The sequence below is a fragment of the Acinetobacter modestus genome (assembly GCF_014636095.1).
Taxonomy (GTDB): Bacteria; Pseudomonadota; Gammaproteobacteria; order Pseudomonadales; family Moraxellaceae; genus Acinetobacter; species Acinetobacter modestus.
This window is the reverse complement of the sequence record NZ_BMDV01000001.1, coordinates 115,344-230,686: the sequence shown is the minus strand read 5'-3', so window position 1 is coordinate 230,686 and position 115,343 is coordinate 115,344. Positions and strand designations below refer to the sequence as shown.

123 protein-coding genes and 1 CRISPR repeat array (1 of these 124 only partly in view) are annotated in these 115,343 nt (G+C 36.9%); of the genes, 73 read left to right on the top strand and 50 right to left on the bottom strand.

What is annotated here, in order from left to right; all coding sequences use genetic code 11:
• Positions 1-70 precede the first annotated feature (70 nt).
• Positions 71-418, bottom strand: coding sequence for a hypothetical protein (locus IEV17_RS01165; RefSeq protein ID WP_004662499.1), 348 nt, complete (start codon positions 416-418; stop codon positions 71-73).
• Positions 419-527: 109 nt separating this feature from the next.
• On the bottom strand, positions 528-995 hold the full coding sequence (gene yiaA / locus IEV17_RS01160; protein ID WP_004662496.1) for an inner membrane protein YiaA: 468 nt from the start codon (positions 993-995) through the stop codon (positions 528-530).
• A 248-nt stretch (positions 996-1,243) separates the two neighbouring features.
• Here yiaA and prfA point away from each other — a divergent pair, with 248 nt between their 5' ends.
• Positions 1,244-2,332 (top strand): peptide chain release factor 1, encoded by a 1,089-nt coding sequence (gene prfA, locus IEV17_RS01155; protein ID WP_004662494.1) that lies wholly within the window; start codon positions 1,244-1,246, stop codon positions 2,330-2,332.
• Positions 2,332-3,150, top strand: coding sequence for a peptide chain release factor N(5)-glutamine methyltransferase (gene prmC, locus IEV17_RS01150; protein WP_004662492.1), 819 nt, complete (start codon positions 2,332-2,334; stop codon positions 3,148-3,150). Before prfA ends, prmC begins: the two co-directional genes overlap by 1 nt.
• Here prmC and IEV17_RS01145 read toward each other — a convergent pair.
• Positions 3,147-4,244: an AraC family transcriptional regulator gene (locus tag IEV17_RS01145; protein ID WP_004662490.1), complete on the bottom strand. Its 1,098-nt coding sequence runs from the start codon at positions 4,242-4,244 to the stop codon at positions 3,147-3,149. The genes prmC and IEV17_RS01145 overlap by 4 nt on opposite strands.
• 92 nt (positions 4,245-4,336) lie before the next feature.
• On the opposite strand from IEV17_RS01145, the gene IEV17_RS01140 reads away from it, so the two are divergent.
• Positions 4,337-5,107 (top strand): SDR family NAD(P)-dependent oxidoreductase, encoded by a 771-nt coding sequence (locus IEV17_RS01140; protein ID WP_004662488.1) that lies wholly within the window; start codon positions 4,337-4,339, stop codon positions 5,105-5,107.
• 170 nt (positions 5,108-5,277) lie between these two features.
• Positions 5,278-5,850 (top strand): hypothetical protein, encoded by a 573-nt coding sequence (locus IEV17_RS01135; protein ID WP_004662486.1) that lies wholly within the window; start codon positions 5,278-5,280, stop codon positions 5,848-5,850.
• Positions 5,851-5,890: 40 nt separating this feature from the next.
• On the opposite strand, the gene IEV17_RS01130 is transcribed toward IEV17_RS01135, so the two are convergent.
• Together IEV17_RS01130 and IEV17_RS01125 are read right to left on the bottom strand one after the other, a co-directional pair.
• Positions 5,891-6,469 (bottom strand): flavin reductase family protein, encoded by a 579-nt coding sequence (locus IEV17_RS01130; RefSeq protein ID WP_004662484.1) that lies wholly within the window; start codon positions 6,467-6,469, stop codon positions 5,891-5,893.
• Between the two features lie 57 nt (positions 6,470-6,526).
• Positions 6,527-7,543 carry a helix-turn-helix domain-containing protein gene (locus IEV17_RS01125; protein WP_004662482.1) on the bottom strand — a complete coding sequence of 339 codons (1,017 nt, stop codon included), beginning with the start codon at positions 7,541-7,543 and terminating at the stop codon, positions 6,527-6,529.
• Between the two features lie 277 nt (positions 7,544-7,820).
• On the opposite strand from IEV17_RS01125, the gene IEV17_RS01120 reads away from it, so the two are divergent.
• Positions 7,821-8,837: a lipase family alpha/beta hydrolase gene (locus tag IEV17_RS01120; RefSeq protein WP_004662480.1), complete on the top strand. Its 1,017-nt coding sequence runs from the start codon at positions 7,821-7,823 to the stop codon at positions 8,835-8,837.
• Positions 8,838-8,917: 80 nt separating this feature from the next.
• Positions 8,918-9,958: a lipase secretion chaperone gene (locus IEV17_RS01115; RefSeq protein WP_004662477.1), complete on the top strand. Its 1,041-nt coding sequence runs from the start codon at positions 8,918-8,920 to the stop codon at positions 9,956-9,958.
• Positions 9,959-10,020: 62 nt separating this feature from the next.
• Here IEV17_RS01115 and IEV17_RS17090 read toward each other — a convergent pair whose 3' ends face one another.
• Both IEV17_RS17090 and IEV17_RS17085 read right to left on the bottom strand, forming a co-directional pair.
• Positions 10,021-10,413 carry a PDZ domain-containing protein gene (locus IEV17_RS17090; RefSeq protein WP_004662475.1) on the bottom strand — a complete coding sequence of 131 codons (393 nt, stop codon included), beginning with the start codon at positions 10,411-10,413 and terminating at the stop codon, positions 10,021-10,023.
• Between the two features lie 9 nt (positions 10,414-10,422).
• Positions 10,423-10,788: a hypothetical protein gene (locus IEV17_RS17085; RefSeq protein ID WP_004662473.1), complete on the bottom strand. Its 366-nt coding sequence runs from the start codon at positions 10,786-10,788 to the stop codon at positions 10,423-10,425.
• Between the two features lie 200 nt (positions 10,789-10,988).
• Positions 10,989-11,257: a CRISPR direct-repeat array (repeat unit 29 nt; unit sequence TTTCTAAGCTGCCTATACGGCAGTGAACA).
• 211 nt (positions 11,258-11,468) lie between these two features.
• Between IEV17_RS17085 and IEV17_RS01105 the strand changes: the two genes are divergently transcribed.
• From IEV17_RS01105 to IEV17_RS01085, 5 genes are read left to right on the top strand one after another with little or no spacing between them, the layout of a single operon-like run.
• On the top strand, positions 11,469-12,275 hold the full coding sequence (locus tag IEV17_RS01105) for a HesA/MoeB/ThiF family protein (RefSeq protein ID WP_004662470.1): 807 nt from the start codon (positions 11,469-11,471) through the stop codon (positions 12,273-12,275).
• Between the two features lie 57 nt (positions 12,276-12,332).
• Positions 12,333-13,631, top strand: a complete 1,299-nt coding sequence (locus IEV17_RS01100) for an ABC1 kinase family protein (protein ID WP_004662468.1) — start codon at positions 12,333-12,335, stop codon at positions 13,629-13,631.
• 26 nt (positions 13,632-13,657) lie between these two features.
• Entirely contained in the window at positions 13,658-14,038 is a 381-nt protein-coding gene (folB, locus tag IEV17_RS01095; protein WP_004662466.1) for a dihydroneopterin aldolase, read from the top strand.
• Positions 13,995-14,429 carry a 2-amino-4-hydroxy-6-hydroxymethyldihydropteridine diphosphokinase gene (locus IEV17_RS01090; protein WP_004662463.1) on the top strand — a complete coding sequence of 145 codons (435 nt, stop codon included), beginning with the start codon at positions 13,995-13,997 and terminating at the stop codon, positions 14,427-14,429. The genes folB and IEV17_RS01090 overlap by 44 nt, the downstream gene beginning before the upstream one ends.
• Before the next feature lie 42 nt (positions 14,430-14,471).
• A complete protein-coding gene (locus IEV17_RS01085) occupies positions 14,472-15,023 on the top strand; it encodes a DUF2799 domain-containing protein (RefSeq protein ID WP_004662461.1) in 552 nt (183 codons plus the stop codon).
• 338 nt (positions 15,024-15,361) lie between these two features.
• Here the strand turns inward: IEV17_RS01085 and putA are convergent, their stop codons facing one another.
• A complete protein-coding gene (putA, locus tag IEV17_RS01080) occupies positions 15,362-19,123 on the bottom strand; it encodes a trifunctional transcriptional regulator/proline dehydrogenase/L-glutamate gamma-semialdehyde dehydrogenase (protein ID WP_004662460.1) in 3,762 nt (1,253 codons plus the stop codon).
• Between the two features lie 120 nt (positions 19,124-19,243).
• Between putA and IEV17_RS01075 the strand changes: the two genes are divergently transcribed.
• Complete coding sequence (locus IEV17_RS01075; protein WP_004662457.1) at positions 19,244-19,735, top strand: Lrp/AsnC ligand binding domain-containing protein; 492 nt, start codon at positions 19,244-19,246, stop codon at positions 19,733-19,735.
• Positions 19,736-19,793: 58 nt separating this feature from the next.
• Here IEV17_RS01075 and putP read toward each other — a convergent pair whose 3' ends face one another.
• The gene (putP, locus tag IEV17_RS01070; protein WP_004662455.1) at positions 19,794-21,299 is read right to left on the bottom strand and encodes a sodium/proline symporter PutP; all 1,506 of its coding nucleotides are present in this window, start codon (positions 21,297-21,299) and stop codon (positions 19,794-19,796) included.
• A 482-nt stretch (positions 21,300-21,781) separates the two neighbouring features.
• Here putP and aspA point away from each other — a divergent pair, with 482 nt between their 5' ends.
• Positions 21,782-23,224, top strand: coding sequence for an aspartate ammonia-lyase (gene aspA, locus IEV17_RS01065; protein ID WP_004662454.1), 1,443 nt, complete (start codon positions 21,782-21,784; stop codon positions 23,222-23,224).
• A 66-nt stretch (positions 23,225-23,290) separates the two neighbouring features.
• On the opposite strand, the gene gcvH is transcribed toward aspA, so the two are convergent.
• The 5 genes from gcvH to IEV17_RS01040 all read right to left on the bottom strand — a co-directional run bounded on the left by gcvH (position 23,291) and on the right by IEV17_RS01040 (position 27,981).
• Complete coding sequence (gene gcvH, locus IEV17_RS01060) at positions 23,291-23,665, bottom strand: glycine cleavage system protein GcvH (RefSeq protein WP_004662452.1); 375 nt, start codon at positions 23,663-23,665, stop codon at positions 23,291-23,293.
• Between the two features lie 97 nt (positions 23,666-23,762).
• Positions 23,763-24,788: an AraC family transcriptional regulator gene (locus tag IEV17_RS01055; RefSeq protein ID WP_004662449.1), complete on the bottom strand. Its 1,026-nt coding sequence runs from the start codon at positions 24,786-24,788 to the stop codon at positions 23,763-23,765.
• A 127-nt stretch (positions 24,789-24,915) separates the two neighbouring features.
• Positions 24,916-25,356: a MaoC family dehydratase gene (locus IEV17_RS01050; RefSeq protein WP_004662447.1), complete on the bottom strand. Its 441-nt coding sequence runs from the start codon at positions 25,354-25,356 to the stop codon at positions 24,916-24,918.
• Positions 25,356-27,206 (bottom strand): ABC transporter ATP-binding protein, encoded by a 1,851-nt coding sequence (locus IEV17_RS01045; RefSeq protein ID WP_004662446.1) that lies wholly within the window; start codon positions 27,204-27,206, stop codon positions 25,356-25,358. Before IEV17_RS01045 ends, IEV17_RS01050 begins: the two co-directional genes overlap by 1 nt.
• Positions 27,207-27,450: 244 nt before the next feature.
• The gene (locus IEV17_RS01040; protein ID WP_004662443.1) at positions 27,451-27,981 is read right to left on the bottom strand and encodes a hypothetical protein; all 531 of its coding nucleotides are present in this window, start codon (positions 27,979-27,981) and stop codon (positions 27,451-27,453) included.
• A gap of 600 nt (positions 27,982-28,581) precedes the next feature.
• Here IEV17_RS01040 and IEV17_RS01035 point away from each other — a divergent pair.
• From IEV17_RS01035 to IEV17_RS01010, 6 genes are all read left to right on the top strand, one after another.
• Entirely contained in the window at positions 28,582-28,776 is a 195-nt protein-coding gene (locus IEV17_RS01035) for a hypothetical protein (protein ID WP_004662441.1), read from the top strand.
• Positions 28,777-28,969: 193 nt separating this feature from the next.
• Complete coding sequence (locus IEV17_RS01030) at positions 28,970-29,149, top strand: hypothetical protein (RefSeq protein ID WP_004662439.1); 180 nt, start codon at positions 28,970-28,972, stop codon at positions 29,147-29,149.
• A 468-nt stretch (positions 29,150-29,617) separates the two neighbouring features.
• A complete protein-coding gene (locus IEV17_RS01025) occupies positions 29,618-30,271 on the top strand; it encodes a hypothetical protein (protein ID WP_004662437.1) in 654 nt (217 codons plus the stop codon).
• Between the two features lie 165 nt (positions 30,272-30,436).
• Positions 30,437-30,892: a DUF7868 domain-containing protein gene (locus IEV17_RS01020; RefSeq protein ID WP_004662435.1), complete on the top strand. Its 456-nt coding sequence runs from the start codon at positions 30,437-30,439 to the stop codon at positions 30,890-30,892.
• Between the two features lie 57 nt (positions 30,893-30,949).
• On the top strand, positions 30,950-32,476 hold the full coding sequence (locus IEV17_RS01015; RefSeq protein ID WP_004662434.1) for a tyrosinase family protein: 1,527 nt from the start codon (positions 30,950-30,952) through the stop codon (positions 32,474-32,476).
• A 13-nt stretch (positions 32,477-32,489) separates the two neighbouring features.
• Complete coding sequence (locus IEV17_RS01010) at positions 32,490-33,281, top strand: copper chaperone (RefSeq protein WP_004662431.1); 792 nt, start codon at positions 32,490-32,492, stop codon at positions 33,279-33,281.
• A 93-nt stretch (positions 33,282-33,374) separates the two neighbouring features.
• Here the strand turns inward: IEV17_RS01010 and IEV17_RS01005 are convergent, their stop codons facing one another.
• From IEV17_RS01005 to IEV17_RS00965, 9 genes are all read right to left on the bottom strand, one after another.
• Positions 33,375-34,625, bottom strand: coding sequence for a mechanosensitive ion channel family protein (locus IEV17_RS01005; RefSeq protein ID WP_004662430.1), 1,251 nt, complete (start codon positions 34,623-34,625; stop codon positions 33,375-33,377).
• 117 nt (positions 34,626-34,742) lie between these two features.
• Entirely contained in the window at positions 34,743-35,282 is a 540-nt protein-coding gene (locus IEV17_RS01000) for a DUF2058 domain-containing protein (protein WP_004662427.1), read from the bottom strand.
• Positions 35,283-35,285: 3 nt separating this feature from the next.
• Entirely contained in the window at positions 35,286-35,966 is a 681-nt protein-coding gene (locus IEV17_RS00995) for a YoaK family protein (protein ID WP_004662424.1), read from the bottom strand.
• Between the two features lie 9 nt (positions 35,967-35,975).
• Positions 35,976-37,175 carry a serine/threonine transporter SstT gene (gene sstT, locus IEV17_RS00990; RefSeq protein ID WP_004662422.1) on the bottom strand — a complete coding sequence of 400 codons (1,200 nt, stop codon included), beginning with the start codon at positions 37,173-37,175 and terminating at the stop codon, positions 35,976-35,978.
• A 424-nt stretch (positions 37,176-37,599) separates the two neighbouring features.
• Positions 37,600-38,385, bottom strand: coding sequence for a thiazole synthase (locus IEV17_RS00985; RefSeq protein WP_004653899.1), 786 nt, complete (start codon positions 38,383-38,385; stop codon positions 37,600-37,602).
• Between the two features lie 23 nt (positions 38,386-38,408).
• Complete coding sequence (gene thiS, locus IEV17_RS00980; RefSeq protein ID WP_004662421.1) at positions 38,409-38,606, bottom strand: sulfur carrier protein ThiS; 198 nt, start codon at positions 38,604-38,606, stop codon at positions 38,409-38,411.
• Between the two features lie 9 nt (positions 38,607-38,615).
• The gene (locus IEV17_RS00975) at positions 38,616-38,981 is read right to left on the bottom strand and encodes a DUF423 domain-containing protein (RefSeq protein ID WP_004662419.1); all 366 of its coding nucleotides are present in this window, start codon (positions 38,979-38,981) and stop codon (positions 38,616-38,618) included.
• Positions 38,982-39,088: 107 nt separating this feature from the next.
• The gene (gene rpoH, locus IEV17_RS00970; RefSeq protein ID WP_004662417.1) at positions 39,089-39,958 is read right to left on the bottom strand and encodes an RNA polymerase sigma factor RpoH; all 870 of its coding nucleotides are present in this window, start codon (positions 39,956-39,958) and stop codon (positions 39,089-39,091) included.
• Positions 39,959-40,093: 135 nt separating this feature from the next.
• On the bottom strand, positions 40,094-40,333 hold the full coding sequence (locus IEV17_RS00965) for a sulfurtransferase TusA family protein (protein ID WP_004662415.1): 240 nt from the start codon (positions 40,331-40,333) through the stop codon (positions 40,094-40,096).
• Positions 40,334-40,899: 566 nt separating this feature from the next.
• On the opposite strand from IEV17_RS00965, the gene IEV17_RS00960 reads away from it, so the two are divergent.
• The 3 genes from IEV17_RS00960 to fba all read left to right on the top strand — a co-directional run bounded on the left by IEV17_RS00960 (position 40,900) and on the right by fba (position 43,603).
• Positions 40,900-41,112 (top strand): cold-shock protein, encoded by a 213-nt coding sequence (locus tag IEV17_RS00960; RefSeq protein WP_004653893.1) that lies wholly within the window; start codon positions 40,900-40,902, stop codon positions 41,110-41,112.
• Between the two features lie 101 nt (positions 41,113-41,213).
• Positions 41,214-42,365, top strand: coding sequence for an ATP-dependent RNA helicase RhlB (gene rhlB / locus IEV17_RS00955; protein WP_004662412.1), 1,152 nt, complete (start codon positions 41,214-41,216; stop codon positions 42,363-42,365).
• Between the two features lie 200 nt (positions 42,366-42,565).
• On the top strand, positions 42,566-43,603 hold the full coding sequence (gene fba / locus IEV17_RS00950) for a class II fructose-bisphosphate aldolase (protein WP_004662410.1): 1,038 nt from the start codon (positions 42,566-42,568) through the stop codon (positions 43,601-43,603).
• 99 nt (positions 43,604-43,702) lie between these two features.
• Here the strand turns inward: fba and IEV17_RS00945 are convergent, their stop codons facing one another.
• Together IEV17_RS00945 and IEV17_RS00940 are read right to left on the bottom strand one after the other, a co-directional pair.
• Complete coding sequence (locus tag IEV17_RS00945; protein WP_004662408.1) at positions 43,703-45,013, bottom strand: peptidylprolyl isomerase; 1,311 nt, start codon at positions 45,011-45,013, stop codon at positions 43,703-43,705.
• The gene (locus tag IEV17_RS00940) at positions 45,013-47,478 is read right to left on the bottom strand and encodes an LPS-assembly protein LptD (RefSeq protein WP_004662406.1); all 2,466 of its coding nucleotides are present in this window, start codon (positions 47,476-47,478) and stop codon (positions 45,013-45,015) included. Before IEV17_RS00940 ends, IEV17_RS00945 begins: the two co-directional genes overlap by 1 nt.
• Before the next feature lie 118 nt (positions 47,479-47,596).
• On the opposite strand from IEV17_RS00940, the gene IEV17_RS00935 reads away from it, so the two are divergent.
• The 27 genes from IEV17_RS00935 to IEV17_RS00805 all read left to right on the top strand — a co-directional run bounded on the left by IEV17_RS00935 (position 47,597) and on the right by IEV17_RS00805 (position 68,989).
• Positions 47,597-48,610 carry an aminoglycoside phosphotransferase family protein gene (locus IEV17_RS00935; RefSeq protein ID WP_004662404.1) on the top strand — a complete coding sequence of 338 codons (1,014 nt, stop codon included), beginning with the start codon at positions 47,597-47,599 and terminating at the stop codon, positions 48,608-48,610.
• Positions 48,610-49,299, top strand: coding sequence for an N-acetylmuramate alpha-1-phosphate uridylyltransferase MurU (gene murU, locus IEV17_RS00930; protein ID WP_004662402.1), 690 nt, complete (start codon positions 48,610-48,612; stop codon positions 49,297-49,299). The genes IEV17_RS00935 and murU overlap by 1 nt, the downstream gene beginning before the upstream one ends.
• A gap of 176 nt (positions 49,300-49,475) precedes the next feature.
• Positions 49,476-50,111: a 16S rRNA (guanine(527)-N(7))-methyltransferase RsmG gene (gene rsmG, locus IEV17_RS00925; protein ID WP_004662401.1), complete on the top strand. Its 636-nt coding sequence runs from the start codon at positions 49,476-49,478 to the stop codon at positions 50,109-50,111.
• A gap of 17 nt (positions 50,112-50,128) precedes the next feature.
• Entirely contained in the window at positions 50,129-50,911 is a 783-nt protein-coding gene (locus IEV17_RS00920) for a ParA family protein (protein WP_004662399.1), read from the top strand.
• Entirely contained in the window at positions 50,908-51,795 is an 888-nt protein-coding gene (locus IEV17_RS00915; RefSeq protein ID WP_004662397.1) for a ParB/RepB/Spo0J family partition protein, read from the top strand. The genes IEV17_RS00920 and IEV17_RS00915 overlap by 4 nt, the downstream gene beginning before the upstream one ends.
• 47 nt (positions 51,796-51,842) lie before the next feature.
• Positions 51,843-52,472, top strand: a complete 630-nt coding sequence (locus tag IEV17_RS00910) for a MotA/TolQ/ExbB proton channel family protein (RefSeq protein ID WP_004662396.1) — start codon at positions 51,843-51,845, stop codon at positions 52,470-52,472.
• A gap of 14 nt (positions 52,473-52,486) precedes the next feature.
• Positions 52,487-52,915 carry an ExbD/TolR family protein gene (locus IEV17_RS00905; RefSeq protein ID WP_004662393.1) on the top strand — a complete coding sequence of 143 codons (429 nt, stop codon included), beginning with the start codon at positions 52,487-52,489 and terminating at the stop codon, positions 52,913-52,915.
• On the top strand, positions 52,912-54,639 hold the full coding sequence (msbA, locus tag IEV17_RS00900; RefSeq protein WP_004662391.1) for a lipid A export permease/ATP-binding protein MsbA: 1,728 nt from the start codon (positions 52,912-52,914) through the stop codon (positions 54,637-54,639). Before IEV17_RS00905 ends, msbA begins: the two co-directional genes overlap by 4 nt.
• A gap of 2 nt (positions 54,640-54,641) precedes the next feature.
• Entirely contained in the window at positions 54,642-55,649 is a 1,008-nt protein-coding gene (lpxK, locus tag IEV17_RS00895) for a tetraacyldisaccharide 4'-kinase (RefSeq protein ID WP_004662389.1), read from the top strand.
• 9 nt (positions 55,650-55,658) lie between these two features.
• Positions 55,659-56,420, top strand: coding sequence for a 3-deoxy-manno-octulosonate cytidylyltransferase (gene kdsB, locus IEV17_RS00890; protein WP_004662387.1), 762 nt, complete (start codon positions 55,659-55,661; stop codon positions 56,418-56,420).
• 2 nt (positions 56,421-56,422) lie between these two features.
• On the top strand, positions 56,423-57,406 hold the full coding sequence (locus IEV17_RS00885; RefSeq protein WP_004662386.1) for a DNA polymerase III delta subunit-related protein: 984 nt from the start codon (positions 56,423-56,425) through the stop codon (positions 57,404-57,406).
• Between the two features lie 339 nt (positions 57,407-57,745).
• Positions 57,746-58,090, top strand: coding sequence for a PilZ domain-containing protein (locus IEV17_RS00880; protein WP_004662384.1), 345 nt, complete (start codon positions 57,746-57,748; stop codon positions 58,088-58,090).
• Between the two features lie 16 nt (positions 58,091-58,106).
• The gene (locus IEV17_RS00875) at positions 58,107-58,880 is read left to right on the top strand and encodes a TatD family hydrolase (RefSeq protein ID WP_004662382.1); all 774 of its coding nucleotides are present in this window, start codon (positions 58,107-58,109) and stop codon (positions 58,878-58,880) included.
• Between the two features lie 40 nt (positions 58,881-58,920).
• On the top strand, positions 58,921-59,532 hold the full coding sequence (locus IEV17_RS00870) for a TetR/AcrR family transcriptional regulator (RefSeq protein WP_034601445.1): 612 nt from the start codon (positions 58,921-58,923) through the stop codon (positions 59,530-59,532).
• Between the two features lie 8 nt (positions 59,533-59,540).
• Positions 59,541-60,092, top strand: coding sequence for a prepilin-type N-terminal cleavage/methylation domain-containing protein (locus tag IEV17_RS00865; RefSeq protein ID WP_004662378.1), 552 nt, complete (start codon positions 59,541-59,543; stop codon positions 60,090-60,092).
• Positions 60,079-60,465, top strand: a complete 387-nt coding sequence (gspI, locus tag IEV17_RS00860) for a type II secretion system minor pseudopilin GspI (protein WP_004662377.1) — start codon at positions 60,079-60,081, stop codon at positions 60,463-60,465. Before IEV17_RS00865 ends, gspI begins: the two co-directional genes overlap by 14 nt.
• Positions 60,465-61,094: a type II secretion system minor pseudopilin GspJ gene (gene gspJ, locus IEV17_RS00855; RefSeq protein ID WP_034601792.1), complete on the top strand. Its 630-nt coding sequence runs from the start codon at positions 60,465-60,467 to the stop codon at positions 61,092-61,094. The genes gspI and gspJ overlap by 1 nt, the downstream gene beginning before the upstream one ends.
• Positions 61,091-62,047 (top strand): type II secretion system minor pseudopilin GspK, encoded by a 957-nt coding sequence (gene gspK, locus IEV17_RS00850; RefSeq protein ID WP_004662374.1) that lies wholly within the window; start codon positions 61,091-61,093, stop codon positions 62,045-62,047. The genes gspJ and gspK overlap by 4 nt, the downstream gene beginning before the upstream one ends.
• Positions 62,048-62,157: 110 nt before the next feature.
• A complete protein-coding gene (locus IEV17_RS00845) occupies positions 62,158-62,754 on the top strand; it encodes a 6-pyruvoyl trahydropterin synthase family protein (RefSeq protein ID WP_004662372.1) in 597 nt (198 codons plus the stop codon).
• Positions 62,755-62,799: 45 nt separating this feature from the next.
• Positions 62,800-63,513: a uracil-DNA glycosylase gene (gene ung / locus IEV17_RS00840; protein WP_004662369.1), complete on the top strand. Its 714-nt coding sequence runs from the start codon at positions 62,800-62,802 to the stop codon at positions 63,511-63,513.
• Complete coding sequence (locus IEV17_RS00835) at positions 63,510-64,634, top strand: enoyl-CoA hydratase/isomerase family protein (protein ID WP_171062442.1); 1,125 nt, start codon at positions 63,510-63,512, stop codon at positions 64,632-64,634. The genes ung and IEV17_RS00835 overlap by 4 nt, the downstream gene beginning before the upstream one ends.
• A gap of 5 nt (positions 64,635-64,639) precedes the next feature.
• Positions 64,640-65,164 (top strand): tRNA adenosine(34) deaminase TadA, encoded by a 525-nt coding sequence (tadA, locus tag IEV17_RS00830; RefSeq protein ID WP_004662366.1) that lies wholly within the window; start codon positions 64,640-64,642, stop codon positions 65,162-65,164.
• A gap of 66 nt (positions 65,165-65,230) precedes the next feature.
• Positions 65,231-65,671, top strand: coding sequence for an SRPBCC family protein (locus IEV17_RS00825; protein WP_004662365.1), 441 nt, complete (start codon positions 65,231-65,233; stop codon positions 65,669-65,671).
• Positions 65,672-65,680: 9 nt separating this feature from the next.
• A complete protein-coding gene (gene cmk / locus IEV17_RS00820; RefSeq protein ID WP_004662362.1) occupies positions 65,681-66,361 on the top strand; it encodes a (d)CMP kinase in 681 nt (226 codons plus the stop codon).
• A 114-nt stretch (positions 66,362-66,475) separates the two neighbouring features.
• Positions 66,476-68,158, top strand: a complete 1,683-nt coding sequence (gene rpsA, locus IEV17_RS00815; RefSeq protein ID WP_004662360.1) for a 30S ribosomal protein S1 — start codon at positions 66,476-66,478, stop codon at positions 68,156-68,158.
• Between the two features lie 156 nt (positions 68,159-68,314).
• Positions 68,315-68,617 carry an integration host factor subunit beta gene (locus tag IEV17_RS00810; protein ID WP_004662357.1) on the top strand — a complete coding sequence of 101 codons (303 nt, stop codon included), beginning with the start codon at positions 68,315-68,317 and terminating at the stop codon, positions 68,615-68,617.
• A gap of 18 nt (positions 68,618-68,635) precedes the next feature.
• Positions 68,636-68,989 carry a lipopolysaccharide assembly protein LapA domain-containing protein gene (locus IEV17_RS00805; RefSeq protein WP_004662356.1) on the top strand — a complete coding sequence of 118 codons (354 nt, stop codon included), beginning with the start codon at positions 68,636-68,638 and terminating at the stop codon, positions 68,987-68,989.
• 78 nt (positions 68,990-69,067) lie between these two features.
• Here IEV17_RS00805 and IEV17_RS00800 read toward each other — a convergent pair whose 3' ends face one another.
• On the bottom strand, positions 69,068-69,679 hold the full coding sequence (locus tag IEV17_RS00800) for a hypothetical protein (RefSeq protein WP_227554443.1): 612 nt from the start codon (positions 69,677-69,679) through the stop codon (positions 69,068-69,070).
• A gap of 253 nt (positions 69,680-69,932) precedes the next feature.
• Between IEV17_RS00800 and pyrF the strand changes: the two genes are divergently transcribed.
• Positions 69,933-70,613, top strand: a complete 681-nt coding sequence (gene pyrF, locus IEV17_RS00795; protein ID WP_004662352.1) for an orotidine-5'-phosphate decarboxylase — start codon at positions 69,933-69,935, stop codon at positions 70,611-70,613.
• 22 nt (positions 70,614-70,635) lie between these two features.
• Here pyrF and IEV17_RS00790 read toward each other — a convergent pair whose 3' ends face one another.
• Positions 70,636-71,553, bottom strand: a complete 918-nt coding sequence (locus IEV17_RS00790) for a LysO family transporter (protein WP_004662351.1) — start codon at positions 71,551-71,553, stop codon at positions 70,636-70,638.
• 47 nt (positions 71,554-71,600) lie between these two features.
• Positions 71,601-73,115, bottom strand: coding sequence for a flavin-containing monooxygenase (locus IEV17_RS00785; protein ID WP_004662348.1), 1,515 nt, complete (start codon positions 73,113-73,115; stop codon positions 71,601-71,603).
• Between the two features lie 155 nt (positions 73,116-73,270).
• Between IEV17_RS00785 and IEV17_RS00780 the strand changes: the two genes are divergently transcribed.
• From IEV17_RS00780 to IEV17_RS00760, 5 genes are all read left to right on the top strand, one after another.
• Positions 73,271-74,290 (top strand): AraC family transcriptional regulator, encoded by a 1,020-nt coding sequence (locus tag IEV17_RS00780; RefSeq protein ID WP_034601427.1) that lies wholly within the window; start codon positions 73,271-73,273, stop codon positions 74,288-74,290.
• Positions 74,291-74,410: 120 nt separating this feature from the next.
• Complete coding sequence (gene zapE, locus IEV17_RS00775) at positions 74,411-75,556, top strand: cell division protein ZapE (RefSeq protein ID WP_004662344.1); 1,146 nt, start codon at positions 74,411-74,413, stop codon at positions 75,554-75,556.
• A 285-nt stretch (positions 75,557-75,841) separates the two neighbouring features.
• On the top strand, positions 75,842-78,004 hold the full coding sequence (locus IEV17_RS00770) for a malate synthase G (protein ID WP_004662343.1): 2,163 nt from the start codon (positions 75,842-75,844) through the stop codon (positions 78,002-78,004).
• A gap of 157 nt (positions 78,005-78,161) precedes the next feature.
• Positions 78,162-78,782, top strand: a complete 621-nt coding sequence (locus tag IEV17_RS00765) for a 2OG-Fe(II) oxygenase (RefSeq protein WP_004662342.1) — start codon at positions 78,162-78,164, stop codon at positions 78,780-78,782.
• A gap of 73 nt (positions 78,783-78,855) precedes the next feature.
• Positions 78,856-79,524, top strand: a complete 669-nt coding sequence (locus tag IEV17_RS00760; RefSeq protein WP_004662341.1) for an SOS response-associated peptidase — start codon at positions 78,856-78,858, stop codon at positions 79,522-79,524.
• A 45-nt stretch (positions 79,525-79,569) separates the two neighbouring features.
• Here the strand turns inward: IEV17_RS00760 and IEV17_RS00755 are convergent, their stop codons facing one another.
• Together IEV17_RS00755 and IEV17_RS00750 are read right to left on the bottom strand one after the other, a co-directional pair.
• Positions 79,570-80,034 (bottom strand): MarR family winged helix-turn-helix transcriptional regulator, encoded by a 465-nt coding sequence (locus tag IEV17_RS00755; RefSeq protein WP_004662340.1) that lies wholly within the window; start codon positions 80,032-80,034, stop codon positions 79,570-79,572.
• A 700-nt stretch (positions 80,035-80,734) separates the two neighbouring features.
• A complete protein-coding gene (locus IEV17_RS00750) occupies positions 80,735-81,592 on the bottom strand; it encodes an alpha/beta hydrolase family protein (RefSeq protein WP_004662339.1) in 858 nt (285 codons plus the stop codon).
• A 133-nt stretch (positions 81,593-81,725) separates the two neighbouring features.
• Here IEV17_RS00750 and IEV17_RS00745 point away from each other — a divergent pair, with 133 nt between their 5' ends.
• The gene (locus tag IEV17_RS00745; protein ID WP_004662338.1) at positions 81,726-82,181 is read left to right on the top strand and encodes a hypothetical protein; all 456 of its coding nucleotides are present in this window, start codon (positions 81,726-81,728) and stop codon (positions 82,179-82,181) included.
• Between the two features lie 32 nt (positions 82,182-82,213).
• Here the strand turns inward: IEV17_RS00745 and IEV17_RS00740 are convergent, their stop codons facing one another.
• Both IEV17_RS00740 and brnQ read right to left on the bottom strand, forming a co-directional pair.
• The gene (locus IEV17_RS00740; RefSeq protein WP_004662337.1) at positions 82,214-82,456 is read right to left on the bottom strand and encodes a hypothetical protein; all 243 of its coding nucleotides are present in this window, start codon (positions 82,454-82,456) and stop codon (positions 82,214-82,216) included.
• A 402-nt stretch (positions 82,457-82,858) separates the two neighbouring features.
• Positions 82,859-84,169 carry a branched-chain amino acid transport system II carrier protein gene (gene brnQ / locus IEV17_RS00735; protein WP_004662336.1) on the bottom strand — a complete coding sequence of 437 codons (1,311 nt, stop codon included), beginning with the start codon at positions 84,167-84,169 and terminating at the stop codon, positions 82,859-82,861.
• Between the two features lie 351 nt (positions 84,170-84,520).
• On the opposite strand from brnQ, the gene map reads away from it, so the two are divergent.
• The gene (gene map / locus IEV17_RS00730; RefSeq protein WP_004662335.1) at positions 84,521-85,315 is read left to right on the top strand and encodes a type I methionyl aminopeptidase; all 795 of its coding nucleotides are present in this window, start codon (positions 84,521-84,523) and stop codon (positions 85,313-85,315) included.
• A gap of 26 nt (positions 85,316-85,341) precedes the next feature.
• On the opposite strand, the gene IEV17_RS00725 is transcribed toward map, so the two are convergent.
• On the bottom strand, positions 85,342-86,259 hold the full coding sequence (locus tag IEV17_RS00725; RefSeq protein ID WP_004662333.1) for a LysR family transcriptional regulator: 918 nt from the start codon (positions 86,257-86,259) through the stop codon (positions 85,342-85,344).
• A 54-nt stretch (positions 86,260-86,313) separates the two neighbouring features.
• A complete protein-coding gene (locus IEV17_RS00720; RefSeq protein WP_004662331.1) occupies positions 86,314-86,742 on the bottom strand; it encodes an HD domain-containing protein in 429 nt (142 codons plus the stop codon).
• A gap of 80 nt (positions 86,743-86,822) precedes the next feature.
• Between IEV17_RS00720 and IEV17_RS00715 the strand changes: the two genes are divergently transcribed.
• The gene (locus IEV17_RS00715) at positions 86,823-87,146 is read left to right on the top strand and encodes a hypothetical protein (RefSeq protein ID WP_004662329.1); all 324 of its coding nucleotides are present in this window, start codon (positions 86,823-86,825) and stop codon (positions 87,144-87,146) included.
• Between the two features lie 51 nt (positions 87,147-87,197).
• Here IEV17_RS00715 and grxD read toward each other — a convergent pair whose 3' ends face one another.
• Positions 87,198-87,539, bottom strand: a complete 342-nt coding sequence (grxD, locus tag IEV17_RS00710) for a Grx4 family monothiol glutaredoxin (protein ID WP_004662328.1) — start codon at positions 87,537-87,539, stop codon at positions 87,198-87,200.
• A 163-nt stretch (positions 87,540-87,702) separates the two neighbouring features.
• Between grxD and IEV17_RS00705 the strand changes: the two genes are divergently transcribed.
• Positions 87,703-88,917 carry an aspartate aminotransferase family protein gene (locus tag IEV17_RS00705; protein ID WP_004662326.1) on the top strand — a complete coding sequence of 405 codons (1,215 nt, stop codon included), beginning with the start codon at positions 87,703-87,705 and terminating at the stop codon, positions 88,915-88,917.
• A 57-nt stretch (positions 88,918-88,974) separates the two neighbouring features.
• Here the strand turns inward: IEV17_RS00705 and IEV17_RS00700 are convergent, their stop codons facing one another.
• From IEV17_RS00700 to IEV17_RS00690, 3 genes are all read right to left on the bottom strand, one after another.
• On the bottom strand, positions 88,975-89,406 hold the full coding sequence (locus tag IEV17_RS00700) for a CBS domain-containing protein (RefSeq protein WP_004662324.1): 432 nt from the start codon (positions 89,404-89,406) through the stop codon (positions 88,975-88,977).
• A 139-nt stretch (positions 89,407-89,545) separates the two neighbouring features.
• Positions 89,546-89,917 carry a DUF2750 domain-containing protein gene (locus IEV17_RS00695; protein WP_004662322.1) on the bottom strand — a complete coding sequence of 124 codons (372 nt, stop codon included), beginning with the start codon at positions 89,915-89,917 and terminating at the stop codon, positions 89,546-89,548.
• Positions 89,918-90,218: 301 nt separating this feature from the next.
• Complete coding sequence (locus IEV17_RS00690; protein ID WP_004662320.1) at positions 90,219-90,452, bottom strand: SEL1-like repeat protein; 234 nt, start codon at positions 90,450-90,452, stop codon at positions 90,219-90,221.
• Positions 90,453-90,685: 233 nt separating this feature from the next.
• Between IEV17_RS00690 and IEV17_RS00685 the strand changes: the two genes are divergently transcribed.
• The 6 genes from IEV17_RS00685 to IEV17_RS00660 all read left to right on the top strand — a co-directional run bounded on the left by IEV17_RS00685 (position 90,686) and on the right by IEV17_RS00660 (position 94,976).
• Positions 90,686-91,045 (top strand): hypothetical protein, encoded by a 360-nt coding sequence (locus IEV17_RS00685; protein WP_004662318.1) that lies wholly within the window; start codon positions 90,686-90,688, stop codon positions 91,043-91,045.
• A gap of 107 nt (positions 91,046-91,152) precedes the next feature.
• Positions 91,153-91,482, top strand: a complete 330-nt coding sequence (locus IEV17_RS00680) for a hypothetical protein (protein ID WP_004662316.1) — start codon at positions 91,153-91,155, stop codon at positions 91,480-91,482.
• Positions 91,483-91,602: 120 nt separating this feature from the next.
• Positions 91,603-92,721, top strand: a complete 1,119-nt coding sequence (gene ftsY, locus IEV17_RS00675) for a signal recognition particle-docking protein FtsY (RefSeq protein ID WP_004662315.1) — start codon at positions 91,603-91,605, stop codon at positions 92,719-92,721.
• A 175-nt stretch (positions 92,722-92,896) separates the two neighbouring features.
• Complete coding sequence (locus IEV17_RS00670) at positions 92,897-93,493, top strand: nitroreductase family protein (RefSeq protein WP_004662314.1); 597 nt, start codon at positions 92,897-92,899, stop codon at positions 93,491-93,493.
• A gap of 222 nt (positions 93,494-93,715) precedes the next feature.
• Positions 93,716-94,393, top strand: coding sequence for a YccT family protein (locus IEV17_RS00665; protein ID WP_004662313.1), 678 nt, complete (start codon positions 93,716-93,718; stop codon positions 94,391-94,393).
• A 61-nt stretch (positions 94,394-94,454) separates the two neighbouring features.
• Positions 94,455-94,976 (top strand): GNAT family N-acetyltransferase, encoded by a 522-nt coding sequence (locus IEV17_RS00660; protein WP_004662312.1) that lies wholly within the window; start codon positions 94,455-94,457, stop codon positions 94,974-94,976.
• Between the two features lie 133 nt (positions 94,977-95,109).
• On the opposite strand, the gene IEV17_RS00655 is transcribed toward IEV17_RS00660, so the two are convergent.
• The 8 genes from IEV17_RS00655 to IEV17_RS00620 form a co-directional block, all read right to left on the bottom strand.
• The gene (locus tag IEV17_RS00655) at positions 95,110-95,406 is read right to left on the bottom strand and encodes a cyd operon YbgE family protein (RefSeq protein ID WP_004662311.1); all 297 of its coding nucleotides are present in this window, start codon (positions 95,404-95,406) and stop codon (positions 95,110-95,112) included.
• Positions 95,407-95,410: 4 nt separating this feature from the next.
• Positions 95,411-95,512 (bottom strand): cytochrome bd-I oxidase subunit CydX, encoded by a 102-nt coding sequence (cydX, locus tag IEV17_RS00650; RefSeq protein ID WP_002120988.1) that lies wholly within the window; start codon positions 95,510-95,512, stop codon positions 95,411-95,413.
• A gap of 14 nt (positions 95,513-95,526) precedes the next feature.
• Entirely contained in the window at positions 95,527-96,672 is a 1,146-nt protein-coding gene (gene cydB, locus IEV17_RS00645) for a cytochrome d ubiquinol oxidase subunit II (RefSeq protein WP_004662310.1), read from the bottom strand.
• Positions 96,669-98,246: a cytochrome ubiquinol oxidase subunit I gene (locus tag IEV17_RS00640; RefSeq protein ID WP_004662309.1), complete on the bottom strand. Its 1,578-nt coding sequence runs from the start codon at positions 98,244-98,246 to the stop codon at positions 96,669-96,671. Before IEV17_RS00640 ends, cydB begins: the two co-directional genes overlap by 4 nt.
• Positions 98,246-98,437, bottom strand: coding sequence for a cytochrome oxidase putative small subunit CydP (gene cydP / locus IEV17_RS00635; protein ID WP_004662308.1), 192 nt, complete (start codon positions 98,435-98,437; stop codon positions 98,246-98,248). The genes IEV17_RS00640 and cydP overlap by 1 nt, the downstream gene beginning before the upstream one ends.
• Before the next feature lie 550 nt (positions 98,438-98,987).
• Positions 98,988-99,599, bottom strand: coding sequence for an OB-fold-containig protein (locus tag IEV17_RS00630; RefSeq protein WP_161793994.1), 612 nt, complete (start codon positions 99,597-99,599; stop codon positions 98,988-98,990).
• 22 nt (positions 99,600-99,621) lie between these two features.
• Complete coding sequence (locus IEV17_RS00625) at positions 99,622-99,927, bottom strand: Rieske (2Fe-2S) protein (RefSeq protein ID WP_087535917.1); 306 nt, start codon at positions 99,925-99,927, stop codon at positions 99,622-99,624.
• A 16-nt stretch (positions 99,928-99,943) separates the two neighbouring features.
• Complete coding sequence (locus IEV17_RS00620) at positions 99,944-100,957, bottom strand: adenosine kinase (RefSeq protein WP_004662303.1); 1,014 nt, start codon at positions 100,955-100,957, stop codon at positions 99,944-99,946.
• A gap of 181 nt (positions 100,958-101,138) precedes the next feature.
• On the opposite strand from IEV17_RS00620, the gene IEV17_RS00615 reads away from it, so the two are divergent.
• The 4 genes from IEV17_RS00615 to IEV17_RS00600 all read left to right on the top strand — a co-directional run bounded on the left by IEV17_RS00615 (position 101,139) and on the right by IEV17_RS00600 (position 106,739).
• On the top strand, positions 101,139-101,918 hold the full coding sequence (locus IEV17_RS00615; RefSeq protein ID WP_004662300.1) for a COG4705 family protein: 780 nt from the start codon (positions 101,139-101,141) through the stop codon (positions 101,916-101,918).
• Between the two features lie 162 nt (positions 101,919-102,080).
• A complete protein-coding gene (locus tag IEV17_RS00610) occupies positions 102,081-105,020 on the top strand; it encodes an insulinase family protein (RefSeq protein ID WP_004662299.1) in 2,940 nt (979 codons plus the stop codon).
• 21 nt (positions 105,021-105,041) lie between these two features.
• Positions 105,042-106,211, top strand: a complete 1,170-nt coding sequence (locus IEV17_RS00605; RefSeq protein ID WP_004662296.1) for a phospholipase A — start codon at positions 105,042-105,044, stop codon at positions 106,209-106,211.
• Positions 106,212-106,739 carry a cysteine peptidase family C39 domain-containing protein gene (locus IEV17_RS00600; RefSeq protein ID WP_004662295.1) on the top strand — a complete coding sequence of 176 codons (528 nt, stop codon included), beginning with the start codon at positions 106,212-106,214 and terminating at the stop codon, positions 106,737-106,739.
• Here the strand turns inward: IEV17_RS00600 and IEV17_RS00595 are convergent.
• From IEV17_RS00595 to ilvA, 3 genes are all read right to left on the bottom strand, one after another.
• Positions 106,727-108,064, bottom strand: coding sequence for a TrkH family potassium uptake protein (locus IEV17_RS00595; RefSeq protein ID WP_004662293.1), 1,338 nt, complete (start codon positions 108,062-108,064; stop codon positions 106,727-106,729). The genes IEV17_RS00600 and IEV17_RS00595 overlap by 13 nt on opposite strands.
• 1 nt (position 108,065) lies before the next feature.
• On the bottom strand, positions 108,066-108,716 hold the full coding sequence (locus tag IEV17_RS00590; RefSeq protein WP_004662292.1) for a potassium channel family protein: 651 nt from the start codon (positions 108,714-108,716) through the stop codon (positions 108,066-108,068).
• A gap of 157 nt (positions 108,717-108,873) precedes the next feature.
• Positions 108,874-110,418 carry a threonine ammonia-lyase, biosynthetic gene (gene ilvA / locus IEV17_RS00585; protein WP_171062414.1) on the bottom strand — a complete coding sequence of 515 codons (1,545 nt, stop codon included), beginning with the start codon at positions 110,416-110,418 and terminating at the stop codon, positions 108,874-108,876.
• A gap of 98 nt (positions 110,419-110,516) precedes the next feature.
• On the opposite strand from ilvA, the gene rpiA reads away from it, so the two are divergent.
• Positions 110,517-111,188, top strand: coding sequence for a ribose-5-phosphate isomerase RpiA (gene rpiA, locus IEV17_RS00580; RefSeq protein ID WP_004662287.1), 672 nt, complete (start codon positions 110,517-110,519; stop codon positions 111,186-111,188).
• Positions 111,188-111,874: a M48 family metallopeptidase gene (locus IEV17_RS00575; RefSeq protein WP_004662285.1), complete on the top strand. Its 687-nt coding sequence runs from the start codon at positions 111,188-111,190 to the stop codon at positions 111,872-111,874. The genes rpiA and IEV17_RS00575 overlap by 1 nt, the downstream gene beginning before the upstream one ends.
• Position 111,875: 1 nt before the next feature.
• Here the strand turns inward: IEV17_RS00575 and IEV17_RS00570 are convergent, their stop codons facing one another.
• The gene (locus IEV17_RS00570) at positions 111,876-113,417 is read right to left on the bottom strand and encodes a hypothetical protein (RefSeq protein ID WP_004662283.1); all 1,542 of its coding nucleotides are present in this window, start codon (positions 113,415-113,417) and stop codon (positions 111,876-111,878) included.
• 364 nt (positions 113,418-113,781) lie between these two features.
• Here IEV17_RS00570 and argC point away from each other — a divergent pair, with 364 nt between their 5' ends.
• Both argC and IEV17_RS00560 read left to right on the top strand, forming a co-directional pair.
• A complete protein-coding gene (argC, locus tag IEV17_RS00565) occupies positions 113,782-114,831 on the top strand; it encodes an N-acetyl-gamma-glutamyl-phosphate reductase (protein WP_004662282.1) in 1,050 nt (349 codons plus the stop codon).
• An 81-nt stretch (positions 114,832-114,912) separates the two neighbouring features.
• Positions 114,913-115,343 carry the 5' portion of a DUF6776 family protein gene (locus tag IEV17_RS00560; protein ID WP_004662280.1) on the top strand. Its footprint extends 319 nt past the window's final position, so only the first 431 of its 750 coding nucleotides appear in the window; its start codon is at positions 114,913-114,915; the stop codon falls past the right edge of the window.

The following is a 115,343-nucleotide window of genomic DNA, read 5'->3' as shown; positions in this document are numbered from 1 at the left end:
AGATTCTGCATATATCTTTCTGATGTTGTTAAGTTAAGCTACTCACATTTTAGTGGGTCAGCGTGTGCGACTATTTAGGTATTGTTCCAAGCTTTGCCTCAATTAGGAAGCCAATAAAAAAAATAAATAGAAAGGCTGATAGTAAGGAAGTTAGGAAATCAAAGCTTTCTGCTTGTGGTAAAACAATTACAAGAAGTAGTAACCAAGGGGGTATTAGACCGAAAAAGGCTGCCAATCTAAAATTAATGGTTAACTTGTATAGAGGAAAGTAGATTGCAAATAGAGCTAGCGGTACATAAGCAAAAAATATTTCTGGAAAAGTAATTGGAAGCCAAGTGTGATTTAAAGTCATAACTGCATATGCCACCATTCCAAGGACATTGAAAAACGCATAAATAAATCCAACTAAAACTGGCATAAAATTACCTAACTACAGTCATACAGCACAATCTCTGTATAACTAGAATTAAATCGATGTTTGTATAAGTCTTTCATAATAAATTAATTCATTGAAAGTCAATAAAAATTTATTCAAAAGGCTCGCTCTGTTGCGTCGATTCTTCTAATTTAATTCTTCGTGGATTCAATTCAGTTTGCAGGCGTAGATAATTTAAGTCACGGATATTCTTTTGCGTGGCAACTACACCGAATGAACTCATCATAAAAGACATGATATAAAAGCCTTTTTCGCTCATCAGCATGTCAGCATTCCATAGGCTGATCAATAATAATACGATACACACCGCCATAGAGGCCCAGCACAGTCCATAATAAATGGCAGTCACAGGAATATCCTCCAGTTTATCACGTACTGTTTTTTGCAAAGATGCTGCCGAAAATAGTCCATATAGCAAGATAACAAAATAATAGCCTTTTTCGTGTAATGGTATATTGGCATTCCATAGCCCGATCATGAATCCGACCGCTCCAGCAAGTAAAGCAACCCAACTTGCTGCAATAAATGCGGAGGTTGGACGATTAATAAAATTATTCATACATATTATCCTGTTGTTTTATCTTTCTATTTGTCCCTAATTATTTATATCGGGGCATAAATCCGAGAACAAGTGTCCACAACCAAAACTGAACAATTTATGATGAAATGATAGCGAATGGGTAAGTTAGCCCGTTTCTCTATGTCTTTTAAGCCCTAGAATCTGTAAACTATGCGCAATTTTTTGATTTTGCTCGTGCTTCATTATTTTGATTGGCACTGAGTCTTTAGTTTTGAGATATTCCGCCCATGAAAGCATCACTCCGTTTAAGACTAGATCAACTTTGTGATCGTCACGAAGAGCTGACTGCATTGCTCGCTGATGTAGAAGTAATTTCGGACAATAAACGTTTTCGTAAATTGTCTCGCGAACATAATGATTTAACAGAAATCACTGAGGTTTGGAGCAAATATCGTCAAGCGGAAGAAGATATTGAAACGGCTGAAACAATGAAATCAGATCCCGATTTCAAAGATATGGCTGAAGAAGAAATTAAAGAAAATAAAGCGCTTCTAGTTGATCTCGAAGAACAATTAAATGTTCTAATGATTCCGAAAGATCCAAATGATGCTAATGCAGCCTACCTTGAAATTCGTGCTGGAACAGGTGGTGATGAAGCAGCGATCTTTTCGGGTGATTTATTCCGTATGTACAGTAAATATGCTGAAACACAAAGTTGGCGTATTGAAGTACTTTCTGAAAATGAAGGCGAGCATGGTGGTTATAAAGAAATCATTTGCCGTATTGATGGTGAAGGCGTCTATGGCCGTTTGAAATTTGAGAGTGGTGCACACCGTGTTCAACGTGTACCTGCGACTGAATCTCAAGGTCGTGTACACACTTCAGCGTGTACCGTTGCGATTCTGCCAGAAGTAGATGTAGATACCACAGTTGAAATCAATCCCGCCGATCTGCGCATTGATACCTATCGCGCATCAGGTGCAGGTGGTCAGCATATTAACAAAACCGATTCTGCGGTGCGTATTACCCATATTCCATCGGGTGTGGTAGTGGAATGTCAAGAAGAGCGTTCGCAACATAAGAACAAAGCCAAAGCGATGGCTCTCTTAGTCTCACGGTTAGAAAATGCAAAACGTGCGGCAGCTGATGCAGCAACTTCTGAAATGCGCCGTGACTTGGTCGGTTCTGGTGATCGCTCTGAGCGTATTCGTACCTATAACTATCCGCAAGGTCGCATGACCGATCACCGTATTAACCTGACTTTATATAAGTTAGATGCAATTATGGAAGGTGATTTAACTGAATTACTCGATAGCTTACATCGTGAATATCAGGCGGATCAGTTGGCGATGCTTGCACAGGAAAATGGCGGCTAATGAATATTGCTCAAGCCTTAGAAATCAAAGGTGAAATTGATAGCTATGAACGTCAAGAGGCGGCATGGTTACTTGAACACCTACTAGGTATCAATGCTTTAGAACTCAAATTAAGACTTGAGCAAGAGTTGACTGAAATACAGGAACACGCTTTTTTAGAAGGGCTTGCGCGTATTGAACAGGGCGAACCATTGGCTTATGTCACAGGTTCACAACCTTTTTGGACGTTGGATTTAAAAGTCACCCATGACACTCTAGTGCCACGTCCAGATACCGAAATTTTGGTTGAAACGGTGTTAAAACTGCCACTCGATCAAGACGCGAATATTGTTGACCTAGGCACAGGAACAGGTGCAATTGCTTTGGCACTTGCATGTGAACGTCCTAAATGGCAAGTCACTGCAACTGATATTTATGCGCCGACTTTGGATGTAGCTAAGGATAATGCGGTTCGGCATGGGTTGATGCAGGTGAAGTTCGCTTGTGGGACTTGGTTCGAGGCTTTAGAACAGCAACAGTTTGATTTGATTGTATCCAATCCGCCCTATATTGATCCTGATGATGTACATATGCAAAAGCTCAAGTCTGAACCTGAGCGTGCTTTGATTGCTGATAAGCAGGGTATGGCGGATATTGAAACCATTATTAACCAAGGCAAAGATTGGCTTAAACCCAATGGTTGGATTGTGCTTGAGCATGGTTATGATCAAGGCCAAGCGGTACGAGATATTTTTGAACAACAAGGTTTTAAGCAGATTCAGACTATCAAGGATTATGGTGGCAATGATCGTGTCAGTCTAGGACAAAAAACTATTTAAACTTCTATTTTGCTAAATAGTGTTTTCGCACGATACGCACCTGGGCTAACTCCTGTCCATTTTTTAAAAGCACGATGAAATGCACTTGGATCATGAAAACTTAGATCATCACTAATACTTTGGATAGAGTCATTAGTTTTGCTAAGTCGTTCAATTGCAATATCACAGCGAATATCATTTTTAAGCTGCTGATAACTCACACCTTCTTGTTTTAAACGGCGTTGAATTGTTGCTGTTGACATATTCAGTTGTTGGGCAATTTCTTTGAGTTCATCCCACTCTGAGGGTGGTTGTAAAAGCAGTTGACGACGGATTTGCAAGCTTAAAGAATTTTCATTTTTAAAGCGAACGATTAGGTTGTAAGGTGTTTGTCTGAGAAAGTCATTTAAAGCCTGTTTATCTTTTTTGATTTTGTGTTTGAGGTAATTTGCATCAAATTCAATGAGATTTTGATCAGCATTAAATTGAATATCTTCGCAAAAACGAACACGATAATCCTGTATTTCGACAGGTTGATGACATTTAAAAGTCATTTTTTGAAAAGGGATGCGCTGGTCACTTAGCCAACACATTAAACTATGGACTAACATCAAATAAGTCGAATAAGTAAACATTCGTTTAGGATGTTCACGATCATGCAGAATTAAGTATGCTTTTGCACCTTGTTGAATCAATTCACCTTGAATGTCATCTAACACTAAACTCAGAAACTTTAAGATTTCTTGAATAGCTTGTTCTAATGTTTCGGCACTGAATGCTAATTTTGCTAATAGGCTATAGCTCCCTCTGCGCATAGGGTGGCAATCCATCCCTAGAAACTCATCATTCATATGCTCTGCTAGCTCAATCCACAATCGTGCACATTGCATCACTGGAACACGGGCTTTAGTTGAACTGAGCAGTTCGACTGAAACGCCTGCTTGATTAGCGATATGAAGAATATCTAAACCTCGACTTGCGGCAACACTCAATGCTTCACGAATTAAAGCAATTGAAATTGTATCCTTAGCAGAATTAAGATCGAGATCGGTGCTTTTGCTCATATAGAAATAAAATATAGGAGAGTAAATAGGTTGAATGCTCAAAAGTCGCATCACTTTTGCTACTTTTAGGAATTGTATCGGAAAAAACTTGGCTTTACTCTCGCTTATAAAAATTTATATATTTAATTTAAGAGGAAATTTAGATGAAAATTCGAGGAAAACATTTTGTTATTACTGGTGGTGGCTCTGGTTTAGGGGCTGCAACAGCAGAGGTTCTCGTTAAACAAGGTGCGACGGTTACCTTAGTCGATATGAATATTGAAGCGGGTGAACAGCAGGTACAGGTATTAGGTGCGCAAGCTGAATTTGTAAAATTAGATGTAACTGATGAGCAAGCTGCAGAGCAATTCTTTAAAGATGTTGTTGCAAAACATGGTGCGGTATATGGGCTAATCAACTGTGCAGGGATTGGACCCTCAGCAAAAGTTGTAGGCAAAGAATCTGTACATGATTTAGCCATGTTCTCAAAAACATTACATATCAACGTGACGGGTACATTTAACATGTTGCGTTTCGCAGCAGATGCAATGAGTAAAAATATCGTTGCTGAAGGTGATGAAGATCGTGGGGTGATTGTAAATACCGCTTCAGTTGCTGCTTTTGATGGGCAAATTGGACAAGCGGCTTATTCAGCATCAAAAGGTGCTGTAGTTGCGATGACGCTTCCGATTGCGCGCGAGTTAGCACGTCATCAAATTCGTGTTTTAACCATTGCACCAGGGATTATGGAAACTCCAATGCTGAAAGGCTTACCGCAAAATGTACAAGATGCCTTAGGGCAAATGGTGCCTTATCCATCACGTTTGGGACGTCCTGAAGAATTTGGTCGTTTGGTTGCGCATATTGCCGAAAATTCATATTTAAATGGTGAAGTGATCCGCTTAGATGGCGGTATTCGTATGGCTGCGAAATAAATTTATTTAAATCATTTATAGATTAATTTATAAAACAGTTGTAAATGAAAATTTACAACTGTTTTTGTTTTTATATGGTTTATTCATAAACTAAGTTTGAGTTTTAGTATTGCTGCTGGTTTCTGTGCAATTTTGCAAATCATTCATTCACTCAATAGAGGGTTGTATAGATGAAATATCCAATTTTGATCTGTTCTGCACTTAGCTTGTTTTTAAATGGTTGTGTTGGAAATATGAATCCAACAGGCGGCAACTCAAATCCTAATTATCCATACTATACGACCCAACAGGTGATGGTCGTGAAAAAAATAGTTGTGCCCGCAGGAACAACTTTAACTTACGAAAAATATCGAGGTAAAGAAGGTAAACAGGAGCATTTGTTAGCAGAAGATAAGTTAACTGAAATTCAATTACCAAAAGATCAAACCATTGATTGGGGTGGTGTGCCCGTGACGATGATTTCTAAATTCTTTAATTCAGAAATGAAGGGTTTTTCTGTTTATGCTAGTTTTGATCAATTAGCAGAACATAAAAAAACGCGATTTTCTAGACAGTGGCAAAGTTGTGATGACGATTTGGGTATTACTGTAAAGGATACGACGGACTGGTCATTTAACAAAGCCAATATTGCTGATGTCGAAAGTTGTAGCGTGCTGTATCAACGTTATTTTAAAGATAATTCGCAGCAACAGAAATTCTTAGATAGTTTATATACAGAGTTAATGAAAATTGAATCAAAGTAAGAAACAATCTTTGTCAAAAATTGCTTCTTAAATTTTAGTTTTATAATTTTGCTTTAACTTCTTCCCCAATCAGATAGAAAGTACCACCTGCAATATAATGAAGACTACGTAATTCTTTGGCTGCGTTTTCAAAATACCAATGCCCATCACGAAAGACTCTTGAATCTGCCCATGCAGCAATAACAGATCCTATAAATAAATCGTGAGTTTGCTGATTATGCGGCTCAGGAATGACTTTACACACAAGCCAAGCAATACTACCGCTTACAAGAGGGACGTTAAGTTCATCTTGATAGAACAATTCGGTTTTACAATCTTCTAATTTGTTTGGTTGATCAAACTTACTAATTGTACCGAGTTGATGTACCATATCAATTTGCGCATAGCAAGGCACTTGTAAAGCAAAATAACCACTTTGTTCCACAAGCTGACGTGTTTTGGTACTTTTATCGAGCACTACAGTGACTTTAGCTGGTGTGAGTTCCAAAGCACATGCCCAAGCAGCAGCCATTACATCCTTATCATTTCCATGCTGTGCTGAGACTAAAACAGTTGGACCATGATTCAGTAAACGATAGGCTTTAGCAAGTTCAACGGCTATGATTTCTGGGCTACTCATGTAATATCCACGATCTTGATTGTAGATATTATTGTTGCATAAACTTTGGCGAAAAGATTAATCAATTTCCCAGCGTTTATATGCCCGATTAAAACTTGAAAGGGATGAGTAACCGAGTTTTTTAGCAAGTTCATCTTTGGTAATAAAAGGATTGAGCATCAGTTTTTTTGCTTTTTGTTTGCGTACTTCATCATAAAGTATTTGAAAATTGATAGATTTTTCTTGCAACATGCGTTGTAAAGTCCGCTTAGTTAGATTTAACTTTTCAGCGACTTGTTCGATACTGAGTAAACCTTCATTCGGATCATCAATAAGATATTTGACCCGATATAAGATATCTTGAGTTGCAGCAAGATCGTCTAATTCTTTTTGGCAAATCAACTTAAATTTCTCTGCAGTTAATGGGTCAGCCATGCTTAAAGGCATATCTAAAAATTCAGCAGATGCAATTAATCGAGTGAAGGGTTGTTGATAGCGTATTTCTGCAAAAGAAGAGACTAATACATCGCTGAAGCGTGCAAAATAATTTGGACATTTGCATTGTAAATCTATAATCGGTTTAAAACTTGGAATAAATAATCTGACAAGATGAACAAAGCCGATTAGAAAAAAGGTACAACTAAATTCATAGGCTTGAGCATCAATCTGATGATTGAAGTTAAGTAGTGATGGCTCGTAAGTAATATGATAATAAGCAAGATCATCTTTTATTTCGAAATTTAATTCGACAAATGAGCATTGTAAATTCACAAATTGATTAATGGTTGTGATTGCATCGAGTGCATTTTTAGATATTGCGGCAGTTAAACCTAATAAACCATGAGAACTAATCTTGAGTTGCGTTGCTGCATAGAATCCAATGCCATCTTCTTTTGTTAATTCGATTGTACGTGTAATTACCTTTTTAAAAGAACTTAAGCTGATTTTATAGCTTAGATCTTGTAATTGATCAGTCTCTACACCTGTTCCCCAAAATAACTCTTCGGCGCTAATGTTCCATCGAGATACGACTTCGCTTAATACATGAACATAAGAGCTACTAATAAAATGCTGTTGGTGGCGGGGAATACTCATAGTTTTAAGCAAATTCCATTTTAAAACTGATCAAACTAAATCAAAAAGTAATCTAGCTGTTGTGATTTGAAAATGTACATTCATCGGAATTTTACGAATCAAGCAAAATTTTGGCATGTATTGTTATGATTTTGGCACGCTTTGTTTTAGTCTAAAATTTATACAATCTAGCAAGGGAGTATAATTCTGAAGTCTTTTGTATGCTTGGAATGAATCCGCATACAAAGTTTAAGGACTCAATCGTTGTAATAAAAATGAAAAATGCTAGGAGCAAAATGTGAAGAAAAAATATTTAAATGCTATGGTGTTAATGACGGGTATGCTAGCAAGCAGTGGATCTGTTGTACATGCAGGTTTGTTTGATTTTCTAGCACCAAAAGCATCATGGCAAAACTGTAACGTAAGCAGTTGTACGGTTGGTGGAAGTACTAACGTTACATCTAGTTATGCTAAAACCAAGTATCCAATTTTACTAGCTCACGGAATGGCAGGTTTTTCTGCTGTAGGCCCATTGCAATATTGGAATGGAATTACAGAGGACCTCGTTGGTAATGGAGCCAATGTATTTGTCGCACAACAAGCTTCTTTTAATTCATCAGAAGTACGTGGTGAACAATTATTACTTCAAACCAAACAGGTGCTTGCGATTACAGGCGCTCAAAAAGTAAATTTAATCGGCCATAGTCATGGTTCACAATCAGTTCGTTATGTTGCAAGTTTATTGCCAGATAAAGTGGCATCAGTGACGGCTGTTGGTGGTCCAACTAAAGGTTCAGAAGTTGCAGATGTCGTAGATTCAGTTGTTAAATCACCTGTTGGTCCTGCACTTGCACCTATTATCGCGGCGGGAGTAAATGCCTTTTTCTCATTAGTAGGAATTGGTTCTGGTCATTATTATGATCAGGATGCACTCGCGGGGTTAAACTCATTAACGACACGTGGTTCTGCTAACTTTAATCAACGTTTTCCAGCAGCTGTTCCAACAACGGCTTGTGGCTCAGGTACAGAGTTGGTTAATGGTGTCCGTTATTACTCATGGAGTGGAACGAGCCCATTTACCAATGCGCTTGATCCATTGGATTATGCATTAACAGCGACATCTTTATTAATTCCTAGTGAAAATGATGGTTTAGTTCCACGCTGTTCGAGTCATCTTGGTACAGTTATTCGTGATAATTATGCGTTTAATCACTTGGATGAAGTCAATCAAATATTAGGCTTGGTTGGCTTCTTACAAAACCCTGTTACGCCTTATCGTACTCAAGCAAATCGTTTGAAAAATCAGGGACTTTAATCTAAACATTAAGGGAGTAGAGAGCTACTCCCTTAACCAACAAAAGATTTAAAACGGAATAATAAATAGAGCAAGGGACTATGAAAATTAAACTTTTGAATAATCGAATCATCTTCTTAGGTTTGATGGTGTGTTTACTGCTCTCATTGGTCTTGATCTATTTTATATTTAAACCAGAAGCGCAAAAACATGAGAATGACCTCAATCAACAAAACCAATTATCATCCGAGAATAATAATATTCAAAAAATCGACGATACAAATCATAAAGGAAAAATACCAAATCTTGCGCCGTCTTTACAGGGCACAGAAATAGATTGTCCAATTCAAGTGGATGCAAATGGAAAATTAATCTTAACCGTAGGTATTCGCAGTTGTTTTGACTATTTCTTTTCTAGTCTAGGTGAAAAAACTGAAACGGAACTTATCTCGGATATTCGACAATATCTTAAAGCAACTTTACCTGACAGTGCTTCAAGTTATGCGAGTTATTTGCTAGATCAGTATGTTGCATATACTCATGCATTAAAAAATCTAAAATCTACAAGTAGCTTTACAACAGGAGACGCTGAAGGTTTTCAAAAAGTACTTGATCAAATGTACAAAGTTCAGCAGCAATTCTTCAATTCAGCAGAAATTAATGCGTTATTCGGAAATGAACGTAACTTGAATCAATTTAATATTGATCAAATGCGTATTCATGCGAATAAGAGTTTGAATGCTCAACAGAAAGCAACCGAGTTGGCAAACTTGATTGACCAATTACCATCGACTTTGGCTGATGGTGTTCGAGTGTCTATGCAATTTGCTGAATTACAACAGCTTACAAAGGAAATTCAAGAAAAAGGAGGTTCAGCACAAGAGATTCGTAACATGCGTGAGAGTTTGTTAGGTGCTGAGGCGGCAGACCGATTAGAAAAAGTTGACCAAGAAGAAGCTAGATGGCAGAAACAAGTGAATAGCTATTTGTCTGAGCGTGAACAGATTCTTAAAAGCAATGTGAGTGATTCCAACAAACAACAATCAATTGAACAACTTCGTAATAGTACATTTGCGACAAAAGAAGATTTACTCCGAGCACAATCTTATGAAATCATGAATGATCAGAAGAAGCTTAACTAAATAAGAAATTATAATTTTTATGAATTTTGGTTTAAACATTAAATTGAGTTGTTAAAGAAATCTTATTTTAATAAGATTTCTTTAACTAATTTCTGGCCTTTTCTAAGAATTTCTAATTCAACCTTTCCATTTTTTAAATAATTCGATATGTCAACAAAATTACTAACATCTCTGACAACAATATTATCAATTTTTAAAATAATATCGTCCTCTAAAATTACATCTGTGGAAGGTGAATTCTTTGAAATATATTTTGCTTTTATGCCTTCTAATTGCCCTGTTCTTGATTTGTCTAAATCTGATAAGTCAATAGGATAGACACCTGTAATTGAGTGAAATTTATAAAAATAACTGACAATATATTCTCTTTGAGCATTATATTTCGGAGCAGTTTGAGTTAAAGAATTATTTGCTGAATTAAAATTATTATTAGTGCTTTCAAAGTTTGATTGCATCGATGTATTTTATACAAATGGAGTTGAAAAATTATAGTAGCCAATTTGTCCAGTTGGTTTTTCATTTGTAAATAAGACGATTTGAGCACCTAGATTATCCCCCCTTTTTTCTAAAGCAGCAACTACATTTTCATATCCTCGAAAATCATCTCGACCATTAAAAGTTTGCGATTTAATTGGTATGTAACCTTCTTCCAATAATTGTTTTGTTGATGTTTCAAACTCATCAGTTTTAAGAGCTTGTGCTTTGGTGAAAGGTGAAATTTTAGGTTTTTTAAAAGAGGGAATAGAGATATAAATATTTCCATAAGCATTTAAATTTAATGTTGTTAATATCATTAAAGCAAAAGCGGATTTTAATATTTTTTTTCTCATAATATATCCAATAAATATTCGTTTATGCAATTTAACAAATTGTTTTTATAAAATCTACAAGCATATCATTTTAGAAGTTTATTTATTTTGGTGAGAGCATCCAATTAAATCAGTAGTAAATTCTTATTGATGAATATTTAGAGATTGCTTATGTGACACTGAACGACTGGCAAATTAAAGTCCGTCCTATCTCCTTTGATTTTCTAAGCTGCCTATATGGCAGTGAACTAGCCGCTATTTCAGCGGCTTTTGTTTATGAATTTCTAAGCTGCCTATATGGAAGTGAACCTTACGGTAGCTTTTACGAGATCGTATTGTTTTTTCTAAGCTGCCTATATGGCAGTGAACCTGAACTTGATCAATGCAAAGCTGATTTTATTTTTCTAAGCTGCCTATACGGCAGTGAACACTCACCCAAACCATCAGTCCGACGCTTTAAATTTCTAAGCTGCCTATACGGCAGTGAACAGTAAAATAGAGTAAATAAAATAAGTTAAAACATGGATTTATCAAGAAAATTGGGTAAATACCCAAAGTTTTGACCCAAATTGTAACTTATTGATTTTATTAAGCTGTTAAAGAGTAAGAAAAATATTGGGGTAAAAATAGCTTTTTGTCAAAAGAAAAAAGTGTTCGTTCTAATTTATTACTTTCCTCAGAACCTACATAGACTTAAAATCATGAACACTTTTGATGATAAAGAAGCAAGTCACGTGTCAGACCATTTAGAAAATGAATTTGAGCTAAGCAACGAGGAAATGCATCTCTATAGTCGTCAGATTTTATTAGATGGTTGGGATATCGAAGCACAAGAAAAACTAAAACTCGCCAATGTGCTAATAATCGGTGCAGGCGGTATCGGTTGTACTAGTGCCGAGCTGTTGGCACGTGCAGGTGTAGGTAAAATTACCATTGTCGATGCCGATACGATTGAAATGAGTAATCTGCAAAGACAAATTGCCTTTACTACAAAAGATTTAGGTCGATACAAAGCCGAAATACTGGCAAAGCATCTAAAAGACATTAATCCGCATATACAAGTTAGCTATCAAAATATACGATTCGATGAAACGAATGCTGATGAACTTGTACAGCATCAAGATGTAGTTTTAGATGGTTGTGATAATTTTACCACCCGTTATTTAGTGAATGCGGTGTGTAGAAAACATCAAGTACCGCTTATCAGTGCGTCAGCCATTGGTTTTGAAGGGCAACTGTTTATGGTGGATGCTGATTCAGCTTGTTATGAATGCCTGTTTCCGAAAGAAGATCATGCCAATGAAGGGTTACGTTGTGCGGAGTCAGGTGTATTAGCTACCACTCCTGTAATGATAGCATCATTACAAGCACATCACACTTTGCTGTTTTTAGGGCTTGGTTTAACACCATTGAAGCAAAAATTGTTGCTTTGGAATGGCTTAAATCTCTCACAACGCATTCTTAAATTTGAAAAAGATGTAAATTGTCCAGTTTGTCAGGCAACTTGATCGGTAAATTGAGCAAAATTTGCTAAACTAAGACCATCTGTAAGGCAATGAAAGATTATGAAAAGAAATATTTTATTCGATGGATTACGTTCTGTTGCACGTATCGGTGAAACAGTTATTGTTGCGGCACAAGCAGGTGTGAAATATGCAACTGAAAAACCAAGTAATGCAAAACTCATGCGTGAGACTTTTGAGTCGCTTGGTTCAACATATATTAAACTGGGTCAATTTATTGCCAGTACGCCGTCTTTATTCCCTCGTGAATACGTTCAGGAATTCCAAGGCTGTTTAGATCAAACGCCAACCTTACCATTTAGCTATATCCAACAAGTATTAGCTGAAGAATTTGAAGGCCGTAATCTGAATGAAATTTTTAGTTTTATCGATGAAAAGCCACTAGCTTCAGCTTCAATTGCACAAGTCCATGCCGCTCGACTAGTTACGGGTGAAGATGTGGTATTAAAGGTGCAAAAACCTGGTGTAGAGACGATTTTATATACTGATTTAAATGTCGTACATTGGGCAACTAAACTGTTAGAAAGAGCAGTTCCTAAAATTAAATTTGCTTCACTTTCTGAAATCGTGGATGAGATCAAAACACGTATGGTACGTGAAGTTGATTTTATTGAAGAAGCACAGAATCTGGATGACTTTATTCAATATCTGAACATTTCTGGCAATCAGGCTGCCACTGCACCAAAAGTTTATCATCAATTTTCAACGCGCCGTGTACTTACCATGCAGCGCTTGTACGGGGTGTCATTAACTGATTTTGATGTTGTTAAAAAATATGCCAAAGACCCAACACAAGTTCTGATTACTGCAATGAATACGTGGTTTGGCAGTCTCATGCTATGTAAGAGTTTCCATGCTGATTTACACGCTGGAAATCTGATGTTACTTGAAGATGGTCGTATTGGTTTTATTGATTTCGGGATTGTCGGGCAATTGAATCCTGAGGTTTGGACAGCCTGTATGGCATTTATGGATGCATTACAGCATACCAATTACACTGCTATGGCTGAGAACATGCTTAAGATGGGGATGACCCATCAGAAAATTGATACACAAGTGCTTGCTGATGATTTAGAGCGTTTGTTTAGTGGTGTCTTATTGGCAGACCCACAAGAAATTCTCAGTTCCAATCCAGCAGATTTGAATGACATCATGATGGATATGGTGGCTGTAGGTGAACGTCACGGCATTAAATTTCCACGTGACTTCGCTTTGTTATTCAAGCAAATGCTATATTTTGATCGTTTCATGCGTGTTCTCGCACCATATACCGATATTTATGCTGACCAACGTTTAAAAATGGTTCACAATATTGAACCTGCTTCGTTTTTAAAGCATTAATTTATTTATCGGTTCATTAGGTCATTATGGATGCCATTATAATTGAAGGGTTGAAGGTGGATACTGTGATTGGTTGTTTCAACTGGGAACGCCAAATTATTCAACCTTTGATGCTAGATCTCACCATTCATAATGATCTCACTCAAGCTGCGCAATCAGATGAGCTAGAAGATACGTTGAACTACGCACAAATCTGCGAACTTGCAGCTCAAGTGATTCAACAAGCCCAACCCAAATTGATAGAGCATGCTGCACAATTGGTGCTTGAATGTCTATTTACGACATTTTCTTCAATTGAATCGATCGTTATCATTATTCGTAAACCCGCCATCATTGCACAAGCCAATGCAGTAGGAATTCGCCTTGAACGCAACAGAAACAATTTTTGCGCTCGCATTGGCGAGTAACCTCAAACAAAAACAAAATTTCACTTTTGCTTATCAACAGATATTAAGCTTAGGTATAGTGGAATTTTCTTCAATTTATAGAATCCCATGTAGGGATCGTGTTGGTGCCGATTATTGGAATTCAGCTTGTTTATTAAAAAGTCGACTGAGCGTTGATGAGATCACTGAAACCCTGAAAAACTTAGAAGCACAATCTGGTCGAGTTCGCCCATCACATAATATTAGCTTAGATATTGATGTGATTGCTTGGGGGGAGACTTTAGACGATATGCAATTTAATCCAAAAAAGTTACCATTAGCATTAGATGTTAAAATTCCACTTTATGATTTATGGCAGATTCCAGACTTAGATTATGATAGGAAAAATTCTTATCCAGTTATTTCTATGTAACGCTTTTTATCTGTAACACTATAATAATAGGAACAATATTCCATGAAGAGAATTTCATTTTTAGTAGGTTTTACAATTTTACTTTCAGGCTGTGCTGCCATGAGTGTTGAACAATGTAAAACTGCAAATTGGTTTAATGTTGGAGAAAAAGACGGTGCAGCAGGACAGGAATCTCGATTAGATAAATATTATTCTTCTTGCCAAAAAGCCAATATCGTGCCAAATCAAAAGCTTTATGAACAAGGTTACCAAAAAGGTTTGGGTTATTACTGCCGACCAGAAACCATTTTCAATGAAGCATTAGAAGGGCGTGGTGATTTTCGTATTTGTCCGTTAGATAAACGTGAATCGTTGCGAATATATTATCAAGTTGCAAATGACTACTATCAAGCAAATTCGGAGTTTGATCGCTCACAAAATGACATTAACTATTATTTAAAAGAGTTAGAGCGTAAAGACTTATCTGTTAAGGATCGTGAGGATTATAGAAAACGTTTATATGATTTGCGCATCAATAGCAGCAGAGTTCAATCACGTTATCAAGATGCAGTTCGAAATTTGGAACGTTTTAAAGCTGAACGTGGGTTACGTTAATATTTCGAATTCAATAAAGCATAGTTCGAGCTTAGAAAATTAGTTCTAATTCTTCTAAGCTAATCAATATTTTCAAAATAATAAGTTGCCTATTTTTATGTTTTGACCATCTATGAAATAAAAATTAAGGCATGAAAAGTTTTTTTTGTTGATTGCTTTATAAATTTTTTAAAGTTAAAAATAAATTTGAAAAAATTCTATCTAATCAAAAGAGCATTTATTAATTTCTAGATTCATTATGAATATAAATTTATGGTTTCATCATATGATTATAAATAATTAAAATAAAAACCCGAACCATGTAAACATGGTTCGGGCTGGGAGATTGAAGACTTAAATTAGTCTTCAGATAAAGTCATTAAACTCGCATTACCACCGGCAGCAGCAGTATTTACGCTAATAGCGCGTTCAATGACTAGACGTTCTAAAGGAATCTGCTCATCTTTCTTGAGATGAGTAATGCCCACGATTGCTCCAGAACGGTTCGCAATTTTAGTTTGTAGTTCACTTAATTGATTAACTGAACCATGATGTAAAACAGCATCAAAAGCATCTTTTTCAATGTTTGATATTACTGTGATTGCAGCTAAAACATCTTTTGGTAAAGATTTCTGATATTTGGCGAAGAAAGCATTATCTTTAGTTACAGCAGCAGTACTGCTTACTGCGAAAATCGCTAGTAACTGTTGTAACTGGCTCACTTCATTATCTGCGATAGAAAGCACACGATGACGAGGCAAGATAATATATTGATTGCTTTCGCCTGTTGGACCTTGCAACTCGTAGAACTTACCAACACCAAATGCTGGAATTGTTGGAATTGCGTGAGGCATATTTTGTTTAGCCCAAGTCAACAAGTTCTGGTAAGCAACATTTGATACAGCATCAAACTGAGAGATTTCAGCTTTAACCGCAAAAGGTGTTGCTAAAACTTTCTCTGAACAATGTTCCATTAAGCGGTACATATACAGTGGACCACCAGCTTTAGGACCAGTACCAGATAGGCCTTCACCACCAAATGGTTGAACGCCTACCACAGCACCAACGATGTTTCGGTTGATATATAAGTTACCCACCTCAGCACGTTGGATCACTGTATTGATGGTTTCATCGATACGTGTATGTAAACCCATTGTTAGGCCATACCCTTTAGCATTGATACGGTCGATCAATTGCTCAAGCTCACCATACTTATAAGTGATGATGTGCAAAACAGGACCAAAAACTTCGCGCTCTAAGTCATCAAGATTTGGTAATTCAATCGCTGTTGGCGGAACAAATGTACCTTGTGCAAGCGCTTTTTGGCTTACCGCATCGTTGAACATTAATTGATGAACAGGGTAGCCTTTAGATTTCATCTTTTGAATATGTGTATCGATGGTTTGTTTTGCTTCAGCGTCGATTACAGGCCCAATGTCAGTTTTTAAGATCGCAGGATTACCAACGATTAACTGTTGCATTGCACCTTTCAACATTTTGATCACAGTTGCAGCACTATCTTCTTGTACACATAAGATACGAAGTGCAGAACAACGTTGACCAGCACTGTCAAATGCAGAGCTTACAACATCCAATACGACCTGCTCAGTAAGTGCAGAAGAATCGACGATCATCGCATTTTGACCACCTGTTTCCGCAATTAACGGAATCGGTTGACCATTTGGAGATAAACGTTTTGCCACAGTTTTTTGCAAGATTTTTGCAACTTCTGTCGAACCAGTGAACATAATGCCTTGAATGCGATCATCTTGGCTAAGTTGAGCACCAACAGTTTCACCACGACCCGGAAGAAGTTGAACAACGCCGTGTGGCACACCAGCTTCCCAAAGCATTTGAACGGCTTGCGCTGCAATGAGTGGTGTTTGTTCTGCTGGTTTGGCAATCACACAGTTACCACTGACCAATGCAGCAGCAATTTGACCAGAGAAAATCGCAAGAGGGAAGTTCCATGGGCTAATACACAAGACTGTACCTAATGGCTTTACTTGTGCATTTGCAGGCAAGTTTTCGATTTGTGTCGCGTAGTAACGCAAGAAATCAACGGCTTCACGAACTTCTGCAATAGCATTGGCATAAGTTTTACCACTTTCACGGCAAAGTAATACCATCAATTCTTGGATGCGAGCTTCCATTAAATCTGCGGCGCGTTTTAAGCAAGCTGCACGTTCAACTTTATCTGTTGCAGCCCAGCTTTGTTCAGCTTGTACAGCTGCTTCTAATGCCAATTGTACATCCGCGCTAGTCGCTTCATTCACATGACCGACAATTTCACTATTTTGTGCAGGGTTTGTAATTGCAATCGCATTACTTTGATCGTGAACTGTTGATTCAAAACCAAGTAAAGGTGCACTTTTCCAAATATGGCTACGGAGTTTTTGTGCTGTTGTATCTAATGCAGCTAAAGGCTGATCGTTATTTAAATCAAAACCATTTGAGTTCGGACGTAATGGGTAAAGATCATGCGGAAGTGGAATCGCAGGATGCTTTAAGCCAATCTGACCTTCATCTTTAGCAGCAGTTTGAATATCTTTGATTGGAGACTGAATCAAGTCTTCAACTTTTAACGTCTTATCAGCAATACGGTTTACGAATGAGGTATTTGCACCATTTTCAAGTAAACGACGGACTAAGTAAGCCAATAAAGTTTCATGGTTACCCACTGGCGCATAGACGCGACATGGTACACCAAGTTTATTGTCTGCTTTTGAACCTACAACTTGCTCATACAAAGGTTCGCCCATACCGTGTAGGCATTGGAACTCATATTGACCTGGATAATATTTGCTTGGGTCTGCAAGTGTATAAATCGTTGCAAGTGATTGTGCATTGTGCGTTGCAAATTGCGGGTACACTTGATCTGGTGCAGCAAGGAGCTTCTTCGCACAAGCAATGTATGATAAATCAGTGTGAACTTTACGAGTAAACACAGGGTAGTCAGTCATGCCGTCAATTTGCGCTTTCTTGATTTCGCTATCCCAATATGCACCTTTTACCAAACGGATCATGAGGCGTTTGTTACTGCGTTTTGCAAGATCAACGATATAATCAACCACGTAGAAACAACGTTTTTGATAAGCCTGAATAACGAAACCAATGCCTTTCCAATTCGCAAGTTTTGGTTCGAAACATAAACGCTCAAGTAGTTCGAGTGAAATTTCTAAACGTTCAGATTCTTCAGCATCGATGTTTAAGCCGATGTCGTATTGTTTTGCTAAGCATGCAAGTTCGAAAACTTTGTTGTAAAGCTCATGATGTACACGATCAATTTGCGCACGTTGGTAACGTGGGTGCAAAGCAGAGAGCTTAATCGAGATACCAGGACCTTCATAAACACCACGCCCGTTTGATGCTTTACCAATAGCGTGAATCGCTTGAGTGTAATCGTTATAATAACGCTCAGCATCATGGTCAGTTAGCGCAGCTTCACCCAACATATCGTATGAATAGCGGAAACCTTTGTGTTCAAATGGTTTTGCATGCTCAAGTGCTTCTTCGATGGTTTCGCCCGTAACGAATTGCTCACCCATCATACGCATCGCGACATCAACTGCTTTACGAATAATGCCACGTCCACTGCGAGCGAGAAGACCTGTTAAAATACTTGATAAACTGGTTTGTTTAGGTGTTTCCATTAACTTGCCAGTAAGCATTAAACCCCAAGCAGCGGCATTTACGAACATCAGGTTACTTTGACCTAAATGCTCTTTCCAGTTGCCTTGGTTGATCTTGTCACGAATTAATAAATCACGTGTTGCTGTATCTGGAATACGAAGTAATGCTTCTGCCAAACACATCAATGCCACACCTTCTTGTGAAGAAAGTGAGAACTCTTGGAGTAAACCTTGAACAATACCTGCTTTTCCAGCCGAGCTTTTACGTTCACGTAAATTATGTGCAAGACTGAATGCTAATTCATAAATTTTTTGATCAAGATCAGGAGAAATATCTGCTGCTTCTGCAAGTTGTTTAACCGCTTCAGGCTCAGCACGTCGCCAAGCTGTATTAATGCGTTGCTCAAACTCACTTTTTTCTTTAAATTCGGTGATATAACCGTCTGTGTGAGCTGTGTCCATTTGTGCGGGAGTATCCAATGTATTCATACTAAATTCCAATAACAATCTCTAGAACATATTGAGTAGAGAGGTTTAGATAATTTATGATTACAGAATAAAACCCGAGTAACTCACTATAATTTACCTATTTTTTAGAGGAAAATTCAGTTGAATGGCCCTATTTATACATTAGATCGTACCGATCTGAAAATTCTGGATATTCTTCAAACAGATGGAAGAATTTCCAACAGTAAATTGGCGGAATTAGTGAACCTTTCACCGACTGCTGTCATGGCCCGTGTGCAAAAGTTGACGAAAGATGAATTTATCTTGGGATATGAGGCAAAACTCAATCCGAATAAGTTAAATGCCAGTTTTCTTGTGTTTGTTGAGGTGCTCTTAGATAAAACCACCCCGAATGTACTCGAGGATTTCATTGATGCAGTGACACAATATCCGGAGATTGTTGAATGTCATATGGTGAGTGGTGGCTTTGACTTTTTGATCAAATTGCGTAGCGCAGGGATGGAGGAGTTTCGTCGTATTGCGGGGCAAATTTTATGGCAACTTCCTGGAGTGAAAGAAACGCGTAGTTATCCTGTGATGCAGGTTGTAAAAGACAGCTCTAAAATAAAAATTAAATCAAGAACCAAATTTTAATAAAAGATCAAATAAAACAAAGGGGCTCGAAAGCCCCCTTAAATTTTACTCAGAAATCTTATTTCATTTCTCTCGTATAGATTTCATCTGCTTGTTCAAAACGACCAGTCACAGTTGCGTTAGGTGCTTTACCAAGTAAGCTCACCACAACAATACTGATCAAGGCAAAAATGAAACCAGGAATAATTTCATAAATACCAGTACTAGCAAATAAATTTTTCCAAACAATCACTGTAACTGCACCGATAACCATACCCGCCAAAGCACCGTTTAGCGTCATACGTTTCCAGAACAATGACATGATAATCAATGGACCGAAAGCAGCACCGAAGCCAGCCCAAGCATAAGAAACTAAGCCAAGTACTTTACTATCAGGGTTTTGGGCTAAAGCAAGAGCTAACATTGCAACTGCAAGTACCATTGCTCGACCAATCCAAACTAACTCTTTTTGAGTTGCATTTTTCCGGATCAAGCCTTTGTATAAATCTTCAGTTAATGCGCTTGAACATACCAATAACTGACAACTTAAGGTACTCATGACTGCTGATAAAATTGCAGCAAGGATCACACCAACAACCCAAGGGTTGAATAAAATTTTAGTGAGTTCCATAAACACTGTTTCAGGGTTAGCCGTCACAACCGCTGCAAATTCAGGATGTTGATGGAAATACGCAATTCCGATAAAACCAGAACCAACTGCACCTGCCAAGCATAAAATCATCCATGTCATACCGATACGACGAGCAGCAGGGATTGATTTAACAGAATCGGCAGCCATAAAACGAACTAGAATGTGAGGTTGACCAAAATAACCCAAGCCCCAAGCAGCTGCTGAAAGAATCCCAACAATACTTTCAATATTTAGATTTGAAACAAAATCATAAGCATGCGGGCGGGCGCTCTCAACAATTGCTGTAAATTCTTCGACACCTACACCTAAAGACATGTATGTGACGATAGGTAGAAGCAATAACGCAAAAATCATCAAACCAGCTTGGAATGTATCTGTCCAACTGATTGCCAAGAAGCCACCAATACAAACATATCCGATTGTTGCAAATGCACCAAGCCATAAAGCGGTTTGGTAAGGTAAGTGGAACAATGTTTCAAATAGACGTGCACCAGCTACCATGCCAGAAGCACAATAAATCGCGAAAAAGATGAGAATAATCAGTGCGGAAGTTACACGTAAGATCTTTTTCTGATCATCAAAACGACCAGTGAAATAATCTGGTAACGTAAGCGCATTATTCTGAACCTCAGTATGAACGCGTAAACGTCCAGCCACGAGATACCAGTTGAGCCATGCACCAATGATTAAGCCAATTGCAATCCATGATTCAGATAAGCCTGTCAAATAGATTGCCCCTGGTAAACCCATGAGTAGCCAGCCACTCATATCGGATGCACCCGCAGATAAAGCGGTAACGAAACTACCTAGGCTTCGTCCTCCAAGAATATAATCATCAAGGTTTTTGGTAGAAAAATAGGCGTATAAACCGATACCAAGCATGGCGATAATATACACCACGAACACAACAACAGTGGGATTCGAAAAATTCATAATGGATGCCTGTCCTTACATATCCATAACTGTGCAATCCCATCTGAATAGACAAAAATGATTCACTATTCTAACAAGACTGATAAGGCCACAGATTCAAGCACGAATGATTTTTAAAATACTGTTTTGTTTTTGTATATTGTTTGTATATTTTATGTAATTTAAATTAAGTGTATGAATCTTAATTTTTAAATCTAAAAAAGCTCACTTTTTTTTAAATAAAAGAAAGACATTTGCGGCTTAAAAATAGGCTACATGTTTCAAATTATTGCAGCGGCAAAAAATTGATAGTAATAACAGACATTTTTGAACAGAAAAATAGAATGAAATGACAACACATGTTGTTACAAAAGCAACAATGCAGAGAAATTACATTATAAAAAGCTCGTAATGTTAAGCAATTCTGCTAATGAAAATTTATTTGAAATCTTCCATATTATTTCTTTGCACCATTAGGGTGCATTGTCTGAGAGAAATGGAAAGTGGACACGGTTCAAGCAGCAACCATAAGAATAGAGCATGATTTACTTGGTGCAAAAGAAGTGCCAATGGATTGTTATTACGGAATTCATACTTTACGCGCAATTGAAAATTTCAAAATTTCTTCGCAAAAAGTTGGACAAAATAGTCACTTTATTCGTGCGTTAGCACAAGTGAAGAAAGCATCTGCTCAAGCAAATCTAAGTTTTAATAAATTAACAGAAACTCAAAGCTTGGCGATTCAGCGAGCTTGTGATGATTTAATTAATGAAACACAAAAATGGCAAGACTCATTTCCAATTGATATTTATCAAGGTGGGGCAGGCACGTCAATTAATATGAACACTAATGAAGTCATTGCCAATATCGCACTTGAATCATTAGGTCATCAAAAAGGTCAATATGACATCATTCACCCGAATGATCATATCAACAAATCACAATCAACGAATGATGTGTATCCTACTGCGATTCGTTTATCGACTTATTGTTCTCTAGATGCACTATTTACACAAATGGATAAATTGATTACTTCATTTGAGAATAAAGCAATCGAGTTTCGCTATATTTTAAAAATGGGGCGTACCCAACTCCAAGATGCTGTGCCGATGACACTTGGGCAAGAATTTCACGCATTTGCAACTTTATTAAAAGAAGATGTTCGTCTGATTAAACGTACACGCGAGTTGTTGCTTGAAGTAAATTTAGGCGCAACTGCAATTGGTACTGGTGTAAACACACCTAAAGGCTATGCTGTAAAAGTAGTTTTGTGTTTGAAACAAATTACAGGTTTAAATTTAGTTGGTGCTGAAGACTATGTTGAAGCAACCAGTGATTGTGGCGTCTTTATTATTTTATCGAGTGCCTTAAAGCGTCTTGCATGTAAACTTTCGAAGATTAGCAATGATTTACGTTTGCTAAGTTCAGGTCCTCGTACTGGTTTGGGTGAAATCCAATTACCTGAATTACAAGCTGGCTCATCAATTATGCCTGCAAAAGTAAATCCTGTTATTCCAGAAGTGGTAAATCAGATTGCATTTAAGGTGATTGGTAACGATCTTACGATTACATTTGCAGCAGAAGCAGGACAGTTACAGTTAAATGTCATGGAGCCTGTGATTGCAATTTCACTTAATGAATCAATTGAGCTATTAACCCAAGCGATTCAAAGTTTAGATGAAAAATGTGTACGTGGAATCAAAGCACATGAACAAGCATGCCATGATGCGGTCATGCGTAGTGTAGGGATTATTACTTTGCTCGATCCATTATTAGGCCATGCTTTGTGCGATGAAATTGGTAAGCAATGTATTGCAGAGAATAAAACTATTCAGGAAGTTGTGCTAGAGCGAGGTTTACTCACACAGGCTCAACTTGATGAAATTTTCTCTTTTGAGAATTTGGTTTCAGAAGTAGATGGTATTCAGGTTGATTATGTTGCTTAATTAATTAAGCATAAATAAAAAGCCCAGTTCTTGACTGGGCTTTTTAATGTTTGAATTTATTTAAAATTACAAACCTGATTCATATTCACTATGTGAAAGGAGCTTTTCAACATCAGCCATATTGTCTGGTTTGATTTTATAAATCCAACCTTTACCATACGGTTCTTCATTGACAAAATCTGGATCATCTTCAAGCGCTGCATTCACTTCAACGACAGTACCCGAAACAGGTGCATGGATGTCAGATGCAGTTTTAACAGATTCAACAACGCCCGCTTGTTCTGTTGCAGTCACATGACTACCGACTTCTGGTGTTTCAACGTAAACTAAATCACCTAACTCCAACTGAGCATGGTCACTGATTCCAGTAACAACTAAATCACCTTCGATTCTTACCCATTCGTGTGTTCGTGCATATTTTAAATCTGCTGGATGATTCATGACAACTCCTTAAACAATCTGTCGTATCATTTTATTTGGCTTTATACAGGTTTTTTAGTTAAAACAAAAGTGTTTATAAATGAAGCACTTTGCAATATTACAAATAAGGGTCTTTACGCCAGTTACTCGGACTGCGTCCACTCCAGCGCTTAAATGCACGGCTAAAATTCGCTACATCAGAATACCCTAATTCATCAGCAATTTGTTCTAAACTATAATCTGTTCTGGATAGTAAAGATGTTGCATGACGATAGCGTACTTCATCTACCAAGGTAGAGAAGGATGTACCTTCAGCTGCTAGCTGACGTTTTAGAGTGCGGTCTGACATATGCAGACGCTCAGCAACACTCTCGATGCTTAGATAATGCTGTTCTGAATTGGTTAAAATATCACGTACGCGCATTGCAAGGCGACGACGTTCGCCTAAAGCAGAAAGTTCAGTTTCACACTGATTAATTGCAATTTGGCTGGCAATTGGATCTGCATTCACCATTTTTAAACCGAGATATTTTTTATCAAAACTCGAAATTAAATGTGGCTGATTAAAACGTACTGTACTGGTTAATTTATCACGATATTTATCAAAGCCCGTAGGCTCAGGGAAATCTAAATCAACTTCACCCTTTAAGTCTTCAATTCCTGTTAAGGCTTTTGCCATGGTCATAATACCAATCGTTAAACCTAAGATAATTTCAGTACGTAATGGTTCAACTTCAATATCACATTGCAGTTGTAAGGTTGCTTTAGGTCCAAAAGTAGAAAAGTAAAGTTGTAAAAAAGGTAAGCGTAATTGAATAAAACGGCTTGCAAGCGCAATTGCATCTGTAATGTCATGCGCAGTCATAATGGCATAACCAATAAAACCATGAATAGAAATACGCATTTGCGTACCTAGGTGAAATCCTAATGTACTTTCACCTGTTAAACGTAAAGAATGTTTAACTAATTCATTCGCAATAGGTGTGGGAATTCGATAATTTGGGTCAGCTAATTGCTCGCTAGTTAAATGAAAAGGAGCAAATAAGGTTTCATCGCTATATCCCCAGCGTGAAACAACATCTAATAGCAATAAGCCATAGACGCCTGGTATACCTTGATCTTGACGAGTTGAAGTTGTTTTCATGTGCTTTCCGTGGCGCTCATCAATTTTGCCAATATCTTTTAAACATTTAAGTCTGAAACATCTTTACACGAAATAAAATAATCAATCATAAAAATTGTTGGACAAAAGAGTCACCCAATCTCCAAAATTAAGCTGCTTTTCTAAAGACCATTATTTTGGTTGTTGATATTAATAGCACATCGCCATGTTGGTTCAAAGCTTGCGTAACGTAACTGACGATACCACGATCAGTTTTGGTTTTAGATGGCACGATTGCAGTAATTTCAATTTCTACATGAATCTTATCACCAACACGGGTAGGGCGAGGCCAACGAAGACTAGATTCTGAACCCAGTAAACCACCTGCAATGGGAAAACATTCGGTCCATAAACGCATTGTGATTGCTGAGGTATGCCAGCCACTGGCAGCTAAACCTTGAAAAATAGGATGTTGTTCAGCTGCTTGCTCATCTAGATGAAAAGGTTGAGGGTCATACTGGCTTGCAAATTGTTTCACTTCTTCAAGCGTGATTTCATAGTCACGACTAATGAAGCGATCTCCAATATTTAAGTCTTCTAAATACAACATTATTCTGTGTCCTGAGCCACTACTCGCTGCTCAACTAAAAAACCACCTGTTTGGCGTTTCCATAATTGTGCATACAAGCCATCATTTGCAATAAGCTGCTCATGTGTACCTTGTTCAGCAATTTTGCCTTGATCAAGTACAATGAGACGATCCATTTGAGCAATAGTAGATAAACGGTGTGCAATTGCAATGACCGTTTTGCCAACCATTAAGTCATTTAAACTGCTTTGAATTGCAGCTTCAACTTCTGAGTCAAGGGCACTTGTTGCTTCGTCTAAAATAAGAATAGGTGCATCTTTTAAAAAAACTCTAGAAATAGCAATACGTTGACGTTGCCCCCCAGAAAGTTTTACGCCACGTTCACCGACATAAGCATCAAAACCAACGCGTCCTTTCTGATCAGTCAATTGAGGAATAAATTCTTCTGCTTTGGCTTTTTTGACAGCAAGTTGAATCTCTGCTTCAGTCGCATTAGGGCGACCATATTTAATATTTTCAGCTACCGTACGATGTAATAGAGAGGTATCTTGAGTGACCAGTGCAATATTGGCACGTAAACTATCTTGTGTAACATCATGGATGTTTTGCCCGTCAATCAAGATACGACCCTGATTAATATCATAAAAATGCAAAAGTAACTGAATGAGAGTAGATTTACCCGCACCAGAACGACCAACGATACCTATTTTCTCGCCAGGTTTAATCGTAAGATTGAAATGATCAATTACATTTTTTTGATTATAAGCAAAACTAACATCTTCAAAACGAATTTCACCCTGTTGAACTTTTAGTTCAGTTGCATCTTTTTTATCTTGAATCTGGATGGGCTTACCTAGAGTTTTCATACCATCTTGAATGGTACCAACATTTTCGAAAAGCATCGTGATGTGCCACATGATGAATTCGGCTAGGCTATCGAGCTTTAAAACCATCGCCGTGGTTGCTGCGATTACACCAATAGCAGCTTGCCCTTGTGTCCATAACCAAACAGAACTACCAATCACGCCTATAAAGAGAAAAGCACTGAGTAAACGAATGCTGATTTGGTATTTCACACCTAAGCGCATCTGTTTATAAACAGTGACCATAAACTCTTGCATGGACTCTTTTGCATACTGACTTTCACGACCAGCGTGCGCAAACAGTTTCACAGTTTGAATATTGGTATAAGCATCGGTAACACGTCCAGTCATAACCGCGCGTGCATCTGCTTGTTGTTGTGAAACTTTACCAAGACGAGGAATGAAATAACTGGCAATGGCAATAAATAAGACAAGCCATAAAAGCAATGGGACGATCAAAACAGGCGAAATAGAGCCTAATACAAAGCTAATCGTAATAAAGTAAATCAGTACATAAACCAACATGTCACCAAGGATCATCCAAAATTCACGAACCGCTAATGCAGTTTGCATAACTTTGGCAGACAAGCGGCCAGCGAAATCGGTATGGAAAAAATCTAAGGTTTGTTGCAACAATAAATTATGGAATAACCAGCGCATACGCATTGGAAAATTACTAAATAACACTTGGTGTTTGACAATAGATTGCAAACTTACGAAGAAAATATTTGCGAATAAAATACTTATGAGAATAGTTAAATTTTGATGATTGGTTTCTAAAAAAGTATTAGGCTGACTTTTAGTGAGCCAATCAACTAGTTTACCAATATAAGAAAAGAATAATGCCTCAAAGCACGCTGCTGCAGCTGTACAAGCAATAAGTAAAAAGAGGAATGGTCTGACCCCTTTCGTTGATTGCCAAACAAAAGCAAAAAAAGTAGTCGGTAATGGTTTGTTTAAATCTTTCGTTGGGTAAGGATCAACTAATTTTTCAAACCAACTCAGCATTACACTTATCCTCTGATGAAATTCTAATTCAGCTAGTTCAGTAGCATATCAGAAAATTAGCTTTAGAGATGAAAAGAGCGAATGTGGCTTGGTTCGAAAAAGGATAATTAAATTCCCAATTTAATTTCAAAAATAGTTTATCTCAAATATTATTTGTTATTAATTTTTTCTTAACAAATAATATGGTGAATGAAATTGCTAATGAATTATTTCAATAGATCATTAGCAATCCAAATGATTGATATTAACGAATGGTGTAAATGATATCGAAGTTAACATCCACTGAACAAATAAGTAAATTACAAATTAGATTATTGTTTAGTAGATTTGAAATTTGATTACTTAGATTCATTTCAAATGCTGTTAATTCTCTCATGATTATTTGGCATGCACTATTAAATTCATGAATATTCCAATCTTTATTAAATAAAAATTTTATAGCATTTAAATTGTTTAATTCATACATCAAGGTGTGATGAAGTGAGAATCCTTTATCATCAACTATATTTGAACTTTGGAAGAGAATTGGTTCGAGTTGATTCGCTTTGATGAGCATTAATGAATCAATTATTTTATTTTTAAGCTCATTATTTAAGCTATTAAAGAAACCAAAAGAGAATGTTGCAATGACCGCAGCATCCATCCAAAGTGTAGATTTATGACTCATTTTTTCTAAATGAAGTTCTATAAATTCACATTGATTTCCGATATTCTCAGTTTGGGAGAAAAATGAGTAATCTTTTTCATTTTTGAATTTTATTGCTGAATGAGGCATCTTCTAACTCATTATTACATTAATTAACAATATTTATACATAATGTTTTTTTTTAAATTAAAATTCAATAGGTTTTATTAATATTTATTTCCTTTGATTGGTTATTGATCCAAAAATGCCTATTTGATCAATCTTTCTATTCGAAAAGTTATAATAAGTTAACTATATTAAATTAATATGAAAGGTATTTAATAATATTTGAAACTTAGGGATGTTATCTAATTTTTTATAGAAACTGCGAACGAGATCTAAGTTTTATATTCAAATAACTATCAGTAGGATAGAAAATTTCTGTCTTTTCCCTACAAGTGTTTAGGAGATAAAACTGATATAAGTGATAGACATTTTTAGATGTATGTTGAACGAGTCGGTTTGATGCAAAAGATGGGAAATCGAATTGATCAGTTAGCAGGCTACGGATTGGTATTGTAGAGGAGTGTACTCACTTTAAGTTCTATTTGTCTCATAGAGGAAGAGCAAGACACTAACAATTATTTAAAAATTCATTTGAAATACAGCTTTTATAGTGAAAAATCAATGCATGAAACGTGATACAAGGCGTATACTCAAATGAACCATTACAATCACATAGGATTAGAAATGCTTCTTAAATTTGCGATTCGCTTTATGGCTGTCCTCCTTTCAGTACTTATCTTGGCTGCTATCGTTATTCAGTTCTTCTTCTCAAGCAAATTAACCACAGATTTGTGGATTATTGTAGTTCCTGTGATCTTAGGTATTCCAATTCTTACCTCTGTCGTAATTGCTAAAGACGATGAGTTAAGCATTCAGTGATACATACATGAATAATTAAAGTAACTATTTAAAAAGCCCATGCCAATGGGCTTTTTTACTGTTTTAAACAATCTAAGTCCTGTTTGAGAATTTTAGATTGTTTGATGAACGGTCATAATCAAGCGATGATTGGTACTGGTAATAGTTGTTAAAAAAATAGATAATTGTGATGCAATTCACAATTAGGATAAAAATGTTTAAGATCTTGGGGAATTTAACAGTTTGTATGCTGTTTATTACTGGTTTGGTATTTTTAGTGATTGGAACTTCGTCAACAGATGCGCTTCTGATTGCTGTTTCATTCGCTTTGATGACGGCATCTTATCTATTTGCATCAGAATTCAATATAAATCTGCTGAATTGGAATAAATAACAATAAATTTAGCTGAAGAATTTTTGTGGAAATTCTTCAGCAATTCATTAGGTATCAAAGTTGAAGAATGTAAAAAATCAAAAACGTAGCAATAGGTTTTTAGTTTAAAAGATTGAAAATAATTTTAAATATGGATTTTACAAATTACTCTATAATTAATAATTCTTAAAAACACGTCGTAAGGTTGTTGAGTAGAACTAATAAATAGATATGACTAAGCGAAAACTAGTAAGTCATACAAAGCGTAAAATTTTCCAACTTTAGCGATTTCATCGCACTCCAAAAAATCTAGTTCTTTAAATAACAAGAACATCTGTTATTGGTAAAATTTTTATGATTTTTCTGAAAAATCAGTTTCGATTAACTGTTTAGATGGTAGATGAACTCTTATAATTCTAAATAGTATTTTTTTAGAACAAAATAAATTATGCTCTAGAATCTTAATTTTAAATAAAAATAGGTAATTACATGGGGAAAATTGTTCCAGGGGTTTTTGGTTTAACATTGGGTATAGTAACTATAAATGCGTGGAGTGATACACCACTACAAATTAATTATGGTACACCACAAGCATTAGGTGAGCAGACTTTGCAAGCAACTGCTACAGTTAATCAAGATGAAAACAGTAATGGTCTTCAAACTTCTATTTTTGCAGAATATTATGGCTCAAAAATTGGATCTAATGATTTAGGTGGTGATCAAAAACTTAATGGAGTTGGTGCGGGCTTAACGGTTACAGCTCTAAATTCATTGAGTACAAGCGTTGGTTTAAACTTTCAGAGAAATTCGAATTGGAAAAATACTGAAATTAACGTTAAAGGTGGCTACAAATTTTACAATTTTGATAATACCTACGCAAATGCCAATATTGGTGTTGGTTATGCTTGGGTAAAAGCAGATGATTATGATGTTAAGCTACGTTACGTCACATTACCTGTTGAGTTAGAGGTTGGACACTATTTTCAAAAAGACCTCGCTGTTTATGCAGGGTTGGGCTATAAGTGGTTGTATATAGAAAATCTTAAAGATGTTTGTACTAGTTATTTTTGTAGTACAGCAGCTTCTGATGTATTAGATCTGGATGGTATTACTTATCGAGTTGGACTTAAATACGATTTCTAGAAATATTAAAAAAGCTCATCAATAGATGAGCTTTTTTAATTTATACTTTTAAATAATCTTAAAGTTTAATTAAATTAAATAATAAAATTTTAAACTAACTTTGTGTAATTTAATTTTTTTAGGTATAATATTTGAAATAAAATTATTATATGAATAATAACGTATATGATAGAGAAAATTTCTGAAACTGATAAATCTATTGTTCTGTGCGATAAAATTTCATTATCATTAATTTTTAATGATATGAGTGGCTTAACTAAATATGGAAGTGATAAGCAGAGATTTTGGTTGAAATTCTATTCGATTGAAGCTTCTGAGGAAGGTATTGTTTTAGATGTATTTTTAAGTTTGGATGATTGTGTAAAACAGGACTTTATGGTCGAAAACCATGTCGATTCAATTGCATTATTCGGAGTTAAAAAAATTGTAAAGGAACATGGTGTTGGAATAGATTATTCAATTGATGTTAGTAAATTTATATATAATAAAATTAATCTAAAGAATATAAAACATTTGAATAATTTCTTTTTTAATATTAGTATTTCGAATCGTAAAATGTTAAATGCCAATAATAAGATAACAATAGAGAAAATTTCTATTCTAAAAGAAATCATTATCTAAATGAATAATTTCATCGTTATCGTTTTTTATAAACAATCATAAAGGAATGAGAATAAAATGACATATATCCGAAAAAGTGTTTGGGCAAATGGTGGGGATTTAGATGATCCAATATTATTTTGGTATGCTAAAGCGGTCGGTGCTTTAAAGGCTAAAGCATTGGATGATCCTACAAGTTGGCGTTTTTTCGCTGGTATACATGGTTTTGATGCTGAATTATGGGAGAGTTTTGGTTATTACGATCCAACAGTTGATCAACTACCAACAGCAGAAGTGCAGGCAACATATTGGCGACAATGCCAACATGGTACATGGTTTTTTGTACCTTGGCATCGTGGCTATCTAGTTGCAATAGAGTCTATACTCAGAGCCGAAATTATCGCGCAAGGCGGTCCACAAGACTGGGCATTACCATTTTGGGATTACAGCGATACAACTAACCCAAATGCAGCCTACATGCCACCAGCCTTTGAACGGACACACTTACCAGATGGTAGTGTTAATCCATTATATGTAGCTCAACGTTATGGTACTTATCATCCATTACCAGCTCAAGATATAACCCTGACTGCTTTAGAAGATTTGGAGTTTACGACACCACATAATTTTAAAGCATTTGGTGGGCCAGTAACTTCCTTTTCCCACTCAAATCGTATATTTGGTGACCTAGAAAGTAAGCCACATAATTTGGTACATGATGATATTGGTGGTGATAATGGCATTATGAGTGACCCCGATTCTGCAGGACTAGACCCAATATTTTATTTGCACCACGCCAATATCGACCGTTTATGGAGCGTTTGGTTGGAACTTGGTAATGGGCGATCAAACCCTATTGATCCGCAATGGTTACAAGGTCCTATTGGCAGTCGACAATTTATTATGCCTTTGGCTTCGGGTGATTCATGGCAATATACACCTCAAGCTGTGCAAGATAATTCCGATATCAATGTAAATGGTAAGCAATTGGGCTATGAATACACGCCAGGCTCTGGTGTAAATTCAACTCAAGAAATGTTATCTACCAGCGAAAATCGAGCGAAAACATTTGGTTTAGAATCTTTTAAGAACTCAATTGATTTACAGCCAGTTGCTTCAGAACTTATAGGTGCAACAACAAAAAAATTGCAGATTGATGGTCTAACCAATGTCACTATTCCTTTAGATCACAAAATGAAAAATACTTTGCAAAAAAGTTTTATGGCATTGGATGAATCATCTCAAAGTAATGTTGCTGAACCAGATCGAGTATTTCTAAAACTTGAAAATGTTAAAGCAAATCGTGAAGGGATTATTCTCGATATTTATACGACTTTGACAGACGATAGCGACCAAAACAAAACCAGCTTGGTTGAATCCATTGGTTTATTTGGTATTCGTAAAGCGTCGAGTAGCAAAGAAGAACATGGTGGAGCAGGGCTAAATATTATTGTTGATATTACTGATTATTTTGATGAACTTCATTTGAATAAACAGATAGCTGGCACTAATGCTTTCCCTATTTCATTTGTACCACGTCAACCTTTAGCTGCTGATACAGATTTAAGTATTGGGCAAATTAGCGTGTATCGAGAAGGCTTGTAAGGATTTAAGTATCATGAAATTACAGGCATATTTATCGATAGTTAAACGTCCGCCTTTTTCAATACTATTGGGTGTTGGGTTATTTGTGTGGTTATTTTTGTTGCTGCAACCTATCTTTATGACCCAATTCAATATGCCTGTAGAAGGACATCTCCATCATCATGCTCATGTTCAACAAAGTAATAGTTTATGGTCTGTTATTGTACAGGCCATAAACATACATTGGTTTTTAATGCTTATTGCAATGATGTTTCCTTTGCTTTCCGATTCAGTTTTATTCATTTGGAGAAAAAATTTTCCAAGAAAAAGATATCTCGGTTTAATTTCATTCTTTTTGGGTTATATGTTTTTTTGGACTTTAACAGGCATAGGGCTTTTGGTAGCCACAGAGATTCTGAATAATTTTTTTAATCATTCTAAAGAACTTATCTTGGGCTCTATCTTCGTTGCTCTATTATTTTGGCAAGCAACACCTTGGAAACAAGTCAGTCTGAACAGATGCCATATTCCACCGATCATCAATCCATTTGGTTTTCAATCCGTGATTGACTGTTTTAACTACGGTTCAAAAAAGGCATTTTATTGTGTTGGGATGTGTTGGCCATTGATGTGGATTTCACTATTTACCATGCAACAGACTATGTATTTTATGCCACTGTTTACCTTTATTATGTATTTTGAACAGAGTCTGCCTTGGAAACCAGAACAATGGCGAATTCCTTATCTTGGTTTATTGCAAAAATTATATAAACACTCAACTGATAAGAATAAAACTGCATTATCGACACATTTTAGGGTTTCATAGAAAATTTTGGGAAATTAGGTTTAAAGGTTTTTCTATTTGAATACTTTAAGGCTTTAGTATTGAAAAATGTAAAGCCTTAAATCTTAGTTCACATTAGATTTGAACATCTTTAACAGGCAAATAGGTTTTAAAATCATATCCTGATGGTGCTTGATAAATTCTCAAACCAAATTCAGGAATAATTGCAATCAAATGATCGAAAATATCAGATTGAGTCGCTTCGTAAGATGCCCATGCTGTCGTATTTGTAAACGCATAAATTTCTAAAGGTAGACCTTCACTGGTGGGTTGTAGTTGACGAACTAAAATAGTTTGATTCTGCGCAATACCTTGATGTTGGCGTATATAGAACTCTACATAAGCACGGAATGTTCCCACATTGGTTAAACGACGTTGGTTGTATTCTGATTGATTGCTTAGATGATCATTAAACTTATTAATTTCATCTTGTTTTGCATCAAGATAATGGTCTAAAAGTAAAAAATCTTTTAATTTTCGCTGTTCACTATCAGTCATAAAGTGAACACTACTTTGGTCAAGAAATATTGAACGTTTAATACGACGGCAGCCAGAATTACTCATACCACGCCAATTTCTAAATGTATCGGTGACAAGTTTGTTGGTCGGAATGGTGGTCAGTGTTTTATCGAAATTTTGTACAGTCACTGTATGCAGAGACATATCAATCACGTCGCCATCTGCATTTAACGAGGGCATCTCAATCCAGTCTCCAATACGAACCATATCATAAGAGGCAATTTGTACACTTGCGACTAAAGACAGGATCGTATTTTGGAAGACTAGCATGAGAACTGCTGCCATTGCACCGAAGCCTGCGAGTAAAGTAAACACATCTTTTTTAAGAAAAGTACCTAAAATCATAAGACCACAGACAACGAATAAAATCAGTTTGATCAGCTGTAAATAACCTTTGATGGGTTTATTTCTAGATTTTGGATTGCGTTGATACACTAAGTTAAAAATATTCAGTGCTTCACTAATTGATAAAGCAAGCGTTAGAAAAATAAATGCTTGCGCTCCCATTTGTATTAATGTAATTACTTTTAATGGAAGATGGGGAACTGCACTGATTCCATTCATGATCACTATCGCAGGAACGATATTTGCAAATCGACGTGTAACGCTGTGTTGGGCAAAAATTGATTGGTGGGGTGACTTAAGTTTAGTAATGATATGGCGAATACCACGTACAATAATTCTTTTGGCAATAAAATTTGCTAAAGCCGCCAGAAAAATCAAAATTGCGAATGAAATAAGCATTTCTAACCAAGGGTATTGGCTTAATTCACTTCTAATTTCGCTAATAAAACTTAAATAATTCAAATCAAAACGCCTTACAATTTTTACTTTGTTAATTGTAAGGCGTTAAAAGGATTTATGATAAGTTGATCACATTTTGAATACGAACTGTAAGGTTGTATTACATTAATGAAGTGTGATTTACCACATTAAATCATCTGGAATGACATAAGCCGCGTATGGATCTTCTTCATCAGTTGCTTGATCATTTTTCTCAGTATTATTGTTAACCAGAATAAATCCTTGCATTTTCTGATCAATTTTTTCTGCAAGAGCTTTGGGGAGATAAGCATATTTATCTTGATCTTTAGCAATAACTAAAGAACCCGTCACTAACGCATTATAAACTTGTTGTGAAAGATAAACCTTTTTGATTTTCCCCTCATCAATGAATTGATAGGTAACATCACCCTCTGTTTGTAAAATCTTATGTTGCTTGATCATTTGAATAATTGAAGCTTTAAGCGCCTTTTCTTCTAAAACCTTTTGTTTTTCTAAATTCAGTGCTTGGTCTTTTGCTAATTTCTCTTGATTCACTCGATCGATTTCAGCTTTTAATGAGGCATCATCATGTTGTCCAGTGCGTTGTTCATGTTGCACCTGTTTGGTTAATTTTTTGGCTTTTTTATTGTCGACCAAACCCGCTTTGAGTAACTGAGCTTGTAATGCATTTTTAACCATAATTCAATCCGAATTCGAGTTTGATGAAGAGCGAAAGTAAATTACCCAGTAAGCTATACTCATAGTCAGACTTAAACTTGCTGGTATAAGAAAAGTTTGTAATTTTAAATAAGGATAAAGCAAACTCGCAATAAGCCCACCGATAAAAAATCCTAGAAAGATGAGCAAGTGTAAAAAAATACGTCTATTTTCAATTTTTAGACCACGAACTTTATAACCTAAGGTTAAGCCAATATCCGTTAAAACACCTGATAAATGTGTTGTACGGATAATTGCACCTTTATAGTGACTGACCATCGCATTTTGTACGCCCATGGCGACACATGCCCACAACAAACCATAGCGCGGGAAGTAAGGTAACAAAAGCCAAGTTAAAAATAGAAATGCAGCAACTAAACTAAGTGGGAAACCGTAATGATGGCCAAAAGAGACATTGCTATCACCAAGAATGAGACCGCTGTAAAACGATCCAATCACGAAACATAAAACTACCAAACTGAGATAAATAAAATGCTCTGGTTGCCATTCTAGCAAACTCATTGCGAGCATGCTGACATTGCCAGTCATGTGTGAAACTGATTGATGTAGAACAGTAAATAGCCCCAATACGTTAACCATACCAGCATTTAGTGCGAGTAAAAAAGCACCAAGTTGAATCCAGTTTGGTAAACGCTGTAAGGGCATAACAATCTACTAGTTTTTTCGGTTTCGGAAATCTACAGCAGCAGTAAATAAAACGTCAGTTGACGAATTCAGCGCAGTTTCAGTCGAATCCTGTAATACACTGATAATCATACCAATCGCAACTACTTGCATCGCAATTTCAGATGATATACCAAATAAACTACAAGCAACAGGGATGAGCAGTAATGAACCACCTGCAACACCTGATGCACCGCATGCTGAAATGGTTGCAACCACTGAAAGGATAATCATTGTGCTTATATCAACATGAATACCCAATGTATGAACAGTAGCAAGCGTTAATACTGTAATTGTAACCGCTGCACCCGCCATGTTGACTGTTGCTCCAAGTGGAATAGATACACTTGCAGTTGCTTCATTTACACCTAAGCGTTGCGCTAAATCCAGATTCACAGGAATATTGGCAGCAGAACTACGTGTGAAAAATGCCGTGATTCCACTTTCTTTTAAACATTTAAACACTAATGGGTAAGGGTTTGCTCGCATAGTTAATGCGACTAAGATTGGATTAATCACTAATGCAACAAAAAGCATTGTTCCTATTAGTACAATTAACAAATGTGCATAGCTAGATAAAGTTGCTAAACCTGCATCTGCAAATGTGACTGCGACTAAGCCAAAAATTCCCACAGGGGCAAAACCAATCACGGTGTGAATAATTTGATTTACAGCATCAGCTACATCAGTAAGCACTTGTTTCGTAGTCTCAGAACTATGACGTAATGCTAAACCTAAGCCGATTGCCCAGGCCAAAATACCAATAAAGTTGGCTTCACTAATCGCTTGTACAGGATTGGCAATAAAGCTTAATAATAAGTTCTTTAAAATTTCAGCCAAACTACCAGGTGCTTGTAGAGCTGGTTGAGTTGATAAATTAAGGAATAGCTGACTTGGAAAAGCAATACTTGCTACCACAGCACTAAATGCTGCGAGTAGCATTCCAACTACATACAAAATCATAACAGGCTTTAAGTTTGAGTTTTGCCCAACTTTGAAATTAGCAATCGAAGCAAGCACTAAAACAAAAACAAGAATCGGGGCAACCGATTTTAATGCTTTAATAAACAATTCACCTAATAAACTCAAATAAGGTGTAAAGTTAGGAAAAAGCAAAGCTACGCCAATCCCTAAAAAAATAGCAATAATAATTTTGCTGACCAAACTCAATCGAGACAATACATTAAACATATAAAAGCCTTATAAACCTATATGCGGTTTAAGGTTAAACAAGCGCCGTATTCTATACCTAAGCACTGTATTTTTTTAAATTTTTTTGATGAACGAATTACTTTAAAAATACCATAAAAAATTAAAATAATGTTTTTAAAAGTATTTTATTTAAATATACAGAATCTTTTTGTGTAAAAAAAGATCTTATCTCTATGGTTTTACTAAAAACTATAAGTAAAAAGTCAGTATTCTTCTATCTGTTGTTTAAAATTTAGATTGATAACTTATTGATAAATCTAGGAACAATAAATCATTTTATCTCAAAAATTATTGTACAAATGAGTGGTTTTTAAAGAATTTGGCCTTATCCATATAATTATTGCATTAAGCAAATAGTAATTAATACAAATAAAGAAGGGACTTATTTAGCCCCTTCATTCTCTTACTTAAAGAAATATCCTGTCTCAGGTGAACTCGCATTCGCCATACGCTTACGTGGCATACGACCTGCTAAAAATGCTTCACGACCTGCCTCAACCGCTTTCTTCATCGCAGAAGCCATTAAAATCGGATTTTGAGCAGCCGCAATCGCTGTATTCATGAGTACGCCGTCGCAGCCCAATTCCATTGCAATTGCCGCATCACTGGCTGTACCGACACCAGCATCGACCAAGACAGGCACTTTGGCATTTTCCTTAATGATGGAAATGGTGTGTGGATTGAGAATGCCCAAGCCTGAACCAATCAAACTGCCCAAAGGCATAATCGCAACACAGCCCATGCTTTCAAGTTCTTGCGCAACAATCGGGTCATCCGAGGTGTAGACCATGATCTCAAAACCATCATCAATCAAGGTTTGTGCAGCTTTAAGTGTTGCAGTGACATTTGGGTATAAGGTTTTTTCATCACCGAGTACTTCTAGCTTTACCAGATTGTGACCATCAAGCAGTTCACGTGCCAACATACAAGTCCGAATCGCGCTATCTGCATCAAAGCAACCTGCGGTATTTGGCAGGATTGTGTATTTCTCAGGTGGAATCACAGAAAGCAGATTTGGTTGATCGGCATGCTGACCAATGTTTACACGACGAATTGCAACGGTGACAATTTCAGCACCACTGGCTTGAATGGCTAAATCAGTTTCATTGAGATCTTTATATTTACCAGTTCCGACCAATAAACGAGATTGGAAGGTACGTGAACCAACAATTAAAGGGGAATCTTGCATGGGCTTACTCCATTTTTAGCCGATTAGCCGCCACCAACAGCTTGAATAATTTCAATACGATCTTCAGGAGCAATTGTTGTTTGCTCAAGTCTACTTTTCGGAATAATCTGTTGGTTCTTCTCTACAGCGAAGCGTTTGCCTTCAAGCACTAAGCTTTGAATCAATTGCTGTAGATTTTCACAAGACGTGTCTGTTGACTCGCCATTTAAATAGATGTGCATGATCAATCCTTATTTCGCATGCTTAATCGCTTGCCATGCGAGTAGCACCCAACCTGCAATCATAAATGCACCGCCAATCGGTGTAATCGCACCTAAGATTCGAGGTAGGCCGAGCGCCATAATGTACAACGAACCACAGAAAAAGATGATACCAATTTGGATCAAAATAAAAGGAATTTTTATTGGGAAGGTTGCTGTGGTTTTATGCAGGGTGCCAAGAATAAGCAAACCAATCGCATGATAAAAGAAGTATTGGGTTGCTGTACCCCACCAAGCGAGCTGCTCTGGGGTTGCAAAAGATTTGAGTCCATGAGCACCAAAAGCACCCAACATAACTGCGAGCGCAAGGTTAAGCGCCGAGATAGCTATCCACATAATGATAATGGAACTGGAAATTTGATGAACAAAGTTAACATATTCTGGTGCTTAAACAAAGCCAGATAAAACAAAAGGGCATTAAAGCCCTTGTGTCTGATTCGATTTTAGCTTGCAGACATGGCAGTTTTGATTTTTTCCATTGCATTCTTTTCAAGCTGTCGAATACGTTCTGCTGAAACGTTATATTCTGCGGCCAATTCATGCAAAGTCGATTTATCATCATCTAACCAGCGGCGTTGCAAGATATTACGAGAACGATCATCAAGCTGTTCCATTGCCTCATGTAAGGCAGAACTACTTTGCTCTTCATAATCTTCTTCTTCAATCAACCGAGCTGGGTCGTAGCGATTATCTTCGAGATAAAGTGCAGGAGCTGTATGTGGGGTGTCGTCATCATCATCGCCTTGAGCTTCAAAAGCAGCATCATAAGCGGTTAAGCGACCTTCCATTTCGAGCACTTGCTCTGGTGTGACATTCAAATCATTGGCAATTGATTTCGCTTCTTCTAAAGTGAGTCGTTTGCTTGATTTTTTAAGACTACGTAAGTTAAAGAATAATTTACGTTGTGCTTTGGTCGTTGCGATTTTGACAATACGCCAGTTACGAATCACATATTCATGTATTTCGGCTTTAATCCAGTGCACTGCAAAAGAAACTAAGCGTACACCCATATTTGGATCGAAGCGTTTTACCGCTTTCATTAATCCAAGGTTACCTTCTTGAATAAGATCGCCTTGTGGCAATCCGTAACCTGCATAGCTACGTGCTATATGTACGACAAAGCGTAAGTGTGACATTACCAATAGTTTGGCAGCATCAAGATCTTGGTCATAATAATAACGCTCAGCAAGTTCTTTTTCCTGCTCGGCTGTTAAAATTGGAATTTGATTGACAGTACTGATATATGCACCGAGATTTACGCCTGGCGCAGACAATGACAGGGGCATCAATTGATTGCTGCTGTCAGTAGTCATGGAGTCTCCTTACTTATAGGATGATATTTAAGTCAACAATTTCATCTTAATGCGAATGTTTTTCATCACTAAGGAAATTTGAGTATAAAAATGTAAAGTTATCTAGTTTATCTTTAGCTAGAGTTTATCAAAGAATTACATAGATTCAATTAAATAGTGAAACTCATTCTCTGAAATTTTTTGTGTCTGGCATTGAAGTTGCTGAATTTGGCAATATCGTGTTACATCAATTTCACTATGTGGATCAGATGATTTCAATAAATACTGTTTAGATCCTTCAGCTTTTTTTAGAGCACGTTTCAACATCAATAGTGGCATTGGACATGGCTGTCCAAGCGCATCAATCACTTCAGGAGAGGTAGATATTTGAGTCATAAAGTTTTAACAAATTGAGTTTGATATGATTTTAACAAATTTACATGTTGATTACTGAGGATTTACTATGAATTATTTAGGAAGTTATATTAATTCGGTTTTTCTTTTTTGAACTTTTAATCTTAAAAAAAATGGTTGTGAATGTTTTTAAACCTAATAACTAGCTCAATAGCTTTGAATGCAAATTAATCGCTTTGATTTTCTTTTCTGATTAATTTTATCTAAAATTGTTTCTCGTTTTATGGCAATAAAGCAGTGCATTTTTACACTAAAAAAAGCACTTAAAAACTGCTAAATTATTGAAAAAAACAGATAGAAACATTGGAAATAACTCAAAATAAATCTATTAATTATCATGAACCCATGTTAAGCTCGATGCGTTTTAGGATGTATGCTATACGATAAAATCGTTAAAAAAACCTATAACAAATGGATGTAACCGGAAATTGTTGATAGTTTTACAGAATGATTACAAGCTTTGAAATTATAAAAATTTTAAAACCTTGTTGGCTCTGCTGTTTGCAACACCGGAAGGTCCTTATCTTTCAATATCTGAGGATTGACTTATGACAGCTCGTGAACAAGGCGTAGTAAAGTGGTTTAATGACACTAAAGGCTTTGGTTTTATTCAACGTAATGGTGGTGATGACGTATTTGTTCATTTCCGCGCAATTATGGGTGACGGTCACCGTTCTTTACGTGACGGCCAACGCGTTGAATTCAGCGTAGTTCAAGGACAAAAAGGTTTCCAAGCTGAAAACGTTCAGCCTTTAGACTAATTTGTTGCTTTAACGCAATATAAAAACGCCCCAATGTTATTTGGGGCGTTTTTGTTTATAATGGCCACTTTCTTTTGATCATTGATGGTTCGAGAGCATATATGACATCTGGTTTTGAAACCTTAAATTTACATCCGCAGTTGAAGAAGGCAATTGATGCTTTGGGTTTTACACAAATGACCCCAATTCAACAAAAGGTTTTGAAATATACATTAGCAGGGCATGATGCCATTGGTCGAGCGCAAACTGGTACAGGTAAAACAGCAGCCTTTTTGATTAGTGTGATCAATGATCTATTAAATAATCCGCTACAAGAACAACGTTTTCGTGGCGAACCACGTGCATTGATTCTGGCTCCTACACGTGAGTTAGCACTACAGATTGAGAGTGATGCACAAGCTTTAACAAAATTTTCAAACTTACATCTTGTCACTCTACTTGGTGGTGTGGATTTTGATAAGCAAAAGAAAATGTTGGATAGTAATTTTGTTGATATTATCGTTGCAACGCCCGGTCGTTTAATTGATTTTGTCGAGCAAAAAGAAGTTTGGTTGGATAAGATTGAATTCCTTGTGATTGATGAGGCCGATCGTTTATTAGATATGGGTTTTATTCCATCGGTAAAACGGATTGTGCGTTATTCACCCTTCAAAGAACAACGTCAAACTTTAATGTTTTCTGCAACTTTTAGCTATGATGTGCTTAACCTTGCTCGTCAGTGGCTATTTGAACCTGTAACGGTTGAGATTGAACCTGAGCAAAAAACCAACAATGATGTTGAGCAGCGCGTTTATGTGGTTGCGAAACAAGATAAGTACAAATTATTGCAAGAAATTTTGCGTGATGAACCAATTGATAAAGTTATGATTTTCGCAAATCGTCGAGATCAGGTTCGTCGTTTATATGATCATTTAAAGCGTGATGGTTATAAAGTCGGTATGTTGTCTGGTGAAATCGCTCAGGATAAACGCTTGAAGATGCTCGACCAGTTCAAACAAGGTAAGCATAATATTATGATCGCAACAGACGTTGCTGGTCGTGGTATTCACGTTGACGGCGTATCGCATGTGGTGAATTTTACTTTACCAGAGCAGTCTGATGATTATGTACATCGCATTGGTCGTACAGGTCGTGCTGGTGCTCAAGGTGTTAGTATTAGTTTCTTATCGGAAGATGATGCTTTCTATTTACCAGAAATTGAAAAAGCAATTGGTAAAAAGCTACCTTTAACGCGTTTAGATGGGTATTGTTAAGGCTAAATAAGATTTTCTGATATTCCGATAACATTTAAAAAAGACTAAATTATTTCTTAATTTAGTCTTTTTTTATTTTGAAAGACCCTCATTTGCTAAATTACACAAAAGATTCATGATTTTTTCGGAAATCCAGTGATTAGTTGCTGAATTGAAGTAAATCAACATGTAGAATATGCCGCATTACCTGGGAGGATATTATGGCACTCATCTCAATGCGCCAGCTCTTGGATCACGCTGCAGAACATAACTACGGCGTACCAGCGTTTAACGTAAACAATTTAGAACAAATGCGTGCAATTATGCTCGCTGCTGATGCAACGAATTCACCTGTTATTGTGCAAGCTTCGGCAGGTGCACGTAAATATGCAGGTGCACCTTTCTTACGTCATTTGATTTTGGCAGCTATTGAAGAATGGCCACATATTCCTGTGGTAATGCACCAAGATCACGGGACGAGTCCTGATGTTTGTCAGCGTTCAATTCAATTGGGCTTTAGCTCAGTGATGATGGATGGTTCATTGGGTGCTGATGGTAAGACTCCAACATCATATGACTATAATGTTGATGTTACTCGTCGTGTTGTCGCAATGGCGCATGCGTGTGGTGTTTCAGTTGAAGGTGAGATTGGTTGCCTAGGTAGCCTTGAAACTGGTATGGCTGGTGAAGAAGATGGTGTTGGTGCTGAAGGTGTGCTGGATCATTCTCAATTACTCACTTCTGTTGAAGAAGCAACTCAATTTGTCGCTGATACGAATGTAGATGCTTTGGCAATTGCTGTTGGTACTTCACATGGTGCGTACAAGTTTACTCGTCCACCTACAGGCGATATCTTGGCAATTGATCGTATTAAAGAAATTCATGCTGCGTTACCAAATACGCATCTTGTAATGCATGGTTCAAGCTCTGTACCACAAGAGTGGTTGGCTGTGATAAACCAGTATGGTGGTGATATTAAGGAAACTTATGGTGTTCCTGTTGAGCAGCTCGTGGAAGCAATCAAACATGGCGTACGTAAGATTAATATTGATACCGATTTACGTTTGGCATCTACAGGTGCGATGCGTCGTATGATGGCTGAAAAACCAAGCGAATTTGATCCGCGCAAATTCTTTGGTGAAACAGTTGAAGCGATGAAGCAAATTTGTGTAGATCGTTATAATTCATTCGGTACATCAGGTAATGCAGATAAGATCCGCCCAATTTCTTTAGAGAAAATGGTTGATCGTTACAAATAATTGATTTGTAATCTAAAAAATAGCGGCAATTGCCGCTATTTTTATTTTGAATATATTTAAAATAAAACTGCTGGCGATCGCCGGCAGTTTTAACTTGGATTATTTCGGTGCTTTCGTGTCTAGATTTGCATCCTTAATTTCAACATAAGCATTAGCCCGAAGTTCACGCATCCAACCATCTACCTCGGTATCAAACAAACGCTCACCTAAAATTTGACGAGCCATACGTTCTTGCACTTCTTTGGTCATATCTTGTTGGCGAGTATCAGTCACTTGTAAAATGTGCCAACCAAATTGACTCTGGAAAGGCTTACTGATTTGCCCAACTGGTGTTTCTTTCATGACTTGTTCAAACTCAGGCACCATAACACCAGGATTTACCCATCCTAAACTGCCACCATCACGTGCTGAACCAGTATCATTTGAATAGGTTGCAGCGAGGGTTGCAAAATCTTCGCCTGCCTTCGCACGATTATAAAGACTATCAATCATTTGTTTCGCACGATCTAAGCTGACAACTTCAGATGGTTGAATCAAAATATGTCGAGTTTTATATTGTGATACAAGTGCTTTTTGATCATTTTGTTTACGTTCTAAAAGTTTTAAAACATGAACGCCATCGCGGACATTGATCAGTTCTGTGGTCTGACCAGTCTGTAATGGTGTTATGCGTGCTGCAAGTTCAGTAGGAATGTCTGATAGTGCTCTGAATCCCATATCAGCACCATCAACCTTGATTGCACTGGTTGCAAGTTTGGTACTAATCGCTTTAGGATCATCACTAGTCGCAAGTGCTTGTTTGACTTCTTGTGCAACTTTTTTAACTTCTTCGCTATTTTCACCAGAAATGCGCATGTGAATCACATGGACTTGTGTGCCAAGTGCAGCTTGGCCTTCTGGTGAATTTAAAAAGTTTTCAACATCATGATCACTGATTTTAATACGAGACATGACTTGTTGTTGGCGTAAGCGACCAATTGCTAAATCTTCCGCGATCCTATTACGTAAATTTTCATAAGTATCCGGTGCAATGGCATCCAATTTTTGTTGGAATGCTTCTAGTGTATTAGCACCTGATTGATTTGCAATTTTTAAGACAGCAGCATTTAAACTTTTTTCATCAGCTTTGATGCCAAAACGTTTGACCTGTTCTAATTGGGCCTGACGGATAATGAGCTGATCAAGTACTTGCATTTGTAAATACTGTTGGGGTGGCACAGTTTTATTTTGTGCTTTTAACTGATGTTCTGTTTCTGCAATCCCTTGTTCTAAATCACTTTTAAGAATGACACTACTATCAACTATTGCAACAACCTCATCCGTAGGTTGCGCAAAGCTTTGCATTGATGAAGAAATAAGTGTAGCGAGAACAGTCGCTTTAAAGATATGTTGGAAAGATTTTATCTTCATTAACGTTGTGTCCAAGATTGATTAATTTTGTTGAAACCTAAAACTCTATTTTCAAGAAGAGAGGCGAGCTTATTGTTGAGTGCACCTAAACCTTTAAGTGTTACCTCAGCCATAACAGCACGTTTTCTATGAACATCTGGTGAGTTTGGATCATCTAAATCATTGTAGTAGGATCTGCCATAAACTGAAATTGCCCAACAACAAGATTCATAATTCACACCAAGTAAGTATTCTCGCATTAAACTATTATCTAAGTCGTATTGAGCATGACCCATAATACGCCAATTATCTTTTATTGGTTGTATAAACGATGCAACAGCTTGGTCGTATGAACTTTGACGATCTGGAATATTGTTGCGATAGAAATAACCTACATTGTATAAGTTGCCTTTTTCTCCAGCATAGTAGGCTTGAAAATCACGTTGAGCATTGTCGCCATTTGACATCCACGCAGAATTTGCAGCTATGGTAAAGTTTTGATTTAATTGACTTGAAACACTTACAATTGGACCAGTACGGCGTTGTGTATCGAACTCATCTGGTTGTTGATTTAATGTTACACGCCGATCACTAAAATAATAGCTTTGCCCAATACTTGCTTTAATACGTTCTAAGCCCTCTGTATCTAATAGACTATAAGTAACACCAAGTGACAAGAAGTTATTGTCATCTAAGCGGTCGTGTCCATAAAATCGATAAGGGTTAAAAAGTTGATCGTAATTAATTGATGCCGTAGTGGAATCAAAGTTAGGATGATCATCTTGTTTTTTATAAGGAGAATAGGCATAAAACGCACGAGGTGAGATACTCTGCAAATATTTACCTTCTTTTTCAAAAGTAACGCCTGTTGCAAAACTAAATTGAGGTACCGCAACGGATTTTTCTAAATCATCCGATATAGAAAGACCGCGACCTTCTTTAGAATCTTGATCATAAAAAGTATTAATGCTTCTGACAGATATTTCTGGAATAGCATAAAACCAAGATGGGGTCAGGTAGTTATAGCGAACGGCAAATTGGTTATAAATACGTGTACCACTTGATTCTAACGCAGAGCCATCAGTGATTGATTTCTTAAAATAAGCAGTGTCATTATTAAACTCATACTGAAAGCCTTGAGGATTCCCGCCTACATAATTTAATAAAAACTGTGGAAGTCGTGCATAAGGCTTATCTGCATCTTTGATACTTTGATCTAGCGTTTGAAAGTCTTCAACCTTTAATTGGGCCTTAAGTCCAGGAATACCATTGCGATAATTAAGTTCCCATGCGCGACGTAAGTTAAGATCTGTTCGCGTGTTTGGGTTGTTATTGAAGTCTGCGAAGTAATCTTTATCGGAAGCGTAGTTGTACTCTAGGTTGGTTGACCATTGGTTATTGATTTTCCAATCATGAAGAAAATGCAAATCACTTCGATCTTTATCTTCGTAATGGTTGTCGTTTGGTAAATATCCACCCCAAATACGTCCAGAACCAAAATTTTCAGTCATATAACGGAATTCGGCATCTAATTTTGCGCCGCGTTTGCTCATATAACTTGGTGTGAGTGTAAGATCATAATTTGGTGCAAGATTAAGGTATACGGGTGCCGTCAGTTGGACGCCACCTTCGTTACTATAACCAAAATTTGGACTTAATAAACCAGTGGTACGACGGTCATCAATTGGAAAATTGAAATATGGCACGGCTAAAACAGGCACGTCTTTTACATACAGTTTTGTTCCGCGAGTTACGCCACGACCAGTTGCTTGGTCAAGTTCAATTTGTTTAGCTTGGATTTTCCAAGCCGGTTTTTGTTCAGGAGGGCAAGCGGTATAACTTGCATCTTTTAATACAACTAAATTTTCATTCTGTCGTTTAATCTGGGTTGCATGTCCGTGGGCATGTTGCTGTTCAGAAATATAAAAACTATTGTTCAAATCACCTGTTTGAGTTTTTAAATTATAATTTATTGCGTCACTCTGAGTGAGTAGACCTGATTGAGCAAGCTGTACTCGACCTTGGGCGGAGGCGTGCGTCTGGGTTGAGTCAATCGTAACTTGATCTGCACGAATTGTGCGACCTTCTTGATCAATCACGACATTGCCTTGTAGAACAGAATCGCCAGTTGGGTTGTAATGCCCATAATCAGCGGTAATCACTGATGTCGTTGTGTTGGAATTACTTGCCTTTGTTTCGGGATTAATTGGTGTGACCCATGTTCCCTGACAAAAAGAAGAGCTTAAATAACGATTGTCTCGTAATTGTGCTTCTGGTGCAGATTTGTCGACATAATATTGCTGAAAAAATTTTTCACCAGGATAACTGTCTTGATCTTGGTTTTTTTGGATAGTGGCTTTCAGCTGTTTATTGTCAAGCGTAGAGACAGCATCAGCTGGAGCTGCGAAACCTGATTGGATCGAGCCGCCACACAAGAGTGTCAAAATAGCTGTTGCTAAAGGATTAAATTTAAACTGATGTTTCATTGTCTCATTAACCAGTACGCTAATTCACAATTAATTATTGTCGCATCATAGAGAAAAAGTTGATAAGTGGCTACACTTAAGCTTTCAAAATCTCAGCTAGTTTTAGATTTTATTGCAAATGAATACACAACGTGAACAATTGATACAAACTTGGCTCCAAGCCACTCTCCAATCTGATCAATTCGAGATCAATTATTTGGCTGGAGATGCAAGCTTTCGCCGTTATGCGCGAATTAAGTTACAAAACAAAACATATATGCTGATGGATGCACCACCTGAAAAAGAAGATTGTGCACCATTTGTAAGTATTGATGAGTTTTTTGACAAAAATGGTGTGCGTGTTCCGCATATCGTTGCTAAAGACCTGACTTTGGGGTTGTTACTATTGGAAGATTTTGGTGATGTTGTGCTTTCAACGTTATTAACAGATGAAACTGTTGACCAATACTATGCACAAAGCTTTGAACAGTTGATTGAATTACAACAAATCGACGGTCTTGAACAACTACCCGCATACTCTTATGAAAAATTAATGACAGAGATGCGTTTGTTGACAGAGTGGATGTTGCCTTCATTAGATATTCAGCCTACAGAGCAGCAGTTAGAAACAATTGAACAAGCTTTTGACTTTTTAGCTGTTGAGGCGACGCATCAGCCACAAGTGATTGTACATCGTGATTTTCACAGCCGTAATTTGATGAAAATCGAGAATGAGCAAGCATTAGGAGTGATCGACTTCCAAGATGCAGTTATTGGTGCAGATACCTATGATCTGATCTCGATTACACGTGATGCTTATGTACAGTGGAATGCTGAGCGTGTCTACGAATGGTTTGAGGTGTTCTATAACTTATTACCAGCTGTAGCGAAAGAAAACCGTAGTTTCGAGCAATTCAAGCGAGATGCAGATTTGATGGCAATTCAACGCCATCTCAAAATTCTAGGTATATTTGTTCGTCTGTTTGAGCGCGATGGTAAATCTGGGTATTTAAAAGATTTACCACGAGTAATGTGGTATTTGCTTGAAGAAAGCCAAGGTTATAATGAATTGAATGGCTTTATGTTATTTATGCGTGACGTGGTCATGCCTAAATTTACTGCAAAATATGGCGATTATGAGGTTGCAGCATAATGAAAGCGATGATTCTTGCTGCAGGGCTAGGGAATCGCATGCGTCCTCTAACCTTACATACACCAAAACCTTTGCTTGAAGTGGGTGGTAAACCACTAATTGTTTGGCATATTGAAAAGTTGCAAAAGATTGGTGTTACAGAGATTGTTATTAATACCGCTTGGTTGGGTGAAAAACTGGCAACTACTTTAGGGGATGGCTCTAAATTCGGTGTGACGATTTTGTGGTCTCATGAAGGAGAAGGGCTTGAAACCGCAGGTGGTATTATCAATGCTTTACCGTTACTGGGTGATGAACCTTTTATTTTGGTGAATGGTGATGTTTGGACCACGATGGATTTTTCGTCATTGTTAAATGTCCATTTGGGCGATAAGCAAGCACACTTAGTGTTGGTTGAAAATCCACCTCAGCACCAGAAAGGTGATTTTATCTTGTCTAATAATTTGGCCCATACTTTTGAGCAAGAACAAATAGGTGAAGCCTTAACTTATAGTGGTGTTGCAGTATTAGCCCCGCAGATGTTTAATGGTTTGGAAAATGGTAAAAGACCTCTAGCGCCATTGTTAAAGCAAGCGATGCAACAACAACAAGTGTCAGCTGAAAAATTACAAGGAATTTGGGTGGATGTTGGCACACCTGAACGTTTGGAGCAGCTAGATCAACAAATTAAGCAAAATAAGTTTTCGTAATAGGTTATTGTCTTATTTACCTTAAATTTGTCTAAGGAAAGACAAAAAACTGAATAGATTGTGCAGTTTATCATGTTTGAAAATGTTTAACTGCATAATCGTTCAACAAGTCCTACTGTGCCTTGCATCAGAAATCGGTATACTGCACGGCAAGTTTATCGAGATGTCGCACTGTTATGCATCCTTTTTTTCAAGAATTAAAGCAAGGTAGTCAAGCGTTAGGTTTAAACCTAAGTGAGGAAGCGCTAACACTCTTATTGAAATATCAAGATGCTCTCGTGCTATGGAATAAAGCATATAACCTGACAGCAATTCGTGATCCGAAAGAAATGCTGGTTAAACATTTATTAGATAGCTTAAGTATTTTAAATGATTTGCCACAAGGACGTTTATTAGATGTTGGCACGGGTGGTGGAATGCCGGGCATGATCATTGCATTATGTCAACCACAGCGCTCGTGTGTATTATTAGATTCAAATGGAAAAAAAATTCGTTTTCTCAAGCAATTTATTGCCGATTTAAAATTAGATAATGTAATTGCAGTTCAAACACGTGTAGAAAATGAAGACAGTATTGATGAACTAGGTCAATTCGATGTGATTACTAGTCGTGCATTTGCATCATTAACTGATTTTGTAGATGCAGCGCAACCCTATATGCATGAGGGTAGTATTATTGCGGCAATGAAAGGTTTGGTTCCAACTGATGAAATGGAACAGATCAAAGAACAGTATTCATGCAAAGTGATTGAGTTGCGTGTGCCTCGACTAGATGAACAACGTCATTTACTTTTACTTCAACGAATTCAATAAAAATACTAAGGGTAATCATGGCTCAAATTATTGCAATTGCAAACCAAAAAGGTGGCGTGGGGAAAACCACAACAGCTGTTAATCTTGCTGCTTCTTTAGCAATCTTGAAAAAACGCGTATTGTTGGTTGATATGGATTCTCAGGGTAATGCCACTATGGGGTCTGGCGTTCAGAAGAATGATCTTCTGTATTCAATTACGGATGTTTTACTTGGAGAAGTGCCAATTGAAACAGCAATTCAGAAAGCTGAGGTTGGTTATAAAGTTTTAGGTGCAAATCGTGAACTTGCTGGCGTTGAGCTAGCAATTGCCGAGCAAGAAGGGCGAGAGTTTATTCTCAAAAATGCGTTACAAGAAGTAGATTCAGCATTTGATTATATTATTGTAGATTGTGCACCAAGCCTAAGTTTGATTACTGTGAATGCTTTGGCTGCGGTCAATGGTGTAATTATTCCGATGCAGTGTGAATATTATGCTTTGGAAGGTTTGGCAGATTTGACACAAACAATTGATCGTATACAAAAAGCCCTGAATCCAAACTTGGAAATTGTAGGGGTGTTACGTACGATGTATGATGCTCGTAATGCTTTAACCCGTGATGTGTCTGCTGAGTTAGAGCAATATTTTGGTAAAAAGTTATACGAAACGGTGATCCCTCGGAATATTCGCTTGGCTGAAGCGCCAGCACATGGCTTACCAGTGATTTATTTCGAAAAAAGCTCAAAAGGTGCAGTTGCATATTTGAATTTAGCTGCAGAAATATTGAAGAAAAGTAAAGTGAAAAAAGGAAGTGCTGTATGAGCATCAAAAAACGCGGATTGGCTAAAGGTCGTGGTTTAGATGCACTATTGGGTTCAATTCAAAAAGAGAAATTGCAACTTGAAGCACAGGCTTTGGATCATGGTCAACTCAAGCAAATTGATGTCAATTTACTGAAACGTGGCGAATATCAGCCACGCCGTTTTATTCAGGAACAAGATTTACAAGAACTTGCTTCATCGATTGAGAAGCATGGCGTAATGCAACCGATTGTGATTCGTCCAGTGGATGATGAACAACACCCCTACGAAATTATTGCGGGTGAGCGTCGTTGGCGTGCTGCCCAATTAGCAGGTTTGACTGAAATTCCGGCAATTGTACGTGACTTAAATGACCAAGTCGCAATTGCATTGGCGTTAATTGAAAACATTCAGCGACAAGATCTCAATCCAATTGATCAAGCTGTAGCTTTACAGCGTTTCCATGATGAATTTGGTTTAAGTCATCAAGAAATCGCGGATACAGTAGGTAAGGCTCGTACTACGGTGAGTAACTTATTGCGGTTATTAAGTTTGGCTGATCCAATTAAAGACTTAATGCAACAAGGTCAACTTGATATGGGACATGCTCGCGCCATTCTGACCCTAAAAGCAAAAGAGCAAATGGATGTTGCTAAAATCGTAATTGAAAAAGCATTGTCAGTGCGTCAGACTGAACAGTTAGTACGTGAGTGGAGTGAACCAAAGCCTGAAAAGGAAAAGGTGCAGGTTTCTCCTGATATTGAACAATTGACTCAGAAACTATCGGAACGTTTTGGAGCAAATGTGAAAATTGACCATAACCAAAAAGGTAAAGGAAAAATGGTCATTCATTATCACTCATTGGATGAGTTGGATGGAATTTTAAATATTTGTTTACCTAACTAATATTTAAGGTGCGTCCTTTTATATTTTAAATATTATTGGGGAATAATATGTGGGAACTTGTGAAAGCGGGTGGTTGGTTAATGCTACCGCTTATTCTCTCATCAATTTTTACGGTTGCTATTACAATTGAGCGATATATTCGCTTAAGACGGTCACAAGTTCTACCTCAAGCATTACTGGTTCAAGGCTCAAATGTAGACAATGTTATTTCACATTTAGAGCAAGATGACGTTGTAAAAAGTCCGTTAGGTCGTATTTTAAAAGCTGGTTATGACCATCAAGATCAAGGTGAGCAGTTTGCACGTGCACAAATGGAAGCAACAGCTTCCCAAGAAATTAGCTATCTAGAAAAAAATATTAACTTTTTAGGTACATTGAGCGCGATTGCACCCTTGCTTGGTTTGTTAGGAACAGTACTTGGTATTATTGAATCGTTTTTAGTGATTGATATCGGTTCTGCTGGAAATGCAAGTATGATGATGCCTGGTATCTCTAAAGCATTGATTACGACAGCTGTAGGTATGCTGATTGCGATTCCGGCAATGATTGCTTATCGTTATTTTCAACGTGTGGTACATGAATATATTGCTGAGTTAGAACAACAATCAACATTATTTCATGCTGCACTTTTCTACAAAAAAGTACCTCATGTGCAAGAACATCGCCGTGCAAGCTGAGCATAGGTGACATTATGAAATTTAAACGCTCTCAAGTTGAAGATATTCATATCAATTTGACGCCAATGATTGACTGTATGTTATTCATATTGGTATTTTTATTGTTATCTACGACATTTAGTCAACAAAGCCGTATAAATCTTACTTTACCAGATGCTCAAGGTGTCCCACCTAAACAATTCGATCACAAAATTGAAATCATGGTAGACTCCACAGGACATTATTCTGTGAATGGTCAAGCATTATCTACTAAAGATAGTGCCGATCTCAGTACTGCGATTAAACAAGCTGCAAAGGATCGTCGTGATTTTATGTTTATTATTGCGGCTGATGCAAAAGCAAAACATGAAGATGTCATTCGTGTAATGGATGTGGCAGGTCAACTCGGCTTTGTTAATGTCAATATTAGCACCAAAGTTCCAACGAGAGGTTTTACTGAGTGAATCAGGATTTTAAGGTTTATGTCCGTTTAATATCATATTTAAAATCTTATTGGGGCGTTGCCTTATTCGTCTTACTTGGTTTTGGAATAAACGCGGCGACAGAGGTTTCTGTCGCAAAGTTATTGAAATATATTATTGATGCTATTCAAGAAGGTAGCCGTAGTAATCTAGATTGGTTTCCAGCACTTATTGTTCTATTGATGTTTTTTCGTGGTGTTGGACTCTTTCTTGGTGGTTACTTTTCTGCGGTTATTTCACGCAGCTTAGTCTTTAGCATCCGTCAGGAAGTTTATGCAAAACTATTAAGACTGCCAGCGCAATATTATCTTGATAATAGTGCAGGTCATATCAGCGCAAAGTTGATGTATAACGTCGAGCAGTTAACTGCGGCTTCATCTGAATCTTTACAGACCTTGATTAAAGACGGTTTGATTGTTGTTGGTTTATTGAGTTATTTACTCTATACCAACTGGCGATTAACTCTATGTATCGTGGTTTTCATGCCTTTCATTGGGATATTGGTCAGAATCGCATCTAAGAAAATGCGTAAGTTGTCAATTCAAGTGCAAAATACTATGGGCGATGTGAACCATGTAGTACAAGAAACGATTAATGGAAACTCGGTTGTTAAGAGTTTTACGGGTGAGGTTTTTGAGCAGCAACGTTTTTACAAATCTTCCGAGGAAAATCTTCGTCGTGGCCTAAAAATGGTTGTGGTGCAAAATATTAATAGCCCGATCATTCAGCTTTTATTATCAATGGCAATGGCTATCATTCTTTGGCTTGCGTTACGTCCACAGGTTTTCGGTGATACCTCTGCTGGTGAGTTTATTTCATTCATTACAGCTGCTGGCTTAATTTCTAAGCCTGTAAAAAACTTGACGGATATTAATGAAAAACTTCAGCGTGGTTTGGCGGCAGCACATTCGGTATTTGAACTGCTTGACATGCCAGAAGAAGAAAATAATGGGCAACTAAAACCAGTTTTGAAGGGTAATATTAAATTTGATCATGCGAATTTACGTTATACCGATGGTACGCATGCAATTAAGGACTTTTGTCTAGATATTAAAGCAGGTCAGACCATTGCTTTGGTTGGTCGATCTGGTGCAGGGAAAACCTCATTAGTAAATATGCTGCCGCGTTTTCAAGAATTAAGTGAAGGGCAAATTTATTTTGATGATATTCCTGTACAAGAAATAGAGCTTTCTTATCTCCGCTCACAAATTGCGACAGTTAATCAACAGGTTGTGCTATTCAATCGTTCAGTGCGTGACAATATTGCTTATGGTCAGCTTCAAGACTCAAGTGATGAACAGGTTATTGCAGCTGCAAAAGCTGCTTTTGCGCATGACTTTATTATGAATTTGCCACAGGGTTACGACACAATACTTGGTGCACAAGGTTTGAATCTTTCAGGCGGTCAGCGTCAACGTATTGCGATTGCTAGAGCAATTTTAAAAGATTCTCCGATCTTAATTCTAGATGAAGCAACCAGTGCGCTTGATAATGAGTCTGAGTACTTTATCCAACAAGCTTTTGATGAAGCGATGCAAGGTCGTACGACCATAGTTATCGCGCACCGTTTATCTACAGTTGAAAATGCAGATCTTATTGTGGTAATGGACAAAGGACAAATTATCGAGCAGGGTACACATACTGAGTTGCTAGATAAACATGGCGTGTATTATCAATTGCATCAACGTAATTTTGAGGAAAATTAATAATGTCTATTGCGCAACACGTACAAGATGCTTGGAATAAAAAAGCGTCGTGGTTGATCGTGTTGCGTCCTTTATCATTATTGTATCGCTTAATTTTTGAAATAAATAAAACCTTATATGCGGTTGGTCTTAAGAAAAAATACACAGCTCCAATTCCTGTGATGATTATTGGTAATATCACGGTTGGAGGAAGTGGGAAAACACCTCTATTAATACAGCTCGTTAAATATTTACAGCAACAAGGTGTTCGTGTTGGTGTAATTAGTCGAGGATATGGTGGCAAAGGACCTTTTCCAGTTTTGGTGAATGCTTTGTCTGAACCAGATCTTGCTGGTGATGAGCCGTGTTTAATCGTTCAATCTACTCATGTACCCATGGCGGTTGGGCCAAATCGTCAAGCATCAATTGAATTATTATTGAAATCTGAAAAACTCGATTTAATTATTAGCGATGATGGTTTGCAACATTGGGCATTAGCACGTCAAATTGAATGGATTGTTCTAGATCAAAATCGTGGTTTGGGGAATGAAAAGTTGCTGCCTGAAGGGTATCTACGTGAGCCTAAATCACGCCTAAATAGAAGTACGGTCATTGAACATACTAAAATTGCTCAATCACAAAGGAATATGCATTTAGCGATTGGTCAGCCATATCTGTTAAATTTAAATACTGATCTAAATGTATTTGATCCAAATCAGTATTTTAATGTGGTTGTTGGTATTGGCTTCCCTCAACGATTTTATCAAACTTTAAATCAATTGAATGTGAAGCAATATCAAACACATGAGTTTGCTGATCATCATGATTATCAGATCGATGATCTCACCTTCAATAATCAAGATGCAATTATTACCACAGAAAAAGATGCGGTAAAGTTTAAGGTTCTATTGAAACAATACCCAGAATTTAATATTCCGATTTGGGTTGTGCCTGTTGAAGCGGTTTTATCTGCAGACTGTTATGATTTATTGAAACAACAATTGCAACAAGTCGGTATCCAATTTTCTTAGAGTTCTAACATGAAACATATAGTCATTCCTGCTCGTTTTGCGAGTTCGCGTTTACTTGCAAAACCACTTTTGCTTATTCATGGTCGTCCAATGATTTTACGTGTCGTAGATCAAGCCAAGAAAGTTGCAGGTTTTGATGATTTATGTGTTGCGACTGATGATGATCGTATTGCTGAAGTGTGTCGTGCAGAAGGAATTGATGTGGTTTTAACCAGCACCGATCATCCGTCAGGCACAGATCGTTTGAGTGAAGTTGCTCGTCTAAAAGGCTGGGCAGAAAACGATATTATTGTCAATGTACAGGGTGATGAACCATTACTTCCTGCTCAATTGGTTCGACAAGTTACTCAGCTTTTAATTGATCAACCGCATTGCTCAATGTCTACTTTATGCGAGCCTATTCACGCATTAGATGAATTCCAGCGTGATAGTATCGTCAAAGTCGTGATGAGTAATCGTAAAGAAGCATTATATTTTAGTCGAGCAACTATTCCTTATGATCGTGATGGTGCAAAATTACAGCAGCCAAAGCTGCATGATCGTGCTTTTCGTCATCTGGGTTTATATGCATATCGTGTGAAATTGTTGCAAGAATATGTGACATGGGAACAAGGCAATCTTGAAAAATTAGAAAGTCTTGAACAATTACGCGTATTAGAAAATGGTCATCGTATTGCGATCGATATTGCTGAAGCCAATCTGCCTCCGGGTGTAGATACACAAGCTGATCTAGAGCGGTTAAATGCGCTACCAGTAAGTTTATTTGAATAATTATGATGAGTATGCAGTCAACAACCGTTTATCCTTGGCACAAGCAGACATGGGCGTTGTTGACAACGCGTTTTCCCGATATAGGTCATGGTTTACTTTTTTATGGTAAACATGGCTGTGCGAAACATCAATTTACTGAGCGTTTTGTGGCATGGGTCTTATGTTTAAATAAACAAGCCGAACAAGCTTGTGGTGAATGTACAAGTTGTCTTTGGTTGAAGTCTAATACACACCCTCGCTATGTTCATATCACCACAGATGAAGAAAATAAAAAGCAAAATGCTAAGATAAAAATCGAAAAGATTCGTGATTTATTGCCATTTGTTCAGCAGACTGGTGATGGATGGCGAGTCGTTGTGATTGAGCCAGCGGAGGCTTTGAATATAGCATCTGCAAATGCATTGCTAAAGACTTTAGAGGAACCTGGAGAAAGGGTTATTCTGATTCTATTGGCGGATCATTACTTGAAATTACCAGCAACGATTCGAAGCCGTTTGCAGCATTTCGCTTTAGACCGTCTAGATGCCCAAGATGCGCAAAACTTTATTCAGCAGCAAATACCGAATATTTCAGCTGAACATATTGATTTGTTGCTTAATCTCGCAAATGGCATGCCATTGACTGCCGTTGAAATTAATCAGAGCGATTGGTTGCATAAAAGAGATTTATTCTTGAAAGATTGGTTTAAGTTGGTCGCAGAAAAGAATATGCCTTTAAGTTATTCAAGCAAGTGGTCGAAAGAGTTGAGTTTCTCTGAATTTATGACAATGTTTGAATATTTATTGGCTGATTTAGTCGCTATAAAATTAAATCAATCTTTGAGAAATAAAGACTTAGATTTAACACAGCTTGCACAACTTTATGATTTGGAAAGCTTATTTCAAATTTATTCTGACTTGCAACAGAAAAAATTGATGGTTGAGCAAAATGTACAAACACAATTGGTACTAGATCAGTTGTTTATTCAATTGATGCATGTGGTTTAGATAGGGTATTAAAATCTTTTATGTTGATTGAATGCTTGATTTTTGTAATAGCCAAAAAGCATTTGCTTTCGTTATGGTGATCACTTCTGAAATCGTGATTCATCGAACGCTATATTTGTTTAAATAAAAACCATTTTTGTTTGTTTTCGAACAGTTTTCCTCAAACATTATTTGTTGTTTGTCGGATTGTTTCCTATAATCAAAATAGCAGTAATTATAGTTTTTTAAATTGACGGTAGAAAATATTGAATTTGAGAAGCATGTAAATATGCTTAAAAATTTATTAATGCTATGAAAATATAGATATTTCAAGTTATTTGTATTTGACAGGGGAATGTTATGCAACCACAAATGATGGGCGGAATTATACAGGTCAATATTCCTGATAAAGCAACTTTACAATCGAGTTATATGCCTTTTGTGCAAGGTGGCGGTCTATTTGTTTCCACTAAACAAGCTGTAAAAATGGGACAGGAAGTTTTTGTTTTAGCGACTTTACCAGAGCAGTCACAAAAAATCCCATTAACGGGTAAGGTGATTTGGATTTCGCATAAACAAACACATTTTAAACCACAAGGTTTTGCAATTCAGCTTGCTGGTGAAAAAGGTGTGTATTACAAAAATGAAGCTGAGAAATTATTGGCTGGTTCAAAAGCTATGGATCGCCCAAGTTTTACAATGTAAGTGATAGGAAATAAGCGTGTTTGTTGATACCCATTGTCATTTAACGATGTTAGATCTGAGTCCCTATAATGGAGATCTAGATCAGGCGCTTGAGCAAGCTCGTCTTGCAGGTGTTTCAAAATTTATGGGAATTTCAGTTGATCTTGACGATCATATTAAATTAGCTGAAATAGCTTCTCGCCATAATGATGTGGGTTATTCTGTAGGTGTTCATCCATGTGAGGATGATCATATTATGGCACGGGCAACAACAGACTACCTTGTAGAGCTAGCTCAGTCTGATAAGGTATGGGCATTAGGGGAAACAGGTTTAGATTATTATCACAGTACAGATTTTATTGCAGAACAGAAACGATGTTTTGCCCGTCATATTCATGCATCAAAAATTGTAAAAAAACCTGTCGTTGTGCATACACGGTCGGCTAAACACGATACCGTCGATATTATAAAAGCAGAGCAGTCCACACATGGTATTTTGCACTGTTTTACAGAAGATTGGGAAACAGCTAAGGCTGTTTTAGATTGTGGTTACTATATTTCTTTTTCTGGTATTGTTTCATTCAAAAATGCACAAGAATTACGTGATGTAGCTAAACAAGTGCCGCTTGATCGGTTGTTAATTGAAACGGATAGCCCATATTTAGCACCTATGCCTTATCGGGGTAAAACGAATGAGCCTAAATATGTGCCTTATGTTGCAAAGGCGTTAGCAGATGTATATCAGAAATCAGTTGAAGAAATAGGTATGATTACCACACAGAATTTTGAGAATCTTCTTCATTTGAAGTAAACGGTTTAGTTGTATTAGGAAAGAGAGTTATCACGTGAAAATGGATCGCCAAGCTCAGTTTAGAGCACGAGAAGCCTTAATTTTTCAGATCGCTGAGCAACTCCTATTAGAAAATGGTGAAGCAGGCATGACTTTGGACGCTTTAGCGGCGGAATTAGATCTTGCTAAAGGCACATTGTATAAGCACTTTCAGAGCAAAGATGAATTGTATATGTTGCTGATTATTCGTAATGAACGAATGTTGCTTGAAATGATTCAGGATACAGAGAAAGCTTTCCCTGAGCATTTAGCTTTTTTCATGCTGCATCATTTACATCATCCAGAACGTACTGCTTTATTTCATCAAATTGAAGAACGTCTCTCTACGACGGGTCAAGGTATTCAATTATTATTTAGTGAGTTGTATAAAGTCCGTCGTCAACGTTTACGCATTATCATTCGTATGACAGAAAGTTATTTATTAGATATAAATAGCACGATGACAACACGTGATTATTTGGCTTCGATTTGGTCTCTGACTTATGGTGCAGCAGTTATTCTAAATTCGAGCTTTTATCAGCGTTATTTAGGTTCGCGTGATAGCCTACGTGTGGCTTATATTGATCAAGCTTTAGGTTTGCCAAAACAAATTGAATATTTAGCGAATGGCTGATAAATAAAATGAAATCACCACATAGATTACAACAAGGTTTTACCCTCATTGAGATCATGGTGGTGATTGTAATCATGACGATTATGACATCTTTGGTTGTTCTGAATATTGGTGGTGTAGACCAGCGTCGAGCGATGCAAGCCAGAGAAATGTTTATACTTGATTTAAAAAAGATTAATAAAGAATCAACGGATCAAGCTAAAGTTTTTGCCTTAAATACTCAAAATGCGACTGACGTTGCACCATTTCGCTATAATTTGTTTGAATATCATGATCAGAGCCATGAGCAAATTCAGCAAGCTGATCGGACTTGGCAGCCATACAAAGAGTTTAAACTTCGAGAGCTACCGACTAGCGTGTCTTTTAGTATTCAAACTTTAAATGCTGAAGAATATCGAAAAGCGAGAAATGAGGACTTATTAGGTGGTAAAGCACCGCAACTCATATGGTTTGGTAATGGTGAAGTTAAGCCTGTCCGTATTCAATTTTATTATGAACAGCAGCCAATTGGAGATGAGTTTGAAATAGATCATTTGGGTAAAATAAATGAAGAAGATTAAAGCATTTACCCTATTGGAAGTGATGGTTGCATTAGCAATATTTGCTGTTGCTGCAATTGCATTAACAAAAATTGCTATGCAATATACACAATCTACATCGAGTGCGATTTTGCGAACAAAAGCACAGTTCGTTGCAATGAATGAGGTTGCAATGATGGAAATGAATCAAGAATGGTTAGATGGAACGCAATCGAAACAGGTGACTTCTCAAGGCGAGACTTGGCAGATTGATAAAAAAGCACAGGCTACAATTAGTCCCAAAATACAACGTATCGAATTACAAGTAAGTTTATTTAATACAGAGCAAGGTAAAGTTGAAGCGGGCATCACCAATATGGTGTTTTTTAATTATCCAGCAAAAGCTAAAACATGATGAAAATTAAAAAGGGTTTTACCCTTGTTGAATTGCTGGTTGCAATTGCTATTTTTGCCGTACTTTCAATGCTTGGTTGGAAAGTTTTTGATTATTTATTAAAAGTCAAAGATCGTAATGCGGAACATGAAACACATTTATTTGCGTTACAAGATGCCTATCAGCAGATTCTAAGAGATAGTCTCCAAATTATTCCATTAACGGCAAATGATGGTCGACAATTACAAGCCGCTTTGGTGCTAAATGATCGTGGTTTTATGTTTAGTAAAGCAGGAGTGTCCGATCCGTTGAAACAAGGTTTGTCACCTTATGAGCGTATTGAATATCGCTACGATTCAACACAGAAAAAAGTTTATCGACTCAAATATTCAAATCTAAATATTCCAAATCGAGTACAACCCATCTCAAGTACCTTATTAGAAAACGTAGATCAATTTAAAGTAATCGTCATGAATCCACAGGAACTGACACAATGGCCTGAAAGTATTAGTGATCCTAATAATATTAATGAGTTAAAAAAATTACCATTGGGCTTAAAAATACAGCTTAGTGTTGCAGGTACGGATTACGAGTGGATTTATAGTCTACTGAATGCAAATCAATTGTTGGGAAATAACTCACCACCATGAAAAACTATTCATCTCAGCGTGGCGTAGCTTTATTAACGATTTTAGTCATGGTTGCTTTAGCAACGATTTTGGCTGCAACAATTGCAAAACGACAAACCAATACCGCTGAAAATACGGGCTATTTGATGCGTCAGGATCAATCGTTATTGTACGCAAAAAGTGCAGAAGCTTTTTTTTCAGAGTTACTCATTCAAGATAGCGATAACGGTAGTAGCATTGACCATTTACAGGAAAACTGGGCAAAACCGATGCCACCATTTCCTGTAGAAGATGGATCAGTCTCAGGAAAACTACTAGATGAGTCAGGAAAGTTTAATCTAAATAATTTGGTTAAGGCTGATGGCAATCAAGTTGATGATTCTGCTCGACGTTGGTTTGAAAAGTTATTGCAACGCGTAGGTCTACCTGCTGAACTCAGTCAAGCTGTGATTGATTGGCAAGACACAAATGATGAAGTGACTGGCGCAATGGGTGCGGAGAGTAGCTATTATCAAGGACTGGATCCTGCATATTTAACGCCGAATACCAAGTTTCATAGTATAGAAGAATTAAAACTTGTACGAGGTTTTGAAGGCAAAAACTACGATTTAATCAAACCTTATGTTACGGCATTACCTGAACAAACTAAGGTGAATATGAATACAGCACCTGCATTGTTATTAGCCAGTATTGATCCTAAAGTAGATGTCAAAGCTATCGAACAACAATTAAAAGTCAAGGAAACTGAATTAACACATTTTAATAATGTAGATGATTTATGGAAATTAAGTGCTTTTTCTGGGATAGATGAACAGAGTAAAACCGATGCTGCATCTTTATTAGATAGTAAGTCAAATTATTTTACGGCTCAAATTGAAGTGATGCTAAGTGAGCGTAAGCGCCAATTTACGAGCTTAATGATGAGAAAAGATAAACAAGTGATTGTGTATTCAAGAAGTCTTGCACCATTCTAGTCTTTGTATAGATTGGATTATTGAATAGTCACAAGGCTTAAAATCAATCCCACCGATGATTTTTTTGCTTTATAATAAAATTTGTTTGCAGATATAGATCAGCTTGGTGCATGTTAATTCGTAAATTATTTAAGTTTGAAAATGCTCATATTGTACGTAATTGTACATCAGATCGCTGTAAGCGTTCGATTCACGGGCATAGTTATAAGGTTGAATTACTGTTAAAAGCCTCAAGATTAGATCATGGGCAAATGGTCTATGATTTTGGTTTATTAAAAGGTGTGATTAAAGAGCTTTTTGACAGTTTTGATCACGCAATTTGTTATTGGCAAAAAGATGATCCTGAATATATTCAAGCGTGTAAAACTTTTAGTGCACGTTGGGTTGCCTTGCCAGTTTCACCATCAGCGGAACAGTTTTCAAGGATTTTCTTTTATCTAGCGCAACAGGTGCTCGCTTCAACCACAACACAGAATGGTGAGGGTGATGTCGAGGTCTATTCAGTGATCGTGCATGAAACTGATACAGGTTACGCTCAAAGTTTTTTAGAAGATATTGAAAATGAGCAAATGGGTTTACTTAGTCTAGACCAAATTATTTTTTCAGAGCAAGTACAAGTCGAGTGGAGTGATCCTCAAATGTATGAAAATCTGAAAAACGGAATTAAATTCCAAAATCCAAATGTAGAGTTACAAGTTAATATTTAAGTCAGCAAGATTTAAATGTTTGAATCGTTATTTCAAGGAATGTTGATGCAATTTACTGAACAACAGCAGGAAAAACTTAATAAAGTTCAGTTGGATGATTCATGGAAAATCTCTTTGTCAGAATTTCTACTCAGTCAGAAAATGGATCATTTAAGAGAGTTTCTCCAACAACAGATCCTTGCTCAGAAAACAATTTATCCGCCTAGCAAGCAAATTTTCAATGCATTGAATACAACCCCGTTACAGGATGTAAAGGTCGTGATATTGGGTCAAGATCCATATCATGGCCCTAATCAAGCCAATGGTCTAAGCTTTTCTGTACAAAGAGGGGTTGCATTACCACCATCTTTGCGTAATATTTTTCATGAATTACATACTGATCTCACAGTGCCGATTTCCCGTCATGGGGATTTAAGTAAATGGGCTGCTCAAGGGGTATTGCTATTAAACAGCGTACTCACTGTTGAAGCAGGACAGCCAACTTCTCATCAAAAACAAGGCTGGGAAGAATTTACTGATGCTGTAATTGATGTGTTAAATGAACAGCGTGAGCATGTTGTGTTTATCTTATGGGGTGCTTATGCACAACGTAAAGGACAGCGCATTGATCGAAATAAACATCTAGTGTTAACAGCAGCTCATCCATCACCACTTGCTGCAAACCGAGGTGGTTTTTTTGGCTGTAAAGTATTTTCTAAAACAAATCATTATTTGAAACAACATGGCATTGAGCCAATAGACTGGCAACTGGACGCATAATGACTTCTCCCGATTTAAATAGTTATCACCCAGATTTAATTATCGAAAACGCTAAAAATGGTTGGCGTATTGTTCGTTTAAACCGACCAAAATCTTTGCATGCACTTGATGAGTCAATTGTGAGTGCTTTATTGAAAGTATTTGAATATTTTCATGAAGATGACAGTGTTAAAGCAATTTGGTTTGATTCAACCACACCGAAAGCATTTTGCGCGGGTGGTGATGTTCGTAAACTCCGTCAGCTTGTCATTAATAATGAAGTAGATACGGCAAATAAGTTTTTTGAACAAGAATATGCGCTTGATTTATTGCTTCATAACTATGCTAAGCCAATCGTAGTTTGGGGTGAAGGTTATGTCATGGGTGGTGGTTTAGGACTATTCATGGCCGCACCATTCCGTCTAGTTACACCTTATTCACGTCTTGCAATGCCTGAAATCAATATTGGTCTCTATCCTGATGTGGGCGGGAGTCGTTTCCTTGCTGATCGTGGTCAAATTGGGTTGTTTACAGGTTTAACGGGTTCAATCATGACCTCAGCTGGTGCTTTTAGCATCGGTTGGGCAACTCATATTTGTGAAGCACAGCGAGATAATGTTCTTCAAAAAGTTTTGAGTGTGGATTGGAATCACTATCCTGCGGGTGCTTTCCGTGCAATCGATGATACTTTAAATAGTTTACATCGCCCTGTAGCATCAGGTCCGTTACAAAATTCAATCGATGTGATTCATAGCGTATGTCGTGGTCAAAGTTTTGAGTATGACTATCAAGCGATTATTGGTTTGAGTGATGCAAGTAGTGATTGGTTACGTCAGGCAAGTGAGAATCTGCAAAAAGGTTCTCCAAGTACTGCTGCGATTACATGGTTGCTATGGCAATGGGGTAAGCAAGGACATGCTTGGGATGAAGTTTTTGCATTAGAATCTCAAATCTCTGATTGGAAAATCCGCCATCCAGATTTTGTTGAGGGTGTCCGTGCACGTTTAGTTGATAAAGACTTATCACCAGAATGGAAAGCAGCGGAAAAGATTACATTAAAAGATATTTTATCTGATTGTGCTCCGGTAACTACGATTGATAGTTGGAATGCTTTATTAAGACAATATGGTGTTATTGCTTAAAATCGATGAGTATTGACGTCACAATTTCAGAAAACTTTAATGATGAATATTGGATGCAGCTTGCTTATGAGCAAGCTGCACTAGCTGCTTCGCAGGGAGAAATTCCTGTTGGAGCGGTGATAGTGAGTCAAGAGAAAGTTATTGGTGCTGGTTATAATGCACCAATTAAACAATTTGATCCTACCGCTCACGCTGAAATTCAAGCTTTACGTGCAGCCTGTCAATCATTGAATAACTATCGTTTACCAGATGATGCCATATTATATGTGACGCTTGAACCTTGTACGATGTGTGTTGGCGCACTCATTCATGCTCGTATCAAAAAAGTAGTGTTTGCTACAACAGAGCCTAAAGCTGGTTCGTTGGTCAGTGCTCGACAATTATTAGAAAATGGCTATTACAATCATAAATTCGTATTTGAACAAGGTTGTATGCAAGCTGAATGTTCATTGCAATTAAGTGAATTTTTTAAACAAAGACGAAAAGAAAAAAAGAAAATTAGGTTATTAAAAACGTCCTTAAATGATTAAAAATGTCTCATTAGTTATGGCAAACTATGCCTCCGAAGATTTTAGCTAAATCAAAAAGGCAAAGTTATGCGTAACGCAATCACCATACAAAAAGAATTCAACGCACCAATTTCTGAAGTTTTTGAGCTGTTGTCAAAACATGCAACCTACAATAAAGCATTTGCGCCTTTACAAGTTGTACGTGTAAAAGATTCTGCTGATCCTCAGCGTCCAGATGGAATTGGTTCAATTCGCCGTATGGGCTTTGGACCAATTAAGCCACTTCAAGAGGAAATTACATTACTAGAAGAGAATAAACGTATTGAATATAAATTGATTAATAACCCTTTGGTGAAGCACCATTTAGGACAAATTGATTTTAAAGAAATCACACCGTTTATTACTTTAGTGACTTATAAGATTGAATTTACGGCAAAAGCACCTTTTGTAAGTAAATTAGTTCTTGCACAACTCAAAGCAGCGATTACACTAGGTTTTTCAAAATTAGCGAAGTCAGTTGCTTCATAAGAGATGGGAATGACAGTTCATATTATTACGATTGATGGTCCAAGTGGTTCTGGTAAAGGGACATTGGCAGCTAAAATTGCTGCGCATTATGGTTTTAATTTATTAGACTCAGGTGCTTTATATCGTTTACTTGGACTGTCGCTATTTCAGCGCGATTTGCTGAATAGAATTCAAGAACAGTTAGAGCAATGTGTTGATTTTGCAACTCATTTAGATATTGAGTTTAAATCAACAGATGCAGGCACACTTATTTTTCTTGAAGGCGAGGACGTGACCAACACGATTCGTACTGAGCAAGTTGGTGAGTATGCTTCTAAAGTTGCAACTGTTCCTGAATTAAGACAAGCATTATTTGAGCGTCAGCGTGCATTTATTCAAGCACCTGGATTGGTTGCAGATGGTCGTGACATGGCGACAGCGATTTTTCCAGAGGCTCAAGCGAAAATCTACTTAACAGCATCGGCTGAATCTCGTGCAGAGCGACGTGTAAAACAGTTGCAGGGCATGGGTCTTGATGCTAAAATAAGCGACATTTTATCTAACATACAGGCTAGAGATAAAAGAGATATGGAGCGAACTGTTGCTCCACTCAAGCCCGCTGAAGATGCGTATATTATTGATAGTTCTACAATAGGTATCAATGAAGTGTTTCAGTTGATGGTTGACTATATTAATAGCCGTATAAATTAGATACACAATTTTTTATCAGTTGAAGCATTGCTTGGTCAGATCTTTTGGACAATGTAACAACTTAACTAAACCGGCCTTGTCTGATCCAAGACCGCGGACTTTATCAGGTATATCATGACCGAATCTTTTGCAGCCCTCTTTGAAGAAAGTGAATTAAACCTCAACGTTGAAAAGGGTGCAGTCATCCAAGGTACTGTTGTTAGTATCGATTCTGACTGGGTTACTGTTGACACTGGCCTTAAATCTGAAGGTGTTGTTGACCGTGCTGAATTTTTAAATGAACAACGTGAACTTGAAGTTCAAGTTGGCGATACTGTTGACGTAGTTGTTGAAGCACTTGACAACGGTATGGGTCAAACAGTTTTATCACGTGAAAAAGCAAAACGTGCTGAAACTTGGACTAAACTTGAGAAAATCTTTGAAGACGGCGAAATCGTTACTGGTGTTATCTCTGGTAAGGTTAAAGGCGGTTTCACTGTTGACATCGGTCCTGTACGTGCATTCTTACCAGGTTCTTTAGTTGACACTCGTCCTATTCGTGACACAACTCACCTTGAAGGTAAAGAGTTAGAGTTCAAAGTAATCAAACTTGATGCTAAACGTAACAACGTTGTTGTATCTCGTCGTGCAGTTATGGAAGCTGAATCTTCAGCTGACCGTGAAGCATTACTTGCTCAACTTGAAGAAGGTCAAACAGTTACAGGTACTATTAAGAACCTTACTGATTACGGCGCGTTCGTTGATCTTGGCGGTATTGATGGTCTTCTCCATATCACAGATATGGCTTGGAAACGTATCAAGCACCCTTCAGAAGTTGTTGAAGTTGGTCAAGAAGTTACAGTTAAAGTACTTAAGTTTGACCGCGAGCGTAATCGTGTATCTTTAGGTCTTAAGCAATTAGGCGAAGATCCATGGTTAGCGATCATGAGCCGTTACCCTAAAGGTTCTATCGTTAAAGCACGTGTAACTAACTTAACTGACTACGGTTGTTTTGCTGAAATCGCTGAAGGCGTTGAAGGCTTAGTACACGTTTCAGAAATGGATCACACAAACAAAAACATCCACCCATCTAAAGTTGTTCAGATTGGTGATGAAGTTGATGTTATGGTTCTTGAAGTTGATGAAGAACGTCGTCGTATTTCATTGGGTATCAAACAAACTCGTGCTAACCCATGGGAAGAGTTTGCTAAAGCAAATGAAAAAGGCGAAAAAGTTGCTGGTACAATCAAGTCAATCACTGACTTCGGTATCTTCATCGGTTTATCTGGTGGTATCGACGGTTTAGTACACTTGTCTGATATTTCTTGGAACGAACAAGGCGAAGAAGCGATTCGTCGTTACAAGAAAGGCGACACAGTTGAAGCAGTTATCTTATCTGTTGACGCTGAAGGCAACCGTATCAGCCTTGGTATCAAGCAATTAAACAGCGATCCATTCAATGACTTCTTAGCAGCGAATGAACGTGGTGCTTTAGTTAAAGGTACTGTAACTGCTGTTGATGCTAAAGGTGCTACAGTTAAATTAGCTGATGACATCGAAGCAACGCTTAAAGCTTCTGAAATCAACCGTGATCGCGTTGAAGATGCAACTAAATTCTTAGAAGTTGGTCAAGAAGTTGAAGCGAAGATCATCAACGTTGATCGTAAATCTCGCTCTATCAACTTGTCTATCAAAGCGAAAGACGAAGCTGAAGAGAAAGAAGCTGTGAACAATGCGCGTCAAGCAGCAGCAGCACAAGTTTCTGAAGCAAATGGTCCTAAGACTATTGGTGATTTGATCAAAGCTCAAATGAAGTAATTTGTTAAAAGGTATATTTCTTGTAACAGAGATGTACTTTTTTATACAAAAATACTGCAAACGGTAGCGTAGTATCGATGTACTGCGCTACCGTTTTGTATTTAAACAGGTTATTATTAAAATATTGAAAAGTCGCAATAATTAAAGAGGTCATCGATGACTACTGAAGCACTTAACAAATCTGATTTGATTGAACGGATTGCTCTTAAAAACCCACATCTGGCAGAACCATTGGTTGAAGATGCGGTTAAAATTATGATTGATCAAATGATCGAAGCGCTTTCGAACGGCGATCGTATTGAGATTCGTGGTTTTGGCAGTTTTGCTTTACACCATCGTGAACCACGTTTAGGGCGAAACCCTAAAACAGGTAAATCTGTAGATGTCGCAGCAAAAGCTGTACCGCATTTTAAACCTGGTAAAGCACTTCGTGATGCAGTAAACGAGACTGTTGATTAATAAAAAATTGAGGTGTTTATGCGTTATATCTTAATTGCATTACTTGTTGCTCTATTTGGTTATTCGCTTGCCCTAGTTTTACAGAATCCAGCAGAATTAGAAGTAAATCTATTGTTTACTCAAGTTCCTGCGATGCGTTTAGGTTTATTGCTTTTATTGACTTTGGCATTAGGTGTCGTTGTCGGTTTACTTCTAGGTGTTCAAGTATTTCGTGTTTTCCAAACGAATTGGGAAATTAAACGATTACGTAAAGATATTGACCACCTCAGAAAAGAGCAGATCCAACTTGCTCAGCAAGCAGCCGCAGAAGCTGCTGCAAGCGTAAGACATGAAAAAACTGTTTTAGATGTTTATCCGAATGATAAGATCTAATAGTTGAATTGCTATTTAGTATTGAAAAGGGCTATTTCATAATTGAAGTAGCCCTTTTAGTTTGTGATTAAAAAATACTTAATTAATTTTAATTTCATTTTTCAAGTTCAATTCAAGCTGATCCATAAATTGATTAAAAGCATTAAAACTTTTTTCTACTACGATCAATGCAGTTTCATTCATTTCTCGTGTTATAGGCATATTTTCAAAAACGTTTTCTTCATCGCCTATAGTATGTCCAGTTTCTTGCCTTAAATGAGTTTCACTACAGAACTTTAATTCTAAATCAGTAGTTTTGGTAATTTCATTCAATACATTAAAAACTATATTTCCTGTAGACTCCATGACTTCAATCGCTACATATCTTATAAGTGCCGTCTGATTCGAGACCAAGCCTATTAATTCGTAAGATAGTTTACGGCTAGGTGACATGTCATCACACCAAATAAATCTAAGGGTGTTGGTAAGTTCTTGTTTGTTGTTGAGCTCGAGCGTTTCTAGGTCATGCAAATACCAAGGCCAATGATTAGCATCTTCTTTACAGTGAACATTGATTGCCTCTTCATATTCATTCTGTGGAAAATTAAAGGGCAGTACATATTTATTTAAATCCGCAAAACTCATTATAAAGTGAGCAAGATTGGGCAAGAATTTTAAGCGTTGTTGTATAGGTATTTCTTGATTTTTCAAAATCTTAAAAAATGATGGTGACTAAATTGATGCCTTTTTATGCCTATTGCAGTTTTAATCGTTTTCATTTTTAACCTTATTCGTTTTTAATTTATTATAAGATTAAAATTTAATCAAATTTTACTATTTGGTATGTTTTAGTTTTGTTGTTGCAACTTAAATGTGAGAAGTAAAAATGTGTTGAACGAAATTTTACACTTAAATTAAAACCTATTTATAATAGCGACTTTGAATCAACTGGGAAGAAACGCTCTTGAGTATCATTGTTGCACTAGATGCAAAAAGCGAATATGACGCTTTAACGATTGTGGATCAGCTTGATCCTACTTTATGTCGTGTCAAAGTGGGCAAGGAACTTTTTACTCATGAAGGTCCAAGTGTTGTTAAAACTTTACAAGATAAAGGCTTTGAAGTTTTCCTTGATTTAAAATTTCATGATATTCCGAATACAACTGCTCAAGCTGTTTGTGCTGCGGCAGATCTAGGTGTGTGGATGGTTAATGTTCATGCTTCTGGTGGTCGAAAAATGATGGAAACTTGTGTTGAAAGACTCAAAGCAGGAAATTATCAAACACAACTTATTGCAGTTACTGTGTTAACTTCTATGGGGCGTGAAGATCTACGAGATATTGGTTTAGACATCGAGCCAGTAGAGCATGTCAAACGTTTAGCTACATTGACTCAAGAAAGTGGTTTGGATGGGGTAGTTTGCTCAGCACAAGAAGCTAGGATTCTTCGTGAAATGTTGAATGCTGATTTTGCATTAGTTACCCCAGGCATTCGTCCAGAAGGTTCAAATGCAGATGACCAAAAACGTATCGTTACGCCTAAACAAGCTATGCTTGATGGTTCGACGCATTTAGTGATTGGCCGCCCTATTACAAAGGCTGAACATCCAACAGAAATGTTGAAGTCAATTTTGGCATCTATCTAACTCTATTTAGTTTATAAATACCTTAGAACTTGAGATTTAAGAATAGGCTGATTAATAAAGGCGCTAGAAGCGATAAAATTAATCCGCTCATCATGGCATGTGGTACGTAGTGCGTGCCACATGACTGTTTAACCATTGCAAGGGTGACATCCATTGAGGTTGCTCCAGCACTCGAAATCGCTGAACGTGGAAAACGCCAACCGAGGCAGTACATAAGGAGGATAGCGAAAATCTCTCTGAAGAGGTCTGTTAATAAGGCAATTCCACCAAGTCGTGCTGAATGTAATTCTGTGAATAGAATTCCAGACATTGAGTACCAACCATACCCCTGAGCTAAAGCCATTATTTCATTTAAGTTAAAGTGGTTAGATAAGATTAAATAATTCACGATTGCTGCTAAGCATGAACCTACAAAGGCAGCAGCGGGAACCAATAGTACTTTCCAACTTAACCAACTACGATCAAATTGCGTAAAAGCAAGCTCAACGCCAATCAAAAAGATAAATATGAGTAATAAATACCAACTATTAAATGCAATTTGTAGGTTAGATTGAGTGACTAGTATTCCCAATAAAATCCCCAATCCTAAAGCTAGGAATGCTTTAGCGATATTCTTGAGTGCATTGATAAAGAGGTGTAATGAAATTTTTCCTTGTATACTTTGACGATCAATCAGTTTGTAAGTAATTAGACAGATAAAGAAAGAACCAACTGATGTAGTAAATGCAATTAATAATGCAGGTGGTAATATTGCTGCTGGATCTGAGATATGATTCAAAGCTTGAGCCAGTTCAAATGCAACACTTATTAATAATAAATAAGAAAAATAGGGTAAAATTTTAAATACAAATTGTTTAATTTGCTGTGATAGTTTGGGGGCGAGAAAATAGCCTAAGCTTATTGCGATAAAAATTTGAAAGATAAGAACAAAAGATTGCATAAAAAAAGCAGGTTACGAATAACCTGCTTATTATGAAGAATTATTGATTAAGCTGCATTGTTTTTTGCATTTGTTGCCGTATGAATAAAATTATAGTCAGCGACATTTACTTTGCGTGTTTCTAACCAATATTTCCAAGTATATGTTGGCCATAATGAGAAGTTTTTACCATCGGCTGCTTGATACCAACTACTGCATCCACCTGCTTGCCAAACTGTTCCTTTAAGTTGTTTCTGCACACGATCATTAAATTGATCTTGTACCTGTTGTTTAATCTCAACAGCTTGAGAACCTGTTTTATCTACGGTTTGAATCAATTGCAAAATATAATTCACTTGAGATTCAATCATAAAAATAACAGAGTTATGACCTAAAATCGTATTTGGACCTAATAGTTGGAATAGGTTAGGGAAGTTTTTCGTAGTAACGCCATAGTAGCTTTCGGCACCATCTTTCCAAGCTTGCTTAAGTTCGATTCCATTACGACCAACACAATCGAAATGCTTTAAGTAAATACGTGGGTCAGTAATGAATCCTGTACCATAAATCAAACAGTCAATTTGGCGTTCTTTACCGTCTTTGGTAATAATGCCGTTAGCTGTAATTTCCTGAACGCCATCAGTAATTAATTCAACATTTTTACGGTTGAACGTTGGGAAGTACTTATTTGAAATCAAAATACGCTTACAACCCATCACGAAGTCTGGTGTAAGTTTTTTAGCGAGTTCTTTGTCTTTTACTTGAAAGCGAATAAATGCTTCTGCAAGCTTTTGACCATATTTCATGATCTGTGGTTGTACGATAGGTACTACACGTGATTCGTTGGTCCAATACAAACGAGTACGATGAATTTGACGATAAATATTTGAAGCTTTAAATAAAGATTTGCTTAATTGTGAATATTTACGTTCATCACGTGGAATGACCCATGCTGCAGTACGTTGGAATACATAAAGCTGTTTCACTTCTTGTGCAATCTCGGGGATATATTGAATTGCACTACCACCAGTACCAATAGAAGCAACAGATTTCCCTTCTAAGCTGTATTGATGATCCCATTGTGAAGAATGGAAGACTTTACCTTTAAACTTTTCAATTCCTTTTAAGTGAGGAATTTGCGGAACGTGTAGGGGACCAGAAGCAAAAATAACAAATTGAGCTTCAATGGATGGTTGATCTTTAAAATCTAATAACCAAACATTACGATTTTCGTCAAACTCAGCATGAGTAACTTCATGATTGAATTTGCAATAATCTTTTAATTTATACTGCTGAGTAATATCTTGAATATATTCAAAAATTTCATCAGCTTCAGCGTAACGTTTTGACCAATCTGTTTTGGGAGCAAACGAAAGTGAATACATATGTGATTGAACATCACAGGCTGCCCCTGGGTATTGATTTTCACGCCATGTGCCACCAACGTCATTGGTTTTTTCTAAAATTACAAAATCATTCATTTGACTTTGTAATAGTCGAATAGACATTGCTAAACCACCAAAACCTGCACCAATAATTGCAACTTTAGTTTTTTGAATAGCATTTTGGGATACATCACGCATAGTCCACGCCCTACACATCTAAATTTTATGCAAGTTTAAAGGTTTTGTAGAGATTAAATATGATTGTATAGACGCAAAACTTGATCATTTCGGCAATTCATTTATTTGTATTTTTATAGTACAACGTTAAAGTTTTGGGAATTGCATTCGGAATTATGAAGAGATCTATCCTCGGATTGATGTATTTAATTCAAGGCATGCGTCATGTGGGCATTGATGTTGATGCTCGTTTAGCAGACATGGGAATACAAGCCGAAGCTTTAGATCCGAGTTCAATTATTCCAGATGAAATTGAATGGGATATTTTACAGTATATTAGTCAAGATATTTCTCCTGAACAAGGCTTAGTCATTGGTCAACATTATGCGCTTGCAGGGTATGGCCCATTCTTGATGCTGCTTGTTACAAGCGATACTTTACATAAAGCTCTGTTAAATGGTGTGCGATTTCAGCAATTGACACACCTATTTGGTTCATTACAGCTAAATATTAAAAAAGATTACATTCATTTGCATTATCAACCAATTGATTTAAATACGCATTTAGGATTATTTCGTGCTCAATGTGAAATCTCAGGAACTTATAAGTTCTTACAAGATATCTTTAAAATGATGGGGCTTGAAATCCCTAATATTTGTATTGAATTACCTTTTAAAACACCTAAAGAATTAGAGTTAATAGGGGCTTATCAAGACTATTATGGTCTAGATGTAAAATTTGAATGTCAGCATGCCTCTTTTATTCTAGAAAATACTGATATTTTAAATGTAAAAATACCATCTGCTGATGCTCTTACTTACCGTGTTTATGAAGATAAATGCTTGCAAGAATTAGAAAAATTGGAAAGAAGCACTCAGGAAAAGCTGACGATTGTTGAATATGTGGAAGGGTATTTAGAGATGCAGAATGGCGTCATGCCCACCATGTTTGAAACAGCCTGTGCTTTAAATATCCCAGAGAGAACCTTGAGGCATAAATTGCAGCAAATGCAAACAAGTTATAAGGAAATACGCGAAAGGCTCATTAAGCAGAAAGCATTAAAGTTTATTGAAAATAGTGCGTATTCAATTGAGCAAGTTGCGGAAATGTTAGGTTATTCTGAACCTGCTGCATTTAATCATGCGTTTAAACGATGGTTTGGTCAAAGTCCAAGACAATATAATCGTAAACATTAAAATGATTAAAAAATGGTACATTATGATGTTTAAACTCCATGATAATTAAGCCTAAAATCTAATGCCTTTGGACTTAATGTTCGATATAATTTTCACCAATTAAAATTGTAATAACACCTTATGTTAAATTCTAAACCAGACTCACATAGCACTTCATTTATGCCGATCTCACCTGCGGAGCGTTATGCTCAAGCAATCGAATCAGGTCAATTCATGCCAGATGAAGCTCAAGCTCAGGCAGTGCAAGAGTTAGATCGAGTATGGAAAGAGTTGCTTACTCGTTATAAAGCCTCAAAGAAAGCGTTTAGACGTTTCCGTCGTCAAACCTATCCAAAAGGGGTATATATGTGGGGTGGCGTAGGGCGTGGGAAAACATGGTTGATGGATCAATTTTATGAATCAGTTCCATTTCGCCGCAAAACACGCATGCATTTTCACCATTTTATGCAACATGTCCATAAAGAGTTGAATAAGCTTTCTGGTCAACGTAATCCTTTGGATTCTGTTGCGGATCAAATTTATAAAAATGCGGTTGTTATTTGTTTTGATGAATTCTTTGTATCGAATGTCACTGATGCAATGATTTTAAGTGATTTGTTCCAGAAGCTATTTGAACGTGGAATTACCCTTATTGCGACTTCTAACATTGCACCAGAAGGTCTCTATAAAAATGGTATTCATCGTGATCGTTTTATGCCAACAATTGAATTGGTTCAGAAAAACTGTACGGTTCTGAATGTAGATGCTGGTGTCGATTATCGTTTGCGTGTTTTAAAGCAGGCTCAATTATTCAAGCATCCATTGAGTAATGATGCTCAAGCATGGATGTATGAACGTTTTCAAGCGCTCACACACACCCAAACGCTCTCTAATACACCTATCATGATTAACAATCGTATTGTAGAAACGCTTGGGCATACAGAAGATGTATTGTGGTGTGAATTCTCTGAGTTATGTTTTAAACCACGTAGTCCAGCTGACTTCATTGAAATTGCTAATATTTACAATACAGTACTGGTAAGTAATGTGCCACATTTAACTGATTTTCTCTCAGAAGGAACCCGTCGCTTTATTTATTTAGTGGATGAGTTTTATGATCGTGGCGTGAAATTACTTTTAACTTCAGAAGATTCAATTATTGATCTTTATGAAGGTGAGAAATTAGCATTTGAAATTGAACGAACACGTTCACGTTTATTAGAAATGCAATCCGATGATTATCTGCATTCAGAGCATCGTCAAATTCAGGTTTCAAAAACTTCATAAATTATAAAGGCATTCTCAGGAATGCCTTTTTTATAAATTCATATAGAGAAAGCTTTATTCTTAATTGAATTTTGTTATAACTAAATGAGTTTTAAAAAGTGAGTATGTCGCAGAATAGAAGTAGCTAGATCCAAACTTGGTTTTGGTGTTTATAAAAATTATATTTGTCAATACTTAAACTAAGAAAATGCTTACTATTTAGCAATGTGATATTACTATTCAGGCTAGTATAAATCGGTATACTAGGTTTCTTGTTATAAAAAGTTAGCATCATCAGGAAAGACAATGACTGTACGTATTCAACAAGGCAAGCTAGCGATTGCTAAAGAACTTTACGATTTCATCGAAAATGAAGCTTTACCAGGCTCTGGTTTAGACAGTGAAACTTACTGGAAAAATTTCGAGCAAGTCGTTGTCGATCTTAGCCCAAAGAATAAAGCACTATTAGCTAAGCGTGATGAAATTCAAGCTAAGATTGATGAATGGCATCATAATAATGAATTTGAGTTAAATGCGTATAAAGCATTTTTAACTGAGATTGGTTACTTAGTACCAGAAGTTGCTGATTTCCAAGTAACGACTGAAAATGTAGACGAAGAAATTGCATTATTAGCTGGTCCTCAGCTTGTTGTACCAGTACGTAACGCACGCTATTGCTTAAATGCTGCGAATGCACGTTGGGGTTCATTATACGATGCACTTTACGGTACAGATGTAATTTCTGAAGAAAATGGTGCAGAGAAAGGTAAAGGCTATAACCCAGTCCGTGGCGATAAGGTAATTGCTTTCGCTAAAGATTTCCTTAATCAAACATTCACACTTGCTCAAGGCTCTCATGCCGATGCAACTAAATATGCAGTTGATCACAATCGTTTAGTTGTGACTTTAAAAGATGGTTCAACAACTTCTTTGGCTCATGAAGCTCAATTTGTTGGCTTTAATGGCGATGCTGCAAACCCAACTGAAATCGTTTTATTAAATAATGGTTTGCACGTTATTATCGATATCGATGCAAATAGCCCAATTGGTAAAACTGATGCGGCTGGCGTTAAAGATTTAACTCTAGAAGCTGCTATTACAACGATCCAAGATTTAGAAGATTCTGTTGCAGCTGTTGATGCAGAAGAAAAAGTTGAAGGCTATCGTAACTGGTTAGGTTTAATGAAAGGTGACTTGCAAGAGTCAATCGAGAAAAATGGTAAAACTATTACTCGTGCATTAAATAAAGATCGTACAGTTCAGAACTTAATTGGCGGTACTACAACGCTACATGGTCGTTCATTAATGCTTCTTCGTAACGTTGGTCATTTAATGACTAACCCTGCGATCCTTGTAGAAGGTCAAGAAGTATTTGAAGGTATTATGGATGCATTAGTTACTCCATTACTTACAATTGCAGATATTCGTGGCGAAAACGAAAACAAGAACTCTCGTAAAGGTTCTATGTATATCGTTAAACCAAAAATGCATGGTCCAGAAGAAGTGGCATTTGCAGTTGAGTTATTTGAGCGTGCAGAACAAGCACTCGGTTTACCTGCAAAAACTCTCAAAATTGGTATCATGGATGAAGAACGTCGTACTTCAGTTAATTTGAAAAACTGTATTGCTGCTGCAAAAGACCGTACGATTTTCATTAACACCGGTTTCATGGATCGTACGGGTGATGAAATCCATACGTCTATGGAAGCTGCGCCAATGGTACGTAAAGAAGCTGTTAAAGCTCAGAAATGGATTGCTTCTTACGAAAATCGTAACGTTGCAATTGGTTTGGCTTGTGGTTTACAAGGTAAAGCGCAAATTGGTAAAGGCATGTGGCCAAAACCAGATAGCATGAAAGATATGTTGGCGACTAAGACAGCTCATCCAAATGCGGGTGCTTCTTGTGCATGGGTTCCATCACCAACAGGTGCTGTACTTCACGCAATGCATTATCATCAAATCAATGTAAAAGCACGTCAAGACGAATTGGCTGCTGAAGATATGTTGACTTTAGATGATTTGTTAACGCCTCCTTTTGCACCAGAAACAAACTGGACTGCTGAAGAGTTGAATAACGAACTTGAAAATAACTGTCAAGGTATCTTGGGTTATGTTGTACGTTGGGTTGATCTAGGTGTAGGTTGTTCTAAAGTTCCAGACATCAACAACGTTGGTTTAATGGAAGATCGTGCAACTTTACGTATTTCTTCTCAGCATGTTGCAAACTGGTTGCGTCATGGTATCGTAATGAAAGAACAAGTTGAAGAAGTGCTTAAACGTATGGCTGTGATTGTTGATCAGCAAAATGCCAATGATCCACTTTATACACCGATGGCACCAAATTTTGATGGTATCGCATTCCAAGCTGCTGCTGATTTGATCTTCAAAGGTGCTGAGCAACCATCTGGTTATACAGAGCCATTGTTACACGCTGCACGTTTAAAACTTAAAGGTTATACAGGTGATTAATTCCATCTAAAATAAAAAGCCTCTTCGGAGGCTTTTTATTTCTTTAATATTAGTTAAAAGTAATGTGATAAGGCTGATCTAAAATAGGATTACGCATCATACTGCTTAATTTTTTGCTATAATTCTTGTAGTTTGATCAGTTAGTAGAATCATAAGGATGTCACAAATTTTAAAATTAGATGCTTTAAAACAAGCCCAAGTTTCGACTTCGCCATATCCTTATTTTATAGTTGAAAATTCGATTATCGATAGTGAAGTAAAGGCTGTAATCCAAGACTTCCCAAAAATTGAACAAGGGGGCAGTTATAATCTTGAAGATGTTGAAATTAAACCTAATTTTGATCGCTTTTTAAAATCATTGGATACCAAAGAATTCCGCCAAATCCTTACAGAAAAATTTGACGTCGATGTGATGGAGCATCCTATGATGATCACTTTACGTGGTTACTCACGTCAAAAAGATGGTCGGATTCATTCGGACTCTAAAACTAAGTTGTTGACTATCTTAATTTATTTAAACGAATCATGGGATGCACCGACAGGTCGTTTACGCATCTTAAATGACGAAAAAAATATGGATGACTATGTTGAAGAGATTAATGCTGGTCCAGGCACATTAGTTGCCTTTAAAGTGACTGATAATGGTTGGCATGGATATGTACCATATGAAGGTCAACGCCAATCGATTCAAATTAACTTTTTAACCAGCGATAAAGCTAATGCAAAACATCGTTTTGTGCATGGTTTAAGTGCAAAAATGAAAAAAATATTTGGGTGATTTTTGCAAATTAAAAAAGGAGGTTTCTACCTCCTTTTTTAATTTTGTTCAAATGGTGAAGGTTAAATAAACGATGTGCGCTAACTACAAACCCATAACATTAGAACAATTAAAGCAACTAGAGCTTCCGCTTATTCCTTTTGACTATACTGATGAGGTGTATCCAAGTTATAAAACACCATTATTATTTAAATCTGAACATGGATTGGAGTGGCGAGAAGTATTATTTGGTTTAGTGCCGAAATGGGCCGAGGATATTAACAGCTCTAAGCGTGCTTATAATGCTAGACATGAGACCATTTTTGAGAAACCAAGCTTTCAGGAGGCAGCTTATAAATGCAAGTTCGGTGTAATTCCAGTCACTGAGTTTTATGAAAGTAAATATATTGAAAATAAACCTCAACGATGGGGTGTACGGCGTAAAGATGGCAGAGCCTTTTTTATTGCTGCACTTTATGAAATTTGTAAAATCAATAATCAAATTATTCGTTCAGCAGCGATGCTCACAATGGACGCGGTCGACCATCCGATGATGAAAGAATTTCATGAACCTGGCGATATAAAAAGATCAGTTGTCATCATTCCCCATGATCGTCTTGATGATTGGCTGAGTTTAAAACAACCACATCAAATGATTCAATTTATGCAAGGGTTTCCAGTTGAAGAGTTTGAATGTTCACATGTACCTAAGGCAAAAATAGCAAAACAAACACCTCAGTTAAATATGTTTGATCTTTTCTAAATAAAAAAGGTTTCTAAAAAGAAACCTTTTTATATATTTTATTAATCAACGAGCAAGATTTTTAAACATATGTTTTAAAATTTCCATCGTCTTTTCGATTTGCAACGGCGTTAATCCATCAAATGATTGCTCTAATATTACAGAGGTTAGATCATTAATTTTAGTGATCATTTCTGTACCCTTATCAGTAAGATAAACGCGGGTAATACGACCATCTTCTTTACATGAATAAGTTTCAATATATCCCTCATCTTTAAGGCGATATACGATCTTGGTGGTGGTAGACATTTTAGAAATCACCATGTCTGAAAGTTCAGACACGCTTGCATGTGGTTTGACATTCAATGCAATTAAAATACGACGGCGAGAGTTGTCTAAACCATACTTCTTAAGTACGTTATCGATATTTTGAACGTACTGTGCATTTACTTGAGAAATCCAGAAATAAGGAAAGTCTTCTAAGTTAAATGTTTCTGATGTAGGTAAAAAACGCGCATATTTTTTAGGCATTAAGTTATTTCCTATGCTTGTTACACAGAGTTGTTAGATGCAACTCCTAGATTCCATGAAATGTCTACAATTTATACGCTAGAAAAATGATTAAATCTAATTTTTCTAACATTCCATTTATAACAAATCTTCCTAAAAATGGTTGTATAACCATCTTTGCTTAGGATAGGGGTATCATCATGTAAACTACATAAAACTGTTATTAATGATGGTCTTACCTATCCATCTTACCCCAATTGTATTTCTACAGTGTTGCATTGTAGCTTATTTGTAGAACAAATGTATTGTAGAAAATAAATACAAATTATGACGTGACTTTTTTCTAAAAGATTCTGTCTAAAATGTCATATAGTTTTAAAATTATTACATTTGTAAAATAAAATAATCGAAAAAATAAATTAAATACATATATTTGAATTTAACATTTGGTTAAAAATTAAAATTCATAGTGCTGCTAAAAAAGTTGAATAAATACATTCTTTATCACATTTAATCACTATTAGTTAACTAATTTGCTTAAAAAGAATACAAATGTAGTTTTATTATTTAATTTTATATTGTTAAAAAATAATTCATTGTAAAAAACTTCTACTTAGTTATGTCATTTATAGTTTATGTAAATAATTGTAAATTAAAAAGGCGCATCTAAATAGGATTACAAATTTAGATGCGCAAAAGGGTAAAGCTGTGAGTTTAGGGATTACATTCTCAATTCTTTTTCTAATACAGGCCATAATTTCTGATGTGATTTTTTGAACATCAGCATATGTCCAATTTGTTTGTAACCATATTGTTGTGGTTTCAATTCAATCAAATTGGTTTTAGCATTAGGATAAAGTCTGAGTAAATCTTTAACATTTGCCTGTGTTGCGATTTCATCATCACTTGCCCAAATTGATGTAATCGGACAAACAATCTCTTGATGATAATCATCAAAAATACTTTTACCAATTGCATTCATGACATAACCAGGTTGACTACAAAATTCAGCCCATTGTTTTGCTACATTTTTAGGTAAATTTTCACCCATACCAATAAATTGTGTTGCGCCGTATCCTTTAATAGCACTGGATACTGGAAAAATGACATTAAACATTAATGGAGCAAGAAGTTTAGTTTTTCCTTTTAAGCCTTTTACATGACCTGTTGAACCAGCGATTGCGACAACTTTAGCAACTTTTTGATAGTCAGGATTGATTCCAAGTAATTGACCACCGGCACTATGCCCCAAAATAATCACTTGTTCAGCTTGAGCGCGGTTTAAGAGGGTTTCGATGGCTGCTGGGATATCCAATAAACCCCAATCATTAATACTGGCATTCGAATTTTTAAGTGCCCCATGTAAAGATTGACCTATTCCTCTAAAGTCAAAACTTAAGACCTTATAGCCTTGTTGATTTAACCATTCAGCAAATGAGTGATAAAAACCTTTGGTAATACCTGTTGCTGGACAAATTAGAATCGGAAATGGTTTAGTGGCATCGCTTGCTGGATAATACTGTGCTGCAAGCTGGTAACCATCTTTACAACTGATCCAAAATGATTCAAATGTAGTCATTTGAGAAATACTCTTGTCTGGACATATTTCCAGTTTATACAAGTTCCAAAAAGAAACCCGTTTAAAAAATGACTTAAAAGTCAAATTTTATGTAATATAGCTATTTTTGGAAAAACCATTTGGGGAAAAGGGAATGTTAATTTTAACGAGTGCAACCAAATTGGCGATCATTTTTAGTGGAATATTTCTTTGGGTAGGGATGCTAACTGGCGTTTGGAAGTATTATCAAATTAGAAATACAGAGCTTGCACGCGCACATTATTATGTCGATATTGCACATCGCAGTAGTTTGCTTTATGCCGCTGCGAGTTTAATCTTGGCTGTATTAAGTTATTTTACAAGTTTATCGGATAGTTTGAGTCTATTTTGCGTTGTGGCGAATTTATTCTTTTTCTCAATGTCAATTTTGGTTTATATCATTCATGGAATGCTAAAAGATACAACGAATCAGTTTAAGCAACCGCATAAGTTAGGGCAGTGGTCGATTCCAAGATGGTGTATGACATTTTTAATGTTGAATTTAATAATAGTCGAATTAGGTGCTACGGCAATATTATTATTAGGAACAATCTTAAAATTTACCAGTTAGAAAAATGGATGATTACTCATCCATTTCTTTTATTAAAAATTCTTTTGGCGTTCAGCACTTATCTGTCGAAACTTTCGATCAATAATCCCCCACGTACAAAAGGTTAAAGACACGATTAAAGCGTATGCAAAATATTCAGGTTTTAAGTTACCCTTAATAGTGCCTTGCAATAACAGCGTCGCCATTAAGGCAAGTGTCGTAATTGCATATACGATGGAATCATTGGTCTTTAGAGTGTCAATGAAGACTTGCTTGTTGAAATGTAATGAGAACATCTCCATCCCTCCTTGAGTAGTGATGACAAAACCTAATCGTTTTTGTCAGAATTAATATTAAAGTTGTACTTTGATTTTTTCAGTATTTCAATAGCTAATTTGACTATTTTTTAAATAAATTTATGAATGTATTGATTTCTATGTAGATTGAATATTTTTTGGGTGTATTAAGGTTATTTTTATTATGAATAGTGGTGTGGGTTTTTTACAATTTGAAAAAGTTGCTGAAAAGATGCCTTTATTATTCAGTTCAAATACAGTGTGAATAATACGGGTAGAGGTAGATACAAATAAGATAAAAAATAATTTGTCGTAAACAAAAAATGTAAGTTGGATAAAAGAACATTTTTTGTATAGCTAAAATTATGTCTGGGTAAAACATCATTTTAACGACAAATCATTTTAATTGTGAGAAGCAGTATTGCTAGAGAATCGATCTACAGCAATTGCGATAACGAGTACAACCAATGAAGGCAATAACCAAGCAAGGTTCTGTTCATTCAACGGTAAATTATTAATGAATTGAGGGAGTTGTTCAGAGAATCCAGCCGCTTTGAGTGCTTCGATAATGCCAAAAAGAAAAGCAATAGCAGTAACAGAACTCACGACAGTTGAAGGTTTATTCCAATATTTCCAGAAAAAACTCATCATAATCACAACAATCGCTGGTGGATAAATTGCACTTAACACTGGAACAGAGAACGCAATTAGTTTTGTTAAACCTAAATTAGAAATTAATAATGAAAATCCGATTAAGATAAACACTAATAATTTATACGGTAACCCTGTTAATTCAGTGAAGTATTCTGCACATGCACAGGTAAGACCAATTGCAGTTACCATACAGGCTAGAAAAATCAAACCAGCTAAAAACAACGAACCTAGATCACCGAAAGCGTGTTGTACATAAGCATGCAGAATCACAGCACCATTCGCCGCATTCGCGGCAACTTCATGGCTACCTAAGCCAAGTTTAAATAGGCTTATATATACTAGCGTTAAACCTACGCCAGCAATTAAACTCGCGATAATCGCATATTTAGTGATCAGTTTTGAATCTGTCACTCCACGAGACTGAATCGCTTGAATAATCACAATACCGAAGACTAAAGCACCCAAAGTATCCATAGTTAAATAGCCGTTTACGAAGCCTTCAGAAACAGGACTAGTCACATACTTATGGATTGGTGGAGAAATATAGCCAGTAGGGATAAGAATTGCTGCAATACCAAGAATTGCAAGAGCAGCAATTTTTAAAGGAGCTAAGACGTGACCTACTGTATCTAACAATTTATTCGGATAAAGCGAGATCGCAGTGACAAGTGTAAAATAAATAACACTATAAATCAGTAGACTGCTATTTGAGGTACCAAAATAAGGAGCAAATCCTATTTCATAAGAAACAGTTGCAGTACGTGGTGTGGCAAATAATGGTCCAACAGACAAATAACAGACAATCGTGAGGAGTAGGCTAAAAAAGCGTCCAAGTGGTGAGCTGATAATTTCAATAGAGCCTTGCATACGAGACAAAGCCATAATGGTAATTACAGGTAGACCGACTGCGGTAATCAAGAATCCAAAAGCAGCGAGCCAAACATGCTCACCTGCTTGTTGCGCAACGATAGGGGGGAAAATAATATTGCCAGCACCGATGAAGAGTGCAAAGGTCATGAAACCGAGAGCAATAATATCTCCTGTACGAAGATGGTTCATAAAAGGGAGGTATAAAATAAAAGTGCGAATTCTAGAACAAATTTGTAGTCATTTGAAACTAATTTTATGTGAAATTTGGTTTATTTTTGTCTAATAAGAACTGATTAAAATCATATAATTAGCATTGGTAAACTTAATCTATTGAAAAGATTTTAAAAGTAAAAAATATAGCCCTTTATACTTTTTTACTATGATGCTGATTGAAATTAAATGTAAAATAAAAGCAACCGTTCAATCTTAAAATGATTGAAGATTTTTGTACGACAGCGTACAACTGTTGAAATACGAGATGCAGTACAAAAATGAATCTGCATGTTGCATTAACCTATATTTAAATAAGGAAAATCTCGAATGAGAGCTTCTACTGTGACGATTAAATCTGAGCAAGATATTGAGAAATTACGTATCTCAGGACGTTTAGCGGCACAAGTACTAGAAATGATTGGTGATTATATTAAGCCCGGCGTTTCAACTGAATATTTAGACGATATTTGCAACGACTATATCGTAAATACTTTGCAGGTGATTCCAGCCAATGTGGGCTATCACGGTTTTACAAAGACCACATGTATCTCGGTCAATGAAGAAGTGTGTCATGCAATTCCTTCCGCGAAGAAAATTTTGCAAGAAGGCGATATATTAAATATCGATGTTGCTGTAATTAAAGATGGTTATTTTGGGGATACCAGCCGCATGTATTTTGTGGGTGAGCCGAGTTCAGAAGCCAAGAAACTGGTGGAAACAACTTATGAAGCCATGCTTGCAGGGATTCATACGGTAAAACCGGGTGCGACACTCGGTGATATTGGTTATGCAATTCAATCCGTTGCGCAACGTGAAGGTTATAGTATTGTCCGAGAATATTGTGGTCATGGTATTGGTCGTATCTATCATGAACAGCCGAATATTTTGCATTATGGTCAAAAAGGACAGGGCATGACCTTGAAAAAGGGTATGGTATTTACGATTGAACCGATGGTGAATGCTGGTAAACGACATGTGAAAGAACTGAATGACGGATGGACTGTGGTGACACAAGATAAATCCTTATCAGCGCAATGGGAACATATGGTTGTTGTTACTGATGATGGTTTTGAGTTGTTAACACCTTGGCCAAACGGAACAGGACACTATCCAGCGGTTTAATGTATTTTAAAAAGAGCTTGAATGATTCAAGCTCTTTTTTTAGTTGGTGATTCTGTTAATTGTTCTACTAAATAATCGATAAAGACTCGTACAGCGGGTAATAGACCTCTACGTGACGGATAAACGGCATGGAAAATACCATGTGGGGCAGTCCATTCAGGTAAAACTTTGACCAATTGCCCTGATTTTGTGAAATCTTGTGCAATACTATCTGGTAATAAAGCAATTCCACAGTTTTGACTTGCCAATTCCGCGAGCATTAACAAATTTGAACCCATAATGACAGGATTTACTTTAATTTTCTTTTGTTGATTTTCAGGTCCAAATAATAAAAAGTGTTGATCTAAATGTTCTTCGGACATACTGATAATACGATGCTCAGATAATTGTTCTGGCGTTGTTAAATGACCGAATTCATTTAAATAAGCTTGACTAGCAAATAGACGTTGTTCAATTGCTGTAAACTGACGCAAAACTAAATTAGGGTCATCGTCTAGCTTAGAGCGAACACGTAAGGCGAGATCAACGCCTTCGTTGATTACATCAATTCTGCGATTGCTTACCATCATTTGAACCCGAACTTCAGGGTACTTCTTTAAAAAGCTCGGTAATATTTTCGCCATTTGATTTTGTGCAATATCAACTGGAACACTGACTTTAATTACACCGCGAGGTTCGCTGCTTAAGTGATTGACAACATCATGTGCAGCTTGAGCGGCATTCATCATCACTTGAGCGTGACGATAAACATCCATACCAATATCGGTAACGGCAAAGTGTCGTGAACTACGTTGAATTAAGCGTACACCCAGCTGTTCTTCAAGATTATAAACTCTGCGACTTAATTTGGATTTAGGAATATCAGTTGCTCTTTCAGCCGCACTAAAACCACCATGTTCGATAACAAGGGCAAAGCAATAAAAATCATCTAAATCCGTTAGCATTACGCTATAAACTCCAGCTTTTGTGATTAGGGTGAATCATTATAAAAGAGATTATTAAACATTTTGGAGTAATAATAAATCTCGAACCTGTTGGTATTCTTTCAAACGCTCAAAATCTTTGACTGTTGGTGATTGAATCCGAGATAAGTCCATATTGTCATTGATATCTGCTAATTTAACAACACGTGCGATTGGATTTTGTCGCGCTCGTTGAGCTGCTTCTAGACGAGTTTCTCCTTGTTTTTTAGTAAGCGCGACGATTGCGTCAATGATATGCTCTTGAAAACCGAATTGGTATAAATCTTCAATCGTTGTTTCTGTATCTTCTAAAATATCATGTAAAACGGCCACAATTTTATGTTCAATTGTAGGAACATTTAACATGACTCTTAATGGATGCAATATATAAGGAGCATTTGCTTTATCTACTTGTCCTTCATGTTGTTTTGCAGCTAGTGAAATCGCTTGTTCAAGTGTTGCCATAATTTAAATCCCTGTTATTCGAATGGATTCACAGATCGTATTCTTTTAAACTAAATCCAAATTTTCTATGCTTTAAAATTATGTCATACCAACTTATAAACGTTATCGATGCGACTCAAAACATTGCATGTCCATATTGTCATCAAGCTGTTTTAGATTGGGAACAGGAACAGTATATTCAGCCGTGTGAGCATACATTATTCATGGCAATGGATTTAGGTTTTGAATTTATTGCTGATCGTTTTGAAGAAGTTCTACCACAGTCGGTTGATGAAATTCATGAAGATCCAAGTATGAATATTTATAAGACCATCACTCAGGCGAACTATCCAAATCTACAAATTTATAAAGCCGATTTAGGGGTAGAAGGTATGTTTCGATATGTTGGTTTTAGCTTAAACTAAAACTGATTGTAATAAAAAAGCCAATCATTTGATTGGCTTTCATTTTTTAGCTTATGCTTCAGGAGCAGGGCTATACTGTTCAACTAATGGTTTTAACTCACCATTTTGGAACATTTCAAGCATGATATCGCTACCACCAATGAGCTCGCCGTTTACCCATAATTGTGGGAAAGTAGGCCAGTTAGCAATTTGAGGTAATGTTGTACGAATATCTTGATTTTCCAAGATATTTACATAGGCAAATGGGCGACCAATTTGGCTAAGTGCTTCAACTGCACGTGCAGAAAAACCACATTGCGGAAATTGTGGAGTGCCTTTCATGTAAAGTAAAACAGGGTGTTTCGCAATTTGATCACGAATTAACGCTACTGTATCACGCGCTTGTTCCGTCATAGATAGATCCTCAACTAATCTTCGTAAATTATATACTGAAAAACAGTTTTGCGGCTATTGCTAAAGATTTTTCTTATATAAATGTGAGTTTGAGCTTTCAATCTACTCAAGTTTTTGCTTATATAACTTTTTTCACCACAACTAATGATAGATTGAGTTTGTTATGACTAATATCACTCTTGCTCCTGTGCAACCTGATCAACCATCACATCTTATGGCAACTTATGGTCGCCAAGCGATCAGCTTTGTACGAGGACGAGGGGCGTATTTATATACAGCGGATGGTACGGAATATTTGGATGCCTTAACAGGTATTGCTGTTTGTGGTTTAGGGCATGCACACCCAGTGATTGCGGAAGCGATTGCGGAGCAAGCTGCAACTTTAGTGCATACCAGTAACTTATTCGAAATTCCTTGGCAAACTGCTGCAGCTCAAAAACTTGCACAAGTTTCTGGAATGGAAGAGATTTTCTTCTCAAACAGTGGCGCTGAGTCAAATGAAGGTGCGATCAAAATTGCACGTAAATTTGGTTCTAAACAAGGCATTAGCAATCCTAAAATTATTGTTGCTGAACAATCTTTTCACGGTCGTACTTTGGCGACCTTATCTGCGACAGGCAATAAAAAAGTTCAAGAAGGTTTTGCGCCTTTGGTTGAAGGCTTTATTCGTGTGCCATTTGGTGATGTTGAAGCGATTCAAGAAGCAGCCATCAATCATCCAGATATCGTTGCAATCTTGATTGAACCGATTCAAGGTGAAGGTGGTGTCAATACAGCACCGCAGGGTTTTAGTTACCTCGAGGAAGTTCGTGCTTTGTGTAATCAGCATAATTGGTTAATGATGCTTGATGAAATTCAAACAGGGAATGGACGTACAGGTAAATACTTTGCTTATCAACATACGAACATTATTCCTGATGTCATGACCACTGCGAAGGGTTTAGGAAATGGTTTCCCTGTTGGTGCAGTAATGACACAGGGTAAAGCGGTAGGCTTACTCGGTGCAGGCAGCCATGGTTCAACATATGGCGGTACAGTACTTGGCTCACGTGTGGTTTACACTGTACTTGATACGCTTGAAAATGAAAATGCCGTTGAAAATGCAGCCGTAGTTGGAGCCTATATTGTTGATCAACTACGAGCTCAATTGATTGAACAAAATGTACAGGTGCGTGGCTTTGGTATGATGATTGGTGTTCAATTACCAAAAGATTGTGCTGAACTAGTTGCTATTGCACGAGATCAATATAAGTTGATTATTAATGTTACGGCAGGTTCAGTGGTACGTTTATTACCACCTTTAAACATGACTCAAGCTCAAGCTGATGAATTTTTGAAGCGTCTTGTACCTGCAATTCAAGGCTTTTTAGCAGCGTAATGACGTATTAGTCGTGCAAAAAAAGGGCAATTTCAATTGCCCTTTTTGTTGAGGCGATTAGCCTGAAATATATTGTTGAAGTTGTTCGATAAGAACGCGTTGATCTTCCATTGCAGCTTTGACTAAGTCACCAATTGAAATAAAGCCAACAAGTTTTTCTTTATCTAAAACAGGTAAGTGACGCAAATGGCGATCAGTCATTAATTGCAAGCATTCTTCAACTGTATTGTTTAAACCAACGGTGATGACTTTAGATGTCATAATATCTGACACGGGTGTCGTATTTGATGAACGCTCCATCAACGTCACTTTACGTGTGTAGTCACGTTCAGAGAAAATACCAACAAGTTTTTCATCTTCTGCAACAACTAAAGCTCCCACGCCTTTATCTGCCATAATTTTGATTGCTTCAAGTACAGTCGCATTTGGTGAAATTGTAAAAATTGATTGTACAGCTTTATTCTTGATGACTTGGGCAACGATTGTCATTGTTTATCTACCTCTGTTGTATTGTCATTTTCATTTAACTTAACGGTATTTTTTTTAATTGCAAAGCCCTAAATGCGCAACAATGATAACTTTCTCTTGTGAATGTCTAAAAAGTCATCATGATTGGTGGGCAAATCTATTACGCCATAACTGGTTCTGGCATAAAAAAGAAATGCTGCATTTGTTGTGTCGAAAGCTTGAATTTGCGATGCGAAGAATTAAATAGAGCAGGCTCTACTTGTAAACGCGTTAAGGTTGGTAATAGTGATTCATGAAAATCTTTTGGTGTAATTTTACGTGGTTTATAATTTTTCCAATTTGATTTTGCATAACGGTGTGCTTGTACGCCATTCAACCAAAATGGGAATACATGACCATCGTGATCGGACTTGATTGCCCAACCTTGATGATATAAACCCCAAAGTACGCCACAATACATCATTGTTTTTAGAATTGAAATTTTAATCATCAACTCGCGTGATACTGGTTGGAAATTATTAAAACGATACATGTTCGTAAACTAATTTTATTTAAACTCATGTTTAATTATAAGAAATTTATATGGCATTTATGTTTAAACAATTGATCTAAATCGTAAGCAAATATTCTTTTGGGTCAAAATATCATCTTGATTATTCAATCTTTGCATCAGATAAAAGCAATTCAGAAAGACTCTAGAAATAATTTTTTTATTAAAGTTAACACTACCAGAGCAAATCAAAGCTTTGATGCAGCGCAACTTAGATCGTGTGAGGGAGTGATGTTGTGCGTTTTTAGAAGGTATTAAAAAACGCCACCTGAGTGACGTTTTCTTATGCTTGCATTGTTGCCAATTTTTGCCAATATTGAGCTTTCAAAGAATCACGTTCTACTCGAAAACCTTGATAATACAGTTCCGCTAAAAATAATGCTGCTTTACCGTGACCTGCTTGAGCTACTTGTTCAAGCTCTTTCACTGCATCTAGAAAGTTTTTTTGCGATTGAATTGTATTTACTGCATTGGCATACACATGCTCTAGTTCATGTTGTGTAAAATGCTGAATCATATATAACTCCTTATTATAATTATGATTACTTCAGATTCTATTCAAAGATACTTTACTTTGAACTTAAGTCACTATAACTCTGAATTATGAAATAATTATGACAACATTACTTGAATTGTCAAATATATTGCGTGTCATTATGTAATTTGTAAGCTTACACGATTAAACACTTCTCGCAAATATTTTTAAGTAAAATCAAAGTGAAAATAATAGAAATAGATAAGGAGAATAATATGTCAAATGTAATTGATGGCTTCAGCTTTGATGTACCACCAGCAGAAAGCCAAATTATTGCTTTAGCTCATCATCACCGTAAATTACTCGATGAGGCAATCTTTCATCAGGAGATTCACTTAGGTGACTATTGTTTAGCACAGCGTAAAAGAGTTTACGATTTCGCAAGTCATTTAAGCCCTGAACAAAAAGATCGGTTTTATGATATTTACAATGGCGAGTTGAAACGTATTGCTGATGATGATGATTTACATCCAGCTGATGCTGAAAGTGGTGTTGGTATGTTTGCTATATTTTTGACACTCGTGATTATTGCATTCATTTTATATTTCGCCTTTGTCCGTTCGCTTATGAGTTGATTAATGCCATATGAGCGTTCAATAAACTTACTAGTGGTGAATTATTGAACGCTACACTTGTTCTCAGCGAGCTAGACACATACACTACATCTAATTCGAGGTAGATTATGCTGTCTATAATTTCTAAACATAAAGTTCTACAATCCAAATTGGGGTTGAAAATTGACCAATTTTATAATGCTTTGGTCAGTATCATTATTTTGTCTATTTTTATCCTTGCATTTTATGCATTGAAACGTCCTGTCAATCCTTTGCAATATCAACAAGTGCTTCAGTTTTCACAGCAGGCCAGTCATCCTAAAACACAACAAATGGCAGTACATATACTGGAAAATTCTCAGATTCGCCGTGAAGATTATTTAAAGCTTTTGAACGCTTATCAATTTGAATCTAGTCGAATCAAAGAGTATCCAGCGATGGCACAAGAAGATGAGTAAGTTTTAATCGACTCATTTCTATTTATAAATGAACAGTTTGCCTTAGTCAGGAAAAAGAAATCAATTTGTGCTAGACTGACCATCTTTTAAAAAAGCTGCTTTTTTTCTCAAGGAATCGACATGCAACAGCAATCGAATATGCAAAATAAATTCTTGATAAATGCCGATATCGGAGATGACGATGTCACATTACCAAGTTTACCTGCTGTCGATGTTCCCATTATTGAGCCAGTAGCTAAAAATACTGTTGAAACGCCATCACCTGTAGTTGTGGAAGAAACATCTGTTCCTGCTGTTACAGAAGAAGCCAAGTCAACGGGTTTCTTTGGTCGTATGAAGGATGGTTTGACTAAAACACGCCGTAGCTTTACGGATGGTATGGTCAATATCTTAATTGGTGGCAAAGAAATTGATGATGAGTTATTAGAAGAAGTTGAAGAACAGCTACTCATCGCCGACATTGGTGTCGATGCAACCAAAACTATTATCGCGAATCTTACTGAAAGAACTGCGCGTGGAGATTTAATTTATTCGCATGCGCTCTACAAAGCATTACAAGAAGAGTTGGTTGCATTACTTGCGCCACGTGTAAAACCATTACATATCGATCCAAATAAATCGCCTTATGTGATTTTAATGGTGGGTGTAAATGGCGTAGGTAAAACGACGACCATTGGTAAATTGGCTAAACGTTTACAAGGTGAAGGTAAAAAAGTCATGCTTGCGGCGGGTGATACTTTCCGTGCTGCAGCGACTGAGCAACTACAAATTTGGGGTGAACGTAACGATATTCCAGTTGTCGCTCAGGGGCATGGTGCTGACAGCGCGTCGGTTATCTTTGATGCTTTTGAAAGTGCGCGTGCAAAGGGTATTGATGTTCTTATCGCAGATACAGCAGGTCGTTTGCAAAATAAATCAAATCTTATGGAAGAGTTGAAAAAAGTTAAACGTGTGATGCAGAAGATTGATGCAACTGCACCGCATGAAATTATGTTAATTGTAGATGCGGGGACAGGCCAAAATGCAATTAACCAAGTACAACTGTTTGATGAAGCAGTTGGCTTAACGGGTATTACGATTACTAAACTTGATGGTACAGCGAAAGGTGGTGTGTTATTTAATATCGCGAGCCGGACCCATGTGCCAATTCGTTATATTGGTGTCGGTGAAAAGATTGATGATTTACGCCCATTCTCAGCAAAATCATTTGTTGCAGCATTATTTGAAACTGATAAGTAATTAGTTTATGTTAAAGGGACTCCACTCAATGTGGAGTTTTTTTATAGTTCAAAAATAGCATTGTTTCAAAAATAAAACGATCTGTCATATTTTTTAGACTATTCCTAAAAAATGTATCGTTATACACTACCTTCAATCCAAGATAACGCCTTAAAGGTATAGTAGGAATAACAACATGAGTAACTTTCTAAATAGCATTAAATCACGTCGTACCATTTATGCAATTGGTAAAAATCTTACAGTTGACCAAGCAACGATTGAAGAAACAATTCGCGAAGCAGTAAAACAAAGCCCATCATCATTCAACTCACAAACTTCACGTGTTGTAACTTTATATGGTGAATCACACCATAAATTTTGGGAAATTGTTCGCGAAACTTTACGTAAAATGGTTCCTGCAGAAGCATTTGCAAATACCAGCGCGAAAATTGATAGTTTCTCAGCAGGTTTTGGTACAGCGTTATTTTATGAAGATCAAGATGTTGTAAAAGGTTTACAAGAGCAATTCGCACTGTATGCGGATAACTTCCCAGTTTGGTCTGAACATTCAAGTGCGATTGCTCAGTTCGCAACATGGACTGCATTATCTGAAATTGGGGTTGGTGCATCATTACAGCACTATAATCCAATCGTGGATGCCGAAGTTGCTGAAACTTTTGATATTCCATCAAACTGGAAACTACGTGCCCAGTTAGTATTCGGTTCTATTGAAGCAGCTGCTGGCGAAAAAACCTATATGGATGATGCTGCACGTTTTAAAACTTTTAACTAAGTAAATATACGTATCACTAAAAAGAGCACTCAATGTGCTCTTTTTTTATTTAAGGTTTGTATTCGCCAAAAGAACTATGGCGCTTAGCATTAAAACTAATGTATATATCTTAAAAAAGCCAAATTGTTGGAATAGACAGTTTTGTTTTATGTCATAAAATGGTCATAATCGCAGAGCATAGTGCTTACGATTTCATAAATTGTTTATATCGAGAAGAGTCTAATGTCTTTAAGAGTTGGTGTTGCTGCTTTCGGGTTATTATTGAGTAGTTCAGTTTTTTCAGCAGTCACAATCACTGCACCTGAAGAAATCGTGATTCTTGCGGTAAATGGTCAAGAAGTAAATAATGGTTTAATTCCTTCAAAGAAAAATAACTATCAAGTTGATCCTGGGAACTTAACGGTAAATGTTCGTTACCGTGAATATTTTGAACACTTAAATGGTGAACACGATATTGTGAAATCTGGTGTGGTAACAATTCAAACAGCAGATCTAAAAGATAATCTAACTTATAATTTGGCACTGGTAAATGCTCCAAAAGACTTTAATGAAGCAAAAAAATTTGCTGAACAGCCTACGGTTGCTTTATATGATCAAAGCAAAAAACTTGTAGTACAGCAAACAGGTGCAAATAATGAAGCTCAACCGTGGTTTTCAGGTAACAGTTTGCTAGGTCGTACTTTAGATTTAACGCAAAAAAACAAAAATAATGTCGTGAATCAACCTGCACCCGTATATGTAGCTTCGACAACAAATGTAGCACCTGTTGCTGTAACAGCAACAACGGTAGTATCGGGCAATATAAAAACCACAGATCAGCAACTAGTAGAGTTGTGGCAAAAAGCATCGAAAGCTGAGCGTCAAAAATTTATGGCGTGGTTAGCAGGGCAAACGAACTAATTGCTCCACTGTAAAAGAACCGATGTTATCATCGGTTTTTTATTGAGCGTATAAAATAGAAATGTCTTTAAACATTAGAAATGCAAATATTGATGATGTAGCGCAATTGGTTGAATTAATCAATTTGGCTTATCGGGCTCAATCTGACCGAAGTTGGACCACTGAAAAAGCATTTGTAGATGGAACACGGATTACCAATGAGCAACTGAGTGAAGACTTGAACCGATCAAATTTTAAACTGTTTGTTGGCGAGAATGAACAAGGTTTGTTAGTTGCTTGTATTGGACTCAGTCTTGATCATAACTCTGTTGAAATTGGAACTTTTGCGATTGATTCATCGGTTCAAAACTTAGGATATGGCAAACAAATGCTCAATTATGTTGAAGCATATGTTGCACAGAATTGTTCGAAAGTTCGACATTTAATTATGTATGTTTTGGATGTTCGCTCTGAGTTAATCGCATATTATCAGCGTCGTGGTTATCAGATTACAGGTCATATAGAGCCTTATCCTGTAAATGCAAATGTAGGTCAGCCGTTGGTGCCAATTCAGTTAATTGAAATGAAAAAGGTAATCTTATAATCTATTGGTTAAAATTTTTACTATTCAATATTTTAAATTACATTGTAATTACTTTGTGCATTATTAAATGATGATTCTAAACGACATAAAAAGAGGAAGCCATGCTTCCTCTTTTTATTTGATTTGTTAAAGATTAATTACCAATCCAAATATAATAACCTAAGACCATCAAAGGCCATGCAATATAAGGACTAAATAACCATTTCCATAACCAAAATCTTGGTATAAACCCAACACCATGAATAAAACCGCCAGAAATGCCGACCATGACGAGCATCAGCATACTGTGGTTATAGTGACCATTAGCATCTAACATTAATGATGGGTGTACCAATAAAATAGCAGCAAGTGGCAATGCCAACAAAAACGAAACGGTCATTGCAAGCACTTGAGCTTTACTATTCTTCGGTGTTGTCATTGCTTCAGCCATTTTATTATTCCTCATCTAAATCTTGATGGTGTTCGATATAGAGCGCACTGAGTACACCTGCGAAGCATGCCATCAAAATGCCTAGAATCCATGCAAAATACCACATTTCACATCTCCTCATTAGTACAAACTATGTGAATTTTCTTCAATGTGTTTGTTAGTGATGACACCCCACATTTTGTAATAAGACCAAGAGGTATAGATCAAAATGAGAGGAACAAAAATACAAGCAGCAACAGTCATTACACCTAGAGTTTTGTGACTAGAAACAGCATCCCACATAGTTAAACTTGATGTTGGGTCGATACTTGATGGCAATAAGAATGGGAATAATGCAAAACCAGCAGTTAAGATTGCACCCACAATCATCAGACTCGTACCTGTAAAACTTGCAGCTGCCTTACGTTTTCCAGCACTAAGAATAACCAATAATGCACCTAGGATTGCAACAATTGGTGCAGCCATAGTAATTGGATAGGTTGAGTAGTTATTCAACCAACCATGGTTTGCATTTGTTACAACTTCTTTTGCAAGTGGGTTTAATGCAGCATTAGTATTAACCGCAGTAGCATAACTATAGCCTGAGATATTTCCAAAGAATAACCAAGCGCCAGCCGCTAAGAAACATACAAGGAATGCGATTGCCATAATTTGAGTTGCTTTAGCCGAACGGTTATGTAGATCACCATCAGTACGAAGCATTAACCATGCACCACCGTGAGCAGATAACATTGATAAACTCACAATACCGCAAATCAGCGCAAATGGATTCAATAATGCAAAGAAGCTGCCTGTGTATTGAGAACGTAAGGTATCGTCTAAGCTAAATGGTACGCCCAAAAATAAGTTACCAAATGCAACACCGAATACTAGTGCTGGTACAGCACCACCAATGCATAGACCCCAATCCCAAGAAGTACGCCATTGGGTATTTTCTAATTTAGAACGGTAGTCAAATCCAACAGGTCTGAGGAATAGCGCAAATAGAACGAGTAGTAATGCCCAATACATGCCAGAGAACGCGACAGCATAAACCATTGGCCATGCGGCAAAAAGTGCACCACCAGCGGTAATAAACCAAACTTGGTTACCATCCCAGTGTGGTGCAATCGTATTAATTGCAGCACGTCTTTCAGAATCAGTTTTACCTACAAATGGCATCAGCGCCATTGAGCCCATATCAAAACCATCAGTGAGGGCAAAGCCAATCAGTAATACACCAACCAATACCCACCAAATAATTTTTAGGAGTTCATATTCGATCATGATTGAGCCTCCCCAGTTTTTGCAGCTAGTTTTTCAAAATGATATTTACCAGTGTGCAATGAACTTGGACCTAAACGAGCAAATTTGATCATTAAGTACATTTCAATAATGAGAAGTACTGTATAGAACGCAGCAAGTGCAATAATTGATCCCCATACGTCACCTGTACTAACACTTGATGCAGAGAGGTGTGTAGGCAAGATCTCACCAATAGACCACGGTTGACGACCACCTTCAGCTACATACCAACCTGTTTGAGCTGCAATCCAAGGAAGAGGAAGCGCAAATAGAGCGTATTTAAGTAACCAAGGTTTGTTCTCTGCATTGCGTTTTGCAACTGCCCAAGTTGCTAAGATGAATAGCAATAACATGAGGAAGCCAGAAGCAACCATCGCACGGAAAGAGAAGAACAATGCAGCTACGTTTGGAATTGTATCTTTAGTTGCTGCTTTAATATGATCCTCAGTTGCATCAACAACATTTGGAGAATATTTTTTCAATAACAGACCATAACCTAAGTCTTTTTGATTTTTCGCAAATGAAGCCATAAGTTCAGGTGAACGATCACCAGCACGAAGCTTTTCTAACTCACTATAAGCCACCATACCGTTACGGATACGTACTTCGTGTTCTTTCATCAGATCATGTAAGCCAGTGACTTGTTTGTCTGTAGAACGTGTTGCAATGATACCCATAACATATGGAATCTTAATTGCATAATCTGTACGCATCTCATGTTGGTTAGGAATACCAAATAATGTAAATGCAGCAGGTGCAGGTTCAGTGTGCCATTCAGCTTCGATTGCAGCGAGTTTAGTTTTTTGAACATCGCCTAGCTCATAACCTGATTCGTCACCGAGTAAGATTACAGATAAGCTTGATGCTAAACCAAAGATTGCAGCAATCGCAAAAGAACGACGCGCAAACGGCAAGTCACGTTTTTTTAGTAAATAGTAACTTGAGATTGCAAGAACAAAAATCGCGCCTGTTACATAACCAGCAGAAACGGTATGAACGAATTTAACTTGAGCAACAGGGTTGAAAATCAACGCACCGAAGTCTACAAGTTCCATACGCATGGTTTCATAGTTAAATGCGGCACCAACAGGGTTTTGCATCCAACCATTTGCGATGAGAATCCACAAGGCTGACATGTTAGAGCCAATCGCCACTAACCAAGTTACACCTAAGTGTTGAACTTTAGAAAGACGATCCCAGCCAAAGAAGAATAGACCAATAAAAGTCGATTCTAGGAAGAAAGCCATTAAGCCTTCAATTGCAAGCGGTGCACCAAAGATGTCGCCTACATAGTGAGAATAATAAGCCCAATTGGTACCAAACTGGAATTCCATCGTTAAACCAGTAGTTACACCTAAGGCAAAGTTAATCCCGAAGAGTTTCCCCCAAAATTTGGTCATGTCTTTGTAAATTTCTTTACCAGAAATCACATAAGTGGTTTCCATGATGGCAAGAATAAAAGCTAGACCTAAAGTTAGAGGGACGAAAAGAAAGTGATACATTGCGGTCATTGCAAATTGGAACCGCGAAAGATCGACCACGCTTTCAGAAATCATCAACGTGTCTCCTGAGTTTTGGACATATCGCCAGCAATACGCTCGGCAACTTCATTGTTAAAATCTTTTGGAATCGTTGGGGCATCAAACCAGATATGTTTAATCACCATGAGAAGCACAACTTTAATAATAAGAATGATTGTGATTTCTCTGATTAATCTTCGATTTGGATCTTGAGAACTCATGTTCATAGAACTTCGCCTCATATTTAAAAAAACATGTAAAACATTATTAAATAAAATTCATTAAAAATAAACCTTTAAAGGCTTTAAAATGAATTAATGTAATATTATTTATAAAAATCAATTGATTATGTAAATTTTGATCAAATTTTGAAAATATTATTATTACCCAACTAAAATAATATGAATTAATTTAAAAAACTGATTAAAACAGTTGTATTTATATTTTTAAATCTGATTAAAAAGGTTTGATTTATAATTAATTTAAGCAAAATTAAACCAACTAAAATAGTATGAATATAAAAAATATAATATTTACAATCATTTAAGGAATTGATTACATAATTAAGTAATTTTTATAATGGATTCTGCATAAAACCTAGTGTATTGGTAGAGTTTGGTTTAAAAAATGTGTGAAATATCATCCTTCATTTTGGTCTGAAAGTTAGATCAATAGATTGATGAAAATGGAAGAGGGGATTGCAATATTTATAAATTTTCTTTTTGTAACATATTGTAACTTTGAGTTGGGTGATCAAAATTTATAACTAAATAGGTCTTAGTCTGCGGTAAATAACTTATTGGAGATAGAGATTTTTTTTGCAATATAGTGAGAATTTGATTTTTGGCTGATCAACAGTACTTGTGATTGTAATTCTAATTCACCGTATTCTGGTTCAACTTGCACGTAATACAGTTGACCAAACTCATTTCGAACGCGTGCTTGAGCTGAGAAGCCTGGACGAGCATTACCCGTAGAAATTGTTGCTAAGCGACCCACTAAATTGATATGCGTATGCGTGACTTTAGGTTTAATTACTTGGTCAAGACAATGAATCATAAACACTGTAAAAAAGATGTCGATAATCAAAGCAGGAACAAAAAGATAGTAAGGCGAGATAAAGTAGTGTTGTAAAGCAAAAAATGAAAGCTCTAGAAAATAACCTGCAAAACTAAAATTGATGAGTAAAAATACAAATATTAAGTATTTAGAAAATTTTACATCTAATAGCGGTGAATTTAATAACCACTCTGGTGTCATTTTCTTTACGAGATGACTTGGACGTAACCCAATAAAAATACCAATTGTTTCTGCAATGCTGAGCAAAATCAAAGCCACTACGCTCATGTGAAATGGCATAAGGTAGTAATTTAAAAAAAACTCAGTCATCGCAGAATTCATGATCTAGGTATTAGTCAATATAAATACCACCATCAGAGTGTACTTCCAAATTTACTTTTTCAAGGAATTCACCTAGACATGGTCCTGAAACACATTCACCAGTTTCTACTGAGAATAATGCTCCATGAGTTGAGCATTGGATATACTCACGATCCTGATCTAAAAATTGATTTTCTAAATACTCAAGTTCAGTTTGCAAATGTGGGCAAACATTTTGATAAGCGTAAAAGCTACCATCCTTCTGAGTAATAAAGATTGTTGTTCCTTTCATGGTGTCATATGCACGAGACTCACGATCTGGGACTTCCTCAGTCATGCAAATTTTTTCCATTTTAAGCATATTCCTGTTGAGAATTTTTAAATTGTTCAAATAATTTGGCATAGTTTTCAACGGCTAAGCGTGGACCAAATTGTGCAACAACTTCACTAGAAATTAAAATAGCCACTTGAGCCGCAGCTTCTAAAGTTAAACCAGCGTTAATGGCATATAAGAATGCACCAGCAAAAGCATCGCCAGCACCGTTAGTATCAACGGCATGAACTTCGCGACCAGCAACGTGGAATTGTTGTTCAGGGTCAATGATGACTGCGCCATTTGCGCCTTGAGTGATGACAATATGTTGATTCTTTGATTTTAAAACTTCAATAGCTGCGTCAAGTGTTTCAGTATTACTGAACATTAGCGCTTCTTGTTCGTTACAGAATAACAAGTCAACGCCGTCATCTAATAATTCTTCTAGGCCTTGACGTGCATATTGCACCATTGCAGGATCAGACAGTGAGAGGGCGATTTTAACGCCATGTGCTTTGGCAAGTTCACGTGCTTGTTTAACCGCGACACGAGCAGTATCACTTGTCGATAAGTATCCTTCGATATAGAGCCATTTTGCAGCTTTTAACGGTTCAAAATCGATTTGTTCAGCAGTTAATTCAGCGGTAATGCCTAAATATGTGTGCATAGTACGTTCTGAATCAGGACTGATCAGAACCATACATGTGCCTGTTACACCTTCACTAATTGATTGTGCAGCGGTTTTAATACCTGCTTCATTTAAACCATTCAAGTAGATTGAACCTAGGTCATCATTACCTACACGGCATCCGTAAAAAGCTGTACCACCTAAAGCACTGAATGCAACAGTTGTGTTTGCAGCCGACCCACCACTTGCTTGACCTTTATAGTTTTGGGTGTCTTGTAATTGTTGATATAAAGCAGCTTGAGTTTCACCATCGGTCAACTGCATTGTGCCTTTTTGCAAAGCTTGCTGTGTTAAAAACTCATTTGAGACTTTAAATTCTTGGTCAATCAGCGCATTACCAATTGCAAAAAGATCAACAGTTGCCATGTTTGTCATCACATTAAAAAATCAAAAAACAAAGTTTACACTAATGCTCTGGATTACAGTAGTTTGTTGGAAAAATTAGCGTAGCTCTAAATAGTTAATTGTTGCGTTTATCTGTTTTAATTTTTATTTAAGCGGACCAATCAAGAATAAACATATTTAATAAAAAAAGAGCCGAAATTCTATGGCAATACTTCAGACGAAAACTTCTAGTTCACATGAACTTTTCTCAAAAGTTCCACAAGTTACAGCTTTATTCTGGGTGACTAAAATTTTTGCCACAACATTTGGAGAGACGGCTGGAGATGCGGTTTCCATGTCACTCAATCTAGGTTATTTGATTAGCACTTTTATTTTTGCTTTCATTTTTATTGCATTGGTTAGTTTTCAGATTCGTGCAAAAACGTACCAACCATTTCTATACTGGTTCACGATCATTGCGAGTACAACAGTTGGAACGACGTTGGCTGACTTTATGGATCGGTCTTTGGGGATTGGTTATATCGGCGGCAGTTCATTATTAATGTTGTTGGTCTTGTTGTCTTTATGGGTATGGTACACATCAGAAGGTAATATTTCGCCAGATACTATCAATAATGTTCGTACTGAATGGTTTTACTGGGTCACAATTACTTTTTCACAAACACTCGGAACAGCTTTGGGTGATTGGTCTGCTGATACTGCTGGTTTGGGTTATACAGGTGGAATGGCTTTATTTTCTGGATTGATTTTATTGCTTGTTGGTCTGCACTTTTTAACACGAGTATCAAAAACCTTATTATTCTGGGCTGCTTTTGTATTGACTCGTCCATTGGGCGCCGTAGTTGGAGATTTTTTGGATAAGCCACTCAGTTCTGGAGGGCTGAACTTGAGCCGTTTTACAGCTTCTATAGTATTGTTGGTGGTTATCCTTGGGTGTGTATATTGGTCGAAACACAAGCACACTTGCTTAAATCCAACGTAAATATTTTTATATTCGATGAAATCACAGAGAAAAAATGCGTTGAATTTTGGTTGGCGCATTTTTCTACAAAAACATACCAATTTACATGGATATCCATGTGTATTCTTCGGTAGACTCTCTATATTAAATTAGTGTTATTTAAATAGATAAATTGGAGATCACATGACTGTAGATGTTACTGAAAGCATTACTCAAACTATTCATCCCGCGTTTCAGCTATTACGTCAACACCATGTAGAAGCACTCGATATTCAAGTTTCAGAATATAAGCATAAAGTAACTGGTGCTGTTCACTACCATTTGGCCACAAATCACGATGAAAATGTATTTTTGGTGGCATTTAGAACTCAACCTATGGATTCTAAAGGAACAGCTCATATTTTAGAGCATACAGCTTTATGTGGTTCTGAAAAATTTCCTGTACGTGACCCATTCTTTTTAATGATTCGTCGTTCATTAAATACCTTTATGAATGCGTTCACAGCAGCAGATTGGACAGCTTATCCATTTGCGACACAGAATAAAAAAGATTTTCAGAATCTATTGTCAGTGTATTTAGATGCTGCATTCGCTGCAAATTTGAATCCTTTAGATTTTGCTCAAGAAGGGATTCGCATTGAATTAGAGAATGATCAAGCCGTTTATAAAGGTGTGGTGTTCAATGAAATGAAAGGAGCGATGAGTTCACCTACAGATCAGCTCTATCACCAATTGGCACATCATTTATTCCCTGAAACGACTTATCATTATAATTCAGGTGGTGATCCAAAAGACATTCCTGATTTAACCTACGAACAGCTTGTTGATTTTTATAAAACACATTATCACCCAAGTAATGCAGTCTTTATGACTTTTGGTAATCAAACTGCCTATGATTTACAGGAGCAGTTTGAAAAATTAGCATTAAATAAGTTTTCTCAGGGTACAACATTATATTCAAAACCTGAAAAACGTTTATTAGCACCAATAGAAGTGACTGAAAGCTATGCAGTTGATAGCGAAGACTTAAAAGATAAAACTTATCATGTGATGTCATGGTTACTCCCTGAAACCAGTGACATTAAATTACGTTTAGGCATGCGTTTAGTAGAAGGGATTTTATTAGAAAATTCAGCGTCGCCGTTGCGTCATTATTTAGAAACTTGTGGTTATGCACAGTCAACGGGTCCATTGATGGGAGTTGATGATAGTAACTTTGAAATGACGTTCTATTGTGGCGTACAAGGCTCGAATGAAGAACATGCTGAAACATTTAAAAATGGTGTTTTAGATATTTTGAAAGAGGCTGCTTCAAAACCAATTGACCGTGATTTGGTTGATGCGATTTTACATCAAATTGAATTACATCAACGTGAGATCAACGGTGATGGTACGCCTTATGGTTTAAGTCTTATTTTGAATGGTCTAGGTAGCGCAATTCACCACAATGATCCAATCCATGTTTGGGATGTGGATTCTGCAATTGAGCAAGTGAAAGAAGAATTGAAAGACCCAATGTGGTTGTCTAATTTAATTCAAATCCATTTGTTAGATAATCCGCATCGTGTACAAATGACCTTAGTGCCAGATGCGACCAAATCAGTAAAAGAGCAACAGGCTGAACAAGCACGTTTGGCTGAAATTACTGCTAATTTGACAGAAGATCAAAAAATTGAAATTCAGCAAAAAACTGAAGCATTAAAAGAACGTCAAGACACAGCTGATGATCTTGAGTTACTTCCTAAAGTTGGTTTGGAAGATGTACCTGCGGATTTACATATTGTTCAAGGTCAACTACGTGAGATTATTAGTAATGGTTTAGATACGCCACTAAATTTATATCATGCAGGTACGAATGGCATCTACTATCAACAAGTTTTGATTCAGATTCCAGACGAAATTGTACAGTCTCCTTATTTCAACTTACTTTCTATCTTGATGGGTGAGGTTGGCGCAGGTGAGCATGATTATTTAGAATTCCAACAAATCCAAACGGCTGTGAGTGGCGGTTTGGGGATGGGAGCATCTTTGCGTAGTAAAGTGGATGATAAAGATCGAATTAGTGCTTGGTTAACACTGACGACTAAATCATTGACTCAAAAGTTAGATTCTATTCAGTTGTTGAAACTTGCCTTTGAGCAGCTGCGTTTTGACGAAAAAGATCGCATTATTGAATTATTGCAACAACGTAAAACCCGTTGGCAGTCGCGCTTGTCTGGTTCTGGACATAGTTATGCAATGCAAATTGCTTCTCGTCAAATGAGTGCATTAGCTCGACGTGACTATCATAATACTGGTTTAGGCGCATTGAATTGGCTTACTCACTTAGTTAATAAGATTGATCAGGATGATACGGCTTATGAAGCTTTAATCGCTGAGTTACAAGCAATCCATCGTAAGTTATTACAAGCGCCTAAACAGTTTTTATTGGTTTGCGAAGAACATCAATCTGATCGTTTAGTTGAAGAGATTCAAAACGTTTGGGATAAACTGGCTGTCGATAAATCACCTGTAAGCTTAACCAAAGTTGAGCAAATTAATACAGAAAATGATGAGGCTTGGCTCATTCAGACAAATGTTCAATTCTGTTGCTCTGCTTATCAAGCCGTCGATGTTGCACATGCAGATGCAGCACCATTGATGGTATTGGCTGCGTATTTACGTAATGGTTTCTTACATAGTGCCATTCGTGAAAAAGGCGGTGCTTACGGTGGTGGAGCAAGTTATGATGGTAATGCTTGTTCATTCCGTTTTTATAGTTATCGCGATCCACGCTTAGTTGAAACATTTAATGATTTTGAAGCAAGTGTGCAATGGTTATTTAACGTTGAACAGCAACCATATCAACTTGAAGAGGCAATTCTTGGATTGGTCGCAGGTATGGACAAACCTGGTTCACCTGCTGGCGAAGCAATTACTGCTTGTTATGCATTATTGCATGCACGTACGCCAAAATTCCGTAGAGTTTTACGTGAGCGCTTATTAAGTGTGAATTTGGAAGATTTGCAGCGTGTTGCAAAACAATATTTATTGGAACAAAAACCAGTAAAAGCAGTCGTTGCGCCATTTGCTAAACGTGATGATCTACAAGCACTTGGATTTAATATTCAGCAAGTTAATTAAAATAAAAAGTTGGAGATATCTATGGCGTTCAAATCTTTTGAGCGGGGTCATTTGGAGCTTGGTGTCGTTATGACACTGAGCGCTTTGGCTAGTTCTATGGTCAATGCGCAGACAACTACACCTGCAGCACCAGCAACAGTAGAGGCTTGTGTCGCTTTGGCTTCAAATGCAGATCGTTTAGCTTGTTATGATAGCCTTTTTAAAGCTCCAACAGTGATCGCACCACAAGTTCAAGCAGCCGAACCAATTATTGCGGTAGCTACTCCATCGGTAGAAAACAAAAATGAAAAAGCTGAACCTACGACTTTGCGTGATAAGGTTGTTCAAAAAGTAAGTGATTTGCACATCTTAGGTGCTGCGCCTAAATTTGATCCAAATATTTCATTGTTAGATCGCCGTTGGGAACTTTCTGAAGAAAGTAAACTGGGGGTGTGGAATATTCGAGCTTATCAACCCGTTTATTTGCTGCCCGCATTTTGGACCAGTGATAAGAATGAATTTCCTAGTAGCCCCAATCCAAACAATACTGTTAAAGATCAACAAAACTTAACCTCGACAGAAGCTAAGTTTCAAATCTCTTTAAAAACTAAAGCTTTAGAAAATATTTTGGGTGATAATGGCGATTTGTGGTTAGGATATACACAATCTTCTCACTGGCAAGTTTATAATTCTGAAGAATCAAGACCTTTTCGTGAGACCAATTACGAGCCTGAAGCAAGTTTGATGTTTAGAACGAATTATGAAATTTTAGGTTTAAATGCGCGTCTGTTGGGTGTGACTTTAAATCATCAATCTAATGGTCGTTCTGATCCCTTATCACGTAGTTGGAATCGTGTAATTTTTAATTTAGGTTTTGAAAAGGATAATTTTGCCTTAATGTTACGTCCTTGGTATCGCGTCGAAGAAAAAGCCAAAGATGACAACAATCCTGATATTAAAGATTATATGGGGCGTGGAGACCTCACGGCATTCTATCGTCACGATGATAACGATTTTTCGTTGATGCTACGCCATTCTTTAAAAGGCGGTGATCGCTCGCATGGTGCTGTTCAGTTTGATTGGGCATTTCCAATTAAAGGTAAGTTGCGAGGTCATTTGCAACTATTTGATGGTTATGGTGAAAGCTTGATTGATTATAACCATCGTGCCACCTATGCAGGTTTAGGCGTTTCTTTGATGAATTGGTATTAAATGAGTTTAAATATTCCTGAGTCATTGCTTCGTCTTGAAGCAAATTGTGGCGTATTCGCACTCTGGTTGATCTTGAAGCAATATCATACACATATTGATATTGCTGACTTGATTCAATTATGTGGTCATGACCAGGACGAAGGAACGTTCACCATTGCATTGGCTGTTGCACTGAAAAAATTAGATTTTGCTGTCTCTTTTTATACTAATCCCGATCCAAATATCGATGAAAAAGAGAAACAAAGTTATATTGATGCGCAACGTCTTAATATTCCGATTCATGCTGCTTTAACGTATGCAGAGATTCAAAATGCTTTTGAAAATGGTAAGTTTGTCATTGTTTTTTATGACACTTTACTGGGTGTAGGGAATCAATCCTTGATTTATTCAATAGATGAGCAAGAGATTAGTTTCTGTGATCATTTTGAAGTGATGTCAAAAAGTGTGTTTGAACAACAACGCCAAGCTGATGGAATATGTAAGCAGGTGATTGTAGTTGACCAATATTCAGAGTTTTATCCGATCTGAATATTGGCATTTGCATGTTTCAAACGACTTTTCTTTGGTGTAGCAATCAGGTAGGCGAGTGTTAATGGTCCAAGTCGACCTGTGTACATCAGTAAGCTCAAAACAAATAAGCTACCATCATGCAATTCACCTGTAACACCTCGAGATAAACCAACAGTGCATGCAGCCGAAACAACCTCAAACATAAGATCTAAAACATCTAGTTTAGGTTCAAGTAAGAAAATTGTGAAACAGCCGATAAACACTAACATACCTGTAATTGCTGTCACTGCAAGCGCTTTATAGGTTGTTTCCTGCGAAACTGAATGATTGAAAATACGAATTTCTTCATTACGTCGTAGAAATGAGATCACACAAAGCAGCAATATTACAAAAGTACCAACTTTAATACCACCTGCGGTACTGAGCGAACCACCACCAATAAACATCAATAACATGGTAAGTAGTGCTGTGCTGTGTTCCATCGAACCTGTATCAATAGTATTGAATCCTGATGAACGAGGTACTGTAGCTTGGAACCAAGCATTCATGGCTTGTTCACCAATATTCATTGAACCTAAAGTAAATGGATTGTTGGCTTCTAAAAGCCAAATCAAAATAAAAGCCACAATATTTAGTGTCGCGATTGCACTGAGGATTAGCTTGCTATTCGGTGTAAGTTTACTCCAACGTTTATTTTGTTTAACGTCAATTAAAACAAGAAAACCAATTCCACCCAACGTATATAGCGTACTAATGGTTAAACAGATAAGATAATGACCTTGGAAATTTATTAAGCTGTTATTGAATAGCGAAAAACCCGCATTGTTGAATGCAGAAATACTGTAGAAAATTGAATAATATAATCCACGGTCAAAGCCATAAATAGGTATAAAAGAAGTACTTAAGATAATAACGCCAATCAGTTCAAAAAAAAGTGTATAAATCACTACACCTTTTGCCACAAACGTTACTTTAGATAAGCTGGTTTGACCTAAGCTATCTTGTGCCATCATTTGTTGTTTGAGCCCGAGTTTAGGCGCTAGACTTAAGGCTGCCAAAATAGCAAAAGTCATAAAACCCAAACCACCTGTTTGGATTAATAAAAGAATAATAACTTGCCCGAGATGATTAAAAGACTCATTTAAATTCACTACAGATAAACCTGTAATGGTTACAGCCGATGTTGCTGTAAATAAGGCATCCATCCAGCTCAAATTGCCTTTATTGGCGATGGGGAGTTTGAGTAATAGTGTTCCGATGATAATAAAACTCAGAAACCCAATCGCTAATAAGGAAGGTGGACTTAAGTTAAAAATTTTTTGAGTATTTATTTTTATATTCATTTTATACAAAACATCCTGAGAGCTTTCGGAGATGGCTGAGCGAGCCTTCTAAAATAAGTACGTCTCCAGCCTGTAGAGTAAAATTCACATCGGTTTCATATAGAATTTGTTGATCACGTTTAAGTAATAAAAGTTTGATATTGGGTTCTTGTTTTAAGATGCCTGATAAATTCACATGATTCAGCTTTTCTTGTACTGGAACTTTGACAATATAATGATCATCATCCAACGCCATATAACGGCTTACCATCGGATAATTTAAAGCCTGAGCAACCCGCACACCCATATCTTCTTCAGGATGAATAATTTTACTGACGTTTAAATGGGAGAGGATAGTGTGGTGGGCTTTAGTTTTGGCTTTAACGAGGATTTTATCCACCCCTAAATTTTTTAGATTTAAAACACAAAGAATACTGGCTTCAATATCTTCACCAATCGCGACCACGACGGCATCACAATTTTGGATATTTAGTTCCTCTAATACATGCTCATCAGTTGCATCTGCAATGACAGCATGGGTAATGCGATCAGCTAAGCTCTCTACATTTCGTTTAATGGTATCGATACCAATCACATCATGATTGAGCTTTGTGAGTTCTAAGGCAACAGTTGCTCCAAAACTCCCTAAGCCAATGACTGCAAACTGTGCCATAACTGTCCTTAACTAAATGATAAAAATGTCTTTTTATTCATTTTAAGATGGAATAGTTTTCTATGTGTAATGATTTTGTTTGCGATCACATATAAACATCAAGATTGTTAGATAAAAATAAAGCCGACATGATGTCGGCTTTAAATGATGAGGTGATTTATTTAAGGAAACGTTTGTAACCAGTATTGTCACTGATCTCAGCATAAGGATAAGTAATTTTCTCTAAAGTTTCGATCAACCCATCTGGATTTTGTTTTGCATCAGTTGCTTGTAAACCGACTAAAACACGGCCTTCGGCTGCACCATGATTTCGATAATGGAATAGCGTAATGTTATGCGTTGGACCTAGACGTTCCAAGAAAGTCAGTAATGCACCTGGACGCTCTGGAAATTCAACACGGAATAAACGCTCATTTTCCAAATTAGCATGACCACCAATTAAGTAACGAATATGCAGTTTTGCAACTTCATCATCGGATAAATCATCGACATCATATTGTTGTTTCAGCAATTCATGGATTTCGTGGCGTTCAACTTCGCCACCTTTTAAGCTAATTCCAACGAAAACCTGAGCTTGGCTATCGTCACTGGCACGATAGTTAAATTCAGTAATGTTACGACCTTGTAGGGCGCGGCAGAAATTAAGAAATGCGCCTTTTTGCTCAGGAATCGTGACTGCATAAATTGCTTCTTTACGTTCACCCAATTCAGTGCGTTCGGCAATATAGCGTAGACGGTCAAAGTTCATGTTTGCGCCGCAAACAATAGAAACCATATTTTTGTCTGTTAACTGATGTTCTGAGATATATTTTTTGATCCCTGCTAATGCCATCGCACCAGAAGGCTCGACAATACTACGATTTTCATCATAGGTATCTTTGATTGCGGCACAGATTTCGTCTGTATTTACGGTAACAATATTGGGATCGACGATTGGGCCTGATTGATCGGACTTCTGTAAGCGAACCATTTCAAATGGTAATTCACCAATTTGTGCAACTGCTGTGCCATCAGCAAATAAACCGACATGAGGTAAAACTACACGTTCATTGGTTTCGAGTGCAGCTTTTAAGCACGCAGATTCTTCATATTCAACCCCAATGACTTTGACATGCGGTGCAACTTCACCAAGATAGGCTGCAACACCAGCAATGAGCCCGCCACCACCAACAGCAACGAAAACATATTCAACATCACGCCATTGGCGTAATAATTCATTGGCAATGGTTCCTTGGCCAGCAATGACCAGTTCATCGTCATAAGGTGGAATAAAAACTAAACCTTCATCTTCTGCACGTTGTTTTGCGTATTTATTGGCAACATCGAAACTATCGCCATGTAACACAACTTGACCACCTAAGCGTTTAACTGCCTGAACTTTAATATCAGGGGTCGTGCTTGGCATGACAATAATGGCTGGAATGCCTAATTTTTTTCCAGATAGTGCAACACCTTGCGCATGGTTACCTGCTGATGCACAAATCACACCTCGATCGAGTTGATCTTTAGGAAGTTGGCTAATCCGGTTGTAAGCACCGCGTAGCTTGAAGGAGAATACAGGTTGTAAATCTTCACGTTTAAATCGAATATTATTGTTAATTTTTTGACTAATTCGTGGAGCTGCTTCAAGCGGTGTTTCAATCGCAACGTCATAAACCGTTGCTTGTAAAATTTGTCGTACCACACGAGACAGCATGTTCATCTTCCCTATAACAGTTTAAAATAGGCGATCATTGTAGCAAACCCCTGTGCATTTGCGCTGTTTTCTTGCAGCAAATGTCAAAATAGTTGAGTGAAGTCATGAGTCTATATGCAACCCAAGATGAAAAAAAACAAGCTGCGGCAAAAGCAGCTTTGAAACATTTGCCTAAAGGCGGCATTTTGGGCGTAGGAACAGGAAGTACCGTTAATTTTTTAATTGATCTATTACCAGAATTACAATTGGAAGCAGCAGTCGCAAGCTCTACAGCTACGGCTGAACGTCTTAAAAAATTAGGTATTGAAGTCGTTGATATGAACTCAGTCGGTGGTTTGGATGCTTATGTAGATGGTGCAGATGAAATTGATCGCCATATGCATATGATCAAAGGTGGTGGTGCAGCATTGACACGTGAAAAAATTGTTGCCTCAATTGCCAAGAAATTTGTGTGTATCGTCGATGATTCAAAATGGGTTGAGCAATTAGGGCGTGATTTTCCACTTCCGATAGAAGTTATTCCAATGGCACGTTCTGCGGTTGCACGTAAAATCGTGGCTTTAGGCGGTGACCCAGTTTATCGTGAAGGTGTTGTGACAGATAACGGTAATGTTATTTTAGATGTATTTAACTTAAATATTTTGAATGCACTTGAGTTGGAAAAAACCATTAACAATATTCCAGGTGTGGTAACCAATGGAATTTTTGCTTTGAATGCGGCTAGCATTGCGATTGTTGCGACCAATAATGGTATCGAAGAACGTACGGCACAGTAATGCAATCAGTTTCGCTTGAAACACAATTGCCTGAAATTAAAGTAGTTCGACATGCAAGAGCGAGAAATTTGCGTTTGCGTGTTGAACCTACAGGTATTCGTTTAACAGTCCCTATCTTTTGTACAAAGCGGCAGATTCAGCAATTTCTGCAACAGTCTGAACAATGGTTATTAGAGACATGGAGCAAGCAACAAAAACAATTTAATCAGACTATCAATTTTCCTGAACAACTTGTTTTATTTTATCATTTGCAACCATTTCAAATTATTCAGCAACAGCAACGTCATATTTTTAAATTTAACTGGGAACAACATATTTTATTTATTCGAAATGAAAGCCCTGAAATAGCTTTAAAGGCTGCTGTATTAGCATATGCGAAACAGTTTTTACCAGAATATTTAAATTTAATAAGTGAGCAGACGGGCTTGCAATATGGCGAATGCACAGTGAGAAAGCCAAAGACACGTTGGGGAAGTTGTAGTTCAAAACATGACATTATGCTTAACGCAGGATTAGTATTAATACCTATGCATAATGTACGATCAGTGTGTATACATGAATTAGCACATACCAAGTATTTTGATCATAGTGCATCATTTTGGTGCGAAGTGGCAAAATATGATGAAAGTTATATCGAACATCGCAGGCAATTAAAAAGTATTCAATTGCCTGCGTGGTGGTACTAAATCAAATAAAACTACATTCAAGTTGAGTTGTTTGTAGTTGATCAGGTGCCTTGCGAGTATCTAGACCTGCACTAGCACTTAATACTTGATTACCATTTAGTTTTATTTGAATAAACTTGTATTTTTGTAAAGTAAAGTCGATGTCAGTAGAACTACTATTGAGTAGGTAATTTTGACTTGTATTATTTATCAGCATTAAATTATCAGTACTATCCCCATCAAGTTTTGAAGTGAAGATTTGAGTACCTTTTTGTAGTTCTAAAACGCCATTAGCTCTGATATTTAGTTTGCAATCGTTAATTTTATCTTCGTAATTACCAATTAAATATTCGATAGAGGGTTCGTTTAAGTTGAAGGTGTTATTGATTCCACTAATACCTGATTGGCATAGATATGTCGAACCATAACAAGTTGATTGAATCGTATTAAGAGAAAAACCTATAGCACGACGATAATCTCCAGCTCCATTAAGTCTAATATTTTCAAAGGATTCAGTTTTTGGATCTGTTCCAGCATATAATTTCTGCTGAAGTAATAGATAACCAGAAGGATTTTCACTTAGTTGCTGATAATTCTCTGCGAGCTTTAATACAGCAGTCTTTAAAAGAGTTGCATATTGATCTCTAGTACTTTTTTGATTTGCCGCTATATTAATTAAAGTATTCTTACTACTATCTGTATTTTCAGGTGCGGAAGTGATTATTGATACGAGAGGTGTCGCGTCACCGCGAATTTTTTTAGCATCTAAATAGCCATCTTTTAAATCGATAGCTAAATTCTTTGTGAACTCAACAAATGCGTTATCATCAGGATATGCATTTGCCCATTGCTGTATATAGCCAAATTTTAAATATATATTCGTATAATTATAAGAATTAAATGGAGTTAGATTATTAGATTTAAATGTTGAAACTAATGTTGTAGGAGATAAATTTGGTAAATCTAACCCTGAGTAAGCACTCAATAGAGCACTATTAACATCACTCGTTGCAAGCTGTAACTGTAAAGCACTTACCAAAGTTGAGTTAAATTTGTCAGTGGGAAGCTGCCCTGATCTGATAATAGCCCGTTGATATATTGCTTCTGAACTAGGATTTATATAGATTGTTTGGATTAAGTTGCTGGTATTTACTTCAACTAATGCATTTAATGTAAAAGAAAATTTTTTATATTGCGCACTAAGGAAATCATAAATAAAAGAATTAGGCGTAGTAGAGATTTCAATTCTGTATAAATGATCAGTATTTAGAACTCTAGGTAAAATGAGACTAAGATCTGATGTGGTAGTGACCTGTTGTTCTAATATTAGTGTATTGTCAAAATTATCATATACTTTGACTATAACATCACGCATTTCTACTGGAACTTTAATATCGAAGTTTTTAGGCTTTGGAATCACAACCTCTGGAGTGGGTGGGACATATTGTGCCTCGCTTTCACCGCTTCCACAGCCTACTAGAAAAGCTGGACTAAGCAAAAAAATACTGCTTACGCCTAAACTGATGTATTGGTTTAATCTTTGTTTTGATCTCAAAGAAGGCATTCCAGCTCTCCAAAATTTAGCATCCATGAAATTTATTATTACCGCATGGTTTTTATTCTATGCGAATACTTAGATGATTCAATAGTATTTCTTGACCAGTGGTAAAATTGAATTTATATAAAACAATTTGACAGAACTTTTACACTGTTTTTAATGTTATAGCGACCAGTTAAGTGAAAATAAGTTGTTAAATTTACATTTTTGTTTTTAGAAGTTTTTATATTTTTACTAACTTTAGCTGGATACAAAATCAATTCCTCAAGTTGTAACTTAGAAATGCTATATAACTTATAGGGTTATGGATTGTGGAAATGGCGTCAAACTGCCATACTACAACCACTATTTATAGTTTGAGGTAGAGCACGTGATTTCTGTTGGCATCGTCGGTGGAACTGGATATACAGGCGTCGAATTATTACGTCTTTTATTAAGGCATCCACAAGCCCAAGTACGTGTTTTAACATCTCGAACTGAAGCAGGAAAACGTGTTGCAGATATGTTCCCAAGCTTAAGAGGGCACACCGATTTAGAGTTCTCCGATCTTGACCTAGATGCATTAAAGCAGTGTGATGTTGTTTTTTTTGCAACGCCACATGGAGTTGCAATGCAACATGCGGAAGAGTTGATAGCTTCTGATGTTAAAGTAATTGATCTTGCTGCAGATTTTCGATTGCAAAATTTATCTGAATTTGAAAAATGGTACGGCATGCAACATAGCTGTCCAGATGTATTAGTCGATTCAGTGTATGGTTTAACTGAACTAAATCGTGAAAAAATTAGAACAGCTCAAGTGATTGGTAATCCCGGTTGTTACCCTACAACAGTACAGTTGGGTTTAGCTCCTCTACTAAAAGCTTCAGAAAAATTGATCAATCCACAAAGTATTATCATCGATGCAAAGTCTGGTGTTTCGGGCGCAGGTCGCAAAGCTAGTTTAGGCATGATTTACAGTGAAAATGCTGACAATTTTAAAGCTTATGGTGTAGCTGGACATCGTCATCATCCGGAAATTGTTGAAGCTTTAGAAAACATTTCAGGTGAAAAGGGGCAATTTAATCATCTTATTTTTGTTCCACATCTTGTACCGATGATTCGTGGTATGTTGAGTACAATTTATGTCGATTTAACTGAGCAAGCTCAGAATATAGATCTACAAGCATTGTATGAGCGTTTCTATGAAAATGAACGTTTTGTTGATGTAATGCCAGCAAATAGTTCGCCTGAAACACGTAGTGTGCGCGGTGCAAATGAGCTACGTATTGCTTTATATCAACCTCAACCAAATAAATTGATCTTATTAGTTGCGCAAGACAATTTAGTGAAAGGTGCAGCAGGTCAAGCGATTCAAAATATGAATTTAATGTTCAATTTTGATGAAGCTGCTGGCTTAGAAGGTATTGGTTTATTACCATAAAAAACGCTTTTTTACTTCACACACATTTAAATTTGGATTTAAATGTGTGCTTTGATGTAAATCATAACGATAGAGATGATGATGGAAAACGCTGAACCGACTACTTCACCAGAAAGTTCCGTTAAAAAAAATAAATTCCTCAAGACGAATTTGCCTTTAGTGATTGCTGCTACATTACTGATTGGTAGTAGTTTTATGTTGGGATATACTGTTGGGCATCGTCAAGGTTTGACTGTTGTTGGTTATGATGCCGATGCTGAACAACTTGTCGATGTCGTACAAAAGCAAAAGTCAGCCTTGGACTCAGTTAGTAAAAGCTTAAATGCTGCTGTTCAAGAACGTGATATGGCAGTCAGTAATGCTGATGAGTTATTTAAAGGTATTAATCAAGCCAATGCTGATAAAACTCAGTTTGAGAGTATGAATGCTATTTATCGTGAAATTTTAAGACAACGTGGTGGTGTTAGCTTAACTGTACAAAATTTAGCGATTAAATCTTTACCAGAAAATGC

Excerpts from the sequence above, each read along its gene's own strand:
- IEV17_RS01000 (WP_004662427.1), bottom strand. The coding sequence starts at position 35,282 with ATGGTTAAAAATGCATTACAAGCTCAGTTACTCAAAGCGGGTTTGGTC.
- IEV17_RS00810 (WP_004662357.1), top strand. The coding sequence starts at position 68,315 with ATGACTACTGAAGCACTTAACAAATCTGATTTGATTGAACGGATTGCT.
- IEV17_RS00765 (WP_004662342.1), top strand. The coding sequence starts at position 78,162 with ATGTCACAAATTTTAAAATTAGATGCTTTAAAACAAGCCCAAGTTTCG.
- IEV17_RS00870 (WP_034601445.1), top strand. The coding sequence starts at position 58,921 with ATGGATCGCCAAGCTCAGTTTAGAGCACGAGAAGCCTTAATTTTTCAG.
- IEV17_RS01045 (WP_004662446.1), bottom strand. The coding sequence starts at position 27,206 with ATGCTGAGTTGGTTTGAAAAATTAGTTGATCCTTACCCAACGAAAGAT.
- IEV17_RS01025 (WP_004662437.1), top strand. The coding sequence starts at position 29,618 with ATGGGGAAAATTGTTCCAGGGGTTTTTGGTTTAACATTGGGTATAGTA.
- IEV17_RS00595 (WP_004662293.1), bottom strand. The coding sequence starts at position 108,064 with ATGAATATAAAAATAAATACTCAAAAAATTTTTAACTTAAGTCCACCT.
- IEV17_RS01165 (WP_004662499.1), bottom strand. The coding sequence starts at position 418 with ATGCCAGTTTTAGTTGGATTTATTTATGCGTTTTTCAATGTCCTTGGA.
- IEV17_RS00985 (WP_004653899.1), bottom strand. The coding sequence starts at position 38,385 with ATGCAAGATTCCCCTTTAATTGTTGGTTCACGTACCTTCCAATCTCGT.
- IEV17_RS00685 (WP_004662318.1), top strand. The coding sequence starts at position 90,686 with ATGTCAAATGTAATTGATGGCTTCAGCTTTGATGTACCACCAGCAGAA.
- cydP (WP_004662308.1), bottom strand. The coding sequence starts at position 98,437 with ATGAACATGAGTTCTCAAGATCCAAATCGAAGATTAATCAGAGAAATC.
- IEV17_RS00920 (WP_004662399.1), top strand. The coding sequence starts at position 50,129 with ATGGCTCAAATTATTGCAATTGCAAACCAAAAAGGTGGCGTGGGGAAA.
- IEV17_RS00680 (WP_004662316.1), top strand. The coding sequence starts at position 91,153 with ATGCTGTCTATAATTTCTAAACATAAAGTTCTACAATCCAAATTGGGG.
- IEV17_RS00605 (WP_004662296.1), top strand. The coding sequence starts at position 105,042 with ATGGCGTTCAAATCTTTTGAGCGGGGTCATTTGGAGCTTGGTGTCGTT.
- IEV17_RS00590 (WP_004662292.1), bottom strand. The coding sequence starts at position 108,716 with ATGGCACAGTTTGCAGTCATTGGCTTAGGGAGTTTTGGAGCAACTGTT.
- IEV17_RS00780 (WP_034601427.1), top strand. The coding sequence starts at position 73,271 with ATGAAGAGATCTATCCTCGGATTGATGTATTTAATTCAAGGCATGCGT.
- IEV17_RS00910 (WP_004662396.1), top strand. The coding sequence starts at position 51,843 with ATGTGGGAACTTGTGAAAGCGGGTGGTTGGTTAATGCTACCGCTTATT.
- IEV17_RS00625 (WP_087535917.1), bottom strand. The coding sequence starts at position 99,927 with ATGACTGAGGAAGTCCCAGATCGTGAGTCTCGTGCATATGACACCATG.
- tadA (WP_004662366.1), top strand. The coding sequence starts at position 64,640 with ATGAGTATTGACGTCACAATTTCAGAAAACTTTAATGATGAATATTGG.
- IEV17_RS00785 (WP_004662348.1), bottom strand. The coding sequence starts at position 73,115 with ATGCGTGATGTATCCCAAAATGCTATTCAAAAAACTAAAGTTGCAATT.
- lpxK (WP_004662389.1), top strand. The coding sequence starts at position 54,642 with ATGTCTATTGCGCAACACGTACAAGATGCTTGGAATAAAAAAGCGTCG.
- IEV17_RS01145 (WP_004662490.1), bottom strand. The coding sequence starts at position 4,244 with ATGCGACTTTTGAGCATTCAACCTATTTACTCTCCTATATTTTATTTC.
- IEV17_RS00740 (WP_004662337.1), bottom strand. The coding sequence starts at position 82,456 with ATGTTCTCATTACATTTCAACAAGCAAGTCTTCATTGACACTCTAAAG.
- cydB (WP_004662310.1), bottom strand. The coding sequence starts at position 96,672 with ATGATCGAATATGAACTCCTAAAAATTATTTGGTGGGTATTGGTTGGT.
- rpiA (WP_004662287.1), top strand. The coding sequence starts at position 110,517 with ATGAGTCTATATGCAACCCAAGATGAAAAAAAACAAGCTGCGGCAAAA.
- brnQ (WP_004662336.1), bottom strand. The coding sequence starts at position 84,169 with ATGAACCATCTTCGTACAGGAGATATTATTGCTCTCGGTTTCATGACC.
- IEV17_RS00965 (WP_004662415.1), bottom strand. The coding sequence starts at position 40,333 with ATGACTCAAATATCTACCTCTCCTGAAGTGATTGATGCGCTTGGACAG.
- rpoH (WP_004662417.1), bottom strand. The coding sequence starts at position 39,958 with ATGACTACTGACAGCAGCAATCAATTGATGCCCCTGTCATTGTCTGCG.
- IEV17_RS00640 (WP_004662309.1), bottom strand. The coding sequence starts at position 98,246 with ATGATTTCTGAAAGCGTGGTCGATCTTTCGCGGTTCCAATTTGCAATG.
- gspK (WP_004662374.1), top strand. The coding sequence starts at position 61,091 with ATGAAAAACTATTCATCTCAGCGTGGCGTAGCTTTATTAACGATTTTA.
- IEV17_RS01055 (WP_004662449.1), bottom strand. The coding sequence starts at position 24,788 with ATGAAAACAACTTCAACTCGTCAAGATCAAGGTATACCAGGCGTCTAT.
- IEV17_RS00655 (WP_004662311.1), bottom strand. The coding sequence starts at position 95,406 with ATGGCTGAAGCAATGACAACACCGAAGAATAGTAAAGCTCAAGTGCTT.
- IEV17_RS01125 (WP_004662482.1), bottom strand. The coding sequence starts at position 7,543 with ATGAGTATTCCCCGCCACCAACAGCATTTTATTAGTAGCTCTTATGTT.
- IEV17_RS01140 (WP_004662488.1), top strand. The coding sequence starts at position 4,337 with ATGAAAATTCGAGGAAAACATTTTGTTATTACTGGTGGTGGCTCTGGT.
- yiaA (WP_004662496.1), bottom strand. The coding sequence starts at position 995 with ATGAATAATTTTATTAATCGTCCAACCTCCGCATTTATTGCAGCAAGT.
- IEV17_RS00885 (WP_004662386.1), top strand. The coding sequence starts at position 56,423 with ATGATGAGTATGCAGTCAACAACCGTTTATCCTTGGCACAAGCAGACA.
- IEV17_RS01035 (WP_004662441.1), top strand. The coding sequence starts at position 28,582 with ATGCTTCTTAAATTTGCGATTCGCTTTATGGCTGTCCTCCTTTCAGTA.
- IEV17_RS00705 (WP_004662326.1), top strand. The coding sequence starts at position 87,703 with ATGACTAATATCACTCTTGCTCCTGTGCAACCTGATCAACCATCACAT.
- rhlB (WP_004662412.1), top strand. The coding sequence starts at position 41,214 with ATGACATCTGGTTTTGAAACCTTAAATTTACATCCGCAGTTGAAGAAG.
- IEV17_RS00715 (WP_004662329.1), top strand. The coding sequence starts at position 86,823 with ATGTCATACCAACTTATAAACGTTATCGATGCGACTCAAAACATTGCA.
- IEV17_RS01115 (WP_004662477.1), top strand. The coding sequence starts at position 8,918 with ATGAAAATTAAACTTTTGAATAATCGAATCATCTTCTTAGGTTTGATG.
- ilvA (WP_171062414.1), bottom strand. The coding sequence starts at position 110,418 with ATGAACATGCTGTCTCGTGTGGTACGACAAATTTTACAAGCAACGGTT.
- IEV17_RS00770 (WP_004662343.1), top strand. The coding sequence starts at position 75,842 with ATGACTGTACGTATTCAACAAGGCAAGCTAGCGATTGCTAAAGAACTT.
- IEV17_RS01105 (WP_004662470.1), top strand. The coding sequence starts at position 11,469 with ATGAACACTTTTGATGATAAAGAAGCAAGTCACGTGTCAGACCATTTA.
- rsmG (WP_004662401.1), top strand. The coding sequence starts at position 49,476 with ATGCATCCTTTTTTTCAAGAATTAAAGCAAGGTAGTCAAGCGTTAGGT.
- IEV17_RS00940 (WP_004662406.1), bottom strand. The coding sequence starts at position 47,478 with ATGAAACATCAGTTTAAATTTAATCCTTTAGCAACAGCTATTTTGACA.
- IEV17_RS00805 (WP_004662356.1), top strand. The coding sequence starts at position 68,636 with ATGCGTTATATCTTAATTGCATTACTTGTTGCTCTATTTGGTTATTCG.
- IEV17_RS00690 (WP_004662320.1), bottom strand. The coding sequence starts at position 90,452 with ATGATTCAGCATTTTACACAACATGAACTAGAGCATGTGTATGCCAAT.
- IEV17_RS00600 (WP_004662295.1), top strand. The coding sequence starts at position 106,212 with ATGAGTTTAAATATTCCTGAGTCATTGCTTCGTCTTGAAGCAAATTGT.
- IEV17_RS00975 (WP_004662419.1), bottom strand. The coding sequence starts at position 38,981 with ATGTGGATAGCTATCTCGGCGCTTAACCTTGCGCTCGCAGTTATGTTG.
- folB (WP_004662466.1), top strand. The coding sequence starts at position 13,658 with ATGGATGCCATTATAATTGAAGGGTTGAAGGTGGATACTGTGATTGGT.
- thiS (WP_004662421.1), bottom strand. The coding sequence starts at position 38,606 with ATGCACATCTATTTAAATGGCGAGTCAACAGACACGTCTTGTGAAAAT.
- IEV17_RS00995 (WP_004662424.1), bottom strand. The coding sequence starts at position 35,966 with ATGCCCTTACAGCGTTTACCAAACTGGATTCAACTTGGTGCTTTTTTA.
- IEV17_RS00745 (WP_004662338.1), top strand. The coding sequence starts at position 81,726 with ATGTTAATTTTAACGAGTGCAACCAAATTGGCGATCATTTTTAGTGGA.
- IEV17_RS00915 (WP_004662397.1), top strand. The coding sequence starts at position 50,908 with ATGAGCATCAAAAAACGCGGATTGGCTAAAGGTCGTGGTTTAGATGCA.
- IEV17_RS00695 (WP_004662322.1), bottom strand. The coding sequence starts at position 89,917 with ATGTATCGTTTTAATAATTTCCAACCAGTATCACGCGAGTTGATGATT.
- IEV17_RS00880 (WP_004662384.1), top strand. The coding sequence starts at position 57,746 with ATGCAACCACAAATGATGGGCGGAATTATACAGGTCAATATTCCTGAT.
- IEV17_RS00630 (WP_161793994.1), bottom strand. The coding sequence starts at position 99,599 with ATGACTGAGTTTTTTTTAAATTACTACCTTATGCCATTTCACATGAGC.
- IEV17_RS01135 (WP_004662486.1), top strand. The coding sequence starts at position 5,278 with ATGAAATATCCAATTTTGATCTGTTCTGCACTTAGCTTGTTTTTAAAT.
- rpsA (WP_004662360.1), top strand. The coding sequence starts at position 66,476 with ATGACCGAATCTTTTGCAGCCCTCTTTGAAGAAAGTGAATTAAACCTC.
- IEV17_RS00700 (WP_004662324.1), bottom strand. The coding sequence starts at position 89,406 with ATGACAATCGTTGCCCAAGTCATCAAGAATAAAGCTGTACAATCAATT.
- IEV17_RS17085 (WP_004662473.1), bottom strand. The coding sequence starts at position 10,788 with ATGAGAAAAAAAATATTAAAATCCGCTTTTGCTTTAATGATATTAACA.
- map (WP_004662335.1), top strand. The coding sequence starts at position 84,521 with ATGAGAGCTTCTACTGTGACGATTAAATCTGAGCAAGATATTGAGAAA.
- IEV17_RS00905 (WP_004662393.1), top strand. The coding sequence starts at position 52,487 with ATGAAATTTAAACGCTCTCAAGTTGAAGATATTCATATCAATTTGACG.
- IEV17_RS00615 (WP_004662300.1), top strand. The coding sequence starts at position 101,139 with ATGGCAATACTTCAGACGAAAACTTCTAGTTCACATGAACTTTTCTCA.
- IEV17_RS00570 (WP_004662283.1), bottom strand. The coding sequence starts at position 113,417 with ATGCCTTCTTTGAGATCAAAACAAAGATTAAACCAATACATCAGTTTA.
- IEV17_RS01015 (WP_004662434.1), top strand. The coding sequence starts at position 30,950 with ATGACATATATCCGAAAAAGTGTTTGGGCAAATGGTGGGGATTTAGAT.
- IEV17_RS00865 (WP_004662378.1), top strand. The coding sequence starts at position 59,541 with ATGAAATCACCACATAGATTACAACAAGGTTTTACCCTCATTGAGATC.
- IEV17_RS01100 (WP_004662468.1), top strand. The coding sequence starts at position 12,333 with ATGAAAAGAAATATTTTATTCGATGGATTACGTTCTGTTGCACGTATC.
- IEV17_RS01030 (WP_004662439.1), top strand. The coding sequence starts at position 28,970 with ATGTTTAAGATCTTGGGGAATTTAACAGTTTGTATGCTGTTTATTACT.
- IEV17_RS00575 (WP_004662285.1), top strand. The coding sequence starts at position 111,188 with ATGCAATCAGTTTCGCTTGAAACACAATTGCCTGAAATTAAAGTAGTT.
- IEV17_RS00660 (WP_004662312.1), top strand. The coding sequence starts at position 94,455 with ATGTCTTTAAACATTAGAAATGCAAATATTGATGATGTAGCGCAATTG.
- IEV17_RS00610 (WP_004662299.1), top strand. The coding sequence starts at position 102,081 with ATGACTGTAGATGTTACTGAAAGCATTACTCAAACTATTCATCCCGCG.
- IEV17_RS00845 (WP_004662372.1), top strand. The coding sequence starts at position 62,158 with ATGTTAATTCGTAAATTATTTAAGTTTGAAAATGCTCATATTGTACGT.
- IEV17_RS00750 (WP_004662339.1), bottom strand. The coding sequence starts at position 81,592 with ATGACTACATTTGAATCATTTTGGATCAGTTGTAAAGATGGTTACCAG.
- IEV17_RS00760 (WP_004662341.1), top strand. The coding sequence starts at position 78,856 with ATGTGCGCTAACTACAAACCCATAACATTAGAACAATTAAAGCAACTA.
- ung (WP_004662369.1), top strand. The coding sequence starts at position 62,800 with ATGCAATTTACTGAACAACAGCAGGAAAAACTTAATAAAGTTCAGTTG.
- IEV17_RS00620 (WP_004662303.1), bottom strand. The coding sequence starts at position 100,957 with ATGGCAACTGTTGATCTTTTTGCAATTGGTAATGCGCTGATTGACCAA.
- IEV17_RS00725 (WP_004662333.1), bottom strand. The coding sequence starts at position 86,259 with ATGCTAACGGATTTAGATGATTTTTATTGCTTTGCCCTTGTTATCGAA.
- IEV17_RS17090 (WP_004662475.1), bottom strand. The coding sequence starts at position 10,413 with ATGCAATCAAACTTTGAAAGCACTAATAATAATTTTAATTCAGCAAAT.
- gcvH (WP_004662452.1), bottom strand. The coding sequence starts at position 23,665 with ATGAATCATCCAGCAGATTTAAAATATGCACGAACACACGAATGGGTA.
- ftsY (WP_004662315.1), top strand. The coding sequence starts at position 91,603 with ATGCAACAGCAATCGAATATGCAAAATAAATTCTTGATAAATGCCGAT.
- fba (WP_004662410.1), top strand. The coding sequence starts at position 42,566 with ATGGCACTCATCTCAATGCGCCAGCTCTTGGATCACGCTGCAGAACAT.
- zapE (WP_004662344.1), top strand. The coding sequence starts at position 74,411 with ATGTTAAATTCTAAACCAGACTCACATAGCACTTCATTTATGCCGATC.
- kdsB (WP_004662387.1), top strand. The coding sequence starts at position 55,659 with ATGAAACATATAGTCATTCCTGCTCGTTTTGCGAGTTCGCGTTTACTT.
- grxD (WP_004662328.1), bottom strand. The coding sequence starts at position 87,539 with ATGACGGAACAAGCGCGTGATACAGTAGCGTTAATTCGTGATCAAATT.
- sstT (WP_004662422.1), bottom strand. The coding sequence starts at position 37,175 with ATGTTTAATGTATTGTCTCGATTGAGTTTGGTCAGCAAAATTATTATT.
- IEV17_RS00670 (WP_004662314.1), top strand. The coding sequence starts at position 92,897 with ATGAGTAACTTTCTAAATAGCATTAAATCACGTCGTACCATTTATGCA.
- IEV17_RS00790 (WP_004662351.1), bottom strand. The coding sequence starts at position 71,553 with ATGCAATCTTTTGTTCTTATCTTTCAAATTTTTATCGCAATAAGCTTA.
- IEV17_RS01085 (WP_004662461.1), top strand. The coding sequence starts at position 14,472 with ATGAAGAGAATTTCATTTTTAGTAGGTTTTACAATTTTACTTTCAGGC.
- cmk (WP_004662362.1), top strand. The coding sequence starts at position 65,681 with ATGACAGTTCATATTATTACGATTGATGGTCCAAGTGGTTCTGGTAAA.
- gspI (WP_004662377.1), top strand. The coding sequence starts at position 60,079 with ATGAAGAAGATTAAAGCATTTACCCTATTGGAAGTGATGGTTGCATTA.
- IEV17_RS00935 (WP_004662404.1), top strand. The coding sequence starts at position 47,597 with ATGAATACACAACGTGAACAATTGATACAAACTTGGCTCCAAGCCACT.
- IEV17_RS01010 (WP_004662431.1), top strand. The coding sequence starts at position 32,490 with ATGAAATTACAGGCATATTTATCGATAGTTAAACGTCCGCCTTTTTCA.
- gspJ (WP_034601792.1), top strand. The coding sequence starts at position 60,465 with ATGAAAATTAAAAAGGGTTTTACCCTTGTTGAATTGCTGGTTGCAATT.
- IEV17_RS00945 (WP_004662408.1), bottom strand. The coding sequence starts at position 45,013 with ATGAAGATAAAATCTTTCCAACATATCTTTAAAGCGACTGTTCTCGCT.
- murU (WP_004662402.1), top strand. The coding sequence starts at position 48,610 with ATGAAAGCGATGATTCTTGCTGCAGGGCTAGGGAATCGCATGCGTCCT.
- prmC (WP_004662492.1), top strand. The coding sequence starts at position 2,332 with ATGAATATTGCTCAAGCCTTAGAAATCAAAGGTGAAATTGATAGCTAT.
- IEV17_RS01130 (WP_004662484.1), bottom strand. The coding sequence starts at position 6,469 with ATGAGTAGCCCAGAAATCATAGCCGTTGAACTTGCTAAAGCCTATCGT.
- IEV17_RS00825 (WP_004662365.1), top strand. The coding sequence starts at position 65,231 with ATGCGTAACGCAATCACCATACAAAAAGAATTCAACGCACCAATTTCT.
- IEV17_RS00665 (WP_004662313.1), top strand. The coding sequence starts at position 93,716 with ATGTCTTTAAGAGTTGGTGTTGCTGCTTTCGGGTTATTATTGAGTAGT.
- putA (WP_004662460.1), bottom strand. The coding sequence starts at position 19,123 with ATGAATACATTGGATACTCCCGCACAAATGGACACAGCTCACACAGAC.
- cydX (WP_002120988.1), bottom strand. The coding sequence starts at position 95,512 with ATGTGGTATTTTGCATGGATTCTAGGCATTTTGATGGCATGCTTCGCA.
- prfA (WP_004662494.1), top strand. The coding sequence starts at position 1,244 with ATGAAAGCATCACTCCGTTTAAGACTAGATCAACTTTGTGATCGTCAC.
- putP (WP_004662455.1), bottom strand. The coding sequence starts at position 21,299 with ATGAATTTTTCGAATCCCACTGTTGTTGTGTTCGTGGTGTATATTATC.
- IEV17_RS01050 (WP_004662447.1), bottom strand. The coding sequence starts at position 25,356 with ATGTTGTATTTAGAAGACTTAAATATTGGAGATCGCTTCATTAGTCGT.
- IEV17_RS01020 (WP_004662435.1), top strand. The coding sequence starts at position 30,437 with ATGATAGAGAAAATTTCTGAAACTGATAAATCTATTGTTCTGTGCGAT.
- IEV17_RS00720 (WP_004662331.1), bottom strand. The coding sequence starts at position 86,742 with ATGGCAACACTTGAACAAGCGATTTCACTAGCTGCAAAACAACATGAA.
- IEV17_RS01040 (WP_004662443.1), bottom strand. The coding sequence starts at position 27,981 with ATGCCTCATTCAGCAATAAAATTCAAAAATGAAAAAGATTACTCATTT.
- IEV17_RS00960 (WP_004653893.1), top strand. The coding sequence starts at position 40,900 with ATGACAGCTCGTGAACAAGGCGTAGTAAAGTGGTTTAATGACACTAAA.
- IEV17_RS00755 (WP_004662340.1), bottom strand. The coding sequence starts at position 80,034 with ATGCCTAAAAAATATGCGCGTTTTTTACCTACATCAGAAACATTTAAC.